The organism is Streptomyces sp. NPDC002825, assembly GCF_040295385.1.
Lineage (GTDB): Bacteria > Actinomycetota > Actinomycetes > Streptomycetales > Streptomycetaceae > Streptomyces.
The window spans coordinates 57,672-171,864 of the sequence record NZ_JBEOVH010000008.1; the positions used below are offsets into that span (position 1 = coordinate 57,672).

Consider the following 114,193-nt stretch of genomic DNA (forward strand, 5'->3'; position numbering starts at 1 on the left):
GCGAGCGACTGCGCGGTGTCCTGGTCCACGCCGCCGAGGACGGGACTGAGGACCGCGGAGAGGGAGAACGTGTCGTCGTCGCCGTGGGTGAGGGTGATCTCGGCGGTGATGGAGGTGCTGGTCAGCCGGATCTTGCGCAGGGTGGCGGCGCGGCGCAGCGCGCCGAGGAAGCAGGCGGCCCATCCGGCGGCCAGGAGCTGCTCGGGGTTGGTCGCGGTGCCGGCTCCGCCGAGCTCCTTGGGGAGAGCGAGGCCGGTCTCCAGCAGACCGTCGGAGGAGCGGACGCGACCGCCGTTCCGCCCCTCTCCGGCGACGTCGACAACGGCGGTGTAGGTGACTGCCATGGCTGATGCTCCCCATCTGGGTCAAAGGGTCTTGGGACACCTCCCGACCGGAATCTCACAACGTCACCGGTTGAGGCGGTGACGAAAGCATGGCAGCGCCACGCGTCACCAGTCAAGCCGGTGACGCCCAGATTGCGTGGCCGGTGCACCTCCACGCGCCCCATGGAGCCGCCGCTTTCCAGCACCAGCAGCCGTGCACCTGGGGGCAGTTCGCCCAGTTGGAGTTCTCAGCAAGGACCATCGCTCACGTCGTGCGGCCCACGGCCACCAAGGCCGGGATCGCGAACTCCTTGAGCGGCCCAGTCGGCGAGCGCGGTGAGTTCGGCGACGTCGCGGCCGAGGCGCTGCATCTCGTACATGGTGCAGATGACCCGGCAGTGCGGGTCCTGGGCCTTGGTCTGGCGGGCGGCCTTGAGCGCAGCCTCGAACTACGGGTACGTCGTTGCGCTCGGCATGGGGCGGGGCGATCTGTGGGTGCGGCTGGAGCCGCGCCTGTCGCCTGTCGGGCGACACGGCAGACACTGGCGCGAGCGTCGTGCAAGTGCTCGACGACCTAGGCGTGCATGTCGTCACGGACCGCGTCAGCGTCGCATCTCGCGCGGTGGAGCAGGTGCCGCATGCCGTCCGGGGTAGCTTCACCCGCGTGCTCGGCCAGGGTCCAGCAGTTGTTCCACGGCAGGTCCGGCAGGAGTCCGGAGACCAACCGCGCTGCCCGGCGACGGGGCTCAACTCGGGTCAACTGGGCCGCAATCCGGCTCATCAGAGCCTCGACCGCCTCCCCCGGTGGGCAGGCCCTACGCCGGCGGCCGAGGTCGCCGCGTGATCATTGGTCGTCCACACAACGCCTCATGATCAACGGCGGCCTCACCTGCTCAGACGCCACCGGAACCAGTAGCCCGTTCCTTCCACCCGGTGGCCGGCACCGGTGTACCGAAGCTCACCCACAAGCAGACGCGCATCGTCAGGCGTCTGACGGTACTGCGTCAGCAGCGCGCCCAATTCGTCGTAGCGTGCGTCGATCCCGTCCTGGCCCAGACAGGCGGCCCCAGCCCCCTGTCGCTCGTTCCAGTCGACGTAGATTGCCCACTGCTCGCGTTCCAGCTCCGCGGCGGCCGGGCTCGCAGGCCAGACGCGGTACTCGTCAGCCTTGTCGCCGGAGTATCGGCCATAGCCGTCGAAGTAGTGCGGCTTCCCGTCGATGTCAACGAGGCCGACGCGCGGGCCGTCGTACCACTCCGACTCAACGATGACACGCCCGAAGCCGTCGTGGATCAACTGCGCTTCGTCCCAGGTCTCAGCCATGCGCGCAGGCTACCGACGAGCGATCCTCACATCCATGATCAGGATGTACGGCCGGAGCACAAAGGCCTGTCCGGCGGATCTTGATATCGCGCCCTGCCTCATGGAGCATCGTTCTGTCCGTGGGACGGGGAGATCTGACGCCCGGCGATCCCGGTTGATATGCAGTCGCCCTGCACCTGGTCTTCCTGCTTACGATCGGCAGGTGACCATGCTGTTTCTGATGATCGGCCTGCCCGGCGCCGGTAAGACCACGAGAGCTCGCCAACTCGCCGAGGAGCACGGCGCCTTGATACTGACGCCGGATGAGTGGATGATTCCGCTGTTCGGCGAGCCGGAGGCGGATGGGAAGCGCGACGTGCTGGAAGGCCGACTACTCCGGCTCGGTCTGGAGGCGCTCAGACTTGGAACCAACGTGGTCCTGGACTTCGGATGCTGGTCCCGTGACGAGAGATCCGCGATCCGCTGCTTGGTCGAGTCTGCGGGGGCGGACTGCCGCCTTGTGTACCTGCCGGTGGACCACGAGACCCAACGTGCTCGAATCGCCCATCGTCAGTCGGCTACCCCGGATCAGACCTTCCCGATGAGCGAAGCGGACCTCGCGCACTGGAGGACCCTGTTTGAGGAGCCCGATGCCGCCGAACTCGGAGGGCACGAGATCGGTGGTCCTCCTCCTGGATGGTCGGGATGGCTGGAGTGGGCTGCCGATCGGTGGCCGTCGCTCACGTGAGACCCAACCTTTGCGCGGGCCAACGTCGGGAGGGGCAGTCTTGGGCACACTCGGAGGTCAGCCCACGAAGTCGTGGCAGCGTGCCGAGTCGAAACGGGCCCTAGACCACGGTGTCCGGGGTGACGGGCGCCGCGGTGAGGTGACGGGCCGTCGCCGCAGGTCGGGCCCCGGTCCGCCCGAGTTGGCACCCGGCTGGCCTGGGAAGACCGCGGCGGGCTGTACGGCTCAGCATCGCCGCCCCGTACCGCCCGCGCCGTTCGACCGCGGAGGAGCTGCTCCGGCCGAACGTCAGGGCCGGACACGGCGCCGTTCATCGACCATGCGGCGAGTTGCGCCTCTGCAGGCTCGGTCCGTGGGTTCGTCCTATTCGGGAATCATCGCTACTGCGTCGATCTCCACGAGCGCGCCTGGGCGAGCGTGTCCTGCGGTGGAAACGACCGTGATGGCTGTGCGGTGGTCGCCCCACACTGATCGCGCCGCCGCGTATCCCACCTGTGCGTCGACCCCGTTGACGAGGCAGATGCCGACATGGAGCGTCCGGGCAGCGGGGGCGATCACCCCCTGCGTGGAGGCGGGGTTGCTGTGCAGTTCCTCGGGGTCGAGATGCGTCGTCTTAGCCGTCGTGGACCTCTCCCTGGCGGTGCCGAGTTGCGTGTGCAGGTAGAGGTCGCGCAGCAGGCATCCTCGGACAGGTGATGGATCACTTCGCGGTAGATGTGCAGCACCAGGTCAACCATCGGCATCTCGGGGAACGGCTCCTTCGCACCGACCGGTACCCGGAGTCCAGCGTCGCCGAGGCCGCGCACCCCGGCCGGCCAGACGTCGAGCTGGGAAGTCCCCGGCACCGAGCCGTACGGGCGCCGTCGAGCTGCCGCGCGGCCGCACGCTCCAGGCGTCCGGCACCGGCGACCAGAAGTACTCGTCGCCGGTCAGGCCCCTCGAACCGGGCTCGGAGCTAATGGTTCCAGAGGAACTCCAACTGCTCGCGCAGCGCCCGGTTCACGTCGAGTTCGTTTGCGTCCATGGAGTCACCCTGGCACCTCTGGCGGACAGGATCGGTCCGCTATTTCTGGCAGGGTGGGCGACATGGACGGGGCAAGCGGTGACACGTTGGCCCCGAACTCGCCGACCGGCTCGGCGTCACGCCGCGCACGGTACGGCGTGACGTCGAGCGGTTGCGCGCCCTCGGCTGTCCGTGCATGCCAGCCAGGGTGTCGGCCGCGGCTACCAGCTGGGCCCAGGGCAGGACCTGCCGCCACTGCTTCTCGACACCATGAGGCCATCGCCACCGCGGTCTCGCTGCTCGCCGGCGCGGTCGCCGGCGCCGGCGACGCGGCGCTCCGGGCCCTGACCAAGCTCGACCAGGTGCTGCCCACCCGGCTGCGGCACGAGGTCCGCGCGCTCACCGGCTCGGTGGCGTCCTTCGACGGAGGCCGCACGCCGGTCGACCCCGAGGCGCTCATGGTGCTGGCCAGGGCCTGCCGCGACGAGGTCGAGGCAGGCTTCGACTACCTCCCCCATACTTCGTCCGGGAGGTGCCCCCAGGGAGCGAGGTGCGACGGCGACGGGTCGAGCACTACCGTCCGGTCACTTCCGACCGGCGCTCGTACCTCCTTGCCTACGACCTCGATCGCGCCGGCTGGCGCAGCTTCCGCGTCGACCGGACGACCGATGTCTCCGCCCGGGCCTGACGCTTCCGCCCGCGCGCGGCGCCCGACGCGGCGACGTACGTGCAAGAGGGCGTGGCGAGCCGGGTCCACCCGCACCGGGCACGCGTCGGCCGACACGGTGCGCGCGCAGCTTCCGGCGTCGGCGGCCGTTGTACGAGAGCGCGGGCGCGAACTCTGCGAGGTGCTGAGCGGCGCCGAACGCCTCGACGCCGTGCTCATGCACGTACTCCTGCTGGGACACGACTTCGAGATTCTCGACCCTCTGGAGCTCGGGGCGCGCTGCCGCGTGCTGGCGCAGAAACTGCTGTCGACCGGCCGGCGCAACGATCCCACCGGCGCTGGACACGACTGAGCAGTCAGCCGCGACCACGCCGGCGCCGAGGAGCGCTTCCGCCGGCTCCTTGCCGAGCACGTCGACCCGATCTCTTCGCTTCGCCATGCGCCGGGCCGACGAGGCCGCAGACATCGGGCCTGGTGAGGCAGCCGCACCCCCCGGCTCTCCTGTGAGCGGAGGATTATGCCGCCTGTCCGTAGCCGTCGGCACCGGCCCCCGTAGGCCGTCACCACCTTGACAGGTGACGGAAGCCCGTGCACCCTGACAGTACTCGCCGGAGGCGACCAGCAGGACACGATCCACGAGCAACGAAGTGGAGCACGTTCATGAACAACGAGATCGTCACGGACGCCGCCACCGCGGCACGGCACGCCCGCTTCGGCCGGCTCCCCGAGCGGATCCGCTTCGAGGACATGACCACCGAAGCGGAGGTCGATCCGGGCTCGGGCAGCGTCGCTTACAACCCCGAGAACTCATGGAAGTTCTACTCGTGTGTGGCCCTCGACCTGGGCCTTTAGCGCCCGGAACCGGCCTCGACCGGCTCGACGCCGAACACGCCCTCGTCTACCGCTGCGAGGCCGCGCGGGCACGTTCCGGCCGGCCCATCGCGGCTCGTCGCACGCCTCCCCGAACTCCTCGTATCGGACCTGGCGCTGACGCTCTGACAGACCGTCTCCACCTGGACTCTCAGGGGCGTGACGAGGCCAATGCAGTTGCCTTAGACATCGTTTCTTATGGCTGCGGTGCGGGGTGGACGGCTTCAGGGAAGCCCAACTCGTCCAGCAGCGCGTCGAACAGCTCCTCCACGAAGGTCTCCCGTGCACGCAGCAGCTCCTCGATCCGAGACCGCTGCGCCGCGGCCTGGACACCAGCCGCTGAAGCCCACACGAGAGCGCCTTCGGCGTCGGACGGCACCTCCGCATCGAGCTCTGCACGCTTGTGTCCGATGGCTTCTTCGAACTCCGGGGTGGCCAACCACAGGCTCACGTCGTCCACGTCCTCCGGTTCCTCGACAAGGAGAGCGGCGGCGTTGTCCAGGTTGAGCCATGCCTGCCAGCGGCGCCCGTGGGTGCCCAGGCCGGTCACGAGGGCGACACTGCTGTCGGAGACGTCGGCGACGCAGACCGGCGCTCCGGTCCATTCGACCAAGGTGGGCAGGTACTCGTCCTCCCAGATGCCTTGTTCCAGCCGCAGGGTCTGCCAACCGCCCGGTCGCGGCTGCCACTCGTGCACGTCGTCCCTCAGCTCTGGACCGGTGCTGTTGAACATGGGTGCTTCCAGCAGTGGGCGCTCGCTGCGCGCAAAGACCAGATGACCGGAAAAGCCCATCGAACCTCCTCGTCGAATCCCAGCGCACCCTACGAGCTGTCACTGACATCACCGGCGCCGGCCGACTGCTGCTACCGACCGACTCACCGGATCAACCGGCGGTAGCCGATGAGGACTGCGGCTATGCCGACGAACGCGAGAAAGTGTTCGGCCTTGCGTTCACAGCGACGGTGGAGGCGTCGGCAGCCGGCCAGCCAGGACACGGTTCTCTCGACCACCCACCGATACCGGCCCAGCCGCTGTGAGGACTCGACGCCCTTGCGGGCAATACGGTGGCGGATTCCACGCTCGCGGAGCCATCGGCACAGGTGGTCGTAGTCGTAGCCCTTGTCCGCGTGCAGTTTCGCCGGCCTCCGGCGCCGGGGCCCGCGGCGGGACCGGATCGGCGGGATGCCGCGCACGAGCGGCTCCAGGCCCTGGCTGTCGTGCATGTTCGCGCCGGAGATGCCCAGGGACAGCGGCAGTCCGTTCCGGTCACAGATCAGGTGGATCTTCGATCCCAGCTTGCCGCGGTCGGTCGGATTCGGTCCCGTCAGCGGCCCCCTTTTGCAGCCCGCAGGCTGACGGAGTCGATCGCGCACCGCGACCAATCCAGCTCGCCCCGCGCTCCGAGTTCGTCAAGGACCGCGCGATAGAGCCTCGCCCAGACACGGTCCCGGCTCCACTGGGCGAACCGGCGGTAGACCGTGGGCCAGGCCGGGCCGAACACCGGCGGCAGCTGCCGCCAGGTGAGCGCTCCGGGTGGCTCACCCTCCACGCCGGCGGTTCCTCGCCCGACGAGCCCGACCTGGTGTTCGTCGGCCGCCGCCAGCAGCACCTCGCCTGCACCGCACGCGCCCTCGTGGACCCCGCCGGGGGACGCGGCGGCCTCGTCGTCCGCCTCGACGAGCGGCACCACTACGAGATCGAGGCGTCCGCCGGCGAGGTGAAGGTGTCCGCCCGCATCGGCCCCCTGCGGACCGTGGTGGCGACCGCCCCTGTCCCGGCCGGTCCGGTGGTCCTCGGCGTCGACATCACCCCGCACCCTCCGGCGGGCCCCCGGACCGGACCCGACCTGCTCGCCCTCGGCGTCGAGGCGCCGGACGGCACGTTCACGCCCCTCGGCACGCTCGACGGCCGGTACCTGTCGACCGAGGTCGCCGGCGGCTTCACCGGCCGTGTCATCGGCATGTACGCGGCCGAGGGAACCGTTCACTTCGACTGGTTCGATTACGCGCCGCTCGACGACTGACCCCTGACCACCACCCCGGCCACCGTCCGTACGTGCTTCTTCCTGGCCCCGGCCGCCGTCGCCCGGCGACCGGGGCCGCCTGGACAGCTCCGGCGCATTCTTCGGGGCGGACGGGGTACTGGCAGATCCCCGGGGATTCAGGCAGCGGTGCGGTCAGCAGGAGGGATCCAGATGAACCTCGTCCAAGGGGCCCCTGCGAACGGTGGCACCACCTCCAGGGGCCGATGGCCCGCGGACTCCGGCTCCGGCTCCGGCTCCGACTTCGACTCCGCAGGGTTTGCGGCGCGCACAGCCGGTAGTCAGCAGGCCCGGAACCTTCCGGCGGACCACACCCAGGCGATCCTGGAGGTCACGAAGGAGGTCGCCGGAGTCCTCAAATCCTCGGGGTGTCCGTTCGCCCTGGTCGGCAGCGTCGCCGTCTACGCCTACGGAATCCCGGTGCGCCTGCAGCACGACGCGGACTTCGCCGTCCGTCGGGAGGACGCCGACCAGGTGACCCGTTGCCTCAGCGATCACGGCATCGAGATCGTCGAACCGCCCGAGGACTGGCTGATCAAGGGCCGCAGGGCCGGAGAGCACATCGATCTGATCTTCTCCCTTGCGGGCCGCCCCGTCACGACCGAACTCCTCCGACGCGCCGAGACCCTTCCTGTCGACTCGGTGCACATGCCGGTCATCGAGCCGACCGACCTCATGGCCGGGCGGCTGGCCGCGCTGTCGGAGCACCACTGCGACTTCGGGACTCTGCTTCCCGTCGCGCGCGGGCTGCGTGAACGCGTCGACTGGGACCGCGTACGCGAGGAGACCGGGAACAAGCCTATGGCGGCGGCGTTCCTCTACCTGCTCGAACTGCTCGACGTCATTCGGTCCCGCCCCGACGGCAAGGAGGTGCGAGACCGATGACCGGACGCAACTGCCAGGAGGTCGAGTACCGGATCGCCCGGCTGCGCGAACGCCTTGCCGGCGACGAAGTCGCCGAGCTCGGTGTCCGGATCGAACTGCGCGGCGACAGTGTGCTGTTGACCGGCGCACTGCCCACCGCCGGCCGACGGAACGAGATACTGCGGCTGGCGCGGGAGGAGTTGACCGGGCTCGTCGTACGTACGGATCTCACCACGCCCTCCGCCGACGCGCCCGACCACGTGGAGCAGCTGCCATGACGCGGGAGACGCCGATGGTTTTGGGCCGCGGCGACCACGTCGTCCGAGTGGCGGCGGTCGGCGACATCCATCTGAGTCCGGATTGCGCGGGGCTGCTGCGTCCCGCGTTCATGACGCTCCCCGAGTGCGCGGACGTGCTCCTGCTCGCCGGTGATCTGACGCGGCACGGCACCGTCGACGAAGCCCAGGTGGTGGCCGATGAGGTCCGAGACATCGGGGTCCCGGTCATCGCCGTACTGGGCAACCACGACTACCACTCGGACGAGGCCGACGAGGTGACGCGTACGCTCGTCTCCGCGGGCGTCAGCGTCCTGGAGGGACAGTCGACCGTCTTCTCCGCCGCCGGCCACCGGGTCGGCGTGGCCGGCGTGAAGGGGTTCTGCGGAGGGTTCGCGGGCCGGAGTGCGGGGGCGTTCGGCGAACCGGAGATGAAGGCCTGGGTGCGCGTGGCGCATGAGGGCGCCGAGCGGCTGGCCTCCGCTCTGGAGGAGCTGGCCGCCGATCACTGCGATGCCCGCATCGCCCTGACCCACTTCGCGCCCGTCCCCGACACCCTCGCGGGTGAGCCCGTCGAGATCTATCCGTTCCTCGGCAGCTATCTGCTCGCCGAGGCGATCGACTCCGTGGGCGCCGACCTCGCCGTCCACGGCCACGCCCACCTGGGAACGGAGCACGGCATGACGGCCCGCGGGGTCCGCGTGCGAAACGTCGCGCAGCCGGTCATCGACCGGGCCTTTGCGCTCTACGAGCTGCCGGTCACCGGCCACGAGCCTGCCTGAACCGGCCCCGCCCCCCGCCGGTCATCCTGGCTGCCCGCCGGTCATCCGGGCTGCCGCTGCTCGGCAGGACCGAAGCCGAAGAGACCCACGGAACCCGTGATCTCCAGCAGCCGCACCATCTGGTGACTCGGGGCGGCCAGGGTGATCCGGCTTCCCGATGCGAGTGCCGACTCCCGGGCGGTCAACAGCAGATTGAGACCGGCCGAGTCGCAGAACGACGAGTTCTGGAGGTCGACGACGATGTCCGCGCCCCGCGGCGCACGGGCGACGGCGTCGAGAAGCAGGGACCGCAGCTCGGCCGAGTGGTCCAGGTCCAGGTCACCGCTCAGCCAGACGACGAATGGATGCGGGACACGGCTTTCGGTCTCGGGATGCGCGGTCTGCTTCTTGCCGGGTGTCATGACGCACCTCCTCCTCACCACCGCGACTGCCCTGCCTCCGGGATCCCATGCAGGCCGTACCGCGTGTCGCGCCGAGAGGCCGGTGGCGGTTCGGAGGAGTCAACTCCTCTCTCCCGGGCGACCACATGGCGTCGCCCTGCCCCGTGCTGCCGCAGTCCTGGGTGTCACGGTCGGGCTCACGGAAGGCGCCCGCGGTGAGCGGGATCAACTGACTCGAAAGCCGATCGGAGCATTCGCTAAAGCGCGATTTAGGAAATACCCTTCCTCCTCGTCAAGACCTGGGCCTCTGTAGTTAAATACAAATACGGAACATAACCTAGGGGTGAGCATGACGGCAGGGAAGCGGGGCAAGGCGGCCCGTCGGGCGGAGCTCAACGCGGCCGTGCAGCGGGCGCTGCTCGCGCGGGGCCTGGACGGGCTGCGGCTGCGCGACGTCGCCGACGAGGCCGGCGTGACACCCGCCGCCGTGCTCTACTACGGCGACCTCGACGCGCTCGTGTACGAGACGTACCAGCAGGCGATCGAGCGCTACAGCCAGGAGCGGGAACGGGCCGCGGAACAGTTCACGGACGCCCGTGACCAACTGCGCGCCTGCATCGACTGCGGTCCGGCCACCGGCCCGGACGACGCGCTGACCCGGCTGCTCTACGAGTACTGGCCCCGCTGCCTGCGCGACGCCAAGGCGGCCGCCCTCGACAGCGCGCTGACGGAGCGCCAGATCTCCGTCTACCACGCCGTCCTGGTACTGGGACAGGCGCAGGGCCACTTCACCCTGACCGACCCGCCCCGCCTCCTCGCGGCGAACTTCGTCGCCATGGAGGACGGTTACCAGATGGAGATCCTGGCCGGCCGCCGCACCCGCACAGAGGTCGTCGCCGCCCTGCGCTCCTACGCTCGCGCGGTGACCGGACACGATCTGGGCTGACATCCGGCAAGGGGCGAGCGGCGCGTGCCGGCCCCACCTGGGATCGCCTGGGGCCACCTGGGACCACCGTTGGGATCTTGAGACCACCAGCGTCCCATGGCAGGCTCACCGCACATGATCGATGAGTTCGCGAAGGACAACCTGCACACGAGACTGCGGCGGGACCGTGAGGCGCTGCTCTGGAAGCTCGACGGCTTGTCCGAATACGACGCCCGCCGGCCTTTGACGGCCACCGGGACGAACCTGCTCGGCCTGGTCAAACACGTGGCCACCGTCGAGGCCCGGTACTTCGGCGAGGTCTTCGACCGGCCTTCCCCGGAACCTCTGTGCCGGTGGCAGGACTCCGACGGCAGCGATCAGTGGGCCGCCGAGAACGAGACCCGCGATCAGGTCGTCGCCTTCTACCGGCGCACGTGGGAACACTCCGACGCGACGATCGAGGCGCTTTCCCTCGACGCCCCGGGCCACGTGCCGTGGTGGTCGGACCCGTGCCCCCACACGAACCTGTTCGCCATCATGGTCCACGTCCTCGGCGAGACCAACCGGCACGCCGGACACGCCGACATCCTGCGCGAGGGCGTCGACGGCCGGACCGGCATGCGCCCCGAACACGAGAGGCGGGTCGACGAGGAAGCCCGCGCGGCCTACCGCGCGAAGATCGAGCAGGCCGCCAGGTCGGTCCTCTAGGAGGCCGAGCGGGCAGGGGCCGATTCGCCCCGTCCCGCCCGGCCCGCTTCAGCCCGTCCGGTGCCTTCCCCCCGGCCCGCCCGGCGGGCCTGGACCGCCCGGCGGCCTTGACCCTCCCCCGTCAGCGAGCGGCGAAGGAGTGGACCGTCGTCGAGCGGTAGGTCCGTCCCGGGCGGAGCACCGTCGACGGGAAGGCCGGCTGGTTGGGTGAGTCGGGGAAGTGCTGGGTCTCCAAGCAGAAGCCGTCACCCTGGCGGTAGACCTTCCCGGAGGAGCCCGCCAGCGTGGCGTCGAGGAAGTTGCCGCTGTAGAACTGCATGCCCGGCTCGGTGGTCGCGATCTTCATCACGCGGCCGTGGACGGGTTCCGTCACGGTCGCGACGTGCTGCGGGACGTCGGTGAGTCCCTTGTCGAGCACGAAGTTGTGGTCGTAGCCGCGGCCGAAGACGACCTGCGGATGCGCCTCGCGGATGTCGCGACCGATGCGCTTGCCGGTGCGGAAGTCGAAGGGCGTGTGCGCGACCCCGGCGAGTTCGCCGGTGGGAATGAGGGTGGAGTCGACGGGGGTGTAGCGGGAGGCGGCGATCCTCAGGGTGTGGTCGAGGATGCTGCCGCTGCCTTCGCCGGCGAGGTTGAAGTAGGTGTGGTTGGTGAGGTTCACGACCGTGGCCCTGTCCGTGACGGCCTCGTAGTCGATGCGGAAGTCGCCGCGCGGGGTGAGGACGTAGTCGACCCGGACGCGCAGGGTGCCGGGGTAGCCCATCTCGCCGTCGGGGCTGACATAGCGCAGGGTGAGGCCGGTGTCCCGCCCCCGCGTGTACGGCTCGACGTCCCACACCCGCTTGTCGAAGCCCTTGTCCCCGCCGTGCAGGCTGTTGGGGTCGTCGTTGACGGGGAGTCGGTACGTCGTGCCGTCGAGCGTGAAGGTGCCGCGCGCTATGCGGTTGCCGTAGCGGCCGATGACGGCGCCGAAGTACGGGCTGCCCGCCACGTAGTCGTCGAGGTTGTCGAAGCCCAGCGACACGTTCGCGTACCGGCCGTGCCGATCGGGGATCTCGAGGGACTGGACGATGCCGCCGTACGACAGGACGCGCAGCCGGGTGCCTCCCGCGGCCACGGTCCACCGGTGGACGGGCGTGCCGTCGTGCAGGGTCCCGAAGAGCTCCTTCGTCGGCTTTCCGTCCGCTCGTTCGGCGCCCTCCGAAGAGGCGAACGCCGGGGCCGTCCCGAGGGCGGCCGCGGCCACTCCGGCGGCGCCTGCCGCCATCACCGTACGTCTGTTGATCGTCATGTCGTTGTCTCTCCTCAACGTCGGATGTTCGATATTTCGGACCACGTTCGAAGTGGCGGGCCCGGTTGTCCGCCGAGCCCGCCACGCCGGCTCCCCGAGCCGGCCGGTGTCACGTCGTCAGCGCTGCAGCGTCAGCAGACCCGGCCGGTAGGGCCACAGGCCGTAGTCGCCGCCTGAGTTGGGATCGCGCCCCTGGTAGAGGAAGCGCAGGTTGCAGGGATCGACGGTCATGGTCTGATCGGGACCGGTGCGGATCAGTTCGCCGTGGCTGATGTCGTTGGTCCAGGTGGCGCCGCTGTTGGCCTTGCCCGCGAAGGGGTTGCTCTCGGTCGCGGCCTGCGGTGTCCAGGAACCGTTCAGGCTGGTGGCCGTGAACGAGCGGAAGTACCGGCCCTGCGAGCCGTCCGCCTCGACGATCATGAGGTAGCGGTCCTGGCCCTGGAGCTTGTAGACCTGCGGGGCCTCGAACAGGTTCTTCACCGTGTCGCTCATGACCGTCGTGTACGACGAGCCGAAACTGGACGGGAAGTTCCCGATCGGCATGCCGGCCCGGTAGATCTTGCCGTTGTCGCCGGCGAAGAACAGGTACATGTTCGTGCCGTCGGCGATGAGCGTCTGGTCGATGGGCCCGGTTCCGGAGTCGGCGATGCTTCCGGAGAAGAGTTCCTGCTCCGCCGACCAGCCGTTCGGGTTGGTGGGGTCGCTCGATGTGCGGTAGGAGAAGGCGGTCCTCCCCCACTGGTAGGCGAGCACCCAGATGTTCTTCGGCGCGAAGTAGAAGAGCGTGGGCGCGACGGCGGAGTTCGTCATCGTGTTCTGGCCGGCCGAGGCCATCTCCGACCAGTTGGTGAACGGGGTGAAGTTCATCGAGCCCCAGCCCGTGCCCGTCCCCGCGGCCCCGTGCGTCGTCGCGTAGACGAGGTTCCTGCCGTTGTAGGGGACGACGGTGAAGTCCTTGAGCGAGGCCCATCCGGACTTCGGCTGTGCCAGCGCGCCCGTCGACGTCCAGCGGTAGGTCGTCGGAAGGGCGCACACGCCGGGGGTGGTGCCGCCGCCGACCTTGACGAGCTGCCACTGCTGGTTGGCGCCGCCCCAGTCGTCGTACTGGACGATGTTCGCGCCGTCGGCGGTGGAGGCGCCCTGCACTTCGAGGGCCTTGCCGCTGTGGCGCGCGACGAGCCGGACGTAGCCGTCGGGGCTGTCGGCCAGCCGCCATTGCTGGTTGGTGGCGTTCAGGTCGGTCCACTGGACGATCGGGCCGCCGTTGGCGGTGGACCCGTTGGAGACGTCCAGCACCTTGCCGGAGTGGCGCGACTTGATGCGGTAGTAGCCGCCGCCGGAGTCGACGAACTGCCACTGCTGCTGGTTCTGGTCGTTCCTCGTCCACTGGGTGATGCGGGCGCCGTCGTTGGTCGCCAGGTTGTAGACGTCAAGGGCCTTGCCGCTGTTGCGGTTGACCAGGACGTACCAGGCGTTGGTGTCGACGGTCGCCGCGCCGGCGGGCTGGGCGCCGAAGAAGGTGGCCAGGAGCAGCAGGGGGGTGAGGACGGCGAGCAGGCGTTTCAGTGGGACGGGGGACCGTTGGCGTAACCACATCAGACGTGCTCCTTCGGGGGGTTCGGGAGGGGATAGGTGTGGAGCCGGCCGCACATGCCGAAGAGCTGGTGCTCCGGGCGTTCCAGTCGTGACACTGCGCCGTGGTCGAGGTGGGAGAGGTCTCCGGCCTTCAGGGCGTCCAGTTGGCGGCCGGTCGTTTCGGCCGCTGCCAGCGCGCCGTCGTGCCAGCGGATCCACCAGGAGTCGAGGAGGCCGCTCTTCAGGCGGTGGGCCGCGGCATGGAACTCCCGCAGGCCGCCTTCGCGCAGGGCCAGGAATCCGTCGAGTGCCAGGTCGCGGCGGCGGCGTGCTGCCGTGGCCGGGTCGCCGGTCAGGGCGGCCGCCGCCTGGTAGGCGTCGGGATCGGCCAGGACACGAGGGGGGAAGGTGAAGACTGCGTCTCCTGCCTCGGGGAGTCCGCTGTTCTGCATGAGCACCACGAGGCGCAGGCCGCCGGAGTTGACGAGCCGGTGAATCGTGCCCGGGGTGAACCAGACGACGTCACCGGGGTGCAGCGGGGTGTCGGCGAACCCGGTGGTGGTGAGTGTCTGGACGCTGCCCGTGCCGCTGATGACGACGTACGCCTCGGAGCACACGAGGTGCATGTGGGGCGTGCCCCCGCACAGCCCGTCGGCGGCCTCCCAGTCGTACACGGTCAGCCCGGAGATCCCCACGCCGCCGGGCAGCGGGGTCACCACGGGTGTTCCGCGACGTGCCGGGACAGGCGCGCGGGGGTCCACGCGCCGTCGGCCACGACGATCCGGTAGCGGCGCGAGAGGGTGTCGCCGGGGCCCAGCGGCAGTTCCTCGTCGAACGCCACGGACGGGTTGACGGCGGCGAAGGGCTCGCTGCGGACGAACCAGTGGCCGGGGGCGTCCGGATCGTCCAGGAACAGGAGCGTGGAGGAGCGGTCGACCTCGTCGTGGGTGCCGACGAAGCCCAGCCAGTCGCCCTTGTCGCCCATCGCGGGGCCGATCGCGTCACCGCCGGTGAACGCGCGCGGACCGCGCCAGAACAGGCCGGAGTACCCGGCGAGCTCCCGGCCCTGCGTGCCGGGGCTGCCGAACGTGAGGGTGGTGTCGTGGACGTTGGTCAGCGCGATGGTGACCTCCAGGGTCCAGGAGTCGGCCTCGACGTCGCGTGCGGTCAGCGTGCGGTGCTCGTCGATCCACCGCTCCCCCGCCATCGTGTGCCAGGCCAGCTCCTCGGTGATCACGGCGCGGTCCAGGCCCGTCTCGGCGGACAGGCTGAGGCTGCGCATCGTGCCGAGGTTCGGCAGGTCGACGTAGCCCTGGCCGCGCAGGTAGGTGCCGCCGCCCCAGAAGTTCTGCCCGGACAGCCACGACGCCGTCATCTGGATGCCCTTGTGCCAGCGATGGTCGTGCGGCCGGTACCCGGTGACGACGTCGCCGGCGAGCGTGCGCACCGGATGCAGGTAGGGCTTCGGCGCTTCGAAGGGGTCCATGACCGGCCGGTGCACATAGCGGAAGAGGTCGACGCCGCGCGTCCGGACGATCAGCGCGTCCTCGTTCCGGAGGAGTTCGAAGGTCACCGGAACACCTCCGGCTGCCCGCCGTTGAGCGCCCCGTAGAACGGGTCGGCCGCGTCGATCTCGCCGCGCAGGACCGGCAGGCCGGTGATCGCGGCCTTGTACAGGGCGGTGACCAGTTCCATGGTCGGCCTGCCGAGGTCGGGCCGGACGCCCGCCTCGTAGCCGTCGAGGAAGGCCGCGAGCTGGGCGGTGTGCGAGCTGGGCAGGTCGTCCGGCGGCTCCCAGGTCGCGCCGGACGACCCGGCGGTGAACGTCCAGTCCGCGTTGGAGTAGCCGTACAGGTGCCGCAGTTCGACCGTGGCGTCGGTGAGGTCGAAGCGCAGGTAGCTCTCCTCGCGGGGAGACAGGACGCTGTTGACGACCGTCGCGATGGCCCCGTTCTCGAACCGGACCAGGGCGGTGGAGACGTCCTCGGTCTGGACGTCTCGCTCCAGGCGGCCGGCCATGGCCCGTACCTCGGCCCAGTCGCCGAGCACCGCGAGCATCAGGTCCATCTGGTGGATGCCGTGGCCCATCGTCGGACCGCCGCCCTCGCTCCGCCAGGTGCCGCGCCAGGGCACGTCGTAGTAGGCGTCGTCGCGGTACCAGGCCGTGACGCACTGCGCGACGAGCGGGCGGCCCAGGGTCCCGGCGGCGATCCGTTCCCGCAGGTACCGGGCGCCCGATCCGTACCTGTGCTGGAACACCGCACCCGCGGCGGCGGTCCCCTCGGCGGCCTGGATCCGGTCGAGCTCGGCCAGCGACAGCGCCACCGGCTTCTCGCACCACACCCACGCTCCCGCCTCCAGGCAGGCCACCGCCTGTTCGGCGTGCAGGAACGGCGGCGTGCACAGGTGCACGACGTCCGGACGCTGCTCCTTCAGCATCGTCTGCAGGTCGGTGTAGACCGCGGGAATGCCGTGCTCGGCCGCGAACTCCTCGGCGCGCGCGGCGTCCACGTCGACGGCTGCCACGATCTCGGCCCGGTGCGCCTGCGCCCGGAGAGCGGGTACGTGGCAGATGCCGGCGATCCCGCCCGTCCCGACGATCGCCGTCCTGATCATCCGCCCAGCACCTTCCTGATCGCGTGGTAGGCGGGCTTGGGCTGCAGGTTCTCGTCGTACGGCAGCGCGGCGCCCTCACCGGGGAAGACGGAGGGGATCCACGAGTACTTGTCGGTGTAGTCCCAGATGGTGACGCCGACGCACTTCCTGACCGCGAGGCAGGCCTTGACGTAGTCGGCGTACCAGGTGGCCTGGGTGGCGAGCTTCTCCGGGGTCACCGGGAGGTTCATCCGGATGTCGAGCTCGGTGACGGCGACGTCGACCCCGAGGTCGGCGAAGCGCTGCATGTTCTGCTGTACGTCGGCGGGGAAGCCGTACTGGAGTGCCAGATGGCCCTGGATGCCGAAGCCGTCCACCGGGACTCCGTCGGCCTTCAGCTGCTTGATGAGGGCGTAGTACGCGTCGCTCTTGGGGCCGATCCAGTCGACGTTGTAGTCGTTGAGGTACAGCTTGGCGTGCGGGTCGATCTCGTGGGCCCAGCGCAGGGCGTCGGCGATGTAGCCGGGGCCGAGCGTCTTGTAGAAGATCGACTCGCGGTAGGTGCCGTCCTCGTTGAAGGCCTCGTTGACGACGTCCCAGTGGATCACCCGGCCCTTGAAGTGCCGGACCTCCGTCTGGATGTGGTTCTTGAGGACGGCACGCAGTTCGTCGGCGGTCCAGGTGCGCCCGGTGAGCCAGGAGGGCAGCTGGTTGTGCCAGACGAGGGTGTGGCCGCGGACCTTCTGGTGGTGGTCCTTGGCGAAGGCCATGACCTCTTCGGCGGCGGTGAAGTCGAAGACGCCGGGCCGGGGTTCCGTGGTCTCCCACTTCATGGCGTTGCCGGGGGTGGTCTGCCCGAACTCGCCGCCGAGGAGCTTCAGGTAGGCGGCGTCGGTGAACTCGGGGTTGTCGGTGGCGGAGCCGAAGTACTTGTGGTGCTGCTTCGCCAGGTCGGCGAGCGTCCTGGGGCGGGGCTCGGCGCTGGCGGGCGCGGCGGCGAGGCCGGCCGCCAGGCAGGCGGCGGCGGAGAGGGCGATGAGGTGACGGGACACGGACATGGACATGGTTGACTCCTCGATCGAGGGTGAGAGGGGGTCAGTCGAGGACGATCGTGGTCAGCGCGCGGGGGGCGAGCCTCGCGGTGAGGGTCGTGCCGTGCGTGGAGGCGATGTCGGCCGGCGTGATCGAGCGGGTCCCGTCGGTGACGTATGCCTCGGGCTGCCGGTCGTGTCCGCCGCGGAGGGAGAAGGCGGCGGAGCGCTCGGTGGTCGCGGTGTTGAGGATCTCGACGACGCGGCGGCCGTCGGCGTTGCGGAAGGCCGTGACCTGCAGTGCCGGGTCGGTGTTCGTGACCGGCACGCGGACGGCGCCCGGGCGGATGAACCGGCTGAAGGCGGCCAGCGCCCAGTACCGCTTGGAGACCCGGTAGCCGTCACCGGGATTGGCGAGCTGGATGAGCCCGCGGGTCGCGCCGAGTGACGCCCCGGTCCAGTAGACGTAGGCGTTGGCGTTGCCGACGGTCAGGGTGTTCTGGATGTCGGCCGCGACGGTGAGACCGTCGTAGCCGCTGCCGTCGTCCCAGCTCTCGTTCCAGGTGGAGCCGTCCGGCGACCACTCCGACATCCACACGTGCTTGTCGGTGGGCTGCGGGACCGTCGTCGGACCGCTGTAGCGGTGGCCGGTGACGGTCCGTACGGCCCTGTCGGCCGCGGGGTCCGCCTCGATGGCCTCGGTGTAGGCGACCTGCCGGTCCCAGCCCGCCGCGTCGCAGCAGACCAGCTCCGTCTTCAGTCCGGATGCGCGCACGGTCGGCCCGAGCACCTTGAGGAAGTCGACGGCCTGCTGCGGGGTGAACCTCATCGAGGCGTAGGTCGCCGTCCAGTCGGGTTCGTTGGTGAATCCCAGGTCGGTGATCCCGATGCCTTCGCGCTGGTAGAACTTGGCGTACTGGACGAGGTAGTTCGCGTAGGCCTGGCGCCATTCGGGGCGGAGTTCGCCGCCGTCGTTCTCGCTGTTGTTGGTCTTCATGAAGGCGGGGGCGCTCCACGCGTCGGCGTAGAACCGCTCGACGCCGTACGCCTTGGCCTCCTTGGCGAGCCAGACCTGGCCGCCGTCCCAGCCGTCCCAGACGTACTTCGGCACGGCGTCCGGTCCGCCGGGATCGGTCGGCAGGATCGTCGGCATGTGGTCGTAGACCCGGTCGGTCGACGAACCGATGCCGAGGCGCAGGATCGAGAGGCCCGCGCCCTTGTCCTTGCTGAGCAGCAGGTCGAGCACCTCGCGCTGCTTGGCCGGGCTGAGGCCGCGGGCTCCGTGCAGCAGGTCGGCCCGCTGGAAGGCCATGGAGAAGCCGAATCCGTCGATGGGCTGGAGTTCCGCCCGGAAGTCGATGGCGGCACGGACGGGGGCGGCGGGAGGGGCGGGGTCGGCGGTGGCCACGGTCGAGGTGAGCGCTGACAAGACGACGGCTGTCAGCGCGGTCAGACGTTTCACAGAGTCTCCTCGGGGAGGGAGGTCGCGCGGTACGGGTCAGCCCTTGGTGGCGCCGGCGGTGAGGCCGCCGATCAGCTGGCGCTCGGCGACGGCGTAGAAGGCGAGGGCGGGGACCATGGCGAGCACGATGTAGGCCAGGACGAGCGCGAAGTCGGTCGAGTACTGGCCCTGGAACTGCTGGACGCCGACCGGGATCGTCTGCCATTTCGGGTCGCTGAACACCAGCAGCGGCAGGAAGAAGTTGTTCCAGCTCGCGACGACCGCAAGCACGGACACGGTGCCGAGCGCCGGACGGGCCATCGGCAGCAGGATCTGCCAGAAGAAGCGGAACTTGCCGCAGCCGTCCATGGTCGCGGCCTCCTCGATCTCCGCCGGGATGGTCCGGAAGAAACCGCGCAGGATCACGATCGTCATGGGGAGCCCGAAGGCCGCCTGCGGGAGGATCACTCCGAGCGGATTGTCGAGCAGGCCGAAGGTCCGCAGCATCAGGAAGAGCGGCAGGACGGCCACCGCGAACGGGAACATCAGCCCGATGGTGAAGAGCGTATAGAACAACTCCCTTCCCCGGAAGGCATAGCGGGCCAGAACGAAGGCCGCCATGGCCGAGGCCACGACCGTCACGACCGTCGTGCCGATGGCGATGCCCGCGCTGTTGGCGATCTGCCGCCAGAACATGCCGTCGCCGAGAATTCCGAGGTAGTTGCCGACCTTCCAGTGCTCCGGAAGTCCGAACGGGTTGTTCGTCAGTTCCGCCGTGCTCTTGAAGCCGGAGATCACGGCGTAGAGCAGAGGCACGGCGACGAAGGCGGCGATCAGCCAGACCACGGCGTGCAGCGAAAGACCGCGAACGGTCCGGCGGGCGTTCATCGGTCACCTCCCGAGGTGACGGCCCCGCTCAGGTCGCGGCGGAGCACGTACCGCTGGTAGAAGAGGGAGAAGACGAGGCTGATCATGAACAGCACCACGCTGATCGCGCTGGCATAGCCGACCTGGTACCGCTTGAACCCGAACTGGAACATCGCGATCGCCATCGTCTCGGAGGAGTGGTTCGGCCCGCCGGCGGTCATGACCCAGACGAGGTCGAAGAGCTGGATGGACCCGATGATCGAGAGGAAGACGCTGATCCGGATCGTCGGGCCGAGCAGCGGCAGCGTCACGTACCGGAAGCGCTGCCAGGCGCCGGCGCCGTCGATGGAGGCGGCTTCGAGGATCTCGGACGGGATGCTCTGAAGTCCGGCGAGGAACAGCATCATGTGGAAGCCGAAGTACTTCCAGACCATGACGATGAACAGGGTCGGCATGACCGTCGAGGGATCGGCGAGCCACTTGCCCTGCAAGCCCTCGAGGCCCAGGAGACCTGCGAGGTGGTCGGCCATGCCGGCGCCGGGCAGGAAGATCATCGTGAAGAGGACCGCCGTGACCACTTCGGACAGGATGTACGGCGCGAAGAACAGCATCCGGTAGACGGCCCGGCCACGGAGCCTCTGGTTGAGCAGGACCGCGGTGAACAGGGCGAACGGCAACTGCACGGTGATCGACAGGATGATCAGGTACAGCCCGCGTCCCAGATCGCCGAGGAAGACCTGGTCGTCGAAGAGCTTGGTGTAGTTCGCGAAGCCGACGAAGTTGTCCATGGGGCCGATCCCGCCCCATTTGAAGAAGCCGGTCCAGACGGCGACGACGATCGGGGCGAGGACGAAGACGAGGAAGAGGACCAGGGCCGGGACGAGGAACCAGGCGACGGACGCCCAGTCCCCCCACCGGCCCAGGCCGGACCGGGCCGGGAGCGGCGGGCGCGCGGGCACGGCCTCCTCCGTCCGCTCCTTCGTCAGGGTGGACACGGAACTAGGCACTCTTCGCAGCCTCGGTGATCGATGCGGTGACCTGCTCGGGCGTCTTCTTGCCCGCGATGAGGTCGGCGACGCTGTCGTTGACCTCCTGGCCGACCGCCGGCGGATACGCCTGGTCGAGGAAGAGCTGGAAGCCCGTCGCCTTGACGAGGCTGTCTGCCACCACCTTCTTGTTGGCGTCGGTGAGCTGGCTCTCCGCGCCCTTGACCACCGGCAGGTAGCCGTTGGAGGCCAGCAGCTTGGACTCGTTCTCCAGGACGAAGAACTTCAGGAAGTCCAGTGCCTCCTTCGGCGCTCCCTTGCGCAGCGCGAAGCCACCTCCGCCGCCGAACACCTCGGTGGCCTGTCCCACGCCGCCGTCGACCGTCGGGAAGGGGAAGAAGCCGAGGTCCGCTCCGAGGTCGGCGCCCGCGTCCTTCTGCACCGACGGTCCCCACTGGCCCATCAGCTCCATCGCGGCCTTGCCGTTGCCCATGGTCGCGGCCTGGCCGCCCGGGGTGGCGTAGCCGGCGCCGAGGAAGCCGGGCTGGAACGGCTGGAGGTCGACGAGCTCCTTGAGGTGGGCTCCCGCCTGGACGAAGCCCGCACCGGTGAAGTCCTTGGTGGTCGCGGCCTTCTGCAGGGCGGGGAGGCCGGCGACGCGCATCGCGAGGTAGGCCCAGTAGTAGTGGCCGGGCCACTTCTCCTTGCCCGCGAGCGCGATCGGGGTGATCCCCGCTGCCTTGAGCTTCTTGACGTCCTCGAGGAACGCGGCCCAGGTGGCCGGCGGAGCGGTGATCCCGGCCTTGGCGAAGAGTTTCTTGTTGTACCAGAAGCCGACCATGCCGATGTCGTACGGGATTCCGTAGGTCCGGCCCCCGAACTGGTAGGCCTGGAGCGAGACCGGGGTGAGCTGGGACGACCAGTCGAGGAGGTCGGTGAGGTCCTCGACCAGGTCCGCGTCGACCTGCTGCTGGAGCACGCCGCCGCCCCAGGTCTGGTAGACGTCGGGCAGCTTGCCGGAGGAAGTGGTCGCGGTCAGCTTGGACTTGAACGCCTCGTTCTCCAGCGAGGTCGTGTTGATCGCGATCTTCGGGTGTGCCTTCGTGAACGCCGTGGAGATCTCCGGGAAGAGGGACTTGCCCGGCTCCGTCGTGGCGATGTTCCACCACTCGAACGTCACCTTGCCGTCGGCCGCCGGTCTGCCACCGGAACCGTCGCCGCAGGCCGCGGTCATGGCTGCGGACAGGACGGTCAGGCCCGAGAACGCCAGGAAGCTTCGTCGGCTCGGGAGGGTGCTGGTCATGGGACCTCCGGGGGAAGAGTGCCGGTCATACGGCCGAAAACTTTTCGAAATACTCTCGAATTCTGTGCCGCCATAAGCTAGGAACGTGAAGCCCCCCGGTCAAGGGGTGTCACCGATTTCCCTGAAAAAACCCGCCTGTTGACTGCCTTGACAGGCAGGTCACCCCGCCTCGAAACTTCTTCGAAAGTTTGCGAGACCTGTCGCCGGTCACGGCGTGCGGGCAGAGGAGGGAAGTTGAGCGAACGGCGTCCGACCCTGGCCGTCATCGCCGCGGAGGCAGGGGTCTCCCAGGCCACCGTGTCCAAGGTGATCAACGGCCGTTCCGATGTCGCACCCGCGACACGCCAACGGATCGAGGGCCTGCTGCGGTCCCACAACTACCTCCCGCCGGGCCGGCAGGGCAGAGCCCGCAGATCGGGCCTCGTCGACCTGATCATCGGCGGTCTGGACAGCGCGTGGGCGGTGGAGATACTGCGCGGCGTCGAGGCCGAATGCGCCCAGCGCGGCGTCGGCACCGTCGTGTCACTCGTCCCGCCCGGCGAGGCCACGCCGTCCAGTTGGGCCGCTCTGCCGGTCCTGCACCACAGCGACGGCGTCATCCTCGTCACCGCCTCGGTCACCCAGGCCCAGCGCGCCCAGGTCGAACGGGCCGGAGTGGGGCTGGTCGTCATCGACCCCGTCGACCTGCCCGGCAACGGCGTGCCGAGCGTCGGAGCGACCAACTGGGCGGGCGGCCTCGCCGCCACCGAGCACCTGCTCCAGCTGGGGCACCGCCGGATCGCCACGATCGGCGGACGCAGGGAGATGCTCTGCAGCCGGGCCCGCATCGACGGGTACCGGACCGCCCTGGAGCAGGCCGGAATCGAGGTCGACCGCGACCTGATCCGGTTCGGTGACTTCCGGCACGAGGGCGGATTCCAGTGCGCCCAGGAATTGCTCGCGCTCCCCGACCCGCCGACCGCCATCTTCGCCGGCAGCGACCAGCAGGCGATGGGCGTCTACGAAGCCGCCCGACAGGGCGGGCTGAGCATTCCGCGGGACCTCAGCGTCGTCGGCTTCGACGACCTGCCGATGTGCGAATGGCTGTCACCGCCGCTGACGACCGTGCGCCAGCCGCTGGAGGAGATGGGGCGGGTCGCGGCCCGCACCCTGTTCCAGGTCATGGAGGACCAGCCGCTGGTCACACCGCGGATGGAGCTCTCGACCGAACTCAAGGTCCGGCTCTCCACGGCCCCGCCCCGACGCTAGGGGAACGAGCATTCAGGGCAGGCGGATTCTCGAAACATTTCGAAACTCTTGACATGTTTCTTCGAGATTTCCACACTGAATTCCGAGCCGGTTTCGGTCAGCCATCTGCCCGAATCCTGAGCGTTGGCCGTGAATCATCACGCCCTGCATTCCGCACCGTTATTGCCATTTCGCCCGTGCCTGCGGGCGTCGTCGGCGTGGATTCATTCTGCCGCGCTCAAACCCTTCCGTGATTTCCATCCTGGAGGTCCGTCATGCGCTCGAATGCCGTTCCCCCCTCCACCGTCCGCCGAAGGGCCGGCGGTCTGTGTACGGCGCTGGTCGTCGGCGTCCTCGGTTCCGCCGTCGCCCTGGTCGCACCCTCGTCCTCCCAGGCCGCCGAGAGCACGCTCGGCAGCGCCGCCGCGCAGAGCGGCCGCTACTTCGGCACCGCCATCGCCTCGGGGAGGCTGGGTGACTCCGCGTACACGACGATCGCGGGGCGCGAGTTCAACTCGGTGACGCCCGAGAACGAGATGAAGATCGACGCCACCGAACCCCAGCAGGGCCAGTTCAACTTCACCGCCGGCGACCGCGTCTACAACTGGGCGGTGCAGAACGGCAAGCAGGTGCGCGGCCACACCCTGGCCTGGCACTCCCAGCAGCCCGGCTGGATGCAGAGCCTCAGCGGCAGCACACTGCGCCAGGCGATGATCAACCACATCAACGGCGTGATGGCCCACTACAAGGGCAAGCTCGCGCAATGGGACGTCGTGAACGAGGCGTTCGCCGACGGCAGTTCGGGAGCCCGGCGCGACTCGAACCTGCAGCGCACCGGCAACGACTGGATCGAGGTCGCCTTCCGCACCGCACGCGCCGCCGACCCGGCCGCCAAGCTCTGCTACAACGACTACAACATCGAGAACTGGACCTGGGCCAAGACCCAGGCCGTGTACTCCATGGTCCGGGACTTCAAGCAGCGCGGTGTGCCCATCGACTGCGTGGGCTTCCAGTCGCACTTCAACAGCGACAGCCCGTACAACAGCAACTTCCGCACCACGCTGCAGAGCTTCGCCGCCCTCGGTGTCGACGTGGCCGTCACGGAACTCGACATCCAGGGCGCCTCGCCCACGACCTACGCCAACGTGACCAACGACTGCCTGGCCGTCCCGCGCTGCCTCGGCATCACCGTCTGGGGTGTGCGCGACACCGACTCCTGGCGCGCGGATCAGACGCCGCTGCTGTTCAACGGCGACGGCAGCAAGAAGCCCGCGTACACCTCCGTCCTCAACGCGCTCAACGCCGGCTCCCCCACCCCCACTCCGACCCCCTCGCCCGGTGCCGGACAGATCAAGGGCGTCGCCTCGGGCCGCTGCCTGGACGTGCCCGGCGCCAGTACCACCGACGGCACCCAGCTCAACCTGTGGGACTGCAACAACGCCGCCAACCAGCAGTGGACCTACACCGCCGCAGGTGAACTCAGGGTCTACGGCGACAAGTGCCTGGACGCCGGCGGCACCGCCAACGGCGCCAAGGTGCAGATCTACAGCTGCTGGGGCGGCGACAACCAGAAGTGGCGCCTCAACTCCGACGGATCCATCGTCGGCGTCCAGTCCGGCCTCTGCCTCGACGCCGCCGCCAACGGCACCGCGAACGGCACCCTGATCCAGCTCTACTCCTGCTGGGGCGGCGCCAACCAGCGCTGGACCCGCACCTGACAGACACGCGGTTCTCGGAGAACCCGTCCGAGCTCCCATCCTGCTCGTCTATCCGTTCTCCCGTCAGGCCCTCGCCCAGGGCCTGACGGGAGTCGGAGGAAAGTGACCGACACCGTGGCCACCCAGCCCCATGCCCCGTACCGCGCCTGGCGCGACCCCGCCCTGAGCACGGAAGCCCGAGTCGACGCGCTGATGCGCGAGATGACCCTGGAGGAGAAGACCGCCCAGCTCTACGGCGTGTGGGTCGGGGCCTCCGACGAAGGCGCCGAAGTCGCCCCCCACCAGCACGACATGGAGGAGCCGGTCGACCTGGACGAGCTGCTGCCCGACGGTCTCGGCCAGCTCACCCGGCCCTTCGGCAGCGCCCCCGTCGACCCCGCCCTCGGCGCCCTCTCCCTGATGCGGACGCAAGAGCGGATCACCGCCGCGAACCGGTTCGGCATCCCGGCCGTCGCCCACGAGGAGTGCCTCGCGGGCTTCGCGGCCTGGGGCGCCACCGCCTATCCCGTACCCCTCGCATGGGGAGCCACCTTCGACCCCGCGCTCGTACGGGAGATGGCCGCCGCCATCGGCCGCGACCTGCGCGCGGTGGGCGTGCACCAGGGGCTCGCCCCCGTTCTCGACGTCGTGCGCGACGCCCGCTGGGGGCGCGTCGAGGAGACCATCGGCGAGGATCCGTACCTGGTCGGGACCATCGCCACCGCGTACGTCCAGGGCCTGGAGGCCGCCGGCGTCGTCGCCACCCTCAAACACTTCGCCGGCTACTCCGCCTCCCGGGCGGGTCGCAACCTCGCCCCGGTCGGCATGGGTGCGAGGGAGCTGGCCGACGTGATCCTGCCGCCGTTCGAGATGGCGGTCCGGGAGAGCGGCGCCCGGTCCGTGATGCACGCCTACACCGACACCGACGGCATCCCCTCGGCCGCCGACGACCGCCTGCTCACCGACCTGCTCCGGGACACCTGGGGCTTCACCGGCACCGTCGTGGCCGACTACTTCGGCATCGCGTTCCTGAAGACCCTGCACGGCGTCGCCGGCACGTTCGGCGAGGCGGCCGGAGCAGCCCTCGCCGCCGGCGTCGACGTCGAGCTGCCCACCGTCAAGACCTTCGGCGCGCCCCTCCTGGAGGCGGTCCGGAAGGGACACGTGCCCGAGGAGCTCGTGGACCGGGCCGTCCGACGGGTCCTGCTGCAGAAGACCCGGCTCGGGCTGCTCGACCCCGACTGGAGCCCGGTCCCTCCGGCACTGCGCGGCGCCGACACCACGGCCGCCCCCGACACCCTCCGGGGCACGGTCGACCTGGACCGGGCCGCCAACCGCGAGCTGGCCGGCCGCATCGCCGAACAGGCGGTCGTACTCCTCCGCAACGACGGCACCCTGCCGCTCGACCCCGGCACCCCGATCCGGATCGCCCTCATCGGGCCCAACGCCGAAGCTCCCACCGCCGTCCTCGGCTGCTACTCCTTCCCCGTCCACGTCGGCGCACAGCACCCCGCCACCCCGCTCGGCATCGACCTGCCCACCCTGCGCGAGGCCCTCGTGGCCGAGTTCCCCGGCGCCGAGGTCCTCGTGGCGCGGGGAACCGGCATCGACGACGCCGACACCGACGGCTTCGCCGAGGCCGTCGAACTCGCCCGCCGCGCCGATCTCGTCGTGGCCGCGCTCGGCGACCGCGCCGGACTCTTCGGGCGGGGCACCAGCGGTGAGGGCTGCGACGCCGAGTCGCTCGACCTCCCCGGAGCGCAGCAGCCGCTCCTGGACGCCCTCCTCGACACCGGGACACCGGTCGTGACGACCCTCCTCGCCGGCCGGCCCTACGCGCTCGGCCGCGCCGCCGACGAGTCCGCCGCGATCCTGCAGGCCTTCTTCCCCGGCGAGGCCGGGACCGCCGCGATCGCCTCCGTCCTGAGCGGACGCACCGCCCCGAGCGGCCGACTGCCCGTCAGCGTGCCCCGCCACGCCGGCGCCCAGCCCTCCACCTACCTGGCCTCCCGCCTGGGCCAGGCCGGTGAGGTCTCCAGCATCGACCCCACACCGGCCTTCGGCTTCGGACACGGCCTCACGTACACCACCTTCGAATGGAGCGACCTGGACATCGAGACCGCCGAGATCCCCACGGACGGCGAGGTTCGGCTCGCCCTCACCGTGGCGAACACCGGCAGCCGCGCCGGGACCGAACTCGTCCAGCTGTATCTGCACGACCCGGTGGCCTCCGTGGTCCAGCCCGTGCGCAGACTCGTCGGATACGTACGGGTCGACCTGGCCCCGGGCGAGAGCAGACGGATCCACGTGACCGTCCCCACGGACCTCGCGTCGTTCACGGGCAGGGCGGGGACGCGCGTGGTGGAGCCGGGGGCGCTGGAGCTGCTGTTCAGCACCTCCAGCACCGACCCGCGGCTGACCGCCCGGGTCACCCTGACAGGACCGGTGCGCCCGCTGGACCACCGCCGGCGCCTGCACGCCACCTGGCGGGGCCGCTCCTAGGCCGGGGCCGGCCCCGATCCGCCGGACAGGCCCTGGCACGGCGCGGGCCCGGTGGACGGCTCTCGCCGCCGCGGCAGCCCGTCAGGCGCTGGCGCGGGTGACCAGGCGCGTGGGGAGGATCAGCGGGGTGGGGTCCTGTCCGTCGACGAGCGCGACGAGCATGCGCGCCATCTCCCGGCCGAGGCCCTCCACGGGCTGGTGCACCGTGGTCAGCGGCGGCTCGGCGATCCGGGCCACGGGCAGGTCGTCGAAGCCGACCACGGCGACGTCGGAGGGAACCAGGCGGCCGGCCTTCCGCAGCGTGCGAAGGGCTCCGGCCGCCATGTTGTCGCTGGCGGCGAACACCCCGTCCAGGTCGGGACGGTGTGCGAGGAGCGCGGCCATGGCGGCGGCTCCGCTGGGCCCGGTGAAGTCGCCGGCCGAGGGGTACGGTTCGAGCCCCGCGGCCAGCATGGCGTCCCGGTAGCCGCGGTACCGGGCTCGTCCGACCTCGGTGTCCAGGCGTCCGCAGATCGTGGCCACGCGGGTCCGGCCGGCCGCGATGAGGTGCTCGGTCGCCGCGCGCGCCCCGCCGACGTTGTCGACGTCCACGTACCACCGGGGTTCCAGACCGACCGGCCGCCCGCCGAACACCACGGGCAGCTCGGCCTCCTCGGCCAGGCGGGCCAGCGGATCGTCCTCGCGCAGCGCCATGAGCATCACGCCGTCGGCGCCCTTGGACCTCAGGAGCCGCTCCACTCGCCCGCGTCCCCGGTCGGAGGCGGCCAGGCAGAGCATGAGGTGCAGATCGGCGTCCTCCAGGGCGGCCGAGGCCCCGGCGATCACCCGGGCGAAGAAGGGATCGGCGAAGATCGACGGATCCTCCCCCGAGACGACCAGGGCGGCCGCTCCCGTCTGCCGCGTCGCCAGGGCGCGGGCGGTCGGATTGGGTACGAAACCGAGCTGGCGGACGGCCCGTTCGACCGCCTCGCGTTTGGCGCGGCTGACGTGAGGGGCGTTGTTGAGCGCTCGCGAGGCCACGGACCGTGAGACACCGGCCAGTTCGGCCACCTCGTCGAGCGTCGTGTGCCGGCGCGGCGCACCTTCGGCCATGATCCGCCCCTCCTGTCACGAGCAGAACGCACGGAAGACTGGGAGCGCTTCCAGTTCCACGACTGTAAAGCTTTCCGGCTGCCGTGTGAAGTGCCGGTAAAACACTCCTACTTGACAGTCAGGACAGGGCGTCACACGATACGGCCACACCCCATGGCTGCCGAAGCGCGGGCTGGTACCGCTTCCAGTGGGAGCGCTTCCACGGCCATGGGGTGGCGTACCACCGCACTTCCTCAGTGCGCCGCCCGCTCAGGACGAGAGCGTGCGGCGCGTCCCCCACCTGGAATCGAGGTACCGTCATGCGCCGCCGAATCCGCGCCCTCGCGGCAGCCTGCTTCGCGCTGCCCTTGGCGCTCGCCGTCGCGCCGTCCGCCCACGCGGCGGACCCGACCACCCTGACCAGCGGGTTCTACGTGGACCCGAACTCCAGCGCCAAGCAGTGGGTCGCCGCGAACCCCGGTGACGGCCGGACGCCCGCGATCAACGCGTCTCTCGCCAACACGCCCCAGGCGCGCTGGTTCGGCTCCTGGAGCGGCACCATCGGCACCGCGACGGGTGCGTACGTCGGGGCCGCGGACTCCCGGGACAAGCTGCCCATCCTGGTCGCGTACAACATCTACCACCGCGACTCCTGCGGCGGGCACTCCGGAGGCGGCGCCGCCTCACCGTCCGCGTACGCGACCTGGATCGCGCAGTTCGCCGGCGGGATCGCCGGCCGCCCGGCCGTCGTCGTCCTCGAACCGGACTCCCTCGCGGACTACGGCTGCCTGACCCAGACACAGATCAGCGAACGCCAGGGCATGATCAGCGGCGCCGTCGCCGAGTTCAACCGCCAGGCTCCCAACACCTGGCTCTACCTCGACGCGGGCAACCCCGGCTGGGTGAGCGCCGGGACGATGGCCCAGCGCCTCCACGAAGCGGGCCTGCGCCAGGCCCACGGCTTCTCCCTCAACGTCTCGAACTACTACACCACCGCCCAGAACACCGCCTTCGGCAACGCCGTCAACAGCGAGCTGTCCGCCCGCTACGGCTACACCAAGCCGTTCGTCGTCGACACCAGCCGCAACGGCAACGGCTACAACGGCGAGTGGTGCAACGCGGCCGGCCGCCGCATCGGCACGCCGACCCAGCTGGGAGGCGGCGCCGAGATGCTGTTGTGGATCAAGGCGCCGGGGGAGTCCGACGGCAACTGCGGCGTGGGGACCGGTTCCACGGCCGGTCAGTTCCTCCCCGAGGTGGCCTACAAGATGATCTACGGCTACTGACCTCCGACTCCTGTGGCCCGGTGCCTCCCAGCCCGCGACCGGGCCACAGGAACCCCCCTGATCCGCCGCCCTCCATCGACCAGGAGCAAGCATGAAGCCATCCGGCCTCCGGCGCCGTGCGACCGCCGCCCTCGCGGCGCTCGCCGCCTGCGCCGCCCTCACCGCGACGCAGGGACTGGCGCAGGCCGCGCCCGCCGGGGACACGATCACCCCGGCGACGAGGTTCTACGTGGACCCGCACAGCAAGGCCGCGAAGCAGGCACTCTCCGACCTCCGGAACGGCGACTTCGCCAACGCCGCGAACATGGCGAAGCTCGCGAGCTGGCCGCAGGCCGAGTGGTTCACCGAGGGCACGCCCGGCGAGGTCCGGCTGAAGGTGGACACGCTCGTCCGCAAGGCCCGCACGGTCGACCGGACCCCCCTCCTGGTCGCCTACAACGTTCCCGGCCGGGACTGCTCGCAGTACTCCAGCGGCGGAGCCGCCTCCTCCGCCGCCTACCGGCAGTGGGTCGACGCCTTCGCCGCCGGCATCGGCGACCGCGAGGCCGTCGTCGTCGTCGAGCCCGACGGCCTCGCCCTGCTCCCCCGCGACTGCGGGCCGGACGTCGACCCGACCGGCGAACTCACGGCGGCGCGCATCGCCGATCTCGCGTACGCGGTGAAGACCCTCAAGTCCGGGGCCCGCACCGCGGTCTACCTGGACGCGGGCAACGTCCTGTGGCGGTCCGTCGGCGACATCTCGCGGCGGCTGCTCGACGCCGGCGTCCAGGTCGGCGACGGCTTCGCGCTCAACGTGTCCAACACCCACCCCACCGACCACAACGCCCGGTACGGCACCTGGATAGCCAAGTGCATGTGGTACGCCACCGAGGGGCCCGAGTACGCCCGCGACCACACCGACTGGTGCGCCACCCAGTACTACTCGTCGGCCGCGCCCAACGACGGCGCCCCCGGCAACGCCGTCGACTCCGCCGACCCCACCACCTGGCGCTGGACCGACGCCTGGTACGACCAGAACGTGGGCACGCCGCCGGACGACCGGCTGCACCACTTCGTCATCGACACCAGCCGCAACGGCCTGGGCGCCTGGACCCCGGAGCCCGGCAAGTACACCGGGGACCCGGAGATCTGGTGCAACGCGCCCGGCCGCGGCCTCGGCCCCCGACCCACCGCCGACACCGGCGTCCCGCTCGTCGACGCCTACCTGTGGATCAAGATCCCCGGCGAGTCCGACGGCAGCTGTACCCGCAACACCGGCGGGACGATCGATCCCGAGTACGGCATCGTCGATCCGCCCGCCGGCACGTGGTGGCCCGACCAGGCCCACACGCTCGCCCGCAACGCGGCACCGCGGCTGACCTTCAACCGCTGAGCTGCGCTCGTCCCCGTCCGCGCGAGCAGGTCAGGGGGCGTGATGAGGGGGAGGCGGCGGCATGGTGGGCAGCCCCGGCGGCGGTTCGGGCCACACGAGCAGCACCGGGCAGGGGGCGTGGTCCACGACGAAGCGCGCGGCCGGGCCGAGGCTGTGCGGTCCGAGGTGGCTGCGGTCGCCGTCCCGGGCCAGGATCAGCAGCTCGCTGCCCTCGGCCTCGGCGACGACCTCCCGTTCGACGCGCCCGGTGCGCTCGGTACGGGTGCAGGGACGGTCCAGACGTTCGGCGGCGTCCTGGAGCAGCTGCTCCGCGGAGGCGGCGGCGAGGTGTTCCAGGCGCGTGCCGGGGTCCCTCCCCCAGCCTTCGGCCGGGCGCTGCCCCGCGGGGTGGCCCCGGCCGAGGAGTCCCGCGAAGGCGCCGTGGGCCGCACCCGGTACGTCCGCCGGGGTGACGTGCAGCAGGACGATCTCGGCGTCCGGCGGGGTGTGTGCGCGGGCGGCGTCCACGCAGGCGCGCCAGGTGCCCTCGACGATCCAGACGACCACGGCCATGGGGTCAGCCTCCTCCGAAGACGGTCAGGGAAAGCCACAGTGCCAGTACGGCGGCTGCCAGGCTCGCGGGGACCGCGTACACGCCGAGCCGGGTGAACTCCTTGAGCTCCACCTCGCCGTCGTGGGCGTGGACGATGCGTCTCCACAGCAGGGTGGCCAGCGAGCCGGCATAGGTGAGGTTGGGTCCGATGTTGACGCCGAGGAGGACGGCGAGAACGGCGCCGGGTCCCGACGGGGCGGTCAGGGGCAGCAGCACGAGGACCGCGGGCAGGTTGTTGATGACGTTCGCGAGGACGGCGGCCAGGCCGGCGAGGGCGAACAGCGCCGGCAGCCCCGTCCCCTCGGGGATCACGTGTCCCAGCGCCTCGTCGAGACCGTTGTCCACCACCGCAAGGACCACGATCCCGAGGGCCAGGACGAAGGCGAGGAAGGGCACGGAGGTGGCGCGGACCAGCGCCCGGGGCGTGGTGCGGCGCCGGATCAGGGCCCGCACGGCGAGGGCCAGTGCGCCTGCCAGGGCGGCCCAGGCCGGGTCGATCCCGATCACGGACGTCAGCACGAAGCCGGCCAGCGTGCATCCCACGGTGACGAGCGCGAACAGCGGCAGCGGCGGCTGCTCGGCCTCCGCGGGAGCCTGGGCTCCGGCATCCAGGTCGGTGGCGAAGAAGCGCCGGAAGACCAGGTACTCGACGCCGATCGCCACCGCCCACGGGAGGGCCATCAGCGCGGCGAACCGGGTGAAGGTCAGCCCGCTCGCCGTGAAGGCCAGCAGGTTGGTGAGGTTGGAGACGGGCAGCAGCAGGGAGGCCGTGTTCGACAGGTGGGTGCAGGCGTAGACGTGCGGTTTGGGGCGGGCGCCGATCCGGGCCGCGGTGGCGAACACCACCGGGGTCAGCAGCACGACGGTGGCGTCCAGGCTGAGTACGGCGGTGATCGCCGACGCGGCCAGGAACACCTGGGCGAGCAACCGGCGCGGCCGACCCGCCGCCGTGCGCGCCATCCAGGCCCCGCAGGCCTGGAACAGCCCTTCGTCGTCGCAGAGCTGAGCCAGCACCAGGACGGCGGCCAGGAAGCCGATGACCGGTCCGAGCCGCTCCGCCTCGGCCAGGGCGTCGTCGAGGGAGATGGCCCCGGTGGCGACCACCAGGGCGGCGGCCGGGACGGCCACGACCGCCTCCGGCCATCCGAAGGGGCGGATGACCGCACAGGCCAGCACGAGGACGAGCAGGACCGCGGACAGCGTCTCCGCGAGCTGGGGGTTCAGGTTCCGGTTCCTTTCGTAGCGGCGGCCAGGCGCCCGTGCCGTCGCCCCGAACGCTACCCCTTCGGACCTCGCGCTCCCGCGATGCACCGCGGGCCGTCCGGCTACTGTCCGCCGTTGTCACGTCCGTTGACGGTGGTGATCCCCCGTCATTACTGTGCGCTCCAGATTACCGACGCATCGACCAGTGTTCGACATGTCGCACTGGGAGCGCTCCCATGATGAACCCACCCGCCAGGTCGCACCCATCGAGAAGGAGATGGTTGACATGCTCACTACACCCCATCGGCTCGGGCGAAACCGCTCGTTACGACTCCCCACCGCCCTGCTGACCGGCGCCCTCCTCTTCGGCGGCCTCACGCTCGCACCGGCCGCCGCGAGCGAGCCCACCACCGCGGCGGCGACCACGGCCGTACGCGTCAACCAGGTCGGTTACCTGCCGGACGGCCCCAAGCGCGCCACCGTCGTGACCACTGCCACCCAGGCGCTCACCTGGCAGCTGCGGAACGCGTCCGGGAGCGTGGTCGCCTCCGGTTCGACCGTCCCGCGCGGCGCCGACACCCCCTCCGGGCAGTCGGTCCAGCTGGCCGACTTCTCCTCGTACCGGAACACCGGCTCGGGGTACGTCCTGGCGGTGGACGGCAGCGACAGCGCACCCTTCGACATCCGCGCGGACCTCTACGACACCCTGCGTTCCGACTCGATGGCGTTCTTCCACCACCAGCGCAGCGGCATCGCCATCGACGCCTCGCTCGTGGGCAGCGCGTACGCCCGCCCGGCCGGCCACCTCGGCATCGCTCCCAACCAGGGCGACACCTCCGTCCCGTGCCAGGCCGGCGTGTGCGATTACACCCAGGACGTCAGGGGCGGCTGGTACGACGCGGGTGACCAGGGCAAGTACGTGGTGAACGGGGGCATCTCCACCTGGCTGGTCGTCAACTCCTTCGAACGGGCCGAGCGGGCGGGCAGGGCCGCGGCGCTCGGCGACTCGACCCTGCGCGTCCCCGAGCGCGGCAACGGCACACCGGACGTCCTCGACGAGGCGCGCTGGGAGCTCGACTTCCTCCTGCGGATGCAAGTGCCCGAGGGCAGGCCGTACGCCGGCATGGCCTTCCACAAGGTCCATGACGCGGCCTGGACCGGCATGCCGATGCGCCCCGACCAGGACGCGCAGCCCCGTGAGCTGCACCGCCCGTCCACGGCGGCGACCCTCAACCTCGCGGCGGCCGCGGCGCAGTGCGCCCGGGTGTTCCGCCCGTACGACTCCGCCTTCGCCGACCGCTGTCTCTCGGCGGCCCGCCGGGCCTGGACGGCGGCGCAGGCCGACCCGGCCCTGTACGCTCCGGCTTCGGACAGCACGGGCGGCGGGGCCTACGAGGACACGCGGGTCACCGACGAGTTCTACTGGGCGGCCGCCGAGCTGTACGCGACGACCGGCGAGAGCGCCTACCGGGACGCGGTCACCTCCTCGCCCTGGCACACCTCCGCCGACGCCTTCGGCCCGTACGGCTTCGGATGGGCCGACACGGCCGCGCTCGGCCGGCTCGTCCTGGCCACGGTGCCCAACGGGCTGCCCGCCACCGACCTGGCGCGGGTCCGCGCCTCCGTGGTCTCGGCCGCGGACGGCCACCTGTCCCGCATGGCCGCCCAGGGCTACGCGGTGCCGGCCCCCGCGGACGGCTACTTCTGGGGCTCCAACAGCGAGGTCGCCGACAACGCGATCGTCATGGCCGTCGCCGGCGAGCTCACGGGCGAAGCCCGCTACCGGGCCGGCGCGCTGGAGGCGATGGACTACCTGCTCGGCCGCAACGCCCTCGGCCGGTCCTACGTGACCGGCTACGGCGAGACGTCCTCGCAGAACCAGCACCACCGCTTCTGGGCCCACCAGTTGGACGCCTCGCTGCCCCACCCGCCGGCGGGCTCGCTCGCGGGCGGTCCCAACAGCGGCCTCCAGGACCCGGTGGCGCAGGAGAAGCTGGCCGGCTGCGCCCCCGCCGCCTGCTACATCGACGACATCGGCTCGTACTCGACCAACGAGGTGGCGATCAACTGGAACGCCCCGCTGGCGTGGCTGGCCGCGTACGCCGCCGAGCGGTCCGCCACCGGCGAGCAGCCGACCGCGGCCTGCGCGGTGACGTACACGGTGAACAACGTCTGGACCACCGGCTTCACCGCGACCGTCACCGTCAGGAACACCGGCCCGACCGCCGTCGACGGATGGCAGCTGGCCTGGGCCTACCCCGGCGGGCAGCGCGTCACGAGCGCCTGGAACGCCACCGTCACCCAGAACGGCACCGCGGTCACCGCCCGCAACGCCGACTGGAACCGCGCCATCGCCCCCGGCGCGACCGTGAGCTTCGGGGTCCAGGGCACCCACAGCGGGAACAACCCCTCCCCCACGGCCTTCACGCTCAACGCGAGCGCATGTGCCTGATCCCCTGCCGCACGGGCCCGGGCGGACGCATCCGCCCGGGCCCGTGCGGCGCCGCGCCGCCGAAGCCCCGGAAATCACCGGCGCCCCGGGCCTCCGCGCATGGCCGCCACCACCGGGGGTACGCGCCATTCGTTGCGAAAGCACCACGTCACACCGATCTGTCGAGCATGTGAAACGGGATGTTGGTCATGGAGGCCCAAGAAGCCACTCAGCCGGTCACGCACCGTGTCGTGCCGGACGGCAGCGTCCGGACGTGTCGTCCCGCCGTCCTGCGTCGGACACGGTCCGACGACGCCGACGGCGAGGAGACGTCCGCCGCGCCGGACTGGAACATCATCCGGGGCGAGGACTAGGCACCGGGCATGGCCTCCGCCCAGACCTCCCGCGCGGGCACCTCGCGTACGCGGCCGACCCGCCCGAACGCGCCCGACGAGATTCGCGTCGCCTCCGTGCCCGCCGGACACGTCTACGTCCGGCACGTGCACGCCGCGGACGGCTCCGACGGAGTCGTCCTGCTGCCGGACCCCCACCCCAACGGCGCCCCGAGCACGTCGCAGCGCTGGTGGCCGCCGGTGATGCTGGACCCGGCCTGGGTCCGTGACCACCACGACAGCTTCGACGTCTACCACCTCCACTTCGGGTTCGACGCGCAGCGGCCCGGGCAGCTGAAGGACCTCGTCCACGAACTGCGCAGGCACGGCAAACCGCTGGTGCAGACCGTCCACGACCTGCGCAACCCGCACCACCGGGACCGCAGCGCCCACGACGCCGCCCTGGACGTACTGATCCCCGCCGCCGACAGCCTCATCACCCTCACCGCCGGCGCGGCGGCCGAGATATCGGCCCGCTGGGGCCGGACCGCCCACGTCCTGCCCCATCCCCATGTCGTCGAAGGGCCGGAACTGTCCCGCCCGCGCGCGCCGAGCACGGGCTTCGTCATCGGGGTGCACGCCAAGAGCCTGCGGCCCAACATGGCTCCGCTGCCGGTCGTCCGGGCGCTGGCGAGGATCACGACGTCGCTGCCGGACGCACGGCTGCGGGTGGACATCCACCACGACACCCACGACCCGGTCGCCCACGCGTACGCGCCCGAGGTGGTGACGGGGCTGGCGGAACTGGCCTCCACGGGTTCCGTGGACCTGCGCGTCCACGACTACTTCGACGACGGCGAACTGTGGACGTACCTGAGCTCCTTGGACCTCTCGGTGCTCCCCTACACCTTCGGCACCCACTCGGGCTGGCTGGAAGCCTGCTACGACCTCGGCACCGCGGTGGCCGCCCCGGACTGCGGCTACTACGCCGACCAGCGCCCCTGCCACCTCTACCGGCACGATCCGGAGGGCCTGGACGTACGGTCCCTCGACATCGCCGTACGCCAGGCGTACGCCCATCGCCCGGCGCCGCGCGCCGACCCGCAGGCCCGGGAAGGCGAACGGGAAGCCCTCGCCGCAGCCCATCGCGCGCTCTACGAACGCTGCCTGACGTGAGCCGCCCCCTGCGCATCGCCCTCATCGCCTCGGCGCGCTTCCCCATCAAGGAACCCTTCGCCGGCGGCCTCGAAGCCCACACCTGGGCGCTCGCCTCGGCACTGCACCGACGCGGGCACCGCATCTCCCTGTTCGCGGCGCCCGGCTCCGATCCGGCCCTGGGCGTACGCGAACTCGCCGTGCACACCCCGCGGCTGAGCGCGGCCGCGCGGGCGGACCTGAGCATGGCCGACCCGTCCGCCATGAACGAGCACCACGCCTATCTGCGGCTGATGCTCGACCTCGCACGCGGCAACGGCGCCCCGGCGTACGACCTCGTGCACAACAACAGCCTGCACTACCTGCCGGTGGCCATGGCCCCGGCCGTGCCGTCGCCCGTCATCACGACCCTGCACACACCCCCGACCCCCTGGCTGGAGTCCGCGATCCAGACCGACCCGACGGGCTCCGGCGTCTTCACCGCCGTCAGCGCCCACACGGCACGCTCCTGGCAGCCGTTGGTGCGCTCCGCGCGCGTGGTGCACAACGGCATCGACCTGCGGCGCTGGCCGGCCGGGGCCGGGGGCGGTGAGCTGGTCTGGTACGGACGGATCGTGCCCGAGAAGGGCCCCCACCTGGCCATCGCCGCCGCGGCCGAGGCGGGATTTCCGCTGACACTGGCCGGGCCCGTCGCCGATCCCCGCTACTTCCGTGATCTCGTGGCGCCCCGGCTCGGCGGCGGAATCCGGTACGCGGGGCACCTGGCGCGCAGCGAGCTGGCCGCTCTCGTCGGCTCGGCCCGCGCCACCGTGGTCACCCCCTGCTGGGACGAACCGTACGGACTGGTCGTCGCCGAGTCCCTGGCCTGCGGCACACCGGTCGTCGGCTTCGACCGGGGCGCCCTGGCGGAGATCCTCACGCCCGACTGCGGCCGACTCGTCCCGTACCCCGACGTCCCTGCCCTGGCCGCGGCGGTCGACGAGACGGCGACGCTCAGCCGGCGCGCCTGCCGTGAGCGGGCCGAGGGCTTCTGCTCCCTGAGCCGCATGACCGACCGTTACGAGGCACTCTACGAGGAGCTGCTGTCGTGATCGGCTACTACATCCACCACCACGGCCTGGGGCACCTCCACCGCGCCCTGTGCATCGCCCGGCACGCCCGCACCCCCGTCACCGGCCTGTCCAGCCTCGACCCGCCCGCGGACTGGCCGGGGCCGTGGGTGCGGCTCCCCCTCGACACCGGCGGCCGCGCGGTCGCCGACCCCGGCGCCCAGGGCCGCTTGCACTGGGCGCCGCTGTTCCACGACGGCTACACGGACCGCATGTCCCTCCTCGCCGGGTGGCTGGGGAGTACCCGCCCCTCGCTGCTGGTCAGCGACGTGTCCGTGGAAGTGGCCTGTCTGGCCCGGCTGATGGGAGTGCCCGTCGTGGTCGCCGCCATGCGCGGGCGGCGGCTCGACCCCGCGCACCGGCTCGGGCACGACATCGCGCTGCGCCTGCTCGCGCCCTGGCCGGCCGCCGTCCCCGAACCCGGCTGGCCCCCGCACTGGTACGACAAGACGATCTACGCCTCCGCGTTCTCCAGGAACGACGGCCGCATCCGCGCGCCGCTCCCGCGCGACGGGGCCCGACGGGTGCTGCTCATGCTCGGAGCGGGCGGAAGCGGCATCGACGCCGCACAGGTCCGGGCGGCCCGGGCGGCGACCCCGCGATGGCGGTGGGACCTGCTCGGCGGGCCGGGCGGCGCCTGGTCGGCGGACCCCTGGCCGCGGATCTGCGCCGCCGACGTGGTCGTCACGCACGGCGGGCAGAACGCCGTCGCCGAGTGCGCGGCCGCCCGCCGCCCCACCGTCGTCCTCCCCCAGGAACGGCCGTTCGGGGAACAGCACGCCACCGGCAGGGCCCTGCGGGACGCCGGACTCGCCGTGGTCCGCGAGCAGTGGCCCCGGCCGGAGCAGTGGCCCTCCGTGCTCGACGAGGCGGCGGCGCTCGACGGCGACGCCTGGGCCAGGTGGGCTCCCGGCGACGGCGCCCTGCGGGCGGCCCGCGCACTCGACGCGCTGGCAGGCGCGCCGGGGGCGTCATGAGCCGCCGCAGCTCACCGCACGGGGCTTCCTCCGCCCACGTCGCCGTGATCACCCTCGTGTCAGGCCGGCACCGGCACCTGGCCCTGCAGCAATCGGGTCTCGCCCGGAGCGAGCGCCTCCCCGACACCTACGTGGTCGTCACGATGGACGATCCGGCCGCCGGAGCGAACGCGGCCCGCGGCAGCCCGGCGGCCACGGTGGTGCCCGTCGCCGTCCCGCATGCCGGCCGCCTGCCGCTGGCCGCCGCCCGCAACGCGGGGGCCCGCCGCGCCCTCGCGCGCGGGGCGGACGTCCTGGTCTTCCTCGACGTCGACTGCGTACCGGGCCCGAAGAGCGTCGCCCGGTACGCCGAGGCGGCCTCCGACGGGAGGCTGCTGTGCGGGACGGTCGCCTACCTGCCTCCCCCGCCCGCCGGTGGCTACCGTCTCGCCGACCTGCCGGAGCTGGCCGACCCACACCCGGGCCGCCCCGCTCCGGAGCCGGGCCGGCTGCTGACCGGGGGCGATCCGGACCTGTTCTGGTCGCTGTCGTTCGCCCTCACCGCGGGCACCTGGCGGCGTATCGGAGGATTCTGCGAGGATTACACCGGCTACGGGGGCGAGGACACCGACTTCGGCCGGCTCGCACACCGTGCGGGAGTGGATCTGTGCTGGCTCGGCGGAGCGCCCGCCTACCACCAGTACCACCCCACGGAGAACCCGCCGGTCCGTCACCTCCACGACATCCTGCGCAACGGTGACCTCTTCCGGCGCCGTTGGGGCCGGTGGCCGATGGAGGGCTGGCTGCACGCCTTCGCCCGCATGGGACTCGTCCGCTTCGACACCGCGACGGGCGCCTGGCAGGCCACGCCCCCCGCCGCGCGCCCCTGACGGATCCGGGCGCTGCCGTTCGGCCGATCGCACCCCGCGCCCGGGTGGCTACCGGCGGGAATGCCGGGATACGGGAGGGACATCGGGGTAGCCGGATCACATGGACACCACGACCGAGACCACGCCGCTGCGCGCCGTCGCACTGGTCTGCACACTTTCCCCGTCGCCGAAACGATCCAGCTCCCAGTTGCTGGCCGAGCAGACCATGGCCGCCCTCGCCGAGCACGGCGTCACCGGAAAGGTGGTCCGGATCGCCGACCACGACGTCAGACCGGGTGTCGGGGTCGACATGGGAGACGGTGACGCCTGGCCGGAGATCCGCGACACGATCCTGGCCTGCGACATCCTTGTCCTCTCCACGCCCATCTGGCTCGGCCACCCCTCCAGCCTCGCCCAGCGCGTCCTGGAACGCCTCGACGCCGAACTGGGCGAGAGCGACGACGAAGGCCGCATGCTCACCTACGGGAAGGCCGCGGCCGTGTGCGTCGTCGGCAACGAGGACGGCGCCCACCACGTCAGCGCCGAACTCTTCCAGGGCCTCAACGACGTGGGGTTCTCCCTCGCCCCGAACGCCGTCACCTACTGGGTCGGCGAAGCCATGCAGGGCACCGACTACCAGGACCTCGACAAGACTCCAGAGAAGACCGCCGCGACGACCACGACCCTCGCCGCGAACACCGCGCACCTCGCGCGCCGCCTCAAGGCCGCCCCCTACCCGCCCTCTTCCTGACCGTCGCCCGCGGCCGACCGAGCCGGAAGGAGACAGCGATGTCCTCCCCCGAGCAGCCCGAGCTCACCGATCCGGCGGAGCTCTACCCCCGGCCCCCGTTCCCCGAGCAGAACCAGGACCACCCCGGCTCGACGGAGGCGATGGACCCCCGCCCCGACCACGGCGAGGACACCTACCGGGGCCACGCCCTGCTGCACGGCCGCAGGACGCTGGTCACCGGAGGAGACTCGGGAATCGGCCGGGCCGTCTGTCTGGCCTTCGCACGCGAGGGGGCCGACGTCGTCTTCACCCACCTCGCCGAGGAGACGGAGGAGGCCGAGGAGACCTCCCGCCTGATCCGCCAGGCCGGTCGCACAGCGGTGGCCGTCGCCTGCGACATCCGGCACGAAGGCGAGTGCACCGCCCTCGCCGACAGGACGGCGGACGAACTGGGCGGCATCGACGTGCTCGTCAACAACGCCGCCTACCAGATGGCGCAGCCGGACGGGATCGAGGCGATCACCACCGAGCAGTTCGACCGGGTGATGAAGACCAATCTGTACGGGATGTTCTGGCTCACCAAGGCCGCGCTGGCGCACATGCCGCGCGGCGCCTGCGTGATCAACACGGCTTCCGTGCAGGGCTACCAGCCCAGCCCGCACCTCCTCGACTACGCCATGACCAAGTCCGCGATCGTCTCCTTCACCCACAGCCTGGCCCAGATGCTGGCCGGGCGAGGAATCCGGGCCAACGCCGTGGCCCCCGGACCGGTCTGGACCCCGCTGATCCCCGCGACGATGCCCGACCCGACGAGGTTCGGTGAGGGGTCGCTGTGGGGGCGGCCCGCACAGCCGGCCGAAATGGCACCGGCGTACGTCTTCCTCGCCTCCGACCAGGCCTCGTACATCACCGGTGAGATCGTCAACGCCACCGGCGGAACTCCCCTGCCGTGACCCCCGACGAGGCTCTGCGCCGCATCGCCTTCCTCCTCGAATGGCGCGGGGCCTCCCCGTACCGCGTGCGGGCCTTCCACACGGCGGCCGAGGCCGTCCGCGACCTCCCCCCGGGCCCGGTGGACACCGAGGAGGTGCGACAGCTGCGCGGGGTGGGCCCGGTCACCGCCGAGGTGATCTCGCAGGCGTCGACCGGCTCCGTACCCCGCTACCTCGCCCGTCTGCAGGCCGAAGCCGATCCGGACGCCGGAGCCGGGTGGGATCTCGCGGCCGCGAGCACCGGGGACTGCCATCTGCACTCCGACTGGTCGGACGGCGGGAGCCCGCTCGAGGACATGGCCGAGGCGGCCCGCGCCCTCGGCCACCGGTGGGCCGTTCTGACCGATCACTCACCGCGGCTGACGATCGCCCACGGGCTGAGCCCGGACCGGCTCAGAAGCCAGCTTCGGGTGGTGGCCGACGTGAACGCCGGTCTCGGCCCCGGCTTCCGGCTGCTGACCGGCATCGAGTGCGACATCCTCGAGGACGGCTCGCTCGACCAGGACGAGGAGCTGCTCGGCCGGCTCGACATCGTCGTGGCGTCCGTGCACTCCAAGCTCCGCTCGGAGCCCGGACCGATGACCGCCCGCATGCTGGCCGCGGTGCGCAATCCGCACGTCGACGTGCTGGGACACTGCACGGGGCGGATCATCACCGGCCGGGGGCGACCGCAGTCCCGCTTCGATGCCGAGGCCGTGTTCGCCGCCTGTGCGGAGGCCGGCACCGCGGTGGAGATCAACTGCCGTCCGGAGCGCCGCGACCCGCCGGACGACCTGCTCGCGCAGGCCGCCGCCGCGGGCTGCCGGTTCGCCGTGGACACCGACGCCCACGCCCCCGATCAGCTGCGCTGGCAGAGCTCGGGCTACGCGCGCGCGGCGCGGATCGGCCTCGGAGCGGAGCGGCTGATCACGACCTGGCCGCTCGAACGGCTGCTGGCCGGCAGAAGCGGCTGAGCCTGCACCGGCCGGCAGCATCACCCTCTCGTTGAGGTTCAGGCTTCCTCGCTCGTTGGAGGTTCAGGCCTCCTCGCGCAGCACCCTGACGCTCTTCGCGTCGGTGTCGACGGCGTCGGGCACGACCATGCCGGCCTCGACGCCGGTGCGGAGGTAGCGCAGCACGTCCATGGTCAGCCGTTCACCGGGCAGGGCGGCGGGGATGCCGGGCGGGTACGGGGTGAGCATCTCGGCGGCGACGCGTCCTTCGGCGCGCTCCCAGGGGACCTGTTCCGTGCGTCCGAAGAACGCGTCGCGCGGCAGGGTCGCCTGCTCCAGGCGGAGTCCGGCGGGTGAGGGGACGTGCACGGGCTGACCCGTCCGCAGCCGGGGCGCGTGCGCGGCGAAGTCGGTGAGCGCGGTGAGCAGGATGTCCGCCGTGCGGTCGTCGTCGGCGTGGGTGAGCTGGGCGCTGATCCGGCGGTGGTCGGAGACGTGGAGGTTGATGTGGTGGTTCCGGCGCAGCCAGTCGGCGGCCCGGTATCCGGTGACGTCACAGGCGCTGATGTCGATGATGACCTGGAGGGGGTCCAGGTCGGAGGCCTTTCCGGGGCCGCAGAAGTCGGCGCGGCCGTGGACGTGGAGGCCGTCGATGCGGGAGATCAGGTCGCGGACCCGGTCGGCGAGGGCGAGCGCGTCGTCGTAGAGGGCCTTGCCGTGCTCGACCATCTGACGCCGCCAGCCGTCGAGGGCCGCGTACACGAGGACGGAGGGGCTGGTGGTCCCCAGCAGATCCTCACGGCCCTTCAGCACTTCGGGGGCCACCAGGTCGCCCTGGAGGTGGAAGACCGAGCTCTGTTCGAGAGCGGAGCCCATCTTGTGCACCGAGGTGACACAGACGTCCGCGCCGGCGTCCATCGCCCAGGTCGGCAGCTCGGGGTGGAAGGGCAGGTGGGCCCCCCACGCCTCGTCGACGATGAGGGGGACGCCGCGGCGGTGGCAGACCTCGGTGATGGCGGCGAGGTCCGAACACGTTCCGTAGGGGGTGGGGGTGGTGACGAGTGCGCCCCGTGCGTCGGGGTGCCCGGCCAGCGCTTCCTCGAAGGCCTCGGCGGACGGGGGGTGGGCGAGGTGGCGTTCGGCGTCCCACTGCGGATCGACCCAGACGGGACGGATGCCGGACAGGACGAGACCCGACACCACCGATTTGTGCGCGTCGCGGCCGATCACCAGCTCCTCGTGCGGGCCGGCGACCGAGAGCATGGCGGACTTCACGGACAGCGAGCTGCCGCAGGTGGAGAAGAAGGCGTGCTCGGCGCCCACGGCCTCGGCCATGAGATCCTGCGCTTCCTCGATGATCCCGTGCGAGGAGGTGCGGTCGTCCAGACCGCTGGTGGCCAGGACGTCCGAACGGAAGACCGCGTCGCCGAGCACCGCGCGCACCCGGGGGTCGGCCCCGCGTCCCTGCTTGTGTCCGGGCGGGGTGAACGGCGTCTGACCGGATGCGTGGTAGGAGGCCAATGCGTCCAGTACGGGCGTTTTCGACTGATCCATACCCCTGCGCCTGCCCGCCGCAGGGGTAGGGAAACGCCGGGCTCACGCCGCCGCGGCCCGGTTGTCGGGATGGAAGAGGACCTTCACCATGTTGTCCCGCTTCTTCTGGAAGTCCGCGTACGCCCGCGGGGCCTCGTCCAGGGGCAGGTGGTGGGTGGCGAAGCCTTCGACCCCGAGGGGGTCCCCGTCGGTGAGCAGCGGCAGCAGGTCGTCGACCCACCGGTGGACGTTGGCCTGTCCCATGCGCAGCTGGATCTGCTTGTCGAACATCGTGAGCAGCGGCAGCGGGTCGGCGGCGCCGCCGTAGACACCCGAGAGGGAGATGGTGCCGCCGCGGCGTACGAGTTCGATGGCGAGCTTCAGGGCGCCCAGTTTGTCCACTCCGGCCTTCTGCATCAGAGCGGAGGCCAGGGCGTCCGGGAGCAGGCCGGTCGCGGTCTGCGCGGCCTTGGCTCCGGCACTGCCGTGGGCCTCCATGCCGACGGCGTCGATCACGGAGTCCGGGCCGCGGCCGTCGGTCGCGTCGCGGACCGCGTCGACGAGCTGGTCCCCGTACTGGTTCAGGTCGTAGATCTGGACGCCGCGGCCGGCGGCGCGGGCCAGTCGTTCGGGCACCAGGTCGATGCCGATCACCTGACCGGCCCCGCGATGGGCGGCGACGCGGGTGCACATGTCGCCGATGGGCCCGAGGCCCAGGACGGCGACGCTGCCGCCGGGCGGGACGTCGGCGTAGACGACCGCCTGCCAGGCGGTCGGCAGGACGTCCGAGAGGTACACGAACCGTTCGTCCGACGGTCCCTCGGGGACACGGATCGGGAGCGTGTCGGCGAAGGGGACGCGCAGGTACTCTGCCTGTCCGCCGGGCACCTGCCCGTAGAGCTTCGTGTACCCGAAGAGGCTCGCGCCGCTGCCGTGCTCGTGGACCTGGGTCGTCTCGCACTGCGAGTGAAGGCCCCGGCGGCACATGAAGCAGGTGCCGCAGGACACGTTGAACGGCACGACGACCCGGTCGCCGGCCTTCAGTTCCCGCGCCTCGTGCCCCACCTCGGCGACGACTCCCATCGGCTCGTGGCCGAGGACGTCCCCCGCGTCCAGGAACGGTCCGAGCACTTCGTACAGGTGCAGGTCCGATCCGCACAGTCCTGTCGTCGTCACCTTGATCACGGCGTCCGTGGGATCGACGATCCGCGGATCCGGAACGGTCACCACCTCGATCTTCCGGCGGCCCTGCCATGTCACGGCTTTCATCACGCCTCCTCGGTCACGTCTGCGTAGGGCGCCCCACCGCGGGTCAGTTGGAGAGGGCTTCCAGGAGTTCGCCGACCTGCGGGTCGGGCAGGGCGCGTGCGACGTCCGCCTGGGCGACGATGCCGACGAGGGTGTGGCCGTCGATCACGGGCAGGCGGCGGACCTTGTGCTCGGCCATGGTCCGGAGGATCTCGGCGGCTTCGTCGTCGGCGCCGATGGTGACCGCCTCGCCCTGGGCGAACTCGCCGGCCGTACACGTGGCGGGGTCCTTTCCGGCGCCGAGGACCTTCACGACGATGTCGCGGTCGGTGAGCATGCCCTTGAGGCGTTCGTCGAGTCCGCAGATGGGCAGCGCGCCCACCCCGAGGTCGGTCATCTTCTTCGCCGCGTCCAGGATGCTGTCGCCGGCACCGATGCAGGTGGCGTCCGGTGTCATGATCTCGCGTGCTGTAGTCACGATCCGTCTCCCGGGATTCGGTCGGCCGGGCCACCGGGACCGGTGGCCTGGTACCAGCGCGCCTGCCCCCGACCGGACGCCTCAAGCGGCCGCCGGTCATCGGCCCCCGAATGAATCCGCCGATACGGGTGACTCGCGGGACATGAGGAGACGCGACCCCCCATCCACACCCGGAACCGTCGTCGTGGTCACGGGCGCGTCGAGCGGGATCGGGCGCGCCGTCGCCCGCGCGTTCGCCGCCCGAGGCGCCCGGACCGTCGTCACCGCCCGCAGCGCGGACGTGCTGGACGAGGTCGTGAGGGAATGCGCGGCCGCCCATCCCCGGGCCGAGACGGTCGCCGTGAGCGCGGACGTCAGCGACGCGCGGGCGGTGGCCCGTGTCGCCGAGACGGCACTCGACCGGTACGGCCGCGTCGACGTCTGGGTGAACGCCGCAGGTGTCGGGATCCTCGGCCGGCTCGACGGGGTGCCCCCGGAGGAGGTACGCCGTCTGTGGGAGGTTAACGTGCTGGGCACCCTCCACGGGGCCCGCGCCGCGCTCACGGTGATGCGCCGCCAGGGCCGCGGTGTCATCGTCGACCTGTCCTCCGTCCTCGGAGGCGCGGTCGAGGCACCGTACATGGGCGCCTACGCCGTCTCGAAGGCCGCCCTGGCCACCCTGGACGAGGAACTGCGCCAGGAGCTGGCGCTCACGGGTGACCACGGCGTCCACGTGTGCACGGTCCTGCCCGCCGGTGTCGACACACCCTTCTTCACGCACGCCGCCAATCACACCGGCCGCCGTCTGCGGTCCATGCCTGCCCTGGCCACTCCCGAACGGGTGGCACGGGCCGTGGTGCGCGCCACGGAGCGCCCCCGGCCACGCGTGCTCGTCGGCCCGGGCGCCCGTCTTCTGCCCTGGGCGCACGCTGTCGCCCCGGGGCTCGTCCGCGCCCTGATCCGGCGCCGCACCGAGCACGGCTATCTCGGCGCTCCCGGCACGGCGGCGGTCACCACCGGCGTGCTCTACACACCGTCAGGGGACACCGCGGCCGTGAGCGGCGGCTACCACGGTCAGGCCCGCACGGCGGCCCGCCGCCTGGCGGCGCTGGCGCTGCTGGCCGGTGCCGCGGGCGCCCTCGGTGCCCGTATCCGTCCCCGCTCCCCGTGAGGAGACCTGCAGTGGCACAGTGGAACCGACTGATCGAAGCCCCGCCCGACGCCGTCTGGGCGGTACTGAGCGACGGCGAGGCCTACTCGCGGTTCGTGGTGGGAACCCACGACTCCTGGGAGCAGGAAGGGCAGTGGCCCACCCCGGGCTCGGAACTGGGCTACACCCTCCGCATCGGGCCATGGCTCTACCACGGTCGGACGATCTCGCGCCTCTGCGAACCGGTCCGCCGGCTCGAACTGGAGGCACGCACCGACCTGGGCACCGCCCGCATCGCCTTCCGCGTCGAACCGTGGGGCGACGACACCCTCGTCATCGTCGACGAACACCCGCTGAGCGGGCCCATGGCACGCTGGCACAATTCCTTCCTCGACGCGCTCACCCGCTGGCGGAACCGTCAGATGCTCGTCCGTCTGGGCGAGCTCGCCGAGTCGGCCGGGGAGCCGGACCGTGAGCGTGCCTGACGCGGTGGTCATCGGCTCGGGTCCCAACGGTCTGGTGGCGGCGAACATCCTGGCCGACGCCGGCTGGCACGTCGTCGTCGTGGAGGCCTCCGACCGGCCCGGGGGCGCCGTGCGCAGCGACCGGGGTGTCCACCCCGACTACGTGCACGACACGTTCAGCGCGTTCTACCCGCTGGCGGCCGCGTCGCCCGCCATCCACGCGCTGGCGCTCGACCGCTACGGCCTTCGCTGGAGTCATGCCCCCGAGGTCGTCGCCCACCCGCTCGCGGACGGCCGGTGTCCGGTGCTCAGCCGGGACCTCGGGCGCACCGCCGCCTCGCTGGCGGGCTTCGCCGCCGCCGACGGCGCCGCCTGGGAACGTCTGCACCGTCTGTGGGGCCGCGTCGGCGAGGATCTCGTGGGGTGCCTGTTCACCCCGTTCCCACCCGTTCGGGCGGCACTGCGGCTGGTCGCCCGTACCGGAGCCGAGGAGTGTCTGCGCCTGCTGCGCACGATGCTGCTGCCCGCCCGCCGGTTCGGCGAGGAGCACTTCGACGGCGACGGGGGCCGCCTGCTGATCGCCGGCAACGCCCTGCACGCCGACCTGGGTCCGGAATCGGCCCTCGGCGGGGGCTTCGGCTGGCTGATGTGCATGCTCGGCCAGGACCACGGCTTTCCCGTACCGGTCGGAGGCGCCGGCCGGCTGACCGATGCCCTCGTCGCGCGCCTGCGCGAGCGCGGTGGCAGGGTGCTCTGCGGCCGTACGGTCTCCCGCGTCGTGGTCCGCAACGGGCGGGCGGTCGGGGTACGCACCGCCGACGGCACGGAGATCGCCACGCGCCGGGCGGTCCTCGCCGACGTCCCCGCTCCCCTGCTGTACGAACGGCTCCTCGGCGAGGAGCATCTGCCGGCGGCGCTCCGCGCCGATCTCCGCCGGTTCCAGTGGGACTTCGCCACGGTGAAGGTGGACTGGGCCCTGTCACGTCCGATCCCCTGGGCGTGCGCGGGCGCGCGCCGGGCGGGGACGGTGCATGTCGCCGAGGGCGTCGACGCGCTGACGCGCTTCGCCGGGCAGCTCGCGATGCACCAGGTGCCGGACGTGCCGTTCACGGTGCTCGGGCAGATGACCACGGCCGACCCCAGCCGTTCTCCGGCCGGTACCGAATCGGCGTGGGGCTACACCCACGTACCCCAGCACATCCGCTCCGACGCGGGCGACGAGGGGATCGCCGGCCGTTGGGACGCGCACGAGAAGGAGGCGATCGCCGCCCGCGTCGAATCGGGCATCGAACGTCTGGCGCCCGGCTTCCGTGCCGCCGTCCTGGCCCGGCGCGTGCTCACCCCTCCCGACCTGGAGCGGCTCAACCCCGCCTTGGTGGGGGGTGCCGTCAACCAGGGGACGACCAGCCTTCACCAGCAACTGATGTTCCGCCCGCTCCCCGGCACCGGACGACCGGGCACCCCGATCCGCGGGCTCTACCTCTGCTCCGCCACGGCGCATCCCGGCGGAGGCGTCCACGGCGCCCCCGGCGCCAACGCGGCCCGAGCCGCACTGCGGGCACCGCGCCTTCCGCGCCGCTCCCGGTGAACGGCACCCCGCGCACCCCTGAGCAGCCTGGTACGACCGGGTTTGCGCGCGGAGCAGTGCGCCCGGCCGCCGCGCCCACAGCGCCACCGGCCATCAGGGTGGGTGAGCACCCCTGCAGCGGGGCCCCGCGCCGTTCGGTGCGGGGCCCCGTCGCCGCGTCCGGCCGTCGGGCGGCGCGGTCGAGCGAGGGCGGAATCCAGCCATTCGCAGGCATGGCTCATTGCTGACGCAATCACGACTGCAAGTTCTGCGGACAACTGCCCCCAATGGCCCGGCGACCCCCTAACTCGCCGCTACAGCACCGATTTAGGACACTATCTCCCATTAATGGGTAACGTGGCGTCGCCGCTCCGTCACCGAAAATGAGACGCGGAGTGTGACCTCGGTCACACTCAACTGGCCGTCTGGCGGTGGAGATTTGCAATATCGAACGGTCCATCCGCGGGCGCGACGCACGCCTTGACCTCCGTCAGTTCGCCGTTGGCCGCGCCGTCCAGGCAGAGACGCCCTCCCTTGTCGCGGAGGTCGATGACGAACTTCGTGACGGCGCCGGCCTGCTGCACGCCGTGGATGCGCTCGTCGATGTACCCGAGGCCGTTCAGCACCTTCCTGACCTGCGCGGGATCGGGCTGCTTGAGCTGCAGGACCGCCTCGGCCACCCGCTGTTCGTGCTGGACGCCGGCGCACCAGTCACGGGCGTCCAGCTCGACCTCCGGGCCCGCCGTGGGAGCGACGGGCTCGACCGCTCCGCCGGGCGGCGGCGTCACCGTGGCACCGGGCGGCGGTTCCACCGGAGCGGTCGGCGCCTCGCCCCCGGGGGTGGCCGGCGACTCCCTCTTCGTGCCTGGCGGGGGGCACTCCCGTGCCACCTCGTCCAGCATCTCGACGAAGGCCGTGTCCTTCCTGGCCGAGACGGCATCGACGGACTTGGCCGGCCCCGCGGGGGGATCCGACTGCTCGGCGCCGCAGGCGGCCAGGGTCAGAGCGGCGAGGGCCGTCACCGCCAGGGTGCGCGGACGGCGGCGCAATACGGGGTCAACTGCCTTGATCCGGGCTCGGGTTCGCTTCATGTGCTCAGTCTTGGACCGGGCCGCACGCGCCACATGAGTACGCGTACTCAACCTCAGGCGGCGGCCGGCCATCTTCACTGCTGCAAGGAACCGGAATCAACTACCCCTGTTTTCAGGTCACTTGTGGCCGTGATCGACGCCGGTCTACGTTCCGCAGCGATCAAGCAACACACCTACGACACGAGGGGGGAACTCGTGCGCAAGACAGCTCTGCCTGTCATGACCGCGCTCTCCATAGCCCTGCTGCTCCCGCAGCAGATCGCCGGAGCCGCCGTCATCGAGCAGCCGCAGGCCGCGGCCGCCACCACTGTCGACCCGCCGCTGGCCGACGGGGAGATCCAGCAGGTCGGCCCCGGTCAGTACTCCACCGCGGAGAAGTCCTTCGAGCTGTACGAGACCGATGTGGCCGAGGGCCTCATGGGCCGTACGCACACGGTGACCGAAGGCGCGGACGGCGTCGCCAGGCCGGAGTCGGCGCCCACGACCCGTCCGGACCAGGGCGTCTTCGGCCCCGGTTGGGAAGCCGGGTTCCTGGGGGGTCAGCTCAACCGCAAGCTGGAGCAGAAGACCGACTCCGTCGTGGTCACCGACCTCGACGCGAAGGTCTCCGTCTCGTACGCGCTGAAGAGCAGTGTCGACTACCCGAGCGGCGGCGGCGTCAAGAAGTACGAGACGGCCACCGGCGACAAGCTCACCGAGACCACCTCGTACAACGAGGCGACCGGCACGCTGGTGACCACCGCGGTCGAGACGCTCGCCCCGGCCACCGGCACCCCGGACACCGACGTGACGGGCGACGAGGACGCGAGCGCGGCCATCGGCGTCGCCAACCTCACGGCCACCTACAACTGGAAGCAGGTCGCTCCGGGCACCGACAAGTGGCGTGTCACCAGCCTGGGCAACCTGGCCGACGGCGCCACCGCCACGGTCTCGTACGACACCAAGGGCCGGGTCTCCACGGTCAACGAGCCGGCCACCGCGGACGTTCCGGCGCAGTCGCTGACGGTCAAGTACTCGACCGCCACGACGGCCACCGGCACGGCGCTCGGTGAGTACACGGGCCGCGCCAAGGAGATCACCCTCACGTCGGGTGCCACCACGCAGACGCTGGCGCGCTACTCCTACGACGCCTCGGGTCTGCTGCGCAACGTGACCAACCCGGTCGAGGGCACCGACCCGGTCTCGTCGTACGCCTACGACTCCACGGGCCGTGTCTCCGACATCGCCTCGCCGACCAACGGTGAGTGGGACCTGACGTTCCCGGCCGCGTCGGCCGCCCCGGACGCCGCGCCCGTCGGCACCGACCTGCCGTCCTCCACCGAGCCCCTGCAGGGCCCGGCCGGCGACGGAACCGCGACCGCGCCTCCGGCCGGCGACTTCACCACCGGCGAGATCAACGACCCCGAGGCCTACCCGCGGTACTGCAACCGCGCCACCGAGTGGATGTGGTACCTCAACCGCGGCTGCGTCGCGTGGGCGGCGCACTACGGCTGGCACTGGCCGTACTTCCGGTACACGCCGACCGGCTTCCGCGTGGCGGGCATCCTCTACGACGGGTGCAGCACCCCCGGCCCCAACATCAGCCGCCCGGGCGGCTTCAACTTCCGGGCCGCGTGTGACACCCACGACTACGGTTACGGCCTGATCGGCAACACGTACAAGGGCTACAAGTACTACCTGGACCGCAGCAAGAAGTCGAACGTCGACAACGCCTTCTACACCACGATGAAGACGCACAGCTGCAAGGCGTACAACATCTTCGTCCGCTGGAAGTGCAACTCCTACGCGTACGTCTACCTCAAGGCCGTGGCGTGGAAGGGCAACCCGAAGAACGGCGCCAACAAGACCCCCTGATCACGGGTCCGCGCACCTTCTGAGGACGTACGGCACAACCTCCTGACGGAGCAGGCTCCTTGGGCCTGAACGGGCCGGGCGGCGGACACCCCTCGCCGCCCGGCCCGTTCCGCCAGGACCTCTCACCACATCGCACCCCACATCTCCCCGGGCTGCGCCATGTCCACCTCCCCACGGGCCCGGCCATGGCGCGCCCCCTGCTCACCGAGGCAATATGAAGAGAACGATCTGGGCGGCGGTCGTCACCGCGATGACGGCCGTGACCCTCGGCGCCGCGATACCGGCCCACGCCGTCACGCCGACGAGCACCACGACAGCCGCCGAAGCCACGACCGACCCGGTCGACCCGCCGCTCTACGACCAGACCGCGAGCGGCGGCACGGTCCGCGTCAACGTCGTCACGGAGACCCTCGCCGACGTCGCCGACGCGGCGACCGCCGGCGAGACGAAGCAGCAGTTCGACACCGTGCCGGTGGTCACCCTCAAGGTGGACCGGACCGGCCTCGACGCACTCGCCGCCAAGCCGGGCGTGGTCAGCGTCACCGAGGACAAGGTCGAGCCGCCGACCCTCGACCAGAGCATCCCGCTCATCGGCGCCGACGACGCCACGGCGGCGGGCAAGACCGGTACGGGCCAGACGATCGCCGTCCTGGACACCGGCGTCGAGACCGGCCACCCGTTCCTGAAGAACCGGGTCGTGGCCGAGGCCTGCTTCTCGCCGAGCGACGCCGAGAGCGGCATCGTCAGCCTGTGCCCGAACGGCGCCGACACGCAGGAGGGCACCGGCGCCGCCAACACCGCGGCCGGCCCCTGCGCGACCATGACCGCCTGCGACCACGGCACCCACGTGGCCGGCATCGCGGCGGGCAACGGCACCGGCATCACCGGCGCTCCCAAGCAGGGTGTGGCGCCCGGCGCCAACATCGCCGCCATCCAGGTCTTCAGCCAGTTCACCACCGAGGAGTTCTGCGGTGGCGCCGCCCCCTGCGTGGGCAGCTTCCAGAGCGCACAGCTCAAGGGCCTCGAGCACGTGCTGAAGCTCAAGCAGGCCGGAACGCCGATCGTCGCGGCCAACCTCAGCCTCGGCAACGGCCGTTACGCCACCGCCTGCGACACCGATGTGCGCAAGCCGATCGTGGACAGTCTGCTGAGCGCCGGCGTGGCCACCGTGATCGCGGCCGGCAACAACGGGCACACCGACGCGGTGAGCATGCCCGGCTGCATCTCCTCCGCCGTCACGGTCGGCTCGACCACCGACGACGACGAGCTGTCCTCCTTCACCAACCGGGGCCCGCTGCTCGACCTGTTCGCCCCCGGCACGGGCATCGTCTCCTCCGTGCCCGGCGGCACCTACGCCTCCAAGAACGGCACCTCCATGGCCGCGCCGCACGTGGCCGGCGCGTTCGCCGTGCTCAAGCAGGCCTTCCCCACCAAGACCATCGCCGACCTGACGGCCCTGCTGAAGAGCAGCGGCCGGGGCATCGTCTACACCGGTGCCACCACCCCGCGGATCGACCTCGGTGCCGCCGTCAGCGGCGGGGGCACCACCCCGAAGCCGGCCGGCATGACCGACTTCAACGGTGACGGCGCGGAGGACATCGCGATCTCCGACCCGCAGGCCACCGTCGGCACGGACGCGAAGGCCGGTCTGATCCGCCTCGTGTACGGCGGCGGAAAGGGCACCGCGGAGATCAGCCAGGACCTGGACTGGGTGCCCGGCGGCTCCGAGGCGGACGACTACTTCGGCGAGACGCTGGCCACCATCGACTGGAACAAGGACGGCTTCACCGACCTGGTCGCCGGAACCCCCAGCGAGACCGTCGGCACCGCCACCGACGCGGGCTTCGTCGACATCCTGTACGGCGCCGCCGGGGGCCTGGGCACCGGCACCCTGAAGGCCACGCACCTCGAACAGGGCATGGGCACGGGCGCCATCGCGGGTTCGGCGTCCGAGGCGGGTGACCGCATGGGCCACAGGATCGCGGCCGCGGTGAACGACTCCGGCCGGCCGTACCTGGTCATCGGCCTGCCCGGCGAAGCCATCGGCGACATCGCGCAGGCGGGTTCCTCCTTCTACGTGTACGGCAACACCAGCCTGGCCGTGAGCCAGGCGACGGCCGGTGTTCCCGGTAACCCCGAGGCGGGCGACCTCTTCGGCTGGTCCGTGGCCGCCGACCAGAACTACATCGCGATCGGCTCCCCCAACGAGGCCCTCGACACCACGACGAAGGCCGGCGCCGTCGCGATCTTCGACGCCAACCGCTTCGACTCCACCGGCCACCCGCTGCCGCTGGCCGGACTCGACCAGAACAACGCGGCCATCTCCGGCGGTGCGGAGGCGGGTGACCAGTTCGGGTACGCGGTGGCCATGGCCCCGTTCCGGGCCAGCGGCGCCCCGTCCGCCACGGAGTCGATCCTGGCGATCGGTTCGCCCGGTGAAAGCGTCACGGTCGGCACCGAGGACCGCGCCAACGCGGGCCGCGTGGTGCAGATCCGCATCAAGCCCGACGGCACCTGGAGCTACCTGCGCGAGCTCAAGCAGGGCACCGCGGACGACGACGTGGCCGGCACCTCCGAGACCGGCGACCGCATGGGCGAGTACCTCACCGCCGTCAACACCGCCCCGGGTTCGGTGAGCACCGTGGCGTCCATGCGGCTCGCCGTGGGAACGCCCGGTGAGGACATCGGCACCACCGCCAACGCGGGCGCGGTCCACACGTTCTCGCTGGCCGGATCGGCCGGTCCGAACGACCGCTGGATCGAGGCGGGCAACGGCTACGGCATCCCCGGACCTCCCGGCGCCAACCAGTACCTGGGCAGGAGCATCCACTTCACGGCGACCAAGCTGTACGTGGGCATGCCCTTCGGGCCCCTGGCCACCGGCGCGCTCTACGCGCTGCCGATGTCCAACGTGACGCAGGGCGGCACGGTCGCCCCCACCACCACGTATAAGCCCGGCTCCGGTGGCCTCCCGGCCAACGGCGTGGCCTTCGGCTACTCGGCACGGTAACCGGCGGTCGATGTGCGCGGCCCCCGAAGGCTCCGGCCTTCGGGGGCCGTCGCCTCCCCGTGGTTCTCATGCGGCGGGCGGCGGAACCGGTTTGCCGAGGGCTTCCGCGAGCGCGGCATTGATCCGGTTCGCCGGGGCCTCGCCCGGACCGCCGGACAGGACACGACCGGGTCGGGCGCCGGGTGCGCCGACGCGGCCGGCACGACCGCCACCGCGAGCCGGATGGTGCGGCCGCTCGGGCGGGCGCGGTTCTCCGGCACGACGAGCCACATCCGTTCGAGGATTCCGTTCCAGCAGCCCGGGCAGCGGTCCACCCCTCGGCGATCACTGCAGGTGGTGGACCGGTCCGCTCGTCCGCCGAGACGGCAGTCGCTGCACGACGCCTCGGACGGGGAACCGGGGTACCGCTTCCCTCGTCCTGGCCGCCGACGATACTGGTCGGGTCCCGATCGCCCACGGAACGGTTCCATGGCCAAGAACACCACTTCACCGACCACCGTCCCCGACACCGCCTGGCTCGGGCGCGGACGCCACACCGGGCCCGAGCCCGAGCGGGACGTCCGGCGCAATCTGCTCGCCCTCAAGGCGGCCCGCGTGATCGACGACTTCCTGGACCTCGACCCCGTCGAGGCGGCGCGTTCCACCGACCTGTACCCCCGCGACGAGTCCGCCGACCCGGGCCCGTCCGCCCGCCGCGTCTTCGAGGCCCGCTGGCACGTCGCCGACGACGTCACGGTGCGCGCCCAACTGACCACGTACGAGCCCGAGTCCCGCCGTGCGAAGAGCGAGGGTGTCAGCTGGGTCCTCGCCGCCGAGGCCGAGCGGGCGTGGGAGGCGGGCTGGCCCTCGCCGGCCACCATGTTCTGGCCCGACAGCGACCAGGTCGCATGGGACCACCTGCCGGTGCCGGACGTGCGCCTGCGGGCGGCGAACCACCTGCCCAAGGACGACGACGACTTGCGCCGCCTGCTGCGGGCCTGCACCCGGCAGAGCTGGTTCATCCATGTCGTGGTGCACGAGGCGATGACGCCGGACGTCCTGGGACGGCGGCCGATCACGGCGTTCCTGCCGCCGAGCCTGCGGCACCGGGTGGTCGAACACCGGGCCACGCCGGAGCAGGCGCTGATCGCCGACTTCGTGATGAAGCGCGAGCTGGGCGTGGGGATACCGCGCGGCGGCGCCGTCATCCTGCCCCCGACACCGCGGGCCGTCGACCACGACGCGGAGCGCTTCACGCTACGCAACGTCTTCCTGGACGGTACGGAACCCACCGAACTCCTCGAAAAGATTCGGGAGTTCGCCTCACTGCCCCAGCCGATGCCGGCCGACGCCGAACAGGTCCTGACACGGCTGCGCCAGGGCTGGCACCTGTTCACCCCCACCGAGGAACTGGTCCACGCACGGGCCATGGTCACCCAGTACGCCAAGGCGCTCGAAGCCATGACGGCCTCCTGCGACCTGTACCGGGAGGCCGCCGAGTCGGCGCTCGAGGCCCTCGCCGAGGCGACCGGCGGCAGCGGCGCACCGCGGACGGCCTCGCCGGCTGCGGCCAAGGAGGACCCCTCACCGTGGAAGGCCCTCACGAAGACCCTCGCCCGCTTCCGGGGCCCGAACTCCCAGGCCCCGGACACGGAGGTCCCGCAGCGTCCGCCCGGTCAGTGAGACGTACGGGAGAACGGACCGATGCTCTTCCCGTCCGTCGGAGACCCGGTCGTCAGACGCCGAGTCCTGCCAGCCTGCGGCGGTCGAGCGGGGACGCGCGGCGGTCGAGGCGCTGTTCGAGGAGGTGGCGGGCGGTGTCGCTGTGACCCGCCTCCACCAGCGCGTACAGCAGGGTCTCCTCGACGACCTCGCGTTGGGCCGCGCTGCCTCCCACGCGGCGCAGTGAGGGCAGCAGTCCGCGCAGTTCCCGCACCGCGGTGGGCCACTCCTCCTCCAGGACCGCCTCCAGCGCGCTGCACAGCGGGACGACGACCTCCCGCTGCACCGGGTCCGCGCCGGCCGCGTGGGTGCGCAGGCGGCGGAGTGCGGGGCGGTCGCCGGCAGTGGCGAGGGCGAGGGCGCTGTGCAGGGCCGTGAAGGCAGTCGAGGGACGTTCGACCAGATCGCGGGCGACCGCGTCGAGGACGCCGGCGACGGGGACGCGACCGGTCCAGTTCCGGGACATGCGGGCCCGCCACAGCAGGGAGCCGGAGTCGACGAGGGCCCGCACCCCGTGCACCTGGCCGGGGGCGAGCTGGGCGAACCAGCGGCGGCGGACGGCCGCGGGGTCGTCGAGGGCCAGTTCGTGCAGCGCCACGTGCCAGGAGAAGTGCGCCCGGTGCACGGCGCCCCTGCCCTGGCCGCCGATCCAGCCGTCGAGCCAGTCCCGGCCGGTGCCGTGCTCGCCGGACTCGTAGTGGACGTGGGCGAGGGCGTGCACGGCATGGCCGGAGGCGGGTTGTGCGGAGAGTGCCGCCCGGGCGAGCTCGCCGGCCTCCTCGATCCTTCCCTGCTCCTGCCGTACGAAGGAGAGCAGCGAGGTGTGGAACCAGTGCCCCGCGTAGGCGGGCGCGGTCCGCTCCACCAGGCCGAGGGCCAGGGTGCCGTCGAGGTCCGCGATGCCGGAGAAGGCGATGGTGGGGACGGCGATGCCGAGCGCGAACGCGTCCGCCGGGAAGCGGCCGAGGTGGTCGACGAGCGCCCTGTCGCCGTCGCCGGCTCCGTCGCCCGCGGTGCCTCCGTGGCCCTCGTGCTCCCGGATGCGGCGCGTGACGACGTCGACGAACGACCGCTCCCGCTCGTCGCCGCGTTCCCGCACGCTGCGCTGGGCGTCCGCCAGCTCCCGGGCGACGTCGACGTCCGCTCCGCACTCGTGCCCCAGCAGGGCGAGTGCGGCGTGCCCGAGCGCGAATCCGGGGTCGAGTTCCGTGGCGCGCGCGAACGACTCGGCCGCCTTCGCCCGTACGGTGATCACCCGGGCGAGTCCATGGCGGAAGGACGCCGCGGCTGCGGCATGGGTGGACAGCGGCAGCCCGAACTGGTCGGTGGGCCGGCGGCGCGCCGACCGGGGAGTACGGGTGAACGGAGTGAGTAGGGCCTCGGCGACCTCCTTGGCCTGGCCACGGATCTCGGGGATCGCGGTCGTCTCCCACAGCTCGCCCCTGCGGGGCGCGCCCAGCGTGAACAGCCGCCGCCCCAGGCGCCCTTGGGCGTCGAGCAGCCTTCCGCCGTCGGTGCAGACCCCGATGCCCAGCGGTCCGGGCGTGGCCAGGCCGTCGGACAGCAGCCCGCTCCACAACGGGTCGCCGCCGGCGTCGGCCCGCAGACCCGGCCCCGTACAGTCCACCACCCAGGCCACGCGCAGCTCGCGGCCGTCGGCGAGGGAGACGATCAGGCCGCTGTCCTCGTCCGGCGCCGCGGAGACGACCCGGCCGGCGTGTACGCGGAGCCTGCGGGCGGCGCGCGCCCGGGCGATGGTCTCGGCGGTGGAGGGTGCCATGCGGTGCCGGTGCACGTTCCACGGGGTGGCGTCACGGCCGAGGAACTCCGCCCGCTCGTCGTCGGTCAGGCCCTGCCAGAGCCGTACGATCTCGGGCCGCAGCCCGTCGAGTGCGGGCCGCCAGTCGCCGTGGGCGCGGCGCGTGGCGGCGAAGTGCCGCTTCAACTCCCTGCGGAGGCGGGGCAACGGGAGCTCGGCGAGGCCCGGCGGCGGCGGTACGGCGGGCAGCGGGGCGACCGCGTGCGGCTGGGGAAGCAGTCCGCCACGGGACACGGCGTGCACCGTGCGGCCGGGACGGTCGAGGACGAGCGCGAGGTCGACGGCCGTGAGACCGGTGCCGACGAGGAGGACGTCGTCCGTCTCGCCGACGGCGTCGAGCGCGCCCGGCGTCCAGGGGCGGGGGACGAACCGGTCGGAGGCGACCAGCTCGGCCGGGGCCCAGCCGGACCGGCCCGGCGCGGGCCCGGTGGCGAGGACCACGCTGTCCGCGGTCACCGTGCCGCCGTCGGCGAGGGTGAGCTCCAGACGGCCACCGGCCGCGTCGGCGCACCTCGTAGCCCTGGTGCGCAGTCGCCGTACGGAGACCGTGCCGTGCGCGGTGATGATGGCCCGTCCGAGCGTGTCGGCGAGATAGGAGCCGTAGCGGTGACGGGAGGCGAAGTCGGCCGCGGTGACGGTGGTTTCGCCGTGCCGGCAGAGCCAGCGCCGGAAGTGGCCGGGGTCGTCCGGGTAGCAGCTCATGCCGCCGACGGGCACGTTGAGCCGGTGCTCGGGGACCTCGGTGGCGTACGCGGTGCCCCGGCCCGCCTCCGGCGCGGGGTCGACGAGGACCAGATCGAGCGGGACGCGGCGTCGGGCCGCCCCTTCGCACAGCTGGACGGCCACGAGCGCACCGGCCGCGCCGGCGCCGACGACCGCCACGGTCGGTCGCTCGCGGGCGGACTCGGCGGGCTCCGGGGACCCGGCGGACTCCGGGGAATCGGCGGGCGAGGCGGACGGCGAGGACACCACGGAAACCTCCGAGCAGGGGCGGGTAGTGGGCACGGACAATGTTCACTATGTCGATGAACAAAGTGGAGTGACAACGCCGCTTCCGGACAACAACGACGCGCCGAAGTGCTGTTGACGGCCTGTGAGCACCGGCGCAGGTCAGGTTCCCGCCACTCGTGAGACATTGAGTCCGTGAGGATCTCAGCACGAACGGACTACGCCATCCGGGCCATGGCCGAGTTGGCCTGCTCCCCGGACCGGCCCCTCAAGGCCGAGGACATCGCCGGACGCCAGGACATCCCCGTCCGCTTTCTCTTCGTCGTGCTGAGCGACCTGCGGCAGGCGCGTCTGGTGCGCAGCGTGCGCGGCCCCGACGGTGGCTACTCCCTCACCCGGCCGCCCGCCGAGATCAGCCTCGCCGAGGTCATCCGCGCCATGGACGGACCGCTCGTCAGCGTGCGGGACCTGAAGCTGACGGGTCTCGAGTACCAGGGTGCGGCGGCTCCCCTGCCGGATGTGTGGCGTGCCGTACGGACGAGTCTGCGCCAGGTCCTGGAGAGTACGACCCTCGCGGATCTGGCGACGGGCACACTGCCCGAGCTCGTACGGGACCGGGCCCGCGAGTACGACGACGACGTACGGACCTACCCCTAGCACCCATGGCCGGGCGGCGACCCGCCCCGTACGCTCGGGACGTGCCGCCCTCCACCGAGACCCCTGAGTTCGCAGCTCCCGCCGGCGGCCGGCCGCGCCGGCTGTTCGTCCTGCGGCACGCCAAGAGCGCCTGGCCGGAGGGCGTCGCCGACCAGGACCGTCCCCTCGGCCCGCGCGGGCTGCGCGACGCCCCGGCCGCCGGGAGATTCCTGGCGCAGAGCGGCGTCCTGCCGGACCTCGTCCTGTGCTCTCCCGCCCGGCGCGCCCGCCGGACCTGGGAGCTGGCCGCCGCGGAGCTGGACGGCCCCGTGCCGACCCGCCACGACCCGCGGTTGTACGGGGCGGACGCCTCGGAACTGCTCGATGTCCTCCACGACGTACCGGACGAGGTCGCGACCCTCCTCCTGGTCGGGCACAACCCGGGCCTCGAGGACCTGGTCCTGCTGCTCGCGGCCAGGGCCGCCGGGGACGCCCTGGACCGTGTGCGGACCAAGTTCCCGACGTCCGCGATCGCCGTCCTGACCTGGTCAGGCACCTGGCCGGCCCTCCGCCCCGGCGAGGCGCTCCTGACGGACCTGGCGATTCCCCGCGGGGCCCGCGACGCGCTGTGAGCGGGGCGCATCCGGGCGCCGGAGTGACACCTCCGCGCCCGAGCCCGCCCAGGAGCGCGCACGGGTGCCGTACATGCTGGTGGGCCGCCGTGGTGAGACAGTGGAGCGGGGGCCGACCTGCTCGATCCGGAGGTGCTGCCGATGGACACCGTTCTGGTCACGGGCGGTACCGGGCATCTCGGACGGGACGTGGTCGCGCGGCTGAAGCCTTCGCACCACGTGCGCGTACTCGCCCGCTCACCGGGATCGGATCCCGACGTGGAGTGGATCCGCGGAGACCTCGCCACGGGCGAGGGCATCACGGCGGCGGTGTCCGGGGCCCAGGTGATCGTCCACGCGGCGACGCTCTCCCCCGCGGCGAGGCGCGGTTTCCTCCTGCCCGTCGACTTCTGGCGCAGCCCGCCGGACGTCGACGTCGACGGAACCCGCCGACTGCTCGACGCGGCCGCCCGGGCGGGGGTGGCCCACTTCGCCCATGTGTCCATCGTCGGCGTCGACCGGGCCCGCATCCCGTACATGCGCGTCAAGCACACCGCCGAGGGGCTGGTGAGCGCCGGGCGGGTGCCCTGGTCGATCCTCCGGGCCACCCAGTTCCACTGGCTGACCGACCGGATGCTGGGCAAGGCGGCCCGGCTGCCCGTGATGGCCCTGCCCACCGATCTGCGGACCCAGCCGGTGGACTCGCGCGACTTCGCCGCGTACCTGGTCGGACGACTCGCCGAAGGTCCCGGCGGGCACTGCGCGGACTTCGGCGGGCCGGAGGTGCTCACCCTCGGCGAGCTGCTCGCGACATGGCAGCGGATCCGCGGCAGGCGGCGACGGCTGCTGCGTGTTCCGGTCCCGTCCGCCGTCGGGCGTGCCGCCCGCGACCTGACCTGCCCCCAAGGCAACCGGGGCACCGTCACCTGGGCCGAGTGGCTGCGCACCCACCCGCCGGAATGAACCGACGAAAGAGGCAGCCATGACGACATGGCCCATGCGCCTCGGGTCCGGTGCGCGGGCCTGGGCGCCCGAGACGGTCACCGTCGACCCGTACAACGCCCAGACGCCCTCGGCCGCGCTCGCCGATCCGGTGACGCCGACGGGCGCCCTGTTCGTACGCGATCACTTCGGCATCCCGCGGACGACACCCCACGGGTGGCGTCTGCGGCTCCGCGGAGCCGTGGCCGAGCCGTTCGACGTCGGCTACGACGAGCTGCTCACGATGGAGCGCCGGGAGTACGACGTCGTCATGGAATGCGCGGGGAACGGTCGCAGCCAGATGTCACCCCGCCCGCCGGGGCTGCCCTGGGGGCAGAGGGCCGTCGGATGCGCGCACTTCGCGGGCGTGCCCTTCCGGCGACTCGCCGCCCTGGCCCGGATCGACCCGGCAGCCACGGAGATCGTCTTCGCCGGAGCCGACTCGGGCACCGTGCTCGGCCGTGAGGCGCCCTTCGAACGGAGCCTCCCGCTCGCCGTGGCCGTCCACCCGGACACCCTCCTCGCGACCCATATGAACGGCGAGCCGCTCGCGCCCGCGCACGGCGCGCCGGTCCGTCTCGTCGTCCCCGGGTGGTACGCGGTCGCCGACGTGAAGTGGCTGGTCGAGGCGCGGGCCGTGACGGAGCCGTTCAGCGGGGTCTTCCAGGTCGAGGAGTACGTCTACCGCACGTCGCGCGGCACCCCCGACGGGCCCGTGACGACCGTCCGGGTGAAGTCCCTCATCACCGCCCCCGAACCGGACTCGGCGATCCGCCGCGGCCACGAGACCCTGGTACGGGGCCGGGCCTGGTCCGGCGGCGGGGTTCCTGTCCGCCGGGTCGAGGTGCGGGCCGCGTACGAGGACGTGGACGGGCGCACCGGAGAGGACGGCCGCGTGGACGAAGGCCCGGACGGCGACGAGGGATGGCACGACGCCGTGGTCGAGCCGCCGTCCGGACCGTATGCCTGGACCGGCTGGTCGTACCGGTGGACGCCCCGCCGGCCGGGCCCGTACCGTCTGCTGGCCCGCGCGACCGACGCGCACGGCGACACCCAGCCGTCACGCGCGCCCTGGAACGCCCAGGGGTACGGCTGCAACCCCGTGGCGTCCGTCGGGGTGGTCGTCGTGTGAGGTCTCCCTCAGCAGGCGAGCAGGCGGCTCACGCGTAAAGCCCATTCCGCCATGCGGTCGGCCGTCGGTCCTGCAAGGCTGGCCAGGACCCGGGCGCGGGCCCGTCCGCCCCGTTTCCGTGTACCTGAGGCGGAGGAGGAGTCGTGGCGCCCCTTGCTCGGATCCCCCTGGACGGCGGGGGCTACGTCCTGGTCGAGGCTCCGGCCACGGCGGAGGGACCGGTGAAGGCCGGCCGCATCGGCGAGGCCATCCATGAATTGCCGGAGACACTGCAGCAGGCGCTGGAGCCGGTGACGGCGGCCGCCCGCGTCGCCCTCGATCAACTGCGCAAGGCCCGCCCCCACGACATCACCGTCCAGTTCGGCATCGACCTCTCGTTCGCCGCCGGGGCCGTGATCACCAAGACCGGTGCCGGCTGCCATCTGACGGTGACCGTGGCCTGGAAATCGAGCGATTCCACTCAGCCGCCACCGCATCCGAGCGAGCGGAACGACCCGCGGTGACCGGCTCCGGCACCCCGGTGCCAGGACCGGACGGCCCTCGCACGCCAGGGCTGCCGCCTGCCGTGGCCCAGGTCCTGGGACCTGACGGAACGGTGGCCGGGTCGGCGTTCCTGGTGGCCGAGGGCATCCTGGTCACGTGCGCGCACGTCGTCGAGGCCGCCGGAAGCGGGCCCGGCGACCAGGTGCGGCTGGCCTTCCCCCATGCGCAGGGCGCGCCCCGGGTGGACGGGCAGGTCCTGGAGGGGCCGTGGCGCGCCTCTGCGGGCGACGACGTGGCCATCGTCCGGCTGCCGTTGACGCCCCCGGCCGTGACGCCGCTGCCGTTGGGCTCTGCCGCAGGCCGCCGGGGCCATCCGGTCAGCTCCTTCGGCTTCCCGGTCCAGGCCCCGCTGGAGGGGCACTTCGGCTACGGCGTGGCGGGAGATCTGCTGCCGGCCACCGGGAGCAGGGGCGCGCATCTGCAGCTCACCTCGGCCAACGACCTGACCACGGGTTTCAGCGGCGGTCCGGTACTGGACGAGGTGAACGGACTGGTGATCGGCATGGTCACCGAGATCACCGCTCCTGACGCGTACGAGCGGGGGCAGAGCATCGCGTACGCCACGCCCACGCAGGTACTGCGCGAGGTGTGGCCGGACCTGGCCGAACAGGAGGTCTGCCCCTATCGGGGACTGGAGCCGTTCACCGAGGAACACGCCCGCTGGTTCGAGGGCCGGGCCGAGGCGGTGGGCCACGTGCTGACGAACCTCGCTCGGCAGCGGCGGCTCACGCTGCTGCTCGGTCCGTCCGGCTCGGGCAAGTCGTCCCTGATCCGGGCCGGTGTCCTGCGTGCGCTGGAGGCGGGCGAACTGCCGGGCAGCGACCGGTGGCTGCCCGTTCTGGTCCGGCCGATGCGGGACCTTCCCGTCGAACTCGAACGCGCGGGTCTGGCCGGGGCCGCCTCGGACGGACTCGCCGCCGCCGTGAGCCGCCGGCTGACGGCGGAACCCACGTGCCACCGCATCGTGCTGGTCATCGACCAGTTCGAGGAGTTCCTCACCCAACCTGCCGGGAGCGACGGTGCCGACCGTCGGCCGGTGATCGCGGACCAGATCACGGAGGCGGTCGCCGACCACTCCGGCCTCGACGTGATCCTGATCATGCGCGACGACTTCTATCCGCAGCTGGCCGCCCTGGCTCCCCGGTTGTTGCAGGCCGCCATGCCAGGGCTCCTCAACGTTCCGCGCACGCTGAGCCGGCAGGACCTGAAGGACATTGTCACCCTGCCCGCCCACGATGTCGGGCTGCGCTTCCAGCCTGGACTGTCGGAGCAGATCGTGAGTGACGTCCTGGCGACGACGCCCGAGGGAGCCACGGCCCGACAAGCGCCCGTGACACTGCTCCCCCTGCTCGAGCTGACGCTCAGCCAACTGTGGGAGCGGCGCGAGGACGGGTACCTCACCCATGACGCGTACCACCGCATCGGGGCCGTCACCGGAAGCCTGACGACGTGGTGCGACACCGCTCTGGACCGGCTGCGCCCCGACCAGCTCCCCATCGCCCGGCGGATCCTCACCTCCCTCGTACGTCCACCCGACCCCCGTCACCCGGTGCCCGCCATCCGGGCGCAGCTCCCTCTCTCGGAGCTGCGCGACCTGGCCGCCGACCCCGGCGGAGCGCCTGACGGCAACCGGGACGTCGACGAGGTGCTGGCGGCCCTGACCCGCCATCGCATCATCATCACGCAGACGCTGCACGACCCCCACGACCCCGACGCCCCGCCCGGGCAGCCGGTGGCCGAGCTGATCCATGACGCGCTCATCCGCGACTGGGGCCGACTGCGCGAGTGGGTCGACCAGGACCACCGGTTCCAGGAATGGCTCGACCACGCCCGGGAGCGGCGCGACCGCTGGGCGGAGAAGTCCGACACGGGAGACCTGCTCGGCGGAACGGCCCTCGCGGAGGGCCTCGACTGGTCGCAAAGCCGTCGTCTGCCGGCCGACATCGCGGCCTTTCTCACCGCCAGCAAGGACCGCCAGCAAGCGGTGATCCGGCGCAGTAGACGGCTGAACGCACTCCTCGCCTGCCTGCTCGTCCTCGCACTCGCCGCCGCGGGCGGGGCCCTGTGGCAGTGGCGCTCGGCAGTCTCCGCACGGCAGACGGCGCTCTCCCGGCAGCTCGCCGTCCAGGCCAACCTGGCCATGACCACGAACCCGGACCTCGCCTCACTGCTGGCCGTCCAGGCGTACCGCACCAGCCCGACGCAAGACGCCGTCGAAAGCCTGGAGACCGCCGCCGCCCTCCCCGTGCACCGCCGCCTGGCCGGCCACACCCTCGCGGTGAGCTCGGTGGCGTTCAGCCCGGACGGCCGTACCTCTGCCAGCGCCAGTTCCGACGGCACGGTACGGCTGTGGGACGTGGCCACCGGCAAGAGCCGCGCCACCCTGACGGGCCACGCCGACACGGTGTTCTCGGTCGCGTTCAGCCCTGACGGCCGCACCCTCGCGACCGGTGGCGTCGACCGCACGGCGCGGCTCTGGGACGTAGCCTCCGGAAAACACCGCGCGACCCTGAAAGGGCACACCTACGGTGTGAACTCGGTGGCGTTCAGCCCCGACGGACACGCCCTTGCCACCGGCAGCGCGGACCACACGGCGCGGCTCTGGGACGTAGCCTCCCGGAAGACGCGGGCAACCCTGACCGGGCACAAGGATCAGGTGTACTCGGTGGCGTTCAGCCCCGACGGAAAGACCCTCGCCACCGGCAGCTGGGACACCACCGTGGGCCTGTGGGACGTGGCCACCGGCACCGAACGCGCCAAGCTGACCGGGCACGAGAACCAGGTGTACTCGGTGGCGTTCAGCCCCGACGGACAGACCCTCGCCAGCGGCAGCACCGACGGGACGGCGATGCTGTGGAACATGCCCGCGGGTACCCTCCGCACCAAGCTCAGCGGGCACGCCGGCGAAGTGCTCTCGGTGGCGTTCCGCGGCGACAACCGCACCCTCGCGACCGGTAGCGGCGACCACACGGTGCGGCTGTGGGACATTGCCACCGGTGCGACGCTGGCGGCCCTGGCGGGGCACTCCAACATCGTCTATTCGGTGGCGTTCAGCCCCGACGGACGGACCCTCGCCACCGGAGGCCGCGACAAGACGGTACGGCTCTGGTCGATCGGCGCCGGGAAGACGAGTACGGTCCTGACCGGGCACACCGGCGGGGTCTCGGCGGTGGCGTTCAGTCGCGACGGAGACATCCTCGCCACCGGCGGTTACGACCGCCGCGTGCAGCTGTGGGACCTTGACGCCGATACACCTCCCACCACCTTGACCGGACACACGGCCGAGGTGCAGTCGGTGGCGATCAGTCGCGACGGGAACACGGTCGCCAGCGGCAGTACCGACCAGACCGTACGGCTGTGGGACGTGCGCACCCGCACCGAACTCGCCAAGCTGACCGGACACACGGGCATGGTGCATTCCGTGGCGTTCAGCCCCGACGGCGGCATGCTCGCCAGCGGCGGCGGCGACGGAACGGTACGACTGTGGGACGTGCGCACCCACAAGTCACGTCCCCCGCTGATCGGACGCTCGGACCAGGTGTACTCGGTGGCGTTCAGCCCCGACGGCAGTACGGTCGCCGCTGCCAGTGCCGACGGGATGACACGGCTGTGGGACGTGGACGCCCGCAAGGTCGTCAGGACCTTCCCCGGCCACGCCGACCAGGTCCTCTCCGTGGCGTTCAGCCCCGACGGCCAGACGCTCGCCACTGGCAGCGACGACTGGAACCTGATGCTGTGGGACACGTCCACCGGCGCGTCCCGGGCCTTCCTGCCGGGGCACACCGCAGAGGTGCTCTCGGTCGCCTTCCGTCCTGGCGGGCGCAACGTCGCCACCGGCAGCCTCGACAAGACCGAGCGGCTGTGGAACGTGGACTTCCCCCGACCCGCCGACGCGGTCAAGCGCATCTGCAGAACCGTCAACCGCGACCTCACCCCGGAGGAACGCTCCACGTACCTGCCGGACCAGTCGGTCGGCCCCGTGTGCCACACGAGTTGACCTGTGGACCTCCGCGCGCTGCAGTGCCGTCTGGGTCATCGAAGTCGGGGCGGCCCCGGTCGTAGCGCGCACCGAAGCACGGCGGCCGGGGCACACGGGCGACGACCAGGCCCGTCAGGTGCGGGCGAGCGTCGCTGCTCCGAACGAGACGTCGAAGCGGGCACACCAGATGCTGACGCTCGGGTACTTCGACCAGTCCAAGCCGGCGGGCAGCGGGTAGTTCTGGTCGCCCTTGTTGCCCTTCAGCTTGGCGAGGTCGACGTACTTCCCGTCGTCGAAGACGCCCCAGCCCGCCCTGCCCCGCTTCACGGGCGCGTCGCTCAGCCAGACGCGCAGGTCCGGGCCGTTGCTCGTGTCCAGGCCTTCGAGCCGGAGCGTGTGCGTGCCGTCCGTGAGCCGGACGATCTTCACCGTGCCGGTCGTGGCGTGCTCGTGGCTGACGAAGCTGCCTTCCGCGACGGTGACCGGGCCTGACGGTGCGGGGGTGGCCCGCGCGGAGGAGGGCTCGCCCGTCGCCGGTCCGCTCGGGGTCGCGCTCGCGGTGGGCAGCGCCTCGTTCACCGTCTCGTCCACCCACAGCGCCCAGGGCTTGAACCACAGCAACCCGGCCACCGCCGCCGCCAGACCCGCGACAATCACCACGACCCATGACCGCCGCTTCCTCGTGACGCTCTCCACCACGGCCTCCTTCCCCGTACCGCTCGTTCACCTTCGTCCGCCATCCAAGGTGATCCGCCCCTGACCGGACAGCCCCGGACCGATGACGGAAGTCTTACGGACCGGCGCGGCCGCCTCCTGATCGCGCCTCCGGTCCGTAGCGTCGCGGCCATGCGTGTACTCGTCACAGGAGGAGCCGGGTTCATCGGCTCGCACATCGTCAGCGCCCTCACGAACGCCGGGCACGAGCCGGTGGTTCTCGACGCCCTGCTGCCCAGCGCCCACCCCGTGACTCCCGAGGTCCCGGCCGTGGAGTTCCTCCACGCGGACGTCAGGGATCCGCTGGCGGTGGGCGCAGCCCTGCGGGGCGTCGACGCGGTGTGCCACCAGGCCGCCATGGTCGGTCTCGGCAAGGACTTCGCCGACGCCCCGGAGTACGTGAGCTGCAACGACCTCGGCACGGCCGTCCTGTTCGCCGCCATGGCGGACGCCGGCGTGCGGCGGCTCGTCCTCGCCGGGTCGATGGTCGTGTACGGGGAGGGCCGGTACGACTGCCCCGCGCACGGTGTCGTACGGCCCGGTGCCCGCCGCCTGGAGGACCTCGACGCCGGCCTCTTCGAACCGCGCTGCCCTGCCTGCGACGCCGAACTCGTTCCCGGCCTGGTCCGCGAGGACGCCCGGGTCGACCCCCGCAACGTGTACGCCACGACGAAGCTCGCCCAGGAGCACCTGGCGGCGGCCTGGGCGCGCGCGGTGGGCGGCACGGCGGTGTCGCTGCGCTACCACAACGTGTACGGGCCCGGGATGCCCCGCGACACCCCGTACGCCGGTGTGGCCTCCCTCTTCCGCTCGGCCCTCGCCCGGGGCGAGGCGCCCCGGGTGTTCGAGGACGGGGGCCAGCGGCGGGACTTCGTGCACGTACGGGACGTGGCGGCGGCGAACCTGGTCGCCCTGGAGGCCGCCGACGGGCTGCCGGCCGGCGCCCTCAGCACGTACAACACCGGCAGCGGCGAACCGCACACGGTCGGCGACATGGCCGTCGCACTCGCCCGGGCGTGCGGTGGCCCCGAGCCCGTGATCACGGGCGAGTACCGTCTCGGCGACGTCCGGCACGTCACCGCCGACTCGTCCCGGCTTCGCGGAGAGTTCGGCTGGCGACCCGAGGTCGGCTTCGCCGAGGGCATGGCCGAGTTCGCGCGGGCCGGACAGCGGGCCTCGGCGGCCCTCGCCTGACCGGGGTCAGCTCGCCGCCGCCGGCAGGGTGACCTCGAAGCGGCAGCCGCCGGGGACGTTGCGGACCTCGGCGCGGCCCGCGTGGGCCTCCACGATGCCGCGGACGATGGCGAGGCCGAGCCCGGCGCCGGCCGGCGGGGTGCGCGCCTCGGTGCCGCGCCAGCCGGTGTCGAAGACGCGGGTGAGGTCCTCGTCGGGGATGCCGCCGCAGCCGTCGGTGACGGACAGGACGACGGCGTCCTCGCGGTGCTCGGCCGCGACCGCGACGGTTCCGTCGGCCGGCGTGTGACGGATCGCGTTGACGAGGAGGTTCGCGAGGACGCGGGTCATCTCCTTGCCGTCCACCTCGACGGGTACGGCCGCGACCTCCTCCCCGACGAGCCGTACCCCGTGCTCGCGGGCCAGCGGGTCGGCGCCGCTCAGGGCATCGCCGACCAGGTCGTACACGGACATGCGGCTCGGACTGAGGATCAGGGCGCCGGCGTGGATGCGGGAGAGCTCGAAGAGGTCGGTGACCATGCCGGTCAGACGCTCGACCTCGGTGCGGATCTGCCGGTGATAGCGGGTGGGGTCGTCGGCCATGCCGTCCTCGAGGGCCTCCGCCATGGCACGCAGCCCCGCCAGCGGGGTGCGCAGATCGTGGGAGATCCAGGCGACGAGCTCGCGGCGCGACGCCTCCAGGGAACGCTCGCGCTTGCGGGACGCGTCGAGCTTGGCACTGGTCGCCGCCAGTTCACGGCCGAGCGCGGCGAGTTCGGCGGTCGCGGCGCCGCCGGGAGCGGAGAAGCGGCCGCCGTCGCCGAAGTCGCGCGCGGCGCGGGCGAGGGCACGGCTGCGGGCCACCACCCAGCGGCCCAGGACGAGGGCCGTGCCGAGCGAGACGAGGGCCGCCATGGCCACGACGACGGTCACCACCCACAGGTCGTGCGCGGACAGGAACATCGCCTGGGCGACGGCGAGCGTCCCGGCGAGCATCGCCGTCACCGTGACGGCCGCGACCACGGTCAGGGAGACCGCGACCGAACGATGCCGTACGAGGCGGAGGACGAGCGCGCCCGCGAGACCGGCGCAGACGGCGCCCGCCAGGGCGAAGCCGGCGATCAGCAGGACGTCCTTCAAGTCACTCCCCGTCCTTCCGGGGCTCGAAGCGGTACCCGACGCCCCAGACCGTCTGGATGAGCCGGGGCCGCGCCGGATCGTCCTCGATCTTCGCGCGCAGCCGCCGGACGTGGACCGTGACCGTGGACAGATCACCGAAGTCCCAGCCCCACACCCGCTTCATCAGCTCTTCCCTGGTGTGCGCGGCGCCGGGGTGCTCCAGGAAGTACGCCAGGAGGTCGAACTCCCGCAGCGTGAGGGCGAGTTCGCTGCCCGCACGAGTGGCCCTCCGGGTGGCCGGGTCCACGGTGAGGTCCGCGTCGCGCAGCACCGTGCGGGTGGCCGTCGGCCCGGTTCCGCGGCTGCGGCGCAGCACGGACTCGACGCGCAGCACGAGTTCGCGCGGGCTGAACGGCTTCGTGACGTAGTCGTCGGCCCCCACCTCCAGGCCGGTGATCCGGTCCTCCTCGTCGCCCCGCGCGGTCAGCATGACCACCGGCACGGGCCCGGCCTCCCGCAGGCGCCGGCACACCTCGAGGCCGTCCAGACCGGGCAGCATCAGGTCGAGCACGACGAGGTCGGGCCGCCGCTCCCCGGCGCGCAGCAGGGCGTCGGGGCCGTCGGCCGCGTGCTCCACGGCGAATCCGGCCCGGTCGAGGTATCCGGTCACCACCTCGGCCACGGTGGGGTCGTCGTCCACCACCAGGATCCGGGCCGGGGGCGTCGGGGCGCTGTGCTCGCTCATGCCGGACAGCGTCGCATCCGTCGGCCGGGCGGTCACGGCCACCCGGGCGTACGTCGGACGACGTCCGCGTTTCGTAAGGAGTCGAGCGGCCCCGGGAGGCCCTGCGCTTCCTACGGTGGGAGACGTGACCCCCATGACCGTAGATGTCGTCCTTCCCTGCCTCGACGAGGCAGAAGCCCTGCCGTGGGTGCTGGCACGGGTTCCCGCCGGCTGGCGTGCGATCGTCGTGGACAACGGCTCCTCCGACGGCTCCGCCGGCATCGCCGCCGATCTCGGCGCGACCGTGGTGCACGAGCCGAGGCGTGGCTTCGGCGCGGCCTGCCACGCCGGACTGCTCGCATCCGACGCCGAGTTCGTCTGCTTCTGCGACTGCGACGCCTCGCTGGACCCCGGGCTGCTGCCCGGTCTCGTCGGTGCGGTGGCCGACGGCTCCGCCGAGCTTCTCCTGGGCCGCCGGCGCCCCACCGAGCGCGGCGCGTGGCCGGCCCACGCGAGGGCCGGGAACCTCGCCCTGTCCTGGCTGCTGCGCCGGCGCACCGGACTGCGGCTGCACGACCTCGGCCCCATGCGGGCCGCCCGCCGCGAGGCGCTGCTCGGCCTGGGTCTCGACGACCGGCGCAGCGGCTACCCGCTGCAGATGGTCGTGCGGGCGGCCGACGCCGGCTGGCGGGTGCGCGAGGTCGACGTCCCGTACCTGTCCCGTACCGGCCGGTCCAAGGTCACGGGTACGTGGAAGGGCACGTGGCAGGCGGTCCACGACATGCGCAAGGTGCTCGACGAACCGGCGCCGGCGGGCGGGGGTCGTCCGTGACCGGGCCCCGCGGCACCACGCCACCCGCCGCCACGCCCCTCGCAACCACCCTTCTCGTCATCGCCAAGGAGCCCCGGCCCGGCCGGGTGAAGACGCGGCTCACACCCCCGTTCACCCCCGAGGAGGCCGCCGCGCTCGCGGAGGCCGCGCTCGCCGACACGCTCTCCGTCGCGGTACGCGTTCCCGCGGACCGGCACGTCCTCGTGCTCGACGGGCGGCCGGGCCCGTGGCTGCCGGCGGGCTTCGAGGTCGTCGCCCAGGCGAGCGGTGGGCTCGACGTGCGCCTGGCCGCCGCGTTCGCCGGCTGCCCGGGGCCCGCCCTGCTCATCGGCATGGACACCCCGCAGGTGACACCCGGACTTCTGGCCCCCGGCCTGCGCTGGGACGCGTACGACGCCTGGTTCGGACCGGCCGCCGACGGGGGCTTCTGGGCTCTCGGTCTCGCCCGTCCCGACCCTGCTCTCCTGCTCGGGGTCCCCATGTCCGCGCCCGAGACGGGCGCCGTCCAGTACGCCCGGCTGCGGGCGGCCGGGTTGCGCGTCGGCGACCTGCCCGTCCTGCGGGACGTGGACACCGCGTCGGACGCACGGCAGGTGGCGGCCGCCGCCCCGGGGACCCGTTTCGCGGCCCGCCACACCGAACTGACCGGCGCGACCACGGGAGCGGGCTGTTGACCACGACCACGGCATGGCGGGCCGGCCCGTACGACTGCGCCCTGCGCACCGGGAGGGGCCCGCTGTTCCTGCGCCGGCACGACGGGTGGCTCCTGCCCCTGGAGGTCGAGCGCTGGTGCATGGCGCCCGACAGCGCCGACCGCTCCGTACTCGACCGCTGCCGGGGCACCGTCCTCGACATCGGCTGCGGACCGGGTCGGCTCGTCGCCGCCCTGGCGGCCGAGGGCCGGCGCGCCCTGGGCATCGACATCAGTCCCGAGGCCGTCGCCCGCACGCTGCGGCTCGGCGGGTCGGCCCTGTGCCGGTCGGTGTTCGAACCGCTGCCCGCCGAGGGGCGCTGGGACACGGCGCTGCTGATCGACGGCAACATAGGGATCGGCGGCGACCCGGCCGCACTGCTCCGCCGGCTCCGGCGGCTCGTGTCGCCCTCCGGGCGCGTCATCGCGGAATGCGCGCCCGTGGACGTCGACGAGTGCTGTGAGGTACGGGTCGAGGACGGCCGGGGCGGACACGGGGCGCCGTTCCCCTGGGCGCGGGCCGGCAGCCGCGCCCTGGCCGTGCACGCGCGGGGTGCCGGCTGGGAGGTCTCCGAGCAGTGGACCCTGGAGGGACGTACGTTCCTGTCGCTCGCCCCTCAGTCGTCCGCCGCCGCCCGCCCCTGACGGCGCTCCCGCCACCGCCGCACGGCGATCAGCACGCCCGTCACCACGGTCACGGCCGCGAGGACGATCGCGAGGTTCCGCCCGTACGGGAGGGGCAGCGCCGAGGGGTTGGGCGGCGCGCCCGGCCGCGCGAGGAGGGGGAGCGTCACCAGGACCACGCTCCCCGCGACCAGCAACGCCCCGCGCAGCAGGCCCCGTCGGCGCCGTCCCGCGAGCAGCAGCCCCACGGCCAGGACGAGCGGGGCGAGGATCCCGTCGTGCAGGACGAGGGCGCCGGCCAGCCACACGAACACACCGAGCGGATCGGGCTGGTCCACCACCAGCCACGCACCGAGCCCCACGAGGGCGACGCCCAGCACCCCGAGTCCGTACCGCAGCACGCTCACCGTCCTCACAGCACCTCCAGCCTGTGCACCCACTTGGTCTGCAGGACGCCGGGGCGGCCGGGGGCGATGATCCGCGCCGGGAAGCCGTGATCGAGGGTGAGCGGCTGTCCGTTGAGGGTGAGGGCGAGGAGGGTGAGCGGATCGTCGGCGTACTCCGCGCCCATCTCCATCACCCGGTAGGCACCTCTCACCTCCAGCGAGGTCACCCGCACGGCGTCCCGGCCCGGCCGTCCACCGGCCCGCTCGATCAGGTCCCGGAGGCGTACCCCGCCCCAGTCGGCGTCGACGCTCCAGCCTTCGACACAGGCGATCGGCAGCCGGGCTCCGGCGCGGGGCATCGATCTCAGGGCGTCGAGAGTGAGGACGTACGGGCGGGGGCCCGCGACCTCCAGACGCCAGCCCGCCAGTGCGGGTGCCGTGACACCGGCCGCGGCGGCGGTCCGGTTCACGGGCAGCCCCTGCGGGCCGTGGTCGGGGTGCCGGGGCGCTAGGAGGTCGAGCGCCTTCAGGGGGGTGAAGGACTGGCCGACGGTCGTCAGCGTCACCACGCCGACGGCGGCGCCGGTGGCGAGGAGCAGCGAGCGGCGGTCGACGGCGTCCTGCGCCGGCAGGGTTCCGGTACCCGCCGAGTGCCGCCCCCAGTGGTCCCTGATCTCGGGGGCCTTGACGGCGATGTGCAGCAGGATCGAGCCGGTCGCCACCCAGGCGACGGCGAAGTGGACGGGGACGAAGGAGAACGGCCACGGGTACCACTCGACGATGTTGAGGAGCCCCGTCAGGACCTCGAAGACGGCCGAGGCCACGAGGACCGCGACGGACAGCCGCTCCAGCGCGTGCCGCACGGACCGCACCGGCGGCCACACGAACAACCGGGGGTACACCGCCCACAGTTTGACCAGGAGCAGCACGATCGCCGCCAGTCCCGTGGCGACGTGGAGGCCCTGGGTGAACGCGTACCCCCACACCGGCCGGGCGGGCAGACGGTCGGCGAGCCAGTCCGGCGGCTGCTGGAGGTAGTGGCTGACGAGACCGGTGACGAGACAGACGCCGAAGGCCGCGCCGAGCCAGCGGCCGACGGCCGTCGCGGTCCTGGCGTCGTGAAGGCGCCCGGCGAACGTGGGCGGTCGGACGGCCGGGGGCCGGAACGCGGGGCGGGGCAGCCGGGGCATGCGGAAGGTCATGCCGTCCATGACACCGCCGCGAGCGGCTCCGCGGACCGTCCGACACCTTACGAAACCCGAACGCCCCGCCGGGTCTCCTCCCCCGCTGCCGTGCGCACTGCCAGTCTGCGCCCATGACCAGCGACCGCCGTCTCCCGCTTCCCGTCGTCGTCACCACGCTTCTGCTGTCGCTCCTGGCGGCGTCGCTGGTCCTCCTGCTCCGCGCCGCGCACGGGACGGCTTTTCTGGCCGGGTACGCGGGCGCGTGGGCGGTGTTCGCGGCGGCCGCGGTCGCCCTGCGTCGTGTCCCCGGCCGTCACGTCGTCCCGCTCGTCCTCGCCGGGGCGGTCGCGGTGACGGCGACGGGCCTGGTGGCGGCCCCGCGGACGAGCACGGACTCCTACCGGTACGCGTGGGACGGCCGGGTCCAGGCATCCGGCGTCTCGCCGTACGACCACGCGCCCGCCGACCCGGCGCTCGCCGGACTCCGGGACGACTGGCTCTTCCCGGGCGCCGCGGTGTGCGGGCGGGACGGCGCGGGGCTCGCGCCGCTCGGCGACGGACGGTGCACCCGGATCAACAGGCCCGCTGTGCACACGATCTACCCTCCGGTGGCCGAGGGCTGGTTCCTCCTCGTCCACGCCCTGTCGCCGGACGGGGTCCGCCACAAGGGGCTCCAGGTGGGTTCGGCCGTTCTCGCGCTGGCCGTCAGCGGTCTCCTGCTCGGCTTTCTGCGCCGGCGAGGGGATCCGCGGCAGGCCGCGCTGTGGGCGTGGTGCCCGGCGGTCCCCGTGGAGGCGGTCGACAACGCCCACGTCGACGTCCTGGCCGTGCTCCTGTCGGTCGGCGCGCTCGCGCTGGTGGCACGCCGCCGCCGCGTCCGGGGCGGGGTGCTGCTCGGTCTGGCCGTCGCCGCGAAGCTGCTGCCCGCCGTGCTCCTGCCCGGCGCGCTGTCCGGAGTCCGGCGGGCCCGTACGGTCGCGGCCGTGGCGCTGACGGCCGCGGCGACGGTGGCGCTGACGTACCTGCCGTACGTCTTCCTCTCCGATGCTTCGGTCCTCGGCTACCTGAGCGGATACGCGCGGGAGGAGGGCTACGACGACGCGGGCGCGGGCGGCCGCTACGCCCTGCTCCGCCTGGTGCTGCCCGACGCGTGGGCACTGCCCGCGGCACTCCTCGGCGTCGCGGCGGTGTCGGCGTGGGTGTGGTGGCGCGGTGACCCCGAACGCCCCTGGCAGGGCGCCCTGTCGACCACGAGCACGACGTTCCTCCTGCTGACCCCCGGCTACTCCTGGTACGCCCTGCTGCTCGTCGCCCTCGTCGCCCTGGACGGACGCTGGGAGTGGCTCGGCGTCGCCGTGGCGGGGGCGGCGGCGTACCTGGCGGGCCCGGTCATCGGCACGGTGGGGGTGACGGCCGCGTACGGGGCGGCGGGGGGTGTGGTCTGCGGGATGTGGTGGACACGGCGACGGAAGGTCGGAGGGTCTGGCGGCGGGGGCGGGGCACCGGGGAGACGGTCTACGGCGACCCGAACCAGGGCGGACGCCGAAGAGCGGGCACCGGCGACCGGACGCACCGGTGCCCCGGAACGCACGGAGCGCTCCGGGGCACCGGCCGGTCGGCGGCCCGATCAGTGACCCAGGTCCGGCCGTGAACGAACACGAGCCCGTCCAGACGGGGCGTCGTCCCTTCACGGCGAGATCAGGCCCCGGTCGCCGACCGCCTCAGGTGGGTGTGTGGGCGGTCTTGTTCGTCGCGGTGCCGTCCTCGTCCTGGGGTTCCGGCGCGGCAGGCTCCTGCGGAGCGGGCGGGGTGCGGACCAGCAAGGCGACGAGTACGGCGAGGGCGCCGAGCCCGGCACCGATGCCGAATCCCCACTGGACGCCCGTGGCCAGGGCACTGGTGGTGTCGGCGCCCTCGGCGGCCGCCGTGGCGGCGTGTCCGGACATGACGCTGATGACCAGGGCGGTGCCCGCTGCGGCCGCGACCTGCTGGAGCGAGCCCAGGATGGCGGAGCCGTGCGGGTAGAGGTGCGGCGGCAGTACGGACAGGCCGGAGGTGAAGACGGGGGTGAAGACGAACGCCATGCCCGCGCTCAGGGCCACGTGCAGGGTGAGTACGAGCCACGGCGAGGTCTGTTCGCCGGTGAGGGCGAACAGCGCGAGGCAGAGCGCTGTGAGTACGGCTCCTGGTACGACGAGGCGCGGTGCGCCGAAGCGGTCGTAGAGCTTGCCGACCTGCGGTCCGAGCAGGCCCATGGTCAGGCCGCCGGGGATGAGGAGGAGCCCGGTCTGCAGCGAGGTCAGGCCGCACACCTCCTGCAGATAGATCGGCAGCAGGATGAAGGCGCCCATGAGGGCCATGAAGGACAGGCACATCAGGCCGAGGGCCACGGAGAAGTGACGGAAGGTCAGGGCGCGCAGGTCCAGCAGCGGCGTGGACGTGCGCTGCAGCGCCAGCTGCCGCCATACGAACAGGCCGACCAGCACCGCGCCGGCCAGGGTCGTGACCGCCGGGGGCAGGGGGGCGTGGGCCGACTTCTCGGCGCCGAGCCCGCTCAGGCCGTAGACGAGGGCGCCGAAGCCGGCGGCCGCCAGGGGAACGGACAACCAGTCGATCGGGCCGGCCTGCGGCTCGCCGATGTTGACCAGTTTGCGGTGACCGAATACGGCCATGGCTCCGGCGATGGGGAGCACGGCCAGGAACAGCAGGCGCCAGGTCCCCAGTTGCAGCAGCACACCGGAGGCCGCGGGGCCGAGGGCGGGTGCGACGGAGATGACGAGGGTGATGTTGCCCATGACACGGCCGCGGTCGTGCGCGGGCACGAGGGTCATCAGCGTCGTCATGAGCAGCGGCATCATGACGGCGGTGCCGCTGGCCTGGATGACGCGGGCGGCCAGCAGCACGGGGAAGACGGGCGCGGCGGCGGCCAGGGCCGTGCCGGCGAGGAAGAGCGCCATGGCCAGACCGAAGGCGGTACGGGTGGTCACGCGCTGGAGGAACCATCCCGTCACCGGGATGACGACGGCCATGGTGAGCATGAAGGCCGTGGACAGCCACCCGGCGGCTGCCGCGGTGACCTCGAACTCGCGCATGAGCCGCGGGATCGCGTTGACCATGATCGTCTCGTTGAGCAGGACGACGAACGTGGACAGCACGAGAATCCGCAGCACGGCGGTGACGCGGGCGGGCGGTGTCTCTGGAGCGGGCATGGTGCCTTCCGTCATGGGTGTGTCCTCCGCATGGGGCGGGTCACAGTGACAGACCGCGGCGCCGGGAAGAACTCATCGATGTCCCCCGATCCTGTCGTCCCCGCGACCTCGGCTCAAGCGATTTTGCCGCCGGCGAGCGACTGGGGCACGGCTTTCCGCAACGTCCCGACGCCCAAACCCTGGACCGGTCCGCCGGGCCGGAGCTCCTGACAGGCGCGGCCTCGAGCCGCTGGTCGTGGTCGCCTGATGCGCGCTTCCCGGGCGTTCGTATCAGCTTCCAGGCTGTCCGCTACTGACGGAGGCGGCGGACTGAGCCGAGCGTGATCTCGCCGACCGCGCCCTCCACGATCTGGCAGCTGAAGACAGCCTCGAAGGGGCTCTTCGACCTGACGACGGGATGCTTGAGGAAATCGCCGCTTTCGATCAGGTCCGCGGCCGCGGTGGTGCCGTAACCCCAGGAGCCCGCGAGGATCAGCACCGTCTTCTCCGCGGCGAATGGGTTGGCGCACCGGATGATCAGCCCCTGGTCGGACTGGAGCCTTTCGTCCGGCCCCACCCGGCAGTCCGTCGTCGCGTCGAGCAGACTGTCGTAGATCGTGGTGTCCTTGCCTCCCGGCCCGTCGGCCTCGCCGAACCGGAAGGTGGACGTCATGGACAGGCTCTGAAGCACCAAGGCCGTCATGGGATTCGAGTGCGGTCCACCGATCAGGATCAGGTTCTTCCTCCGCTGCTCGTTCGAGACCTGATGCCCCGGTCCCAGGTCGAAGTCACGGATTCCCACCCGGTGCAGCTGGCTCTTCAGCTTGACGTAAGCCTCGATGTCGCCGAGACCGGCGAAGCCCGCGCGCTCCCGCCTGTAGTACTCGTCCTCCATGAAACTGCCCACCGCGACCCAGAACCCGCCGTTGACGGCCGGTCTCCAGAAGGCGCGCAGCGCCCGCGTCCTGAGGCCGAAGGAGATCCGGCGGCGCGAAGCGCCCGCGGTGAACGCGATGCCGGCGGCCGCGAGGTTGATCAGCAGATCGTGGAGACTAGCGTTCATGCCCGTTCCCCCTGAACTCCAGGCGTGTTCCACACTTTGGACGAGCTTTCTCCGAGGGCCGTGCAGGGAAACCACCGTGCGCATGGGGCAGCCTCAACGTCCCCCCACCGACCGCATCACTATCCTGAACGTCCCCGAGCCCCCAGCCCTCTCGCGGAGACGCCTCGATGCATCCTGATGTGGAACGGCTCACCCGCGTCGTCCCGCCACCGGCGGAGCGTCGGCCGCGGGGCTGGCGCGAGGTGGAGGCTCGGCTGGGCGGCGCGTTGCCGGAGGACTTCAAGGACCTCGTCGACACCTACGGCGGGGGCGTCTTCGACGAGACGATCTGGATCCTGGAGCCCGACTGCGCCGACCCCGACTACGACCTCCTGGCCATGAAGGAGGAGCGCGCCGAGGTGCTGGCCCGGTTGTGGGAGGTCGGTCCCGAGCCCCGGCCCGTGCAGCTGGACGCCGAGGGAGCGGGGCTGCTCCCCTTCGCGTACGTCGAGGGGACCGGCGCCTGCCTCTACTGGCTCACCGGCCACGACGTCCGCCCCGAGGACTGGACCGTCCTCGCGCACGCGGGCCGTGGACCGGAGTGGGAGCACCACGCCGTGTCCAGCGCCCGGTTCATCGTGTCCGTGCTCACCGGCGAGATCCGCTCCGACATCCTCGGCGACCTGCCGCTCGACGACCACGCCTTCGATCCGAACGACGAGATCCTGGGCAGCTGACGGGCCGTCGAACCGGCCCCGCGGCGAGGGAACAAGCGACACTCGTCGCCGCCGTCGCGGCTATCCTCCACGGAATGCCACTGCACCAGTACGTCTCCTTCGCGCTGTTCAGCCGCGACACCTCGGCAGACGACATGACCTCCCAGCTGGGGATCGCTCCCGACGAGGTGTCCGTTCGCGGCAGCCGGCTCACCGGACCGGCTGTGATCCCGGTCGACCACGCGTGGATCGTCGTCTGCCGCGAACCCGGCCTGCGCGTCGACGAGCAGATCGACCGCGTTCTCGACAGACTCCAGCCCCACACGGACCGCGTCTCCCGCCTCGCAAGGCAACTGGCGGCCGGTGGCGGCGGATCAGTGCTCAACGTCGTGCGTCACTTCAACGACACCGGCGCTGCGGACGCACCCGACCTGTTCGGCTGGCACCTGGACCGCAGGGTCCTGGACTTCCTCCATGCCACGGGCGCGGAGCTCGGCGTCGACGAGTACGACATGAGCGAGGACCAGGACGTATCCGCCGCCCTCGGGCCCATCCGGTGAGCCGCGCCTTCACGGGCCAGGGGCCGTAGGCGCGGGGGGTCCCGCCGCGCGTTTCCTGCGGCCGGTCGCCGCCACCAGGGCGATCAGCGCGAGCACCGCCAGATAGATGAGGACCAGCAGCAGCACGGTCAGGACCGTGGGGTGGTTCCACAGGGCGAACAGCAGGGCGAGCAGCAGCAGGACGCCGATCGTCAGCCACCGCCGGTAGTCGGCCGTCCACGTGCCCAGACGACCGGTGTGGATGCCGTGGGTGTCCGCCCACCGGGCCACGGAGTCGGCGGTGCGCTCGGAGGTGCCCCTTACGGCGCGCGCCCATCCGCCCGGCCCGATGAAGTAGGCGCCGAGAGCGATGACCACGCCCAGCACGATGACGGTGCGCAGCGTGACCCGCAGGAAGTGCAGGAGATGGTCGAAGATCGCTGCTGCCGCCGCCTCGGACTGCACCTGCGGGGGCAGATGGTCCAGGTAGTAACGGCGGGCGACGACGAGGCCGATGGCGACGATCAGGCAGGCGAGTGCCGCGCCCAGGGCGGTCTTCGCCAGGGCGCGTCTGCGCCGGTACGCGAGGAGGACGCCTGCCGCGGCGAGCACCACCGTCAGGACCGGCATCCAGTTGCCGAGCACGTCGAGGGCGTGCGCGGCGCCCTGCATGCGTTCCAGCTTGTCGGACTGGAAGAGCACCATCTGCTTGTCGACGTCCGGGATCTTCTCGGCCGGTGACACGCCGGCGTCGACGAGTTCTTCCTTGACGCGGTCGACAGCGGCGCCGACGTCGAGGGTCACGGTGCCCTCCTCGACGCCGACCGCCCCGCGGCCCTTGCCGGTCAGGGCGTGCACCACGGCGTCATGAGCGGCCCGGTTGGCGGTGGTCCACACCTTCTCGAACCTGTCGCTCTCGACGAACCGGTTCGCCACCTTCTCCGCGGCTCCGTTCACGGCGGCGTCCAGCTGGGGGGCCAGCCCCTTCACGGCCTGGGCGGCCCGGGGCGGCAGGCCCTGCGACTCCAGCCAGGCCGCCAGCTCGGCGGTGACCTGCTTGCCGTCGACTCGTACGTCGACGGCCTCGACGATCCGGTTGCTCGCGGCCGCCTCGATCGCGGGGTCGGAGGCGAGCGGTTGAACCGTCTCCACGTACCGGTCCGTGTCCAGGACGATGTCGTGCACCCACACGGTCAGCACCGACACGGGGACCAGGATGCAGGCGAGGACGATCAGAACGGCCGAGGCCACCTTGCGTACGATCCTGCCCGGGCCGGCCAGGTGTGTCCCGCCTCCCGACGGCGAAGCCTGCTGCGGTGCTTCCGGTGGGCCGGCCATCCGTCCTCCTGGTGTGAGGCGCCCCTGTCTCATTCCATTCCTCCCGATCGCCGCGAGGACGGCATCCTGGGTTGCTCCATCCGGAGCGGGGACCGGGCTCCGCCGGAGGCCCGGTCGTGACGCACGCGCCGGTCAGCTCCCCCTTCCGCGTGGCGTCCGTGCCGGGCGCCTCGTGTCGATGCCGGGTGCGGAGAGAGCGGGGACCGATCATGAGCGGTCTCCGCGGTCGTTCCCGCGAACCGGTGCGGGGCCCGGCACGAGGAGGCCGCCGACAGGCGGCGGGATCCGCGTGAGGGGACGCTCGAAGAGGACCTCACCGCGCACGGGGGCAGTGACGAGCTACGGAGGAAATCATGGGCGGCCACGTCGCCAGGCAGCACAGCAGTGCGAAACAACGGTGGGCCGCCCGGCTGGCGATCGCCGCCCTGGTCGCCGCGGCCGCCGTCCCCCTGCTGTTCGCGGGTCTCAAGAGCCTCGGCCTCGCGGCTGTCGCGCTGGCCGGACTCGCCGTGAGCGCGGCCGGGTTGTGGTGGGCCCTCAGCCGCAAGGGTGTGACCAGGGCGCTCGCGGTCGTCCTGGCCGTGGCCGCGCAGGCGGCGGTGATCGGGCTCTTCGTTGCCGTCGGACTGCTCTGGACGGTGTTCGTCATGCTCGCGCTGTGGGCGGTGGTGTGCTCCGCGGGCTGGGCCGCGCTCGGCGAGACCACGGGCCCGGCCGGCCCTGCCGAGTACCGCACCCCGCCGCCCGCGCGTCCGTTCCTCATCATGAATCCGCGCTCGGGCGGTGGGAAGGTCGGAAGGTTCGGGCTCAAGGAGCGGGCCGAAGCACTCGGCGCCCAGGTCGTGCTGCTCGACCCCGAGCACCCCCGGGACGTCGCCCAGCTCGCCCGCGACGCCCTGGCGGACGGCGCCGACCTCCTCGGTGTGGCGGGCGGAGACGGTACGCAGGCCCTCGTCGCGGGAGTGGCGGCAGAGCACGACGTGCCGTTCATGGTGATCTCGGCCGGGACGCGGAACCACTTCGCCCTCGATCTCGGACTCGACCGGGACGACCCGACCACGAGTCTGGAGGCGCTCACCGACGGGGTCGAACTCCGGATCGACCTGGGTCGCGTCGAAGAGCGCACCTTCGTCAACAACGTGTCGTTCGGCGCCTACGCCGAGGTCGTGCAGAGTCCCGCGTACCGTGACGGCAAGATCCGCACCATCCTCGGCATGCTGCCGGACATCCTGACCCATCACCTCGGCTCACGGCTGGTCGTCCACTGCGCGGGAACGAGGATCGACTCCCCCCAGGGGGTGCTCGTGAGCAACAACCCGTATCGCGTGGGCGACCCGGCCGGCCTCGGGCTGCGGACCGGGCTCGACGCGGGTGTCCTCGGCGTCGTGAGCATCAAGGTCGACAACGCGGTGCAGGCCGCCGATCTGCTCCGGGGCACGCACGGGGCCGAGCTCACCACCCTCACCGCCCATGAGGTCGTCGTCGACGCCGACGGACCCGAGGTGCAGGCCGGCGTGGACGGCGAGGCCCTCTCCTTCCGGACACCGGTGCGCTGCGTGATCACCCCCGGAGCCCTGCGGGTCCGCGTCCCCCGCCACCGCCCGGGCGTGCCCCGGCCGAAGTCACGCCTGGACTGGCGGCGGCTGCGCGACCTGGCGCTCTCGCGCGGCTGAGGCCGGGGACGGTCACGCGTACCGGATGCACCACGCGGCGTCCGGTGTTGGAATGGCGACCGGGGGTCCCGGATCAGAGGTGATGTGAGTGAGCGAGCAATTCGACGAGATGGGCCCCATCGACTACGTGGTGGTGGAGTTCCCCGGCAACCGCATGACGGGCGAGGGCTTCCCGCTCCTGGTCGACCTGGTGGAACGTGGCCTCATCCGGATCCTCGACCTGATGTTCATCAGGAAGGACGAGGACGGTTCGGTGAGCGCACTGGAGATCGCGGACCTCACCGGGGACGGCAATCTCGACCTCGCCGTCTTCGAAGGTGCCCAGTCGGGCCTGCTGGGTCAGGACGACCTGGAGGAAGCCGCGGCCGCAGTGGAGCCGGGCAACTCCGCCGGTCTGCTGATCTACGAGAACGTGTGGGCCGCGCCGTTCGCCACCGCCCTGCGGCGGGGCGGGGCCCAGTTGGTCGCCTCCGGGCGGGTGCCGGTACAAGCCATCCTCGCCTCGCTCGAAGCGGCCGAGGAGACGGACTGACGCGTCACCCTCGGCCCTGAGGCCGAGGGGCCCGAAAGTCGCGCGAAGACTTCGGGCGGGACATGAAAGGAGAACGCGCATGCCAGGTCTACTTCGCGGAGTCGCCCGCACGGCGGTCGTGGCGGGTACGGCGACCGCCGTGTCCAACCGCGTGTCGCGCCGCCAGCAGGGGCGGTGGGCCGCTCAGGAGGGATACCAGACGCAGCCGGCCCAAGCGCCGCCCGCGCCCGCCCCCGCCGCGGCGCCGGCCGCACAGCCCGCCGACGACATGGAGAGCAAGCTCGACCAGCTCAAGCAGCTCGGGGAGCTCAAGGAGCAAGGCGTGCTCACCGAAGCCGAGTTCGAGGAGCAGAAGCGCAGGATCCTCGGCTGACCGACCGTCGGGGCGCGTCGACGGCGATGCGCCGGACGTGCCCCGCGTCGGCGGCGGGCTACCGACCGGAGCGGCCGGGTCCGGAACGTCCGCGGGCCGGCCCGCGGACGTTCCGGCGAGGGCCGCGTCCGGGTGGCAGGGCCGGTCGGGCCCCGGGATGAGACCGACGGGCTTCACGCCAAGACCTGGACCGGCGGTGGCCCGGGATGAGACCGACGGGCTTCACACCCCAGGACCTGGACCGGCTGTGGCCCCGGGATCGGCGGCGACTACTGGCATCTGCGCCTGGCCAACGGTCTGCTCACCTGGACCACGGACACCCGCCCCTCCGCCGACGCGGGCCTGACCATGACGATGACCAAGCCCCAGCTCATCTCCCTCCTCGCCGGAAAGGGCACCGACGGCATCGCCATGACGGGTGACCTCACGCTCCTGCCGCGGCTGCTCGCGGTCCTCGACACCCCCGAACCGGAGTTCCCGATCGTGACCCCGTGAGCGGGCCGTCCCACCGTCTGCGCCGAAGCCGGTCCGGTCGGCGCCCCGGTGCCCTACCGTCTCCCCCATGCCTCCTCCGCTGCTGCACCGGCGCTGTCCCGCACTGGCCGACTCGCTGCCCTTCCTCCGGCTGGGCGAGGCTCCCACGCCGGTCCGGCCGCTGCCCGGCCTGGGCAGGCGCGCCGAACTGTGGGTCAAGGACGAGAGCGGATACGGCACCGGCGGCTGGGGCGGCAACAAGGTCCGCAAGCTGGAGTGGCTGCTGCCGGAAGCCCGGCGGCGCGGCGCGCGGACCATCCTCACGGTCGGCGGCCTCGGCACCAACTGGGGCCTCGCCGCCGCCTCGTACGCACGGGAGCTGGGGCTCGGGGTGGCCCTGGGCCTGATCGACCACCCGGTCGACGAGCACGTGCGGGCCCAGCTGGAACGGCTGCGCGCCTCCGGCGCGACGCTGCACTTCCTGCACTCCAGGACGAGGCTGGTCCTGGCCGCGCCGTGGCTCTTCGCCCGACACGCGCACCGCCTCACTCCGCCTTACTACCTCCCGGCGGGCGGCTCCTCGCCGCTCGGCACGCTCGGCGCCGTCGAGATCGCCCTGGAGCTGGGCGCCCAGGTCGAGGCCGGGGAGCTGCCGGAGCCGGCGTGGCTCGTCACCGCCGTCGGCTCCGGCGGTACGGCCGCGGGCCTTGCCCTCGGACTGCGGCTCGCCGGACTGCGCACCCGTGTCCTCGGTGTCGTGGTCAACGACACGCTGCGGCTGGACTCCGCGACCCTCCTCGGGCTGGCCCGCCGGTCCACGGCCCTGCTCAGGGCCCGGGGCGCCGATCTGCGCGGGGCGGAGCCCGCCCCCGACGCGATCCGCACCGAGACCGCGTGGCTGGGCGACGGCTACGCGCACCCCACCGCCGCCGGCGACCGTGCGCTCGCCCGCGCGTCGGCGCAGTCCGGCCTCGCCCTGGAACGCACCTACACCGCCAAGGCGCTCGCGGCCCTGCTCGACCTGGACGCGGCCGGCCGACTGGACGGCGGCCCGGTGGTGTTCCTGCAGACCCACGGCCCCCGCTGAGCGCGCGGCCGCGGCCCGCGCCGGACGACCCGCACGCTTCGGAGGCCCTAGGAACGGTCGTGCTTGAGTGAGTCCCTGATGCCTTCGGCCCGGTGGCGAACGTTCGTCATCGTCTTACGGATCTTGGCCTTCACCTGGTCCGTCTTGCCCTCGGCCTCCAGTCGCTCGTGGCCGGTGAGCTTCCCGGTTATCTCCTTGATCCTTCCCTTGGCCTTCTCCATTCCGCTGTTCATGCCCCTGGTCCTTCCGTCGGGTCGGTTCCCACCCTCCACGCTAGGTTTGCGCGGCCGAGGGTGCTCGTCGACGGGTGACATCGGCCGTGTCCACGGCCACGGGGCGGTCCCCGGGCCGGGTCAGGCCAGTACGCGGAGGGCCGCGGGCCTCACCCTGAGGGTGACCGGCAGGGTCGCGTCGACCTCGCCGTCCGCTCCGTACGGGAGGGGGCGGTCGGCCTCGATGCGGACCTCCTTGCCGCGCAGGATCTCGATCTGGGGACGGTTCACGTGCGCGCCCGTCTTCAGCTCGTTCATCATGGCGAAGAAGAGACGCTTGGGCGCCTCCTTGATCACCACGACGTCGAGGAGGCCGTCGTCGACGCGTGCGCCCGGTGCGATGTTCCGCCCGAAGCCGTAGAACCCGGAGTTGGCCGCGACCACGGTGTAGCCGGCGCGCTCGTGCGGGACCCCGTCGATCGTGACGCGGTACGCGGCGGGCTTCCAGCCGAGGACCGCCCGGAGGCCGCCTGCGTAGTAGGAGGCCGCGCCACGAAGCAGCCGGGAGGCGTTGGCGTGGCGGTTGGCCACCGCGTCGACACCCGCGTACACGCTGCCGAGGATGCAGATCCCCCGGTGCTGGGCGGACTCCACCTCGATGGTGTCGACGGCCCGCGGTTCGGCGTCGAGCAGCACCTTGGCGAGGCCCGGGGCGTCGGTGGGGAGCCCCAGGGCGCGCGCGAAGTCGTTGCCGCGGCCCGCGGGGACCAGGCCGAAGACCGTGTCCGTGCCGCTGAGCGCGCCGCCGACGGTGCCGGCCATGCCGTCACCGCCGACGGCCAGCACGACGTGCCCCTTCGCTCCGGCCTCCCGGGCGAGTTCCTGTGCGTGTTCCAGGCTGCGGCTGTAGACGGTGTCGAGTTCCGCGCCCGCCTCCCGCAGCAGCCGGGCCAGCGGGAGCAGGCTCGCCGTGCCGCTGGATCCCCCTGCGGTGGGGTTGACGACGGCGGTGAACTGTCGCATGGATCTGGCCTCCGGGCGGCAGAAGAAGAGGTTCGGGAGGGTGGGGCGAGCGGGCGGTACGCGGTTGAGGGGACGGTGCTCAGCGGAGGGGGATCAGGACCCCGGGACTCAGCACGCCGGACGGGTCGATCTCGGCCTTGACCGCCTGCAGCATACGGATGCCGAGGGGGCCGATCTCGCGGGCGTACCAGTCACGGTGGTCGGTGCCGACGCCGTGGTGGTGGCTGATGGTGCCGCCCGCCGCCAGGATCGCGTCGTTGGCCGCCCGCTTGACCGGCGCCCAGTGCGCGACGGCGTCCTCGCCCTGCGCGGAGACGACGGTGAAGTACAGCGAGGCACCGTTCTCGTACGTGTGCGAGATGTGGCACATGACGAGCGGCGGGGTGCCGGCCTCGGTGAGGGTGCTGGTCAGCGCGGAGCGTACCGCCGCGTAGAGGCCGGGGATCGCGGACCAGAACGCGGCCGTCTCCAGCGTCTCGGCGAACGCGCCGGCGTCGAGCAGCGCGTCGCGCAGGTAGGGCGCGTTGTAGCGGCCGTGCTCCCAATTGTCACCGGCCTCCTCGCCGATGAACTCGCCGTCGCAGGCGAGGAGGACCTCGCGGGCGGCGGCGCGGCGGGCGGCGGTGTCGGCCTCGGTGCCCTCGAATCCGACGATGGCCATGCAGCCCGGGTTCTCGGGGAGTTCGCTGGTGCCGATGGCGTCGGGCTGCGCGAGACCGATGAAGGTCTCGGACTCGTCCGACAGCCGCAGCACGGTGGGGCGCGGGCCGTCCTGGGCCAGCCGGCGCAGGGCGGCGGTGCCGGCCTCGAAGGAGGCGAAGCGCCAGCCCTCGTAGATCCGCTTCTGCGGCAGCGGGCGGATGCGCACGGTCACCGAGGTGATCACGCCGAGGGCGCCTTCGGAGCCGAGGATCAGCTGGCGCAGGTCGGGACCGGCCGCGGAGCGCGGGGCCCGGCCGCTCCACAGGGTGCCTTCGGGGGTGGCGACCTTCAGGCCGAGGACCATCTCGTCGAAGCGGCCGTAGCCCGCCGAGGCCTGGCCGCTGGAGCGTGCCGCGGCGAAGCCGCCGACTGTGGCCCACTCGAAGGACTGCGGGAAGTGGCCGAGCGTCCAGCCCTGCTCGTTGAGGAGCGCCTCGGCCCGCGGGCCGCGCAGGCCGGGGTGCAGGGTGGCGGTGCGCGAGACCTCGTCGACGGCGAGCAGCTGGTCGAGGCGCCGCAGGTCGAGGGCGACGAAGGGCCGCTTGGTGGTGGGCGCGAGGCCGCCGACGACGGAGGTGCCGCCACCGAAGGGGACGGCGGACAGACCGTGGTCCGCGCAGGCCCGCAGGACGGCGAGGACCTCGTCGTGGCTGCGGGGAAGGACGACGGCGGCGGGGATGTCGTCGACCTCTCCGGCGCGGATACGGAGGAGGTCGGGAGTCGACTTGCCCCGGGTGTGCCGGATGCGGCTCTCGGCGTCGTCCCGGACGCCGTCCTCCGCGGCGACGGCGGCGCGCAGCGCGGCGCTCGCCTCCTCGGTCAGTGCCGAGGCGGGGACCTCGATGTCGGCGAGGGCGGACGGGCCGCTCTCGCGCGGTGTGACACCGAGCAGGTCCCGCAGCAGGCCGGTCACCGATTCGGGCAGGGGCGCCGCCTTGGCCGGGTCGCCCCAGCCACTCCACAACATGTCCACTTCGAGAGGTTCCTCACGGTCTGTTTCACGGACGGCGCTGCCGCTCGGCCCGCACTGGCATTACACTGTGACAGATGACGCCCATTCGTCACAACCATGCGGACGCAGATCCCGTGCTCGACGCCGCACGCGACTGCGTGCTCGCCGTCGGCGTACGACGGACCACCCTCACCGACGTCGCCCGGCGGGCCGGCGTGTCCCGGATGACGCTCTACCGGCGCTGGCCCGATGTGCGCACGCTCGTCGGCGACCTGATGACCCGTGAGTGGATCGCCGTCGCCGCCGGCGCCATGCCGCCCGCGGACGACGACCGGCCCGAACGGGCCCGGATCGTCGAGGGGCTGGTGGCGGGAGTCGCCGCCTTCCGGTCCCATCCGCTGTTCCGGAAGATCCTCGACGTCGACCCCGAACTGCTGCTGCCGTACGTGCTCGACCGGCGCGGCGCCAGTCAGGACGCCCTGCTCGGACTCCTCGTCACCGCACTGGAGGACGGACACGAGGACGGTTCCGTACGGCGCGTCCACCCCGACCTGCAGGCCCGGTCCCTGCTGCTCGTCGTCCAGTCCTTCACGCTCTCGCTGCGCACCATGGCCGACGAGAACGATCCCGAACTGAGCGAAGCCGCCTTCCTCGAAGAGCTGCGCACCCTCCTTGAGAGGACCCTCACACCATGAATCCCGTGAACCCCACGAGCAGCACCGCCCTGCCCGGCTCCTCCCTGAACGCCGAGCGGCGCCGGCGCGAACTGGACCGGCTCGCCGACGGCCTGGAGGTCGACGTGCTGGTCGTCGGGCTCGGCGCCACCGGAGCCGGTGCCGCGCTCGACGCCGCCACCCGCGGGCTCAGCGTCGCCGCGGTCGACGCGCACGACCTCGCGTTCGGCACCTCCCGCTGGAGCTCCAAGCTCATCCACGGCGGACTGCGCTACCTCGCCTCGGGACAGCTCGACGTCGCCCACGAGAGCGCCGTCGAGCGCGGCATCCTCATGGAGCGCACCGCCCCCCATCTCGTGCGCGCCCAGCCCTTCGTGCTCCCCCTGACCCCGCTGGTCAGCCGCGGCCAGGCCGCCCTCGCCCGAGCCGGATTCGTCGCGGGCGACCTGCTGCGCGTCGGCGCCCGCACCTCCCGCCGCACGCTGCCCAAGACCCGTACCCTCTCCGCCGTCGAGACCCGCCACCTCGCCCCCGCGCTGCGCCCCGTCGGCCTGCGCGGCGGCCTCCTCTCCTGGGACGGCAAGCTCTCCGACGACGCCCGTCTGGTCACCGCGATCGCCCGCACCGCCGCCGCCCACGGCGCCCGCGTCCTGACCCGCGTCCGTGCCCTGGAGCTCCACGGCGGCGGCGCACGGGTCCGCGACGAGACCACCGGCGAGGAGCTGCTGATCCGCGCGCGTGCGGTCGTCAACGCGGCCGGGGTCTGGGCGGGCGGCCTCATCGACGACGTACGTCTCCGGCCCTCGCGCGGCACCCATCTCGTCCTGCGGTCGGAGACCCTCGGCCGGCTCTCCGCCGGACTGCACATCCCGATCCCGGGCGAGACGAACCGCTTCGTCCTGGTCCTGCCCCAGGGCGACGGACGCGTGTACGTCGGCCTGACCGACGAGCCCGTCGACGGCGACGTCCCCGACGTGCCCGAGGTCCCCGAGACCGACATCGGCTTCCTCCTCGACGTCCTCGGCTCCGCCCTCGACGTCACCGTCCACCGCTCCGACGTGGTCGGGGCCTTCGCCGGACTGCGCCCCCTGCTCGACACCCGGGAGTCGGAGGGCCGCACCGCCGACATCTCGCGCAAGCACGCCGTGCTCACCTCGCCCGACGGCATCGTCACCGTCGTCGGCGGCAAGCTGACCACCTACCGCCGCATGGCCCAGGACGCCGTCGACGCCGCCGTGGCCGCCCGCGGCCTCACCGCCGGCGCGTGCCGCACCGCGTCCCTCCCCCTCGTCGGCGCGGCCCGCCCCGGGACCCTCGCCGGTCTCGACGTCCCGCCCCGCCTCGTACAGCGCTACGGCTCCGAGGCCACGGCCGTCCACGCCCTCGGGCTCGAAGAGCCCGCCCTGGCCGAGCCCGTCGTGCCCGGCCACCCCGTCACGGGCGCCGAACTGGTGTGGGCGGTCCGCCACGAAGGCGCCCTCGACGCCTCCGACCTCCTCGACCGGCGCACCCGCATCGGTCTCGTCCCGGAGGACCGCGCCCTCGCCGAGGAGGCGGCCCGGGACGCCCTCGCCCGTACGGCCAAGGTGTAGGGCGCCGGGCCGCCGAGGCTGCCGGGTCCCGGCGCGCGCCCCACGCGCCGGGACCGCTCGACCGGCGCAGGGCGCACCGGCACGAGCGCTCCACGCGGCAGGGCGCAGCGGCACGACCGCGCGCCCTGGAGGACCGTCGCGGTCGACGGGTCTACGGTCGGCTCCATGGAGCGAATCCGAGCTGCCCTGATCGACATCGACGGCGTCCTCACCGTCTCCTGGAAGGCGCTGCCCGGTGCGGTCCGGGCCATGGAGCGACTGCGCGACGCCGGCATCCGCACGGCGCTCGTCACCAACAACACGTCACGGACCCGGGCCTCCATCGCCTCGCGTCTTGGCGGGCTCGGCTTTCCCGTCGACGCCGGGGACGTCCTCACCGCGCCGGCGGCCACGGCGGCGTATCTGCGCGAGCACTTCCCCGGCGCGCGCTGCCTGCTGCTCAACAGCGGAGACGTACGGGACGACCTGGAGGGGGTCGCGCTCGTCGAGGAGGGGGACGCTGACGTCGTCGTGCTCGGCGGCGCGGGGCCCGAGTTCGGTTACGAGGCCCTCAACGGGGTCTTCCGGCAACTCCGGCGCGGCGCCCGGCTCGTGTCGATGCACCGCAATCTGTACTGGCGCACCGAGGGCGGGCTCGACCTGGACACGGGGGCCTTCCTGGAAGGCCTCGAGAAGGCCGCCCGTGTCGAGGCGGAGGTGACGGGCAAGCCGGCTCCGGCGTTCTTCGCGAGCGCCCTCGCCCACCTCGGAGCCGACGCGTCGGAGGCGCTGATGGTCGGCGACGACATCGAGTCCGACGTGCTGGCCGCCCAGCGGTCGGGCATCACCGGCGTCCTGGTGCGGACGGGGAAGTACCTCCCCGAGACGCACCGCGACGCGTCGGGGACGCCCGACCACGTGCTCGACTCCTTCGCCGGCCTGCCCGCCCTGCTCGGGGCCGGGTAGACCGCTCAGACGGAGCGTGCGGTCTGCGCCGTCTGCAGGGCGGTGGCGATGCCGTGGGCCAGGAACGGGATCCGGTGCGCGGGGACGCCCGCGATGTTGATGCGCCCGGCGGCCGTTCCGTAGATGCCGGACTGGCGGCGCATCCGGCGCATCCCGTCCGGCGTGAGGGGCAGCATCGAGAACATGCCCTTCTGGCGGGCGAGGGACCGGGCCGCCTCCTCGTGCCCGAGGGCGCGGAGATGGGCGACGAGGTCGGTCCTGTTGGCCGTGATCCGGTGGCGCATCGCGCCGAGTTCCGCGAGCCACTCCGTCCGCAGGTGCTCGTCGTCCAGGACGGTCGCGACGATCGCGGCACCGTGGTCGGGCGGCATCGAGTACAGGGTGCGGGCGGCGTTCTGCAGGGCGGTTTCGACGTGCCGCAGCGTCCGCTTCGACGAGCCGATGACGATGGCGCATCCCGTGCGGTCGCTGTAGAGGCCGAAGTTCTTCGAGCAGCTGACGGCGATCAGCACCTCGGGGAGGCGTTCGGCCAGCATCCGGGTCGGTGCCAGGTCGGCGGCGAGGCCGTCGCCGAGGCCGTGGTAGGCGAGGTCGACGAAGGGGACCCAGCCGTTCGCGGAGGCGAGTGCGGCGAGCTCCTCCCACGTACCGAAGGAGGGGTCGACGCCGGTGGGGTTGTGGCAGCAGCCCTGCAGCAGGACGACGTCGCCGCGGCGCGCGCGGGCCAGGTCGTCGAGCATGCCCTCGGTGTCCGGCCGGCCGGCGGCGTCGCGCCAGCGGTAGGTCCGGACGGTGAGCCCGGCGCCTTCCAGGATCGGGCGGTGATTGACGTACGCGGGGTCGCTGATCCAGACCGTGGCGCCGGGGCGCGTCTGCTGGACGAGGTCGGCGAGGAGCCGCAGGGCCCCGGTGCCGGCCACGGTCTGGACGCCCGTCGCCCGTCCCAAGAGCTCCTCGGAGCCCAGTACGAGCGACAGCATGGCCCGGTTGAAGGCGGTGTTGCCCGACAGGCCGCGGTACTCCTTGGTGCCGGAACGTTCCGCCAGGCGTATCTCGGCCTCCCTGACCGCCGCCATGACCGGGGTGACCCCGTCGGCGTCGCGGTAGACACCGAGGACGAGGTCGAGGCGCTCGGGGCGCGGGTCGGCGGCGAACTCGGCCGCCAGGTCCCACAGCGGGTCCACGGGCGGGGCGGGAAGAAGCTCAAGCATCGGTGGAGACCTTGGTTCGGGGGCGCCGGTTGGCGAGTGCGACGCCGAGGGTGATGAGGGGGACGCCGACCACGACGGGCACGGTCGGCGACTCGTCGAGCAGGGGCATGGCGAGCAGGACGACGGCGACGGGGCTGAGGCTGCCGACGACCGAGCTGCGTTCCGGGCCGAGCCTGCGGATGGCGAAGGCGTAGAGCAGACCGGCGCAGAGACCGACGCCCAGGCCCTGGACGACGAGGAACAGCGCGATGTCGCCGCCGGCCGCCCGGGCGAGGCCGGTGGGCAGGACCCCGGTCAGGGCGAGGAGCGCGACGACGGCGAAGGACGGCAGGCACAGCAGGCCGATCGACCCGACGGGGTCGAGGTCCACCTCGCGCAGCCCCACGGTGTACAGGGCCCACAGCCCGCTGGCGACGAGCAGCGTTCCCGTACCGAGCAGGACGTCGGCGTCGAGGGCGGCGGTGTAGCGCCAGACCAGGGCCACGACTCCGGCCACGATGAGGGCGAGACCGGCCGCCTGCGTCCCGCGCGGCGCGCGCTTCCCGCCGGCGACCATGAGGGCGGAGACGAACAGCGGGACCATGCCGGGCACGATGGCCCCGACGAAGGCGGCCGACGTCAGCGATCCGCCGTACATCGCGGCGAGGAAGAACGGGACCCCGGCTCCGCAGATGATCTTGAGTGCCGGCCCCGGCCGGACCGCGGCCAGCCGGCGCCGGCGCCGCCACAGCGCGGGAGCCAGGATCACGAGGGGCACGCCGAACCGCAGCAGGGCGGCGTCGGCGGGCAGCAGCGTGGAGGCGCTCAGCGCACGGGCACTGAGGGCGAACGCGGCCCAGATCGTCACGGTGAGCGCCAGAGCGACCATGCCGACGCCCTGCGGGGACAGGCCCCGGGGACGGGCGGCCGCGAGCACCCGCGGCTCCGGCGTCCGCGTCGATTCCGACGTGACCGGTTGTGGTGAGACCACCGACGATTCCTCCCGTTCTGAACATACGGGCGGAACCGAGAACCGGTGTTTGCCCCGATAGGCAACGCTAGAGCTTTCGCCGGGGCAGATGATTGCCAGTTCTGCCCTCTGCACATAGCGTGAGGGCAGAATCTGCCAAGGAGTGACGATGGACGCCGTGGACTTCGAGATCATCCACGAGTTGCAGGCGGACGGACGGCTGACCAACCAGGACCTCGCCGACCGGATCCGCCTGTCCCCCTCCCCCTGTCTGCGCCGGGTGCGCCGCCTGGAGGAGTCGGGCCTGATCAGCGGCTACACGGCCACCGTGGACCAGGTCGCCTTCGGCCTGCCGATCACCGTCTTCGTACGGATCAGGCTGGAGCGCCACACGGCCGAGGCCGTCAATGTGTTCGAGGAGCACATCGGTCTCATCGATCACATCCAGGACTGCTATCTGATGGCCGGCAGCAGCGACTATCTGCTCCGGGTCGTCATCGAGAGCCTCGAGGCGTACGAGGCCCTCGTGCGCACCCGGATCCACGCCATCCCCGGCATCGCGTCGATCGAGTCGAGCTTCGCCTTCGGCAGCGTCAAGCAGTCCCGGGTCTATCCGCGACCGGGCCTCCCGGCGCGACCGAAGGGCGGCCGCGCCGGGAGGTGAGGCGCTGGGAGGTGAGGCGCTGGGAGGTACGTCACGGTCAGCAGGAGACCGTCACGCCGGCCCAGTCCGCGTGGTCGTGGTTCACGCCGTCTCCGCCGTCGGTGACGACGACGGCCTCGGCGCCCATGACCGCCGGGCGTCAGCTCACCACGACGACCGCGGGCTACAAGACCGACCAGAAGTGGCAGTTCGCCCGGCAGTCCGACGGCTCCCAGGAGCTCGCCAACGTCAGGTCGGGCCTGTGCGCCGACGTCAACGGCGGTTCCACCTCCGCCGGCGCCACGGTGATCCAGTGGCAGTGCTGCGGGGACAGCAACCAGCGCTGGAACGTCCGTCAGCTGCCGGACGCTCCGTCACGGTCACCTCGGCGCGCAGCGGCCTGCTGCTCACCACGGCCTCCACGGCCGGCGGAGCACTCGTGACCCAGCAGCCGGACACCGGCTCGGCACTCCAGCGGTGGTCGCTCAACTGACCCCGCTCCGCGAGGAAGTACCCCTCCGATGGGCCGGATCCCCATGGATCCGGCCCCTCCGGTGCGCCCGGCCTCCATCCCGTCGAGCGCCCCCCGCGGCCACCTCCCTCACCGCGTCGGCCCCTCCGTGAGGAACGATGCACTCGACGAGGGGACGGGAGACCGGCCGTCCCCGATCACCGACACGGGGGGAACCGCCATGCCCACCACGCCCACGCTCATCGAGTCCGTCCGCCGGGCCCTGCGCCTGCTCGACGCCGTGGCGGAGGACACCGGAGGACTGACCGCCAAGCACCTGTCCCGGCGGACGGGCATCCCGCTGCCCACCACGTACCACCTCATGCGCACCCTGACCCACGAGGGCTATCTGCGGCGCGAGGGCGGTGTGTACGCGATCGGTGACGCCGGCGTCCGCTTCGGCGCCGCGACCGTGTGCCGGCCGGGGGCCGAGGGACTGGACGGATGGCTGGGCCGGCTGCGGGACGAGCTCGGCGCCGCCGTGTACTTCGCGCTGTACCAGGAGGGCGAGATACGGATCGCCGGCGTCGCCGCGGGCGGGGAAGCCCCCGCCGTCGAGGAGTGGGCCGACTTCCGCCGTACCGCCCACGCCCACGCGGGCGGGCTGTGCCTGCTCGCCCAGCTCGACGAGGGCGCCCGCCGCGACCACGTCGCCCGCCATCCCGTCATGCCGCTCACCCCGTACACCGTCCGGGACGAGGTCGAGCTGCTGCGGCGGCTGGCGCGCATGCGCCGCGGGGCACCGGTCTACGAACGGCAGGAATATGTGCTCGGCACGGTCTGCTCCGCCGTTCCCATCACCGTCGGCGAGGTCCCGGCGACCATCGCCCTCTCCCTGCCGGTGTCCCGCGCCCACCTGCTCGAACCCCTCACCGCCCGGCTCAAGCGCCGCGCCGAGGAGGCCGTCACGAGGCTGGCGTTCTCCGTGCGGACCCCGGGCGAGAGCGATCCCCGAGCCTGAGGGCCCGCTCCGTGGACCGAGGCTTGCCATGACAGATATGTTTACGTAAACATATCTGTCATAGTCCCACCTCCCTCCCGTACCCCGCCCCCGAGCACAGGAGCACCACGCTCATGCCCGTTCTCCGGACAGACCAGACCGGTTTCCTGCTCGACGGCCGACCCTTCCGGCTCCTGTCCGGCGGGCTGCACTACTTCCGGGTCCACCCGGAGCAGTGGGCCGACCGACTGCGCAAGGCCCGGCTCATGGGCCTCAACACCGTCGAGACGTACGTCCCCTGGAACCTCCACCAGCCGCGTCCGGACCACTTCGTCATGGACGGCGGGCTCGACCTGCCGAGGTTCGTCGAGCTGGCCGCCGCCGAGGGCCTGCACGTGCTGCTGCGCCCCGGCCCGTACATCTGCGCCGAGTGGGAGGGCGGCGGCCTGCCGTCCTGGCTGCTCGCCGAGCCCGACATCCGGCTGCGCACGCGCGACCCGCGGTTCCTGGCGGCCGTGGACGCCTTCTTCGAGCGTCTGCTCACCCCGCTCCTCCCCCACCTCGCCTCGCGCGGCGGGCCGGTCCTGGCCGTGCAGGTGGAGAACGAGTACGGGGCGTTCGGCGACGACACCGCGTACCTCGAGCACATCGCGGACTCCCTGCGCCGCGTCGGCGTCGACGTCCCCCTCTTCACCTGCGACCAGCCGGCCGACCTGGAGCGCGGCGCCCTCCCCGGCGTCCTCGCCACCGCCAACTTCGGCAGCCGCTCCGCCGAGCACCTCGCCGAGCTGCGCACCGAGCGCCCGGAAGGGCCGCTGATGACCTCGGAGTTCTGGATCGGCTGGTTCGACCGCTGGGGCGCCCGCCACGTGGTCCGCGACGCCGACGAGGCGGCCCGCGAGCTCGACGAGCTGCTCGCCGCCGGGGCCTCGGTGAACTTCTACATGTTCCACGGCGGCACCAACTTCGGCTTCACCAACGGCGCCAACGACAAGCACACCTACCGCCCCACCATCACCTCCTACGACTACGACTCCCCGCTCGACGAGGCCGGCGACCCGACGCCGAAGTACACCGCCTTCCGCGAGGTCATCGCCAAGTACGTGCCCGTGCCGGACGAGCCCGTCCCGGTGCCCGGCCCGAAGCTGGCCGTCCCGGCCGTCCGGCTCACCGAGAGCGCGGGGCTGCTCGACGGCGTCGCCGCCCTGGCGCCCGGCATCGACTCGATGCGCCCCCTCACCATGGAGGAGCTGGAGCAGGACTTCGGTTTCGTCCTGTACGAGACCGTGCTGCCCCTGGCGGGTCCCGCGCTCCTGGAGGTCGAGCAGGTCCGCGACCGTGCCCAGGTCTTCGTCGACGGACAGCCCGTCGGCGTCCTCGAACGGGAGAACCACGAGCACTCACTGGCCTTCCACGCGCCCCGGGCGGGCAGCCGGCTCCAGATCCTGGTCGAGAACCAGGGCCGCGTGAACTACGGGCCGGGCATCCACGACCGCAAGGGGCTCCTCGGGAAGGTCCTCCTCGACGGCTCCGAGCTGGTCGGCTGGACCAGCCGCCCGCTGCCGCTCGCCACCGTGCGGGACCTCCCCTTCACGACCACCGCGCGCACCCCCGTCGGCCCCACGCTGCACCGGGGCACCTTCGAGGTCGGCGAGCCGGCCGACACCTTCCTGCACCTCGACGGCTGGACCAAGGGCAACGCCTGGGTCAACGGCTTCGCGCTCGGCCGCTACTGGTCCCGGGGCCCGCAGAAGTCGCTGTACGTCCCCGGTCCCGTCCTGCGCGCCGGTACGAACGAGCTCGTCGTCCTCGAACTCCACGCCGGACACCGGGCCGCCACGGTCGACTTCCGCGCGACGGCCGATCTCGGCCCGACGGAGGAGTGAGCGCACGCCCGTAGTCGTACGAGAAGGCCGGGCACCGACTCAGTCGGTACCCGGCCACTTTCGCCTGCCCGGCCCCTTCTTCGTGCGTGTCAGCCGAAGGTCAGCTGCTGGTTGGTGCCTCCGTTGCAGGTGTACTGCCCGACCGCGACACCGTCGGCGGTCGAGGCGGCCCCGATGTCGAGACACTTGCCGCTGTGCCGGGCCATCAGGGTGACATGGCTCGTGTCGACGGCGTGCACGGCCCACTCCTGGTTCCGGCCGCCGTTGCAGCCGTACTGGAACACCTGGGCGCCGTCGGCAGCCGACGCCCCGCTCACGTCCAGGCACTTGCCGCTGTGGCGGGCGACGACGTTCACGTACCCGGTCGCCGTCGGCCGGAGCGCCCACTGCTGGTTGGTGCCGCCGTTGCACGCGTACTGCACGACGGTGGCCCCGTCGGCGCTCGAAGCACCCGTCACGTCGAGGCACTTGCCGCTGTGCCGGAACACCGGGGTCCTCCAGGCGTCGGGCGCGGTGGAGCGCAGGGTCCAGGACTGGTTGGTGCCGGCGGTCGGCCTGTAGACGCCGACCGGGGCGCCGTCGGCCGTGGACTCGCCGGAGACGTCGAGGAGGAGACCGGAGGCGCTGTTGACGACCGTGGCGTGGCCGTCACCGGAGGTCGAACGCATCCACTGCTGGTCGCTGCCGGTACCGGGGGCGGCGAAGCCGACGGCGCCGGACGTGACCGTGAGCGCCTTGCCGCTCTTGACGCTGGTGACGCGGTACGTGGCCGTGCCGGCCCAGTCGGTGGCGGACGTCTTGGTGAAGGTCCACTGCTGGGCGGAGTCGGCGGGGTTGGAGGTCCGCTGGACCAGGGTGTCCTTGCCGTTCACCGTGGCGACGGCCAGGGCCTTGCCGCTGTTGTCGTTCAGGAGCTGACGGGGTGCGCCGGTCGGCGCACCGGTGGCGGTGGTGTTCACGCCCGTGACGCCGGGGAGCACGAAGGTGGTGACGGAGCCGGCGCCGACGGCGGCCCTGAGGGTCCTGCCGCTGACGGTGAGGTCCGTGCCGCGCTCCACGTTCCGGGTGGCGTCGGTGGTGTAGCGCTCGGCGGTGCCGCCGGTGGCCTGGAAGCCGCCGAGGTCGAGTGTGAGGTCGCGGTCGGTGCCGGCGCGGTTGACGTGCACGAGGACGAGGCCCTGGCCGTTCGGGCGGATCGCCGCGAGGGTGTCGGGGTCGTCGGTGGGCACGACGTGGGCGCCGGGCCGGACGAACCGGGAGTACTGGGCCATGGTCCAGTACTTCTTGTTCTTGCGCAGGGGCTCGGTGGCGGCGTCGGCCGGGGTGAAGTCGGTCTGGATCAGGCCCCAGTTGGAGTTCTCATGGTCCGGGGTCATGTTCTCGTAGTCCTCGACCGCCTGCCAGAGCACCCAGGCGCTGGGCTCCAGCTCCCGGATGTCGGTGGTGATCTTGCCGGCGAGGTCGAGGCCGGGCCGCATGTCGGTGAAGCTCTGGCCGACGCTGCCGCCGATGTCGTTCTCCGACATCCACAGAGGGGTCTTCTCCCCCTTGGCGATGTCGCGGACGGCGGCGCGTCCGCCCGTGTCGTACGTGTGGACGTTGATCCGTCCGACGGCGTCGCGGACGGCGGGGGCGTACTGGCCCCACTGCCGGGCGGCGGCGTCCGGGCCGTAGTCGTCCATGGCGGAGATCGCGGTGGTCCGGCCGTCGGCGTCGAGTCTCGTACGCAGCGTGCCGACGATCCTGGCGACGGAGGCGGGGTCCCAGTGGGAGCCCTCCTGTCGCCCGCCCGCCTTCCAGTAGTCCGCGCTGGGCTCGTTGACCGGGGAGAGCGAGTCGAAGGTGACGCCGGAGCCCTGTTCGGCGCGGCGCAGCGAGCCGGAGAGGTAGGCGGCGAAGCGCTCGTACTGGTCGGAGCGGAGGTTGTCCGACGAGCCGTCGGCGGAGCCGGAGACCAGACCGCTGTGGGTCATGAAGTACGGGGCGGAGTTCGAGAACGCCTCGAAGGTGGTCGCGCCGCGGGCCTTGGCCGCCGAGAGCCACCAGCGCTGGTTGGCGTCGGCCTGGTCGTTCCAGTGGGCGGGGTTGTTCGGGTCCCACCAGTCGGGCGTCTCGGCTCCGGGCCTGTTCCAGTAACCGGGGACCGCGCCGCCGGGCCGCATGTAGGGGGTGGTCTCGGGGCTGTCGCCGCCGCCGATGTTGTAGCGGGCGATGGTGAAGCCGAGGCCGTCGGAGCCGTAGAGGGCGTCGGCGAGGGCGTTGCGCTGGGCGTCGGGCCAGCCGCCGGTGACGTTGGCGAACCAGACGAGGGCGGTGCCCCAGCCCTCGAAGGCCGGCTGCTGGTAGCTCGGGTCGGGGCGGACGGTGCGGGCGTCGGGCGAGGCGGTCGTCGCGGCGGAGGCGGGTCCGGCCGGGGTGAGCGCGAGCGCGGGGAGGACGGGGACGAGCAGTGCGGCGGCGGCTGCGAGGGTGCGCAGCCGCCCGGCGCGGCGGGGGCCGGAGGGGATCAGGGCGGGCGGGGACGACGACACGTACGACTCCCTGGTGGGTGCGGGTGGCACGGGTCCGGGACGGTGGATCCGTGCCGGTCGAGGGCGGTGCGGCGCGGGGCCGGACTTCGTCCACGCGCCGCGTCCGCAGGTGGACGCCGTGTTGCGCAAGGGTGTCACCCTGCCATGTTCGCGTTAACACGAGCGGCTCGGAGAAGAGTCTGGGAGGGGTGAAAGAGGCATGTCAAGGCGTAGCGCGATACCCGGGCGGCGTTTGACCCCGTTTCATGTTTGCGTCAACATTCACGGAGCACGGTTGCCCGCGCGCGCGGTCGGCCCCTGGTTCTCCCCGATGAAAGGCGCGTGGATGGCGACGGAGAAACGGACGCGGTCGCCCCGCTCCCGGGCGGCCCGGCAGTGGCCCTCCATGGCCGAGGTCGCCACCCTGGCGGGCGTCTCCTCGCAGACCGTCTCCCGGGTCGCGAACAACAAGGACAACGTGGACTCCGCCACCCGCGCCAAGGTGCTCTCCGCCATGCAGGAGCTCGGCTACCGCCCCAACACGGCGGCGCGCGCCCTGGTCACCGGCCGGTTCGGGGCCCTGGGCGTGGTCAGCTTCGACGTGGGCCGGCACGGCAACGCCCGTACGCTCGCCGCGATCGCCGACGCGGCCCGCGAGGCCGACTTCTCCGTGAACTTCATGGGCGTGCGCGCCCAGACCGAGGCGGCCGTCCGGCACGCCTTCCAGCATCTGATGCTGCAGTCCGTGGACGGCATCGTGCTCGTCGAGTCGCAGATGCTCGACACGCCCTCGCTCCAGCTGCCGCCGGCCATGCCGGTCGTCGTCGCCGACGGCGACACCGGCCACCGCTACCCCCACGTCGACTTCGACCAGGCGCACGGCGCGCACAGCGTGGTCGCCCATCTGCTCGGCCTCGGGCACCGGACCGTCTGGCACCTGGCCGGGCCCCGCGACTCGTTCGCCGCGCAGCGCCGGGCCGAGGCCTGGCGCCGGACGCTGACCGACGCGGGCGCGCGCGTGCCCCCGCTGATCCACGGGGACTGGTCGGCCGAGTCCGGCTACCGGGCCGGTCTCGGCCTCGCCCGCCGCCCCGAGGTCACCGCCGTCTTCGCGGCGAACGACCAGATGGCGCTGGGGCTCATGCGGGCCCTGCACGAGTCCGGCCGGGACATCCCCGGCGACATCAGCGTGGCCGGCTTCGACGGCGTCGCCGAGGCCGCGTACTTCCATCCCCCGCTCACCACCGTCCACCAGGACTTCGAGGTGGTCGGCCGGCACTGCGTCGCGCTGCTGCTCGACCAGATCGAGGGACGCACGGGCGGCCCGACGACCAGGGCGGTGGAACCGGTCCTCGTCATCCGCTCCAGCACGGGCCCGCCACGGCCGGGCACGGGGGCCTGAGAGCCGGAAGGATCGCGGGCGGGCGCGGGCCCTGAGGTACGGGAGGGACGAGGCCGGACGTCAGGCCCTGAGGCACGGAAGCGCCGCCGCCTGGCGCCGAGCCCTGAGGAGCGGGAGTGTTGCGCCCGGGCGCCGGGTGCTGAGGGGCGGGCGCGCTGCCGCCTGGCGCCGAGCCTTGAGGAGCGGGAGCGTTGTGCCCGGGCGCCGGGTCCTGAGGGGCGGGAGCGCTGCCGCCTGGCGCCGAGCCTTGAGGAGCGGGAGCGCCGGGTCCTGAGGGCGGGAGCGCCGCCGCCTGGCGCCGAGCCCTGCACCCCACGGACTGCGCGCCAGGGCGACCTCCCTCTCCTGAGGCGGGGGGTCACCGCGCCAGGACGGGCGCCTCACCCGAGGCACGGGAGCGCCGTGCCCGGGCGCCCTGCCTAAGGCGCGGAAGCGCCGTGCCCGAACGCCGAGTCCCGAGGCGCGGCAGCGTCATGCCCGGAGCGTCACCCCCCGGCGCCGAGTCCTGACCCAACAGCCCGCCCGCCAAGGCGGCCTCCCCTTCCCGCGGCAGGAGTCACCGCGCCAGGACGGGCGCCTCACTCAAGGCACGGGAGCCCCGTGCCCGAACGCCGAGTCCCGAGGCACGGGAGCGTCATGCCCGGAGCGTCATCCCCCGGCACCGAGTCCTGACCCAACAGCCCGCCGCCAAGGCGGCCTCCCCTTCCCGAGGCACGGGGCACCGCGCCTCGCCCGGGCGTCGCCAGGGCCCGAGGTGCGGCACCCGCGCCGGGCCCGGCGCCTGCCGTGGCGCCCGCTTCCGCCGCCTCGGGCACGGTCAGGACTGCCGGCCGGGATCCCCCGGCGCCGCCGTGCTCGCGCGTTCCACCAGGCGCGTCGGCACGAGCTGTACGCCCGTCACCGTCTCGCCGCGCAGCTCCCGCAGGGCGGCCTCGACGCACAGTTCCCCGACCTGGCCGAAGTCCTGGTGGACCGTCGTCAGCGGCGGGATGAAGGAGGACGCCTCGGCGATGTCGTCGAAGCCGACGACGCTGACGTCCTCCGGCACCCGTACGCCCCGCTCGTGGAAGGCCCGCAGCACACCGAGCGCCATCTGGTCGTTGGCGACGAAGACCGCGGTGCAGCCGGACTCCTCGGCGAGCGCGAGCCCCGCCGCGTACCCGGACTCGGGCGTCCAGTCCCCCCGGAGCACCGGCGGCACCTTCCGCCCGTCCTCGCGCAGCGCCGCCTCCCAGGCCTCCGCACGGCGCCCCGCGGCGAAGGACTCCTCGGGTCCCGCCAGGTGCCACACCGTCTCGTGCCCGAGGCCGAGCAGGTGCTGGACGGCGCTGCGCGCGCCCTGCCGCTGGTCGGTGTCCACGACGGGGAAGCGCCCGGTGGCGTCGGAGTCCACGACGACCACCTTGACGTGCGGCGGGAGCCGCAGCGCCGCCGTGTCGAGGAGGCGTACCTCCATGATGAGGATCACCGCGTCGACGGCGAGCTCGTCGAGCCGGGTGAAGGCTCCCCGCACGTTGTCCTGCGTCGGCGCGTCGAGCGGGATGAGGGTGACCGCGTATCCGGCGCGTGAGGCGGACCCCGCGATGGCCTCCAGCGTGCGGACGTTGCCGGTGCTGGAGAGGCCCATCGTGATGACGCCGATGGCGCGGAAATCGCCGCGCTTGAGGGCGCGGGCGGCGCTGTTGGGCCGGTAGCCGAGCTCCTTCATCGCGTCGAGGACCTTCTGGCGGGTGCTCTCGACGACGGCGGGGTCCCCGTTCGAGACACGGGAGACGGTCTGCGAGGAGACCCCCGCGAGTGCGGCGACGTCCGCCATGGAGACGCGCCGTGGCCGTCCCCTCGCGCCTCGTCGGCCGTCGCCCCCGTCGGCCGTCCGCCGGCCCGCCGTGTCCTTCTCCGCCACTCGAATCCCTCCCATTGACCGCTGCTTCGTGCTTGACGCTCCCGGGTGGGAGTGTCACCATCACGCTACCGATGATTACGTAAACATTTCTCGTCGGCCCGCCCTCACCGGGCCGTTCGCCGGCCCCCTCGGGCGCCCTCGTCCCCACCTCCGGACCGCTCGGTCATCGACGCAAGGACCCACTCCATGACGACCCTGTCGACGCGCGCCGCGGCAGCACCGCCGCCCCGCACACGACCACGCCTCCGGCTGCGCAAGGAGGCCCTCGTGGGCTGGGGCTTCGCCGGGCCGTTCGTCGCGGTCTTCGCGCTCGTCTTCCTCGCGCCGATCGGATACGCGCTGTACCTGAGCCTGTTCCAGGACCGGCTCATCGGCGGTACCTCCTTCGTCGGCCTCGACAACTACGGCGAGGCACTGGCCGACGCCCGCTTCTGGGAGGGGCTGACCCGGGTCGGCCTCTTCCTCCTGGTCCAGGTGCCCGTCATGCTGGGCATCGCCCTCCTGGTCGCCCTCGCGATCGACAGCGGCCGTCTGTACGGAAAGACATTCTTCCGCGTCTCGGTCTTCCTGCCGTACGCCGTCCCGGCCGTCGTCGCCAGCCTGATCTGGGGCTTCATGTACGGCACGCAGTTCGGTCTCGTCGGCAACATCAACGAGGCCCTCGGCGTCTCCCTCCCCGACCCCCTCTCGCCGTCCCTGGTCCTCGCGTCCATCGGCAACATCGTGACGTGGGAGTTCGTCGGCTACAACATGCTGATTTTCTACTCGGCCCTGAAGGTCGTGCCGCGCTCGCTCTACGAGGCCGCCGCCATCGACGGCGCGGGCGAGTGGCGCGTGGTGACCTCCATCAAACTGCCCGCCATCCGCAGTTCGCTCGTCATCGCGACGATCTTCTCGATCATCGGCAGCTTCCAGCTCTTCAACGAGCCGAGCATCCTCCAGAAGCTCGCGCCGAACGCGATCACCAGCGACTTCACTCCCAACCTCTACACCTACTCGCTGTCCTTCTCGGGCCAGCAGCACAACTACGCGGCGACCGTCGCGATCGTGATGGGCGTCGTCACCGCGATCATCGCCTACGCGGTCCAGCTGCGCGGCATGCGGAAGGGCTGAGCCGATGACCACCTCCCTCACCCGGACCCCCTCGGACACCACGGCCGCCCCGGCCGGCGCGCCGAAGCGCCGCGCGCGTCGCCCCCACACCCCGCTCGACCCGCGCCCGAGCATCCCGCTGACCCTCGTCACCGGCCTGGTCCTCGTCTACACCCTGCTGCCCCTGGCCTGGCTGCTCATCAACGCCACCAAGGACCAGAAGGGACTGCTCGACTCCTTCGGACTCTGGTTCGCCGACGACTTCAACCTGTGGGACAACCTCACCCGCACCCTCACCTACGACGACGGCGTCTTCGTCCGCTGGCTGCTCAACACCCTGCTGTACGTCGCCGCCGGCGCGGGCGGCGCCACGGTCCTCGCCGTCCTCGGCGGGTACGCCCTCGCCAAGTACCACTTCCCCGGACGCAGGGCCGTCTTCGCGGTCGTCATCGGAGCCGTCGCCGTCCCCGGCACCGCGCTCGCGGTTCCGACCTTCCTGATGTTCAGCAAGATGGGCCTGACGAACACCCCGTGGGCCGTGATCATCCCGTCCCTCATCTCCCCGTTCGGGCTCTACCTGATGTGGGTGTTCGCCGCCGAGGCCGTACCGAAGGAGCTCCTCGAGGCCGCGCGCATCGACGGCTCCGGCGAGCTGCGCACCTTCTTCACCATCGCGCTGCCGCTGCTGACGCCCGGCACGGTGACGGTCCTGCTCTTCTCCATGGTCGCGACCTGGAACAACTACTTCCTGCCGCTGATCATGATCAAGGACCCCGACTGGTACCCGCTGACCCTGGGGCTCAACGCCTGGAACGCCCAGGCGCAGACCGCCGGCGGCGAGGCCGTCTTCGACCTGATCGTCACCGGCTCCCTGCTCACGATCGTCCCGATCGTGGCGGTCTTCCTGCTGCTCCAGCGGTACTGGCAGTCCGGCCTGGCCGCGGGCAGCGTCAAGGAATGACCGCGCCCCCGTTCCACCCGCTGTTCCACCTCCGTGATCCGTCCCGGGTCCCCCTCACCGATCCCCGCTGATCCCCCAGGGGATCCCCCCGCTGTTCCACCGCCCCTCACATGGTTTCTCCCACCTTCATCACCCTCCAGGAGCACATCCCATGCGAACCCACACCACCCGCAGACTCCTCGGCGCGCTCACCGTGGTCTCCGCCCTCGCTCTCACGGCCACGGCCTGCGGGTCCGACGCCGCGGACGGCGGAGGCTCGACCGGCCCGAAGGACGTCGCGGCCGCGCTGGAGAAGGGCGGCAAGGTGACCGTGTGGGCTTGGGAGCCCACGCTGAAGAAGGTGGCGGAGGACTTCGAGAAGAAGTACCCCAAGGTCGATGTCGAGCTGGTCAACGCGGGCACCGGCGACAAGCAGTACACCGCCCTGCAGAACGCGATAGCCGCCGGCTCCGGCGCCCCCGACGTGGCACAGGTGGAGTACTACGCGCTCGGCCAGTTCACCATCGCCAAGTCCGTCGAGGACCTCGCCCCGTACGGCGCGCAGAAGCACGGCCTGAGCTTCACCGGCGGCCCGTGGAACGCCGTCCACCAGGACAAGGCCGTCTACGCCCTGCCGATGGACTCCGGCCCGATGGCGTTCTTCTACAACAAGAAGGTCTTCGACAAGCACGGCATCAAGGTCCCCACGACGTGGGACGAGTACGTGGACGCCGCCCGCGCCCTCCACAAGGCCGACCCGAAGGTCTTCATCGCCAACGACACGGGCGACGCCGGTGCCACGACCAGCCTGATCTGGCAGGCCGGCGGCCACCCGTACAAGACCGACGGCACGCACGTCACCGTCGACTTCGGCGACGAGGGCACGCAGAAGTACACCGCCACCTGGCAGAAGCTCCTCGACGAGAAGCTGGTCGCGCCCGTCACCTCCTGGAGCGACGCCTGGTACAAGGGCCTCGCCGACGGCTCCATCGCCACCCTCTCCACCGGCGCCTGGATGCCCGCCAACCTCTCCTCCGGCGTCGCCGCCGCCTCCGGCGACTGGCGGGTCGCCCCGCTCCCGCAGTGGACGAAGGGCGCCAAGGCGAGCGCCGAGAACGGCGGCAGCTCGCTCGCCGTCCCGAAGGCCGCGAAGAACAAGGAACTCGCCTACGCCTTCACCGAGTTCGCCACGACGGGTGCGGGTGCGAGCTCCCGCGTCGCCCAGGGCGCGTTCCCCGCGACCCGCGCCGACCTCGAGTCGAAGGCCTTCCTCGACACCGCCTTCCCCTACTTCGGCGGCCAGAAGGCCAACCAGATCTTCGCCGAGTCCGCGAAGAACGTCGGCCCCGACTGGTCCTACCTGCCGTACCAGGTGTACGCGAACTCGATCTTCAACGACACCGTCGGCAAGGCCTACGTCTCCCCGACCCGGCTCACCGACGGCCTGAAGGCCTGGCAGGACGCGACCGTGAAGTACGGCAGCGACCAGGGCTTCACCGTCAACAAGTAGCGGCACCGCCGGAACGGATCCGGGCCCTTCCCGGATCCGTTCCGGCCCGCCGTGGAGCACACTGGCAGGAGGGGGCGGAAGGCCTGCCCCGCCCGGGGACGGCCGGTCCCGCCCGCTCTTGGAAGAGGGTGCGCGGATGCCCAGAACGCGGTCGTCCCGCTCGCGCTACGCCCCCGACCAGGGGCTCGCGGCGCGCATGGCGACGACGATGTTCCTGATCGGGCTGCTGTACGTGCTCTTCGTCGGCGTCCTGCTGGTCCTGCTGCGCGGGTCCTGGCCGATCATCCTGCTGATCACCGGCGCGCTGTTCGTCGGGCAGTTCTGGTTCAGCGACCGGATCGCGGCGCTGGGCATGGGCGCGCGCGAGGTGACCCGCGAGCAGGCGCCCGAGCTGCACGGCACCGTGGACCGGATCTGCGCCCTGGCGGACATGCCGAAGCCGAAGGTGGCGATCGCCGAGAGCGACGTGCCGAACGCGTGCGCCACCGGCCGCGGCGAGAAGACCGCGCTGGTCTGCGTCACGACCGGCCTGCTGCGGCGCCTGGAGCCGGAGGAGCTGGAGGGCGTCCTCGCGCACGAGATGTCGCACGTGGCGCACCGGGACGTCGCGGTCATGACGATCGCGTCCTTCCTCGGCGTCCTCGCCGGGATGATGACGCGGGTCGCGCTCTACAGCGGTCTCGGCCGCAGCCGGGACAGCACGGCGGGTGTCGCCCTGCTCCTCGTCCCGGTGGTCAGCGCCGCCGTCTACGTCGTCAGCTTCCTGCTGACCCGGGTACTGTCCCGCTACCGCGAGCTGGCCGCCGACCGTGCCGCCGCGCTCCTCACGGGGCGTCCGTCGGCGCTCGCCTCCGCACTCACCAAGGTGAGCGGCGAGATGGCCCGGATCCCGACGCGGGACCTGCGCAAGGCGGAGCCGTACAACGCCTTCTGGTTCGCGCCCGCCTTCTCCTCCAAGGAGAGCCTGAGCCGGCTGCTCGCGACGCACCCCACCCTGGAGCAGCGCCTCGAGCAGCTGACGCGGATCTCGGCGCAGCTCGGTGGGGCGTGACGACGGTGGGGTTTCTCGACAGCATCCTCGGGCGCAGCCGGCCGGTCGGGCCCGATCTGGACCGTCTCTTCGCCCTGCCGGCCGCGGCGCTGACCCTTCAGGCGGGCACGGGCTTCGTCCCGGCGGGGGCGGGGTCGGTGTGCTTCGCGGCGGTGGAGGGCGGTGCGTTCGCGCGCCTGAAGGCGGACGTGCGGGACCTCCTGGACGTCGAGGTGGTGGCCGGACCGGAGCTTGGTGCCGGCGGCGACGGGGACCGGAGCGCGGGGCCGGGGGCGTACCCCGTGACGTACACCTCGGATGCGTACGGCTACACCTGGCTCACGGTACGACGTCCCGCCGAGGACCTGATCACGCTGGTCAACGACCTGCACGCGGTCAACGCACTCCTTGAGGAAGCGGGCTTCGGCCCCCATCTGCTCTGCTCCCTGACGACGTTCCGCGCCCCGGCGAGTGGGCCGGAGGGGGTCGGGCCGGGAGGCGCGCGGGCGGTCGATCCGGGAGCCGACGGCCACCGGGCCCGTGACCTGGCGCTCGTGTACCTCTACAAACGCGGCACCTTCTACCCCTTCGCGCCGCGCACGGATCGCACCGAGAGCCGCGACAACGCTCTCGAGCTCCAGGTCAGGGGCCTGCTCGCCGGAGACCTCGCGATGGAGCCGGACATGGAGCGTTGGTTCCCGGTCTGGGGCGCCCCGGGGCTCGGCGGGGCGGAAGGGCTGCGGGGTCTCTGACCGTCGTACGGCAGCGAGGCACCGGCCGCCGACCACGCCACGGCGGTACGTCCTGACGGATCGTGCGGCGCTGTCCCGTCAGTCGGCGATCGGCCAGTTGAGCTCGGTCCGCAGGTCGCGCGGGTCCATGTCCGCCGTCGGCCGCGTCACGTACACCTCCCACCGGTCCGGGCCGCCTCGCAGCCCTTGCTCCCGGATCCAGGCCCCGAGCCGCTCCCAGGACGCACCGAGCCCGTCGAAGCCGCCGTGATGCGTCACGCGCGCGACCCGGCCGCCGGGGAGCTCGCCGGTGACGACCCCGTCCTCGGCCCGCACCTCCTGCCCGGTGACGAACCCGACCTCCAGGTCAAGCGTCTCTCCCGGTGCCCCGTGGGACAGCCCGAACGCGGCGCCCTTCGGCGGGACGTGCTGCTTCTGCAGGACCCGCCCGAGCGCCGCGAAGGACTCGTCGAAGAACGTCCGCAGTTCGCCGAGGGGCACGACGCCGCGCACGACGGCGGTGGTCTCGGGTTCGAGGTCCACGAGCCGGGGCTGCTGCTCGGGGTCCTGGGTGTTGCTGTCGTGGTCGCTGGGCATGGTCATGTCGGTCCGACGCTCCGATTCCGCGTTGACGGCGTACTGGGAACGTACCGACCGGATCCGCGCCGCAGAGTCATCGCCGCGCCCGGAGCCGTGGCCTCCGGTCCTCGGTTCGCTGCGGATCCGTTCAGCGGAGCCAGGCGCCGGTGAGCGTCCGGACGTCGGAGCCGTCGAGGTCGGTGAGCGTGGTGCCGACGAACTCGCGGGCCCACTCGGAGGTCTGGACGCGGAACGGGGGCCGGTCCCCGGTCAGTGCCTCGATGATCGGGGCCGCGGCCTCGAACGGCGTCTGGGCGTTGCCGAAGGACTTCTGGGTACGGGCGACGTACGCCTGCAGGGCGGGGGCGTACGGTCCGGCAGCGGCAAGCAGGGCCGGGACGTCGAGGCCGATGTTGGCGACGAACTCGCTGGCCACCGCGCCCGGTTCGACCACGGTGACGTCGACGCCGACGGTGGCGGCGACGGGGTCGAGCGACTGCATGAAGCCCTCGACGGCGAACTTCGCCGCGCAGTAGGCCTCGTTGAAGGGCTGTCCGACCGCGCCGCCGACGCTGGTGACGGTGATGAGCCGGCCGCGGGACGCCCTCAGGTGCGGCAGGGCGGCGCGGGTGGCGGCGACCACGCCGAAGAAGTTGACCTCCATGGCGGTACGGACGTCGTCGAGGCTCATCTGCTCGATGGTGCCGATCTGGGCGGCTCCGGCGTTGTTGACCAGTGCGTCGAGGCGGCGGTGCTCGGCGATGACCTCGTCCAGGCAGGTGGCGATGGAGTCGGGGTCGACGACGTCCAGGCGCTTGACCTGGATCCGGTCGGTGACGGCGTGCTCGGCGGCGGCCTTGAGCAGGGCCTCGGATTTCCCGGTGTCGCGCATGGTGGCGGCGACGGTCCAGCCGGCCTGGGCGGCGGCCACGGCGGTGGCCAGGCCGATTCCGGAGGACGTACCGGTGATCAGGACGGTCTTTTCGCGGGCCATCAAGGGGTCTCCTTGTCTGTCGGACGGAGCACCGGCCCATAACCGGGGAACTCCCCATTTGAGCGGGAGGCTAACCGGGGAACTCCCCGGTTGTCCAGTTAGACTGGATCCCGACGAAGGGAGCAGCGTTGACCAGCCAGCCGAGCGTCCTGCGCGCCGATGCCCGCCGCAACCGGGACCGGATCCTCGAAGCGGCCGTACGGGCTTTCGCCGAGAAGGGGGCGGATGTTCCGATCGACGCGATCGCCAAGGCGGCCGGGGTCGGCTCGGCCACGCTCTACCGTCACTTCCCGACGCGCGAGGCGCTGGTCGAGGCCGCCTACCGCAACGAGCTGGCGCGTGTCTGCGACAGCGCCGCCCAGCTGCTGGCCGAGCTGCCGGCGGACCGCGCCCTGCGCGTGTGGATGGACCGGTTCATCGACTACCTGGCCGCCAAGCAGGGCATGGCGGACGCCCTGCGGGCCGCCGTCGCGTCCGGCGCCGACCCGTTCGCCGAGACCCTCGACCGGCTCGGCGCGGCGATCGACTCCCTGCTCCGCGCGGGAGCCGAGGCCGGCCTCCTGCGCTCGGACGTCGACCCCTTCGACGTGGGCCTCAGCCTCGCCGGCATCGCCCTGATCACCAGCTCCCCGACCCAACGCGCCCGCTCGCCCCGCCTCCTCGACCTCCTCCTCGACGGCCTGCGCCACGGGGCGGACGGGTAGGGACCTGCGTGGTCGGCCCGTTCGCCGGCATCCGTCGCCTCGGCGGAGCGGGACGGATCGGTGGCGAGGTCCTCGTTGGCCCGTTGACACGACGACGGGGGCCCGCCCCTGGGGTCACCTGGGCGGCGGAGTGCCCACGAAGGTCAGGGACGCCGAGATCCGGTGCTCCAGGACAGGGCCCTCGCCGAGGCCGGGACCGCCGACCGTCACCCTCGGGTGGTCCCCGTCGACGCCGGGCCGACGGTGGCCGGGGCGACCGCTCACGCCGGAGGTGCGGGCCGGTGGTCGGCGGTCACGCGGAGGCTCCGGTGTCCACCGGCATCGCGGCCAGGCGCCACTCCAGCATCCCGTCGTCGAGGCGGATCGCCCGGCGCCCGTGGGCGGTCAGCAGCCGGACGGCGTCGTAGGCGAGGACGCAGTATTCACCGCGGCAGTAGACGACGGTCTCGGTGCCCTCGGGCAGTTCACCGATGCGGTCGGCGAGTTCGTCGACCGGGATCGAGATCGCGCCGGGTATGTGACCGGCGAGGTACTCCTCCACCGGCCGTACGTCCAGCACCACCACGTCCCCGGCTTCGACGCGGACCCGCAGCTCCTCGCGGGTGACCTCCGCGGCGCCGTCGTCGCCGAGGTACGCCTCGCGGGCCGGGGGCACGGCCGCCTGGTGGTTCTCGGCGACCTTGCGCAGCAGCGCGAACAACCGGGCGACGTCCTCGCCCGCGAGCCGGTAATGGATGCGCACACCGTCCCGGCGGGTCGCGACGAGTCCGGCCTGCTTGAGCGTCTGCAGGTGCGCCGAGGCGGTCGTCAGGTTCAGCCCGGCCGCCCTCGCCAGGGCGTCCACGGTGCGCTCGCCCTGCGCGAGCAGGTCAAGCAGCTCCAGCCGCTTTCCGCTGGCCAGCGCCTTGCCGCTGGCCGCGAACGCCTCGTACAGCTCCGCTTTCGAGCCGGTCGTGCCCTTCACCAAGACATCCTCCATAAATCCATGGAATATTATAAGTGATGACCGGGCGCCGTGACCACGCGCCCGACCGCCGCACCGCCGATCCCGGGAGGACCGCCGTGGGCTTTGCCGACGACCACCTGATTCCGCTGGTCGACGAGGGTCTTGGCAACAGCGCCTACCTCGTCGACCTGGGCGACGGCCGCGCCCTGGCCGTCGACGCCGCCCGCGACCTGCGGGCGCTGCACGCCGCCGCCGAGCGGCGCGGCCTGACCGTGGCGTACGCGGCCGACACCCACCTGCACGCGGACTTCCTCTCCGGCGCCGTGCAGCTGGGCCACGACCACGGCGCCACGGTCCTGGCGTCCGCCGCCGGCCGCCGCGCCTTCGCGCACCGGGGCCTGGCCGACGAGGACGAGGTCGACCTCGGCGGACTGACCCTGCGGGCCCTCGCCACCCCCGGGCACACCGACGAACACCTCTCCTTCCTGCTCCTCGACGGCGGCCAGGAGCTGGGCGTGTTCACCGGCGGCTCGCTGATCGTGAACTCAGCCGCCCGCACCGATCTCCTCGGAGCCGACCGGACCGAGGAGCTGGCCCGCGCCCAGTACCGCTCCCTCAAGCGGCTGACACAGCTGCCCGACGCGACCGCCGTGTGGCCCACCCACGGCGCCGGCTCCTTCTGCTCCGCCCCGCCCGGCAGCGAGCGCACCACGACCATCGGTGCGCAGAGGCGGGCCAACCCGCTGCTCGCAGCGCCCGACGAGGACTCGTTCGTCCGGCAGCTGACCGGCGGCCTGGGCACCTACCCCGCCTACTTCGACCGGCTGGCCGAGGCGAACCGGCGCGGCCCCGCCGTCCTGACCGGCACCCCGCTGCTGCCCGTGCTCACCCCCGGGCAGGTGGGCGCACTGCTCGCCGACGGCGGACACGTCGTGGACGTCCGCCCGGCGGCGGACTTCGCCGCCGGGCACATCCCGGGATCCCTCTCCATCCCGCTGCGCCCCCAGTTCGCCACCTGGCTCGGCTGGCTCCTGCCCGACACCGCACCCCTCGCCTTCGTCGCCGGCGAGGACCAGGACCTGAGCGAGATCGTCTGGCAGGCGTACAAGATCGGTTACGAGCGGCTCGCCGGGCGTCTCGCCGGCGGCATGGCCGCCTGGCTCGCCGAGGGCAACCCCCAGTCCGCCACGCCGTTCGTGAAGGCCGATCGCGCGGCGGGACGCCCCTACGTCGACGTACGGCAGGAGGCGGAGTTCGCCGACGGCCATGTCCCCGGCGCCACGCACATCGAGCTCGGTGCCCTGGCCGCCCGGGCCTCCGACGCCCCCGACGGGGCGGTCGTCGCCTGCCGGCACGGCGAACGCGCCATGACCGGCGCCAGCCTCCTGGAACGTGCCGGGCACACCGGCGTCGCCGTCCTCGCCGGCGGACCCGCCGAGTACGCCGCGGCGCAGGGGCAGCGGCTCGTCCAGGGCGCGGAGGACACCCGCCCGTGAACCCCGCGCCCACCGCCGCACCCACCGACGCCTCCGGGAGGCCCGTACGGCTCGGACTGCGGGAGAACCGGCTCCAGTTCACCCTGCTCGTCGTCGTCAACGTCTGCGTCGGCGGTCTCGTCGGGCTCGAACGCACCACCGTCCCGCTCATCGGCACCGAGACCTTCGGCCTGACCAGCGACCTCGCCGTCTTCTCCTTCATCATCGCCTTCGGCCTCACCAAGGCCCTGACCAACCTCGCCGCCGGCGCGCTCACGGCCCGCTTCCGCCGCAAGCAACTCCTCGTCGCCGGCTGGCTGATCGGCATACCCGTCCCCTTCGCCCTCGCCTGGGCGCCCTCCTGGGGCTGGATCGTCGCCGCCAACGTCCTGCTCGGCCTCAACCAGGGCCTGACCTGGTCCATGACCGTCAACATGAAGATCGACCTCGTCGGGCCCTCCCGCCGAGGACTCGCCACCGGCCTGAACGAGGCCGCCGGATACACCGCCGTCGGCGCGACCGCCCTGCTCACCGGCTACCTCGCCACCGCCTACGGGCTGCGCCCCGTAC

Annotated in this window: 101 protein-coding genes and 4 pseudogenes (2 of these 105 only partly in view); 63 read left to right on the top strand and 42 right to left on the bottom strand. The window is 72.2% G+C overall.

Translation table 11 applies throughout. The annotated features are described in order from the left end of the window. The 3 genes and pseudogenes from ABT041_RS13290 to ABT041_RS13300 all read right to left on the bottom strand — a co-directional run. On the bottom strand, window positions 1–344 hold the 5' portion of the coding sequence (locus tag ABT041_RS13290; RefSeq protein WP_351183385.1) for an Ohr family peroxiredoxin. Its footprint begins 82 nt before the window's first position; only the first 344 of its 426 coding nucleotides appear in the window; the start codon lies at window positions 342–344; its stop codon lies off the left edge, out of view. Between the two features lie 556 nt (window positions 345–900). After that, window positions 901–1,104 (bottom strand): annotated as a pseudogene (locus tag ABT041_RS13295) (IS701 family transposase); the annotation flags it as partial. Between the two features lie 104 nt (window positions 1,105–1,208). Further along, window positions 1,209–1,646, bottom strand: coding sequence for a hypothetical protein (locus tag ABT041_RS13300; protein WP_351183387.1), 438 nt, complete (start codon window positions 1,644–1,646; stop codon window positions 1,209–1,211). 202 nt (window positions 1,647–1,848) lie between these two features. Here ABT041_RS13300 and ABT041_RS13305 point away from each other — a divergent pair, with 202 nt between their 5' ends. The 3 genes and pseudogenes from ABT041_RS13305 (at window position 1,849) to ABT041_RS13315 (ending at window position 4,895) form a co-directional block, all read left to right on the top strand. Continuing rightward, on the top strand, window positions 1,849–2,373 hold the full coding sequence (locus tag ABT041_RS13305; RefSeq protein WP_351183389.1) for a P-loop nucleotide/nucleoside kinase family protein: 525 nt from the start codon (window positions 1,849–1,851) through the stop codon (window positions 2,371–2,373). 1,112 nt (window positions 2,374–3,485) lie between these two features. Then, window positions 3,486–4,395 (top strand): annotated as a pseudogene (locus ABT041_RS13310) (helix-turn-helix transcriptional regulator); the annotation flags it as partial. Between the two features lie 308 nt (window positions 4,396–4,703). Then, window positions 4,704–4,895 (top strand): hypothetical protein, encoded by a 192-nt coding sequence (locus ABT041_RS13315; RefSeq protein WP_351183391.1) that lies wholly within the window; start codon window positions 4,704–4,706, stop codon window positions 4,893–4,895. 214 nt (window positions 4,896–5,109) lie between these two features. On the opposite strand, the gene ABT041_RS13320 is transcribed toward ABT041_RS13315, so the two are convergent. Further along, window positions 5,110–5,706, bottom strand: coding sequence for a hypothetical protein (locus ABT041_RS13320; RefSeq protein ID WP_351183393.1), 597 nt, complete (start codon window positions 5,704–5,706; stop codon window positions 5,110–5,112). A gap of 83 nt (window positions 5,707–5,789) precedes the next feature. Further along, a pseudogene (locus ABT041_RS13325) lies at window positions 5,790–6,436 on the bottom strand (IS5 family transposase); the annotation flags it as partial. On the opposite strand from ABT041_RS13325, the pseudogene ABT041_RS13330 reads away from it, so the two are divergent. The 4 genes and pseudogenes from ABT041_RS13330 to ABT041_RS13345 all read left to right on the top strand — a co-directional run. Next, window positions 6,437–6,937: pseudogene (locus ABT041_RS13330) on the top strand (beta-xylosidase family glycoside hydrolase); the annotation flags it as partial. Window positions 6,938–7,108: 171 nt separating this feature from the next. Next, window positions 7,109–7,840 carry a nucleotidyltransferase family protein gene (locus ABT041_RS13335; protein ID WP_351183395.1) on the top strand — a complete coding sequence of 244 codons (732 nt, stop codon included), beginning with the start codon at window positions 7,109–7,111 and terminating at the stop codon, window positions 7,838–7,840. Next, a complete protein-coding gene (locus tag ABT041_RS13340) occupies window positions 7,837–8,097 on the top strand; it encodes a hypothetical protein (RefSeq protein WP_351183397.1) in 261 nt (86 codons plus the stop codon). The genes ABT041_RS13335 and ABT041_RS13340 overlap by 4 nt, the downstream gene beginning before the upstream one ends. Continuing rightward, window positions 8,094–8,876, top strand: coding sequence for a metallophosphoesterase family protein (locus ABT041_RS13345; RefSeq protein WP_351183399.1), 783 nt, complete (start codon window positions 8,094–8,096; stop codon window positions 8,874–8,876). The genes ABT041_RS13340 and ABT041_RS13345 overlap by 4 nt, the downstream gene beginning before the upstream one ends. A 41-nt stretch (window positions 8,877–8,917) precedes the next feature. Here the strand turns inward: ABT041_RS13345 and ABT041_RS13350 are convergent, their stop codons facing one another. Next, window positions 8,918–9,277: an STAS domain-containing protein gene (locus tag ABT041_RS13350; RefSeq protein WP_351183401.1), complete on the bottom strand. Its 360-nt coding sequence runs from the start codon at window positions 9,275–9,277 to the stop codon at window positions 8,918–8,920. Window positions 9,278–9,605: 328 nt separating this feature from the next. Here ABT041_RS13350 and ABT041_RS13355 point away from each other — a divergent pair, with 328 nt between their 5' ends. Together ABT041_RS13355 and ABT041_RS13360 are read left to right on the top strand one after the other, a co-directional pair. Further along, window positions 9,606–10,202 carry a TetR/AcrR family transcriptional regulator gene (locus ABT041_RS13355; RefSeq protein WP_351183403.1) on the top strand — a complete coding sequence of 199 codons (597 nt, stop codon included), beginning with the start codon at window positions 9,606–9,608 and terminating at the stop codon, window positions 10,200–10,202. Window positions 10,203–10,316: 114 nt separating this feature from the next. After that, window positions 10,317–10,889 carry a DinB family protein gene (locus tag ABT041_RS13360; protein WP_351183405.1) on the top strand — a complete coding sequence of 191 codons (573 nt, stop codon included), beginning with the start codon at window positions 10,317–10,319 and terminating at the stop codon, window positions 10,887–10,889. Window positions 10,890–11,010: 121 nt separating this feature from the next. On the opposite strand, the gene ABT041_RS13365 is transcribed toward ABT041_RS13360, so the two are convergent. The 10 genes from ABT041_RS13365 to ABT041_RS13410 form a co-directional block, all read right to left on the bottom strand. Further along, the gene (locus ABT041_RS13365) at window positions 11,011–12,180 is read right to left on the bottom strand and encodes an aldose epimerase family protein (RefSeq protein ID WP_351183407.1); all 1,170 of its coding nucleotides are present in this window, start codon (window positions 12,178–12,180) and stop codon (window positions 11,011–11,013) included. 117 nt (window positions 12,181–12,297) lie between these two features. Beyond that, window positions 12,298–13,776 carry a non-reducing end alpha-L-arabinofuranosidase family hydrolase gene (locus ABT041_RS13370; RefSeq protein WP_351183409.1) on the bottom strand — a complete coding sequence of 493 codons (1,479 nt, stop codon included), beginning with the start codon at window positions 13,774–13,776 and terminating at the stop codon, window positions 12,298–12,300. Beyond that, window positions 13,776–14,471, bottom strand: a complete 696-nt coding sequence (locus ABT041_RS13375; protein ID WP_351183701.1) for a cupin domain-containing protein — start codon at window positions 14,469–14,471, stop codon at window positions 13,776–13,778. Before ABT041_RS13375 ends, ABT041_RS13370 begins: the two co-directional genes overlap by 1 nt. Further along, window positions 14,468–15,328, bottom strand: a complete 861-nt coding sequence (locus ABT041_RS13380; RefSeq protein ID WP_351183411.1) for a DUF6807 domain-containing protein — start codon at window positions 15,326–15,328, stop codon at window positions 14,468–14,470. The genes ABT041_RS13375 and ABT041_RS13380 overlap by 4 nt, the downstream gene beginning before the upstream one ends. Beyond that, a complete protein-coding gene (locus ABT041_RS13385; RefSeq protein ID WP_351183413.1) occupies window positions 15,325–16,371 on the bottom strand; it encodes a Gfo/Idh/MocA family protein in 1,047 nt (348 codons plus the stop codon). Before ABT041_RS13385 ends, ABT041_RS13380 begins: the two co-directional genes overlap by 4 nt. After that, window positions 16,368–17,414: an endo-1,4-beta-xylanase gene (locus tag ABT041_RS13390; RefSeq protein ID WP_502976462.1), complete on the bottom strand. Its 1,047-nt coding sequence runs from the start codon at window positions 17,412–17,414 to the stop codon at window positions 16,368–16,370. The genes ABT041_RS13385 and ABT041_RS13390 overlap by 4 nt, the downstream gene beginning before the upstream one ends. Before the next feature lie 31 nt (window positions 17,415–17,445). Next, window positions 17,446–18,843 carry a glycoside hydrolase family 30 protein gene (locus tag ABT041_RS13395; protein ID WP_351183415.1) on the bottom strand — a complete coding sequence of 466 codons (1,398 nt, stop codon included), beginning with the start codon at window positions 18,841–18,843 and terminating at the stop codon, window positions 17,446–17,448. A 36-nt stretch (window positions 18,844–18,879) separates the two neighbouring features. Next, window positions 18,880–19,710 (bottom strand): carbohydrate ABC transporter permease, encoded by an 831-nt coding sequence (locus ABT041_RS13400; RefSeq protein ID WP_351183417.1) that lies wholly within the window; start codon window positions 19,708–19,710, stop codon window positions 18,880–18,882. Then, the gene (locus ABT041_RS13405; RefSeq protein WP_502976463.1) at window positions 19,707–20,696 is read right to left on the bottom strand and encodes a carbohydrate ABC transporter permease; all 990 of its coding nucleotides are present in this window, start codon (window positions 20,694–20,696) and stop codon (window positions 19,707–19,709) included. The genes ABT041_RS13400 and ABT041_RS13405 overlap by 4 nt, the downstream gene beginning before the upstream one ends. Further along, on the bottom strand, window positions 20,689–21,978 hold the full coding sequence (locus ABT041_RS13410; RefSeq protein WP_351183419.1) for an extracellular solute-binding protein: 1,290 nt from the start codon (window positions 21,976–21,978) through the stop codon (window positions 20,689–20,691). Before ABT041_RS13410 ends, ABT041_RS13405 begins: the two co-directional genes overlap by 8 nt. Before the next feature lie 234 nt (window positions 21,979–22,212). On the opposite strand from ABT041_RS13410, the gene ABT041_RS13415 reads away from it, so the two are divergent. From ABT041_RS13415 to ABT041_RS13425, 3 genes are all read left to right on the top strand, one after another. Further along, entirely contained in the window at window positions 22,213–23,226 is a 1,014-nt protein-coding gene (locus tag ABT041_RS13415; RefSeq protein ID WP_351183421.1) for a LacI family DNA-binding transcriptional regulator, read from the top strand. Between the two features lie 254 nt (window positions 23,227–23,480). Then, the gene (locus tag ABT041_RS13420) at window positions 23,481–24,923 is read left to right on the top strand and encodes an endo-1,4-beta-xylanase (RefSeq protein ID WP_351183423.1); all 1,443 of its coding nucleotides are present in this window, start codon (window positions 23,481–23,483) and stop codon (window positions 24,921–24,923) included. A 114-nt stretch (window positions 24,924–25,037) separates the two neighbouring features. Further along, window positions 25,038–27,404: a beta-xylosidase/alpha-l-arabinosidase gene (locus ABT041_RS13425; protein WP_502976469.1), complete on the top strand. Its 2,367-nt coding sequence runs from the start codon at window positions 25,038–25,040 to the stop codon at window positions 27,402–27,404. An 81-nt stretch (window positions 27,405–27,485) separates the two neighbouring features. On the opposite strand, the gene ABT041_RS13430 is transcribed toward ABT041_RS13425, so the two are convergent. Further along, window positions 27,486–28,496, bottom strand: coding sequence for a LacI family DNA-binding transcriptional regulator (locus ABT041_RS13430; RefSeq protein ID WP_351183425.1), 1,011 nt, complete (start codon window positions 28,494–28,496; stop codon window positions 27,486–27,488). Window positions 28,497–28,795: 299 nt separating this feature from the next. On the opposite strand from ABT041_RS13430, the gene ABT041_RS13435 reads away from it, so the two are divergent. Then, window positions 28,796–29,761 (top strand): glycoside hydrolase family 6 protein, encoded by a 966-nt coding sequence (locus tag ABT041_RS13435; protein ID WP_351183427.1) that lies wholly within the window; start codon window positions 28,796–28,798, stop codon window positions 29,759–29,761. A gap of 91 nt (window positions 29,762–29,852) precedes the next feature. Further along, window positions 29,853–31,133, top strand: a complete 1,281-nt coding sequence (locus ABT041_RS13440) for a glycoside hydrolase family 6 protein (RefSeq protein ID WP_351183429.1) — start codon at window positions 29,853–29,855, stop codon at window positions 31,131–31,133. A 30-nt stretch (window positions 31,134–31,163) separates the two neighbouring features. On the opposite strand, the gene ABT041_RS13445 is transcribed toward ABT041_RS13440, so the two are convergent. Next, complete coding sequence (locus tag ABT041_RS13445; RefSeq protein ID WP_351183431.1) at window positions 31,164–31,685, bottom strand: universal stress protein; 522 nt, start codon at window positions 31,683–31,685, stop codon at window positions 31,164–31,166. A 4-nt stretch (window positions 31,686–31,689) separates the two neighbouring features. Then, window positions 31,690–32,949: an SLC13 family permease gene (locus ABT041_RS13450; protein WP_351183709.1), complete on the bottom strand. Its 1,260-nt coding sequence runs from the start codon at window positions 32,947–32,949 to the stop codon at window positions 31,690–31,692. Window positions 32,950–33,214: 265 nt separating this feature from the next. Between ABT041_RS13450 and ABT041_RS13455 the strand changes: the two genes are divergently transcribed. From ABT041_RS13455 to ABT041_RS13495, 9 genes are all read left to right on the top strand, one after another. Then, on the top strand, window positions 33,215–35,380 hold the full coding sequence (locus tag ABT041_RS13455; protein ID WP_351183432.1) for a glycoside hydrolase family 9 protein: 2,166 nt from the start codon (window positions 33,215–33,217) through the stop codon (window positions 35,378–35,380). 188 nt (window positions 35,381–35,568) lie between these two features. Further along, the gene (locus tag ABT041_RS13460) at window positions 35,569–35,733 is read left to right on the top strand and encodes a hypothetical protein (protein WP_351183434.1); all 165 of its coding nucleotides are present in this window, start codon (window positions 35,569–35,571) and stop codon (window positions 35,731–35,733) included. A gap of 9 nt (window positions 35,734–35,742) precedes the next feature. After that, on the top strand, window positions 35,743–36,867 hold the full coding sequence (locus ABT041_RS13465) for a glycosyltransferase family protein (RefSeq protein WP_351183436.1): 1,125 nt from the start codon (window positions 35,743–35,745) through the stop codon (window positions 36,865–36,867). Further along, entirely contained in the window at window positions 36,864–37,937 is a 1,074-nt protein-coding gene (locus ABT041_RS13470) for a glycosyltransferase (protein WP_351183438.1), read from the top strand. Before ABT041_RS13465 ends, ABT041_RS13470 begins: the two co-directional genes overlap by 4 nt. Beyond that, window positions 37,934–38,932, top strand: coding sequence for a glycosyltransferase (locus ABT041_RS13475; RefSeq protein WP_351183440.1), 999 nt, complete (start codon window positions 37,934–37,936; stop codon window positions 38,930–38,932). Before ABT041_RS13470 ends, ABT041_RS13475 begins: the two co-directional genes overlap by 4 nt. Continuing rightward, window positions 38,929–39,801 (top strand): glycosyltransferase family 2 protein, encoded by an 873-nt coding sequence (locus ABT041_RS13480; RefSeq protein WP_351183442.1) that lies wholly within the window; start codon window positions 38,929–38,931, stop codon window positions 39,799–39,801. Before ABT041_RS13475 ends, ABT041_RS13480 begins: the two co-directional genes overlap by 4 nt. A gap of 100 nt (window positions 39,802–39,901) precedes the next feature. Continuing rightward, window positions 39,902–40,531 carry a flavodoxin family protein gene (locus tag ABT041_RS13485; RefSeq protein WP_351183444.1) on the top strand — a complete coding sequence of 210 codons (630 nt, stop codon included), beginning with the start codon at window positions 39,902–39,904 and terminating at the stop codon, window positions 40,529–40,531. A gap of 38 nt (window positions 40,532–40,569) precedes the next feature. After that, window positions 40,570–41,463 (top strand): SDR family oxidoreductase, encoded by an 894-nt coding sequence (locus tag ABT041_RS13490; protein ID WP_351183446.1) that lies wholly within the window; start codon window positions 40,570–40,572, stop codon window positions 41,461–41,463. Continuing rightward, window positions 41,460–42,455 (top strand): PHP domain-containing protein, encoded by a 996-nt coding sequence (locus tag ABT041_RS13495; protein WP_351183448.1) that lies wholly within the window; start codon window positions 41,460–41,462, stop codon window positions 42,453–42,455. Before ABT041_RS13490 ends, ABT041_RS13495 begins: the two co-directional genes overlap by 4 nt. Window positions 42,456–42,518: 63 nt before the next feature. Here the strand turns inward: ABT041_RS13495 and ABT041_RS13500 are convergent, their stop codons facing one another. From ABT041_RS13500 to ABT041_RS13510, 3 genes are read right to left on the bottom strand one after another with little or no spacing between them, the layout of a single operon-like run. Continuing rightward, window positions 42,519–43,988, bottom strand: coding sequence for an aminotransferase class I/II-fold pyridoxal phosphate-dependent enzyme (locus tag ABT041_RS13500; protein ID WP_351183450.1), 1,470 nt, complete (start codon window positions 43,986–43,988; stop codon window positions 42,519–42,521). A 42-nt stretch (window positions 43,989–44,030) separates the two neighbouring features. Next, complete coding sequence (locus tag ABT041_RS13505) at window positions 44,031–45,236, bottom strand: zinc-dependent alcohol dehydrogenase (protein ID WP_351183452.1); 1,206 nt, start codon at window positions 45,234–45,236, stop codon at window positions 44,031–44,033. Between the two features lie 43 nt (window positions 45,237–45,279). Continuing rightward, complete coding sequence (locus ABT041_RS13510) at window positions 45,280–45,693, bottom strand: CBS domain-containing protein (RefSeq protein ID WP_351183454.1); 414 nt, start codon at window positions 45,691–45,693, stop codon at window positions 45,280–45,282. 142 nt (window positions 45,694–45,835) lie between these two features. Here ABT041_RS13510 and ABT041_RS13515 point away from each other — a divergent pair, with 142 nt between their 5' ends. From ABT041_RS13515 to ABT041_RS13525, 3 genes are read left to right on the top strand one after another with little or no spacing between them, the layout of a single operon-like run. Next, window positions 45,836–46,843 carry an SDR family NAD(P)-dependent oxidoreductase gene (locus ABT041_RS13515; RefSeq protein WP_351183456.1) on the top strand — a complete coding sequence of 336 codons (1,008 nt, stop codon included), beginning with the start codon at window positions 45,836–45,838 and terminating at the stop codon, window positions 46,841–46,843. 11 nt (window positions 46,844–46,854) lie between these two features. Further along, window positions 46,855–47,307 (top strand): SRPBCC family protein, encoded by a 453-nt coding sequence (locus ABT041_RS13520; protein WP_351183458.1) that lies wholly within the window; start codon window positions 46,855–46,857, stop codon window positions 47,305–47,307. Beyond that, complete coding sequence (locus tag ABT041_RS13525; RefSeq protein ID WP_351183711.1) at window positions 47,300–48,874, top strand: phytoene desaturase family protein; 1,575 nt, start codon at window positions 47,300–47,302, stop codon at window positions 48,872–48,874. The genes ABT041_RS13520 and ABT041_RS13525 overlap by 8 nt, the downstream gene beginning before the upstream one ends. Window positions 48,875–49,266: 392 nt before the next feature. On the opposite strand, the gene ABT041_RS13530 is transcribed toward ABT041_RS13525, so the two are convergent. Then, window positions 49,267–49,944, bottom strand: coding sequence for a hypothetical protein (locus tag ABT041_RS13530; protein WP_351183460.1), 678 nt, complete (start codon window positions 49,942–49,944; stop codon window positions 49,267–49,269). Window positions 49,945–50,139: 195 nt separating this feature from the next. On the opposite strand from ABT041_RS13530, the gene ABT041_RS13535 reads away from it, so the two are divergent. The 3 genes from ABT041_RS13535 (at window position 50,140) to ABT041_RS13545 (ending at window position 56,470) form a co-directional block, all read left to right on the top strand. Further along, window positions 50,140–51,798: a phospholipase A2 gene (locus tag ABT041_RS13535; protein WP_351183462.1), complete on the top strand. Its 1,659-nt coding sequence runs from the start codon at window positions 50,140–50,142 to the stop codon at window positions 51,796–51,798. A 214-nt stretch (window positions 51,799–52,012) separates the two neighbouring features. Beyond that, window positions 52,013–54,808 (top strand): S8 family serine peptidase, encoded by a 2,796-nt coding sequence (locus ABT041_RS13540; protein ID WP_351183464.1) that lies wholly within the window; start codon window positions 52,013–52,015, stop codon window positions 54,806–54,808. A gap of 468 nt (window positions 54,809–55,276) precedes the next feature. Further along, window positions 55,277–56,470, top strand: coding sequence for a hypothetical protein (locus ABT041_RS13545; protein ID WP_351183466.1), 1,194 nt, complete (start codon window positions 55,277–55,279; stop codon window positions 56,468–56,470). Between the two features lie 52 nt (window positions 56,471–56,522). Here the strand turns inward: ABT041_RS13545 and ABT041_RS13550 are convergent, their stop codons facing one another. Then, on the bottom strand, window positions 56,523–59,210 hold the full coding sequence (locus ABT041_RS13550) for an FAD/NAD(P)-binding protein (protein ID WP_351183713.1): 2,688 nt from the start codon (window positions 59,208–59,210) through the stop codon (window positions 56,523–56,525). 261 nt (window positions 59,211–59,471) lie between these two features. Between ABT041_RS13550 and ABT041_RS13555 the strand changes: the two genes are divergently transcribed. The 6 genes from ABT041_RS13555 (at window position 59,472) to ABT041_RS13580 (ending at window position 67,176) form a co-directional block, all read left to right on the top strand. Then, the gene (locus tag ABT041_RS13555) at window positions 59,472–59,933 is read left to right on the top strand and encodes an RrF2 family transcriptional regulator (RefSeq protein WP_351183468.1); all 462 of its coding nucleotides are present in this window, start codon (window positions 59,472–59,474) and stop codon (window positions 59,931–59,933) included. A 41-nt stretch (window positions 59,934–59,974) separates the two neighbouring features. Further along, on the top strand, window positions 59,975–60,544 hold the full coding sequence (locus ABT041_RS13560) for a SixA phosphatase family protein (RefSeq protein WP_351183470.1): 570 nt from the start codon (window positions 59,975–59,977) through the stop codon (window positions 60,542–60,544). Between the two features lie 141 nt (window positions 60,545–60,685). After that, on the top strand, window positions 60,686–61,486 hold the full coding sequence (locus tag ABT041_RS13565; RefSeq protein ID WP_351183472.1) for an SDR family oxidoreductase: 801 nt from the start codon (window positions 60,686–60,688) through the stop codon (window positions 61,484–61,486). Between the two features lie 19 nt (window positions 61,487–61,505). Further along, window positions 61,506–62,636 carry a molybdopterin-dependent oxidoreductase gene (locus ABT041_RS13570; protein ID WP_351183474.1) on the top strand — a complete coding sequence of 377 codons (1,131 nt, stop codon included), beginning with the start codon at window positions 61,506–61,508 and terminating at the stop codon, window positions 62,634–62,636. 143 nt (window positions 62,637–62,779) lie between these two features. Then, window positions 62,780–63,139 carry a CU044_2847 family protein gene (locus tag ABT041_RS13575; RefSeq protein WP_351183476.1) on the top strand — a complete coding sequence of 120 codons (360 nt, stop codon included), beginning with the start codon at window positions 62,780–62,782 and terminating at the stop codon, window positions 63,137–63,139. A gap of 92 nt (window positions 63,140–63,231) precedes the next feature. Continuing rightward, entirely contained in the window at window positions 63,232–67,176 is a 3,945-nt protein-coding gene (locus ABT041_RS13580) for an nSTAND1 domain-containing NTPase (RefSeq protein WP_351183478.1), read from the top strand. A gap of 114 nt (window positions 67,177–67,290) precedes the next feature. Here the strand turns inward: ABT041_RS13580 and ABT041_RS13585 are convergent, their stop codons facing one another. Further along, window positions 67,291–67,854: a DM13 domain-containing protein gene (locus tag ABT041_RS13585; RefSeq protein ID WP_502976465.1), complete on the bottom strand. Its 564-nt coding sequence runs from the start codon at window positions 67,852–67,854 to the stop codon at window positions 67,291–67,293. A gap of 150 nt (window positions 67,855–68,004) precedes the next feature. On the opposite strand from ABT041_RS13585, the gene ABT041_RS13590 reads away from it, so the two are divergent. Next, window positions 68,005–69,066, top strand: coding sequence for an NAD-dependent epimerase/dehydratase family protein (locus ABT041_RS13590; RefSeq protein ID WP_351183480.1), 1,062 nt, complete (start codon window positions 68,005–68,007; stop codon window positions 69,064–69,066). A 6-nt stretch (window positions 69,067–69,072) separates the two neighbouring features. On the opposite strand, the gene ABT041_RS13595 is transcribed toward ABT041_RS13590, so the two are convergent. Both ABT041_RS13595 and ABT041_RS13600 read right to left on the bottom strand, forming a co-directional pair. Further along, window positions 69,073–70,185: a sensor histidine kinase gene (locus ABT041_RS13595; RefSeq protein WP_351183482.1), complete on the bottom strand. Its 1,113-nt coding sequence runs from the start codon at window positions 70,183–70,185 to the stop codon at window positions 69,073–69,075. Window position 70,186: 1 nt separating this feature from the next. After that, the gene (locus ABT041_RS13600; RefSeq protein WP_351183484.1) at window positions 70,187–70,909 is read right to left on the bottom strand and encodes a response regulator transcription factor; all 723 of its coding nucleotides are present in this window, start codon (window positions 70,907–70,909) and stop codon (window positions 70,187–70,189) included. A 133-nt stretch (window positions 70,910–71,042) separates the two neighbouring features. On the opposite strand from ABT041_RS13600, the gene ABT041_RS13605 reads away from it, so the two are divergent. From ABT041_RS13605 to ABT041_RS13615, 3 genes are read left to right on the top strand one after another with little or no spacing between them, the layout of a single operon-like run. Then, window positions 71,043–71,720, top strand: coding sequence for a glycosyltransferase family 2 protein (locus ABT041_RS13605; protein ID WP_351183717.1), 678 nt, complete (start codon window positions 71,043–71,045; stop codon window positions 71,718–71,720). Then, on the top strand, window positions 71,717–72,394 hold the full coding sequence (locus tag ABT041_RS13610; protein WP_351183486.1) for a TIGR04282 family arsenosugar biosynthesis glycosyltransferase: 678 nt from the start codon (window positions 71,717–71,719) through the stop codon (window positions 72,392–72,394). Before ABT041_RS13605 ends, ABT041_RS13610 begins: the two co-directional genes overlap by 4 nt. Next, on the top strand, window positions 72,388–73,056 hold the full coding sequence (locus tag ABT041_RS13615) for a class I SAM-dependent methyltransferase (protein ID WP_502976470.1): 669 nt from the start codon (window positions 72,388–72,390) through the stop codon (window positions 73,054–73,056). The genes ABT041_RS13610 and ABT041_RS13615 overlap by 7 nt, the downstream gene beginning before the upstream one ends. On the opposite strand, the gene ABT041_RS13620 is transcribed toward ABT041_RS13615, so the two are convergent. Together ABT041_RS13620 and ABT041_RS13625 are read right to left on the bottom strand one after the other, a co-directional pair. After that, entirely contained in the window at window positions 73,029–73,451 is a 423-nt protein-coding gene (locus tag ABT041_RS13620; protein ID WP_351183490.1) for a hypothetical protein, read from the bottom strand. The genes ABT041_RS13615 and ABT041_RS13620 overlap by 28 nt on opposite strands. Next, the gene (locus ABT041_RS13625) at window positions 73,448–74,623 is read right to left on the bottom strand and encodes a molybdopterin-dependent oxidoreductase (protein ID WP_351183492.1); all 1,176 of its coding nucleotides are present in this window, start codon (window positions 74,621–74,623) and stop codon (window positions 73,448–73,450) included. The genes ABT041_RS13620 and ABT041_RS13625 overlap by 4 nt, the downstream gene beginning before the upstream one ends. A gap of 113 nt (window positions 74,624–74,736) precedes the next feature. On the opposite strand from ABT041_RS13625, the gene ABT041_RS13630 reads away from it, so the two are divergent. Next, on the top strand, window positions 74,737–76,239 hold the full coding sequence (locus ABT041_RS13630; RefSeq protein WP_351183494.1) for a glycosyltransferase 87 family protein: 1,503 nt from the start codon (window positions 74,737–74,739) through the stop codon (window positions 76,237–76,239). Window positions 76,240–76,326: 87 nt separating this feature from the next. Here ABT041_RS13630 and ABT041_RS13635 read toward each other — a convergent pair whose 3' ends face one another. After that, complete coding sequence (locus ABT041_RS13635) at window positions 76,327–77,829, bottom strand: DHA2 family efflux MFS transporter permease subunit (RefSeq protein ID WP_351183496.1); 1,503 nt, start codon at window positions 77,827–77,829, stop codon at window positions 76,327–76,329. Window positions 77,830–78,103: 274 nt separating this feature from the next. Next, the gene (locus ABT041_RS13640) at window positions 78,104–78,940 is read right to left on the bottom strand and encodes a hypothetical protein (RefSeq protein ID WP_351183498.1); all 837 of its coding nucleotides are present in this window, start codon (window positions 78,938–78,940) and stop codon (window positions 78,104–78,106) included. 83 nt (window positions 78,941–79,023) lie between these two features. On the opposite strand from ABT041_RS13640, the gene ABT041_RS13645 reads away from it, so the two are divergent. Together ABT041_RS13645 and ABT041_RS13650 are read left to right on the top strand one after the other, a co-directional pair. After that, window positions 79,024–79,572: an SMI1/KNR4 family protein gene (locus ABT041_RS13645; protein ID WP_351183500.1), complete on the top strand. Its 549-nt coding sequence runs from the start codon at window positions 79,024–79,026 to the stop codon at window positions 79,570–79,572. 74 nt (window positions 79,573–79,646) lie between these two features. Then, entirely contained in the window at window positions 79,647–80,111 is a 465-nt protein-coding gene (locus ABT041_RS13650; RefSeq protein WP_351183502.1) for a DUF4279 domain-containing protein, read from the top strand. 9 nt (window positions 80,112–80,120) lie between these two features. On the opposite strand, the gene ABT041_RS13655 is transcribed toward ABT041_RS13650, so the two are convergent. After that, complete coding sequence (locus ABT041_RS13655) at window positions 80,121–81,341, bottom strand: hypothetical protein (RefSeq protein ID WP_351183504.1); 1,221 nt, start codon at window positions 81,339–81,341, stop codon at window positions 80,121–80,123. A 440-nt stretch (window positions 81,342–81,781) separates the two neighbouring features. Here ABT041_RS13655 and ABT041_RS13660 point away from each other — a divergent pair, with 440 nt between their 5' ends. The 5 genes from ABT041_RS13660 to ABT041_RS13680 all read left to right on the top strand — a co-directional run bounded on the left by ABT041_RS13660 (window position 81,782) and on the right by ABT041_RS13680 (window position 85,567). Then, a complete protein-coding gene (locus ABT041_RS13660) occupies window positions 81,782–83,101 on the top strand; it encodes a diacylglycerol/lipid kinase family protein (RefSeq protein WP_351183506.1) in 1,320 nt (439 codons plus the stop codon). 109 nt (window positions 83,102–83,210) lie between these two features. Next, entirely contained in the window at window positions 83,211–83,633 is a 423-nt protein-coding gene (locus ABT041_RS13665; RefSeq protein ID WP_502976471.1) for a DUF6325 family protein, read from the top strand. A 79-nt stretch (window positions 83,634–83,712) separates the two neighbouring features. Continuing rightward, complete coding sequence (locus ABT041_RS13670) at window positions 83,713–84,006, top strand: SHOCT domain-containing protein (protein WP_351183510.1); 294 nt, start codon at window positions 83,713–83,715, stop codon at window positions 84,004–84,006. A 279-nt stretch (window positions 84,007–84,285) separates the two neighbouring features. Beyond that, window positions 84,286–84,501: an alkyl sulfatase C-terminal domain-containing protein gene (locus tag ABT041_RS13675; protein ID WP_351183719.1), complete on the top strand. Its 216-nt coding sequence runs from the start codon at window positions 84,286–84,288 to the stop codon at window positions 84,499–84,501. Between the two features lie 67 nt (window positions 84,502–84,568). Continuing rightward, window positions 84,569–85,567 carry a 1-aminocyclopropane-1-carboxylate deaminase/D-cysteine desulfhydrase gene (locus ABT041_RS13680; protein ID WP_351183512.1) on the top strand — a complete coding sequence of 333 codons (999 nt, stop codon included), beginning with the start codon at window positions 84,569–84,571 and terminating at the stop codon, window positions 85,565–85,567. A 47-nt stretch (window positions 85,568–85,614) separates the two neighbouring features. Here ABT041_RS13680 and ABT041_RS13685 read toward each other — a convergent pair whose 3' ends face one another. From ABT041_RS13685 to ABT041_RS13695, 3 genes are all read right to left on the bottom strand, one after another. Continuing rightward, window positions 85,615–85,800 carry a CsbD family protein gene (locus ABT041_RS13685; protein WP_351183514.1) on the bottom strand — a complete coding sequence of 62 codons (186 nt, stop codon included), beginning with the start codon at window positions 85,798–85,800 and terminating at the stop codon, window positions 85,615–85,617. Window positions 85,801–85,920: 120 nt separating this feature from the next. Next, window positions 85,921–86,802, bottom strand: coding sequence for a diacylglycerol/lipid kinase family protein (locus tag ABT041_RS13690; RefSeq protein WP_351183516.1), 882 nt, complete (start codon window positions 86,800–86,802; stop codon window positions 85,921–85,923). Between the two features lie 79 nt (window positions 86,803–86,881). Beyond that, window positions 86,882–88,477: an FAD-binding oxidoreductase gene (locus ABT041_RS13695; protein WP_351183518.1), complete on the bottom strand. Its 1,596-nt coding sequence runs from the start codon at window positions 88,475–88,477 to the stop codon at window positions 86,882–86,884. Between the two features lie 74 nt (window positions 88,478–88,551). On the opposite strand from ABT041_RS13695, the gene ABT041_RS13700 reads away from it, so the two are divergent. The 3 genes from ABT041_RS13700 to ABT041_RS13710 all read left to right on the top strand — a co-directional run bounded on the left by ABT041_RS13700 (window position 88,552) and on the right by ABT041_RS13710 (window position 91,667). Next, a complete protein-coding gene (locus ABT041_RS13700; protein ID WP_351183520.1) occupies window positions 88,552–89,151 on the top strand; it encodes a TetR/AcrR family transcriptional regulator in 600 nt (199 codons plus the stop codon). Window positions 89,152–89,156: 5 nt separating this feature from the next. Continuing rightward, on the top strand, window positions 89,157–90,722 hold the full coding sequence (locus ABT041_RS13705; protein ID WP_502976466.1) for a glycerol-3-phosphate dehydrogenase/oxidase: 1,566 nt from the start codon (window positions 89,157–89,159) through the stop codon (window positions 90,720–90,722). 165 nt (window positions 90,723–90,887) lie between these two features. Then, window positions 90,888–91,667, top strand: coding sequence for an HAD-IIA family hydrolase (locus ABT041_RS13710; protein ID WP_351183524.1), 780 nt, complete (start codon window positions 90,888–90,890; stop codon window positions 91,665–91,667). Window positions 91,668–91,672: 5 nt separating this feature from the next. Here ABT041_RS13710 and ABT041_RS13715 read toward each other — a convergent pair whose 3' ends face one another. Next, the gene (locus ABT041_RS13715; protein ID WP_351183526.1) at window positions 91,673–92,878 is read right to left on the bottom strand and encodes an amino acid aminotransferase; all 1,206 of its coding nucleotides are present in this window, start codon (window positions 92,876–92,878) and stop codon (window positions 91,673–91,675) included. After that, window positions 92,871–93,848, bottom strand: coding sequence for a DMT family transporter (locus ABT041_RS13720; protein ID WP_351183528.1), 978 nt, complete (start codon window positions 93,846–93,848; stop codon window positions 92,871–92,873). Before ABT041_RS13720 ends, ABT041_RS13715 begins: the two co-directional genes overlap by 8 nt. 148 nt (window positions 93,849–93,996) lie before the next feature. Here ABT041_RS13720 and ABT041_RS13725 point away from each other — a divergent pair, with 148 nt between their 5' ends. The 4 genes from ABT041_RS13725 (at window position 93,997) to ABT041_RS13740 (ending at window position 97,807) form a co-directional block, all read left to right on the top strand. Continuing rightward, window positions 93,997–94,491, top strand: a complete 495-nt coding sequence (locus tag ABT041_RS13725; RefSeq protein WP_351183530.1) for an Lrp/AsnC family transcriptional regulator — start codon at window positions 93,997–93,999, stop codon at window positions 94,489–94,491. 125 nt (window positions 94,492–94,616) lie between these two features. Continuing rightward, the gene (locus ABT041_RS13730; RefSeq protein ID WP_351183532.1) at window positions 94,617–94,913 is read left to right on the top strand and encodes an RICIN domain-containing protein; all 297 of its coding nucleotides are present in this window, start codon (window positions 94,617–94,619) and stop codon (window positions 94,911–94,913) included. Window positions 94,914–95,162: 249 nt separating this feature from the next. Beyond that, entirely contained in the window at window positions 95,163–95,942 is a 780-nt protein-coding gene (locus ABT041_RS13735) for an IclR family transcriptional regulator (protein WP_351183534.1), read from the top strand. A 113-nt stretch (window positions 95,943–96,055) separates the two neighbouring features. After that, complete coding sequence (locus ABT041_RS13740) at window positions 96,056–97,807, top strand: glycoside hydrolase family 35 protein (protein WP_351183536.1); 1,752 nt, start codon at window positions 96,056–96,058, stop codon at window positions 97,805–97,807. Between the two features lie 89 nt (window positions 97,808–97,896). Here ABT041_RS13740 and ABT041_RS13745 read toward each other — a convergent pair whose 3' ends face one another. Continuing rightward, a complete protein-coding gene (locus ABT041_RS13745; protein ID WP_351183538.1) occupies window positions 97,897–100,338 on the bottom strand; it encodes an RICIN domain-containing protein in 2,442 nt (813 codons plus the stop codon). Window positions 100,339–100,723: 385 nt separating this feature from the next. On the opposite strand from ABT041_RS13745, the gene ABT041_RS13750 reads away from it, so the two are divergent. Further along, window positions 100,724–101,719 carry a LacI family DNA-binding transcriptional regulator gene (locus ABT041_RS13750; RefSeq protein WP_502976472.1) on the top strand — a complete coding sequence of 332 codons (996 nt, stop codon included), beginning with the start codon at window positions 100,724–100,726 and terminating at the stop codon, window positions 101,717–101,719. A gap of 817 nt (window positions 101,720–102,536) precedes the next feature. Here ABT041_RS13750 and ABT041_RS13755 read toward each other — a convergent pair. Beyond that, entirely contained in the window at window positions 102,537–103,535 is a 999-nt protein-coding gene (locus ABT041_RS13755) for a LacI family DNA-binding transcriptional regulator (protein ID WP_351183542.1), read from the bottom strand. A gap of 273 nt (window positions 103,536–103,808) precedes the next feature. On the opposite strand from ABT041_RS13755, the gene ABT041_RS13760 reads away from it, so the two are divergent. From ABT041_RS13760 to pspAB, 5 genes are all read left to right on the top strand, one after another. Beyond that, complete coding sequence (locus ABT041_RS13760) at window positions 103,809–104,735, top strand: carbohydrate ABC transporter permease (RefSeq protein WP_351183544.1); 927 nt, start codon at window positions 103,809–103,811, stop codon at window positions 104,733–104,735. A 4-nt stretch (window positions 104,736–104,739) separates the two neighbouring features. Continuing rightward, window positions 104,740–105,675 (top strand): carbohydrate ABC transporter permease, encoded by a 936-nt coding sequence (locus ABT041_RS13765; RefSeq protein ID WP_351183546.1) that lies wholly within the window; start codon window positions 104,740–104,742, stop codon window positions 105,673–105,675. A 151-nt stretch (window positions 105,676–105,826) separates the two neighbouring features. After that, window positions 105,827–107,164 (top strand): ABC transporter substrate-binding protein, encoded by a 1,338-nt coding sequence (locus ABT041_RS13770; RefSeq protein WP_351183548.1) that lies wholly within the window; start codon window positions 105,827–105,829, stop codon window positions 107,162–107,164. Window positions 107,165–107,300: 136 nt separating this feature from the next. Beyond that, entirely contained in the window at window positions 107,301–108,215 is a 915-nt protein-coding gene (gene htpX / locus ABT041_RS13775) for a zinc metalloprotease HtpX (RefSeq protein ID WP_351183550.1), read from the top strand. Between the two features lie 5 nt (window positions 108,216–108,220). After that, window positions 108,221–108,946, top strand: coding sequence for a PspA-associated protein PspAB (pspAB, locus tag ABT041_RS13780; RefSeq protein WP_351183721.1), 726 nt, complete (start codon window positions 108,221–108,223; stop codon window positions 108,944–108,946). Between the two features lie 78 nt (window positions 108,947–109,024). Here pspAB and ABT041_RS13785 read toward each other — a convergent pair whose 3' ends face one another. Together ABT041_RS13785 and ABT041_RS13790 are read right to left on the bottom strand one after the other, a co-directional pair. Continuing rightward, the gene (locus ABT041_RS13785; protein ID WP_351183552.1) at window positions 109,025–109,528 is read right to left on the bottom strand and encodes a GyrI-like domain-containing protein; all 504 of its coding nucleotides are present in this window, start codon (window positions 109,526–109,528) and stop codon (window positions 109,025–109,027) included. Window positions 109,529–109,652: 124 nt separating this feature from the next. Next, window positions 109,653–110,498 carry an SDR family oxidoreductase gene (locus ABT041_RS13790; protein WP_351183554.1) on the bottom strand — a complete coding sequence of 282 codons (846 nt, stop codon included), beginning with the start codon at window positions 110,496–110,498 and terminating at the stop codon, window positions 109,653–109,655. Window positions 110,499–110,626: 128 nt separating this feature from the next. On the opposite strand from ABT041_RS13790, the gene ABT041_RS13795 reads away from it, so the two are divergent. Continuing rightward, window positions 110,627–111,202 carry a TetR/AcrR family transcriptional regulator gene (locus ABT041_RS13795; protein WP_351183556.1) on the top strand — a complete coding sequence of 192 codons (576 nt, stop codon included), beginning with the start codon at window positions 110,627–110,629 and terminating at the stop codon, window positions 111,200–111,202. Window positions 111,203–111,494: 292 nt separating this feature from the next. Here ABT041_RS13795 and ABT041_RS13800 read toward each other — a convergent pair whose 3' ends face one another. After that, complete coding sequence (locus tag ABT041_RS13800; protein WP_351183558.1) at window positions 111,495–112,181, bottom strand: ArsR/SmtB family transcription factor; 687 nt, start codon at window positions 112,179–112,181, stop codon at window positions 111,495–111,497. 23 nt (window positions 112,182–112,204) lie between these two features. On the opposite strand from ABT041_RS13800, the gene ABT041_RS13805 reads away from it, so the two are divergent. Together ABT041_RS13805 and ABT041_RS13810 are read left to right on the top strand one after the other, a co-directional pair. After that, window positions 112,205–113,644 carry an MBL fold metallo-hydrolase gene (locus tag ABT041_RS13805; RefSeq protein WP_351183560.1) on the top strand — a complete coding sequence of 480 codons (1,440 nt, stop codon included), beginning with the start codon at window positions 112,205–112,207 and terminating at the stop codon, window positions 113,642–113,644. Beyond that, on the top strand, window positions 113,641–114,193 hold the beginning of the coding sequence (locus tag ABT041_RS13810) for an MFS transporter (RefSeq protein WP_351183562.1). Its footprint extends 722 nt past the window's final position; only the first 553 of its 1,275 coding nucleotides appear in the window; its start codon is at window positions 113,641–113,643; its stop codon lies beyond the right edge, outside the window. The genes ABT041_RS13805 and ABT041_RS13810 overlap by 4 nt, the downstream gene beginning before the upstream one ends.

Coding starts and splice junctions, on each gene's coding strand:
- ABT041_RS13300 (WP_351183387.1), bottom strand. CDS start 1,646: ATGGCTGAGACCTGGGACGAAGCGCAGTTGATCCACGACGGCTTCGGG.
- ABT041_RS13315 (WP_351183391.1), top strand. CDS start 4,704: ATGAACAACGAGATCGTCACGGACGCCGCCACCGCGGCACGGCACGCC.
- ABT041_RS13320 (WP_351183393.1), bottom strand. CDS start 5,706: ATGGGCTTTTCCGGTCATCTGGTCTTTGCGCGCAGCGAGCGCCCACTG.
- ABT041_RS13335 (WP_351183395.1), top strand. CDS start 7,109: ATGAACCTCGTCCAAGGGGCCCCTGCGAACGGTGGCACCACCTCCAGG.
- ABT041_RS13340 (WP_351183397.1), top strand. CDS start 7,837: ATGACCGGACGCAACTGCCAGGAGGTCGAGTACCGGATCGCCCGGCTG.
- ABT041_RS13345 (WP_351183399.1), top strand. CDS start 8,094: ATGACGCGGGAGACGCCGATGGTTTTGGGCCGCGGCGACCACGTCGTC.
- ABT041_RS13350 (WP_351183401.1), bottom strand. CDS start 9,277: ATGACACCCGGCAAGAAGCAGACCGCGCATCCCGAGACCGAAAGCCGT.
- ABT041_RS13355 (WP_351183403.1), top strand. CDS start 9,606: ATGACGGCAGGGAAGCGGGGCAAGGCGGCCCGTCGGGCGGAGCTCAAC.
- ABT041_RS13360 (WP_351183405.1), top strand. CDS start 10,317: ATGATCGATGAGTTCGCGAAGGACAACCTGCACACGAGACTGCGGCGG.
- ABT041_RS13365 (WP_351183407.1), bottom strand. CDS start 12,180: ATGACGATCAACAGACGTACGGTGATGGCGGCAGGCGCCGCCGGAGTG.
- ABT041_RS13370 (WP_351183409.1), bottom strand. CDS start 13,776: ATGTGGTTACGCCAACGGTCCCCCGTCCCACTGAAACGCCTGCTCGCC.
- ABT041_RS13385 (WP_351183413.1), bottom strand. CDS start 16,371: ATGATCAGGACGGCGATCGTCGGGACGGGCGGGATCGCCGGCATCTGC.
- ABT041_RS13390 (WP_502976462.1), bottom strand. CDS start 17,414: ATGTCCATGTCCGTGTCCCGTCACCTCATCGCCCTCTCCGCCGCCGCC.
- ABT041_RS13400 (WP_351183417.1), bottom strand. CDS start 19,710: ATGAACGCCCGCCGGACCGTTCGCGGTCTTTCGCTGCACGCCGTGGTC.
- ABT041_RS13410 (WP_351183419.1), bottom strand. CDS start 21,978: ATGACCAGCACCCTCCCGAGCCGACGAAGCTTCCTGGCGTTCTCGGGC.
- ABT041_RS13420 (WP_351183423.1), top strand. CDS start 23,481: ATGCGCTCGAATGCCGTTCCCCCCTCCACCGTCCGCCGAAGGGCCGGC.
- ABT041_RS13430 (WP_351183425.1), bottom strand. CDS start 28,496: ATGGCCGAAGGTGCGCCGCGCCGGCACACGACGCTCGACGAGGTGGCC.
- ABT041_RS13435 (WP_351183427.1), top strand. CDS start 28,796: ATGCGCCGCCGAATCCGCGCCCTCGCGGCAGCCTGCTTCGCGCTGCCC.
- ABT041_RS13440 (WP_351183429.1), top strand. CDS start 29,853: ATGAAGCCATCCGGCCTCCGGCGCCGTGCGACCGCCGCCCTCGCGGCG.
- ABT041_RS13445 (WP_351183431.1), bottom strand. CDS start 31,685: ATGGCCGTGGTCGTCTGGATCGTCGAGGGCACCTGGCGCGCCTGCGTG.
- ABT041_RS13455 (WP_351183432.1), top strand. CDS start 33,215: ATGCTCACTACACCCCATCGGCTCGGGCGAAACCGCTCGTTACGACTC.
- ABT041_RS13460 (WP_351183434.1), top strand. CDS start 35,569: ATGGAGGCCCAAGAAGCCACTCAGCCGGTCACGCACCGTGTCGTGCCG.
- ABT041_RS13465 (WP_351183436.1), top strand. CDS start 35,743: ATGGCCTCCGCCCAGACCTCCCGCGCGGGCACCTCGCGTACGCGGCCG.
- ABT041_RS13480 (WP_351183442.1), top strand. CDS start 38,929: ATGAGCCGCCGCAGCTCACCGCACGGGGCTTCCTCCGCCCACGTCGCC.
- ABT041_RS13485 (WP_351183444.1), top strand. CDS start 39,902: ATGGACACCACGACCGAGACCACGCCGCTGCGCGCCGTCGCACTGGTC.
- ABT041_RS13490 (WP_351183446.1), top strand. CDS start 40,570: ATGTCCTCCCCCGAGCAGCCCGAGCTCACCGATCCGGCGGAGCTCTAC.
- ABT041_RS13500 (WP_351183450.1), bottom strand. CDS start 43,988: ATGGATCAGTCGAAAACGCCCGTACTGGACGCATTGGCCTCCTACCAC.
- ABT041_RS13505 (WP_351183452.1), bottom strand. CDS start 45,236: ATGAAAGCCGTGACATGGCAGGGCCGCCGGAAGATCGAGGTGGTGACC.
- ABT041_RS13515 (WP_351183456.1), top strand. CDS start 45,836: ATGAGGAGACGCGACCCCCCATCCACACCCGGAACCGTCGTCGTGGTC.
- ABT041_RS13530 (WP_351183460.1), bottom strand. CDS start 49,944: ATGAAGCGAACCCGAGCCCGGATCAAGGCAGTTGACCCCGTATTGCGC.
- ABT041_RS13540 (WP_351183464.1), top strand. CDS start 52,013: ATGAAGAGAACGATCTGGGCGGCGGTCGTCACCGCGATGACGGCCGTG.
- ABT041_RS13545 (WP_351183466.1), top strand. CDS start 55,277: ATGGCCAAGAACACCACTTCACCGACCACCGTCCCCGACACCGCCTGG.
- ABT041_RS13565 (WP_351183472.1), top strand. CDS start 60,686: ATGGACACCGTTCTGGTCACGGGCGGTACCGGGCATCTCGGACGGGAC.
- ABT041_RS13570 (WP_351183474.1), top strand. CDS start 61,506: ATGACGACATGGCCCATGCGCCTCGGGTCCGGTGCGCGGGCCTGGGCG.
- ABT041_RS13590 (WP_351183480.1), top strand. CDS start 68,005: ATGCGTGTACTCGTCACAGGAGGAGCCGGGTTCATCGGCTCGCACATC.
- ABT041_RS13600 (WP_351183484.1), bottom strand. CDS start 70,909: ATGAGCGAGCACAGCGCCCCGACGCCCCCGGCCCGGATCCTGGTGGTG.
- ABT041_RS13605 (WP_351183717.1), top strand. CDS start 71,043: ATGACCGTAGATGTCGTCCTTCCCTGCCTCGACGAGGCAGAAGCCCTG.
- ABT041_RS13625 (WP_351183492.1), bottom strand. CDS start 74,623: ATGACCTTCCGCATGCCCCGGCTGCCCCGCCCCGCGTTCCGGCCCCCG.
- ABT041_RS13630 (WP_351183494.1), top strand. CDS start 74,737: ATGACCAGCGACCGCCGTCTCCCGCTTCCCGTCGTCGTCACCACGCTT.
- ABT041_RS13635 (WP_351183496.1), bottom strand. CDS start 77,829: ATGACGGAAGGCACCATGCCCGCTCCAGAGACACCGCCCGCCCGCGTC.
- ABT041_RS13640 (WP_351183498.1), bottom strand. CDS start 78,940: ATGCGCACGGTGGTTTCCCTGCACGGCCCTCGGAGAAAGCTCGTCCAA.
- ABT041_RS13645 (WP_351183500.1), top strand. CDS start 79,024: ATGCATCCTGATGTGGAACGGCTCACCCGCGTCGTCCCGCCACCGGCG.
- ABT041_RS13650 (WP_351183502.1), top strand. CDS start 79,647: ATGCCACTGCACCAGTACGTCTCCTTCGCGCTGTTCAGCCGCGACACC.
- ABT041_RS13660 (WP_351183506.1), top strand. CDS start 81,782: ATGGGCGGCCACGTCGCCAGGCAGCACAGCAGTGCGAAACAACGGTGG.
- ABT041_RS13665 (WP_502976471.1), top strand. CDS start 83,211: ATGGGCCCCATCGACTACGTGGTGGTGGAGTTCCCCGGCAACCGCATG.
- ABT041_RS13670 (WP_351183510.1), top strand. CDS start 83,713: ATGCCAGGTCTACTTCGCGGAGTCGCCCGCACGGCGGTCGTGGCGGGT.
- ABT041_RS13680 (WP_351183512.1), top strand. CDS start 84,569: ATGCCTCCTCCGCTGCTGCACCGGCGCTGTCCCGCACTGGCCGACTCG.
- ABT041_RS13685 (WP_351183514.1), bottom strand. CDS start 85,800: ATGAACAGCGGAATGGAGAAGGCCAAGGGAAGGATCAAGGAGATAACC.
- ABT041_RS13690 (WP_351183516.1), bottom strand. CDS start 86,802: ATGCGACAGTTCACCGCCGTCGTCAACCCCACCGCAGGGGGATCCAGC.
- ABT041_RS13700 (WP_351183520.1), top strand. CDS start 88,552: ATGACGCCCATTCGTCACAACCATGCGGACGCAGATCCCGTGCTCGAC.
- ABT041_RS13710 (WP_351183524.1), top strand. CDS start 90,888: ATGGAGCGAATCCGAGCTGCCCTGATCGACATCGACGGCGTCCTCACC.
- ABT041_RS13715 (WP_351183526.1), bottom strand. CDS start 92,878: ATGCTTGAGCTTCTTCCCGCCCCGCCCGTGGACCCGCTGTGGGACCTG.
- ABT041_RS13725 (WP_351183530.1), top strand. CDS start 93,997: ATGGACGCCGTGGACTTCGAGATCATCCACGAGTTGCAGGCGGACGGA.
- ABT041_RS13730 (WP_351183532.1), top strand. CDS start 94,617: ATGACCGCCGGGCGTCAGCTCACCACGACGACCGCGGGCTACAAGACC.
- ABT041_RS13735 (WP_351183534.1), top strand. CDS start 95,163: ATGCCCACCACGCCCACGCTCATCGAGTCCGTCCGCCGGGCCCTGCGC.
- ABT041_RS13740 (WP_351183536.1), top strand. CDS start 96,056: ATGCCCGTTCTCCGGACAGACCAGACCGGTTTCCTGCTCGACGGCCGA.
- ABT041_RS13750 (WP_502976472.1), top strand. CDS start 100,724: ATGGCCGAGGTCGCCACCCTGGCGGGCGTCTCCTCGCAGACCGTCTCC.
- ABT041_RS13755 (WP_351183542.1), bottom strand. CDS start 103,535: ATGGCGGACGTCGCCGCACTCGCGGGGGTCTCCTCGCAGACCGTCTCC.
- ABT041_RS13760 (WP_351183544.1), top strand. CDS start 103,809: ATGACGACCCTGTCGACGCGCGCCGCGGCAGCACCGCCGCCCCGCACA.
- ABT041_RS13765 (WP_351183546.1), top strand. CDS start 104,740: ATGACCACCTCCCTCACCCGGACCCCCTCGGACACCACGGCCGCCCCG.
- ABT041_RS13770 (WP_351183548.1), top strand. CDS start 105,827: ATGCGAACCCACACCACCCGCAGACTCCTCGGCGCGCTCACCGTGGTC.
- htpX (WP_351183550.1), top strand. CDS start 107,301: ATGCCCAGAACGCGGTCGTCCCGCTCGCGCTACGCCCCCGACCAGGGG.
- ABT041_RS13785 (WP_351183552.1), bottom strand. CDS start 109,528: ATGACCATGCCCAGCGACCACGACAGCAACACCCAGGACCCCGAGCAG.
- ABT041_RS13790 (WP_351183554.1), bottom strand. CDS start 110,498: ATGGCCCGCGAAAAGACCGTCCTGATCACCGGTACGTCCTCCGGAATC.
- ABT041_RS13800 (WP_351183558.1), bottom strand. CDS start 112,181: ATGGAGGATGTCTTGGTGAAGGGCACGACCGGCTCGAAAGCGGAGCTG.
- ABT041_RS13805 (WP_351183560.1), top strand. CDS start 112,205: ATGACCGGGCGCCGTGACCACGCGCCCGACCGCCGCACCGCCGATCCC.